General features: G+C 55.1%; 82 protein-coding genes and 2 pseudogenes (1 of these 84 cut by a window edge). 34 read left to right on the top strand and 50 right to left on the bottom strand.

Annotation, left to right across the window (positions count from 1 at the left end; all coding sequences use genetic code 11):
* Positions 1-267: 267 nt before the first annotated feature.
* Together ACR0AY_RS05790 and mgrA are read left to right on the top strand one after the other, a co-directional pair.
* Entirely contained in the window at positions 268-792 is a 525-nt protein-coding gene (locus ACR0AY_RS05790; RefSeq protein WP_480453835.1) for a cysteine dioxygenase family protein, read from the top strand.
* A gap of 125 nt (positions 793-917) precedes the next feature.
* Complete coding sequence (gene mgrA / locus ACR0AY_RS05785) at positions 918-1985, top strand: L-glyceraldehyde 3-phosphate reductase (protein WP_170513008.1); 1068 nt, start codon at positions 918-920, stop codon at positions 1983-1985.
* Between the two features lie 327 nt (positions 1986-2312).
* Here the strand turns inward: mgrA and ACR0AY_RS05780 are convergent, their stop codons facing one another.
* The 3 genes from ACR0AY_RS05780 to ACR0AY_RS05770 all read right to left on the bottom strand — a co-directional run bounded on the left by ACR0AY_RS05780 (position 2313) and on the right by ACR0AY_RS05770 (position 5352).
* Entirely contained in the window at positions 2313-3677 is a 1365-nt protein-coding gene (locus ACR0AY_RS05780; protein ID WP_170512632.1) for an alpha/beta fold hydrolase, read from the bottom strand.
* Between the two features lie 479 nt (positions 3678-4156).
* Positions 4157-4696: a luciferase domain-containing protein gene (locus ACR0AY_RS05775; RefSeq protein ID WP_170392859.1), complete on the bottom strand. Its 540-nt coding sequence runs from the start codon at positions 4694-4696 to the stop codon at positions 4157-4159.
* Between the two features lie 74 nt (positions 4697-4770).
* A complete protein-coding gene (locus ACR0AY_RS05770) occupies positions 4771-5352 on the bottom strand; it encodes a YceI family protein (RefSeq protein ID WP_170512633.1) in 582 nt (193 codons plus the stop codon).
* A gap of 124 nt (positions 5353-5476) precedes the next feature.
* On the opposite strand from ACR0AY_RS05770, the gene ACR0AY_RS05765 reads away from it, so the two are divergent.
* Positions 5477-6058: a TetR/AcrR family transcriptional regulator gene (locus tag ACR0AY_RS05765; RefSeq protein ID WP_170408611.1), complete on the top strand. Its 582-nt coding sequence runs from the start codon at positions 5477-5479 to the stop codon at positions 6056-6058.
* A 195-nt stretch (positions 6059-6253) separates the two neighbouring features.
* Here the strand turns inward: ACR0AY_RS05765 and ACR0AY_RS05760 are convergent, their stop codons facing one another.
* The gene (locus tag ACR0AY_RS05760) at positions 6254-6835 is read right to left on the bottom strand and encodes a TetR/AcrR family transcriptional regulator (RefSeq protein ID WP_170512634.1); all 582 of its coding nucleotides are present in this window, start codon (positions 6833-6835) and stop codon (positions 6254-6256) included.
* Between the two features lie 86 nt (positions 6836-6921).
* On the opposite strand from ACR0AY_RS05760, the gene ACR0AY_RS05755 reads away from it, so the two are divergent.
* Entirely contained in the window at positions 6922-7395 is a 474-nt protein-coding gene (locus tag ACR0AY_RS05755) for a cupin domain-containing protein (RefSeq protein ID WP_170512635.1), read from the top strand.
* A 261-nt stretch (positions 7396-7656) separates the two neighbouring features.
* Here the strand turns inward: ACR0AY_RS05755 and ACR0AY_RS05750 are convergent, their stop codons facing one another.
* Positions 7657-8298 (bottom strand): TetR/AcrR family transcriptional regulator, encoded by a 642-nt coding sequence (locus ACR0AY_RS05750; protein ID WP_170424007.1) that lies wholly within the window; start codon positions 8296-8298, stop codon positions 7657-7659.
* A gap of 171 nt (positions 8299-8469) precedes the next feature.
* Between ACR0AY_RS05750 and ACR0AY_RS05745 the strand changes: the two genes are divergently transcribed.
* The 3 genes from ACR0AY_RS05745 to ACR0AY_RS05735 all read left to right on the top strand — a co-directional run bounded on the left by ACR0AY_RS05745 (position 8470) and on the right by ACR0AY_RS05735 (position 13508).
* Complete coding sequence (locus ACR0AY_RS05745; protein WP_170597209.1) at positions 8470-9546, top strand: efflux RND transporter periplasmic adaptor subunit; 1077 nt, start codon at positions 8470-8472, stop codon at positions 9544-9546.
* Positions 9547-9558: 12 nt separating this feature from the next.
* On the top strand, positions 9559-12702 hold the full coding sequence (locus ACR0AY_RS05740; protein ID WP_170512637.1) for an efflux RND transporter permease subunit: 3144 nt from the start codon (positions 9559-9561) through the stop codon (positions 12700-12702).
* A gap of 98 nt (positions 12703-12800) precedes the next feature.
* Positions 12801-13508, top strand: coding sequence for an IS6 family transposase (locus ACR0AY_RS05735; RefSeq protein WP_170512639.1), 708 nt, complete (start codon positions 12801-12803; stop codon positions 13506-13508).
* Between the two features lie 247 nt (positions 13509-13755).
* On the opposite strand, the gene ACR0AY_RS05730 is transcribed toward ACR0AY_RS05735, so the two are convergent.
* Both ACR0AY_RS05730 and ACR0AY_RS05725 read right to left on the bottom strand, forming a co-directional pair.
* Positions 13756-13983, bottom strand: coding sequence for a DUF1127 domain-containing protein (locus ACR0AY_RS05730; RefSeq protein WP_480438755.1), 228 nt, complete (start codon positions 13981-13983; stop codon positions 13756-13758).
* Positions 13973-14197 (bottom strand): DUF1127 domain-containing protein, encoded by a 225-nt coding sequence (locus tag ACR0AY_RS05725; protein WP_480453832.1) that lies wholly within the window; start codon positions 14195-14197, stop codon positions 13973-13975. The genes ACR0AY_RS05730 and ACR0AY_RS05725 overlap by 11 nt, the downstream gene beginning before the upstream one ends.
* Positions 14198-14297: 100 nt before the next feature.
* Between ACR0AY_RS05725 and ACR0AY_RS05720 the strand changes: the two genes are divergently transcribed.
* Positions 14298-15221, top strand: coding sequence for a LysR family transcriptional regulator (locus ACR0AY_RS05720; protein ID WP_480453831.1), 924 nt, complete (start codon positions 14298-14300; stop codon positions 15219-15221).
* Positions 15222-15703: 482 nt separating this feature from the next.
* On the opposite strand, the gene yghX is transcribed toward ACR0AY_RS05720, so the two are convergent.
* Positions 15704-16591 carry a YghX family hydrolase gene (gene yghX, locus ACR0AY_RS05715; protein WP_170512641.1) on the bottom strand — a complete coding sequence of 296 codons (888 nt, stop codon included), beginning with the start codon at positions 16589-16591 and terminating at the stop codon, positions 15704-15706.
* A 96-nt stretch (positions 16592-16687) separates the two neighbouring features.
* Entirely contained in the window at positions 16688-17851 is a 1164-nt protein-coding gene (locus ACR0AY_RS05710) for an aminotransferase class V-fold PLP-dependent enzyme (RefSeq protein WP_170512642.1), read from the bottom strand.
* A gap of 191 nt (positions 17852-18042) precedes the next feature.
* On the opposite strand from ACR0AY_RS05710, the gene ACR0AY_RS05705 reads away from it, so the two are divergent.
* Both ACR0AY_RS05705 and ACR0AY_RS05700 read left to right on the top strand, forming a co-directional pair.
* Positions 18043-20862 carry an FAD-binding and (Fe-S)-binding domain-containing protein gene (locus ACR0AY_RS05705; RefSeq protein WP_480453828.1) on the top strand — a complete coding sequence of 940 codons (2820 nt, stop codon included), beginning with the start codon at positions 18043-18045 and terminating at the stop codon, positions 20860-20862.
* Between the two features lie 9 nt (positions 20863-20871).
* Positions 20872-21549: a GntR family transcriptional regulator gene (locus tag ACR0AY_RS05700; protein WP_170800107.1), complete on the top strand. Its 678-nt coding sequence runs from the start codon at positions 20872-20874 to the stop codon at positions 21547-21549.
* Between the two features lie 42 nt (positions 21550-21591).
* Here the strand turns inward: ACR0AY_RS05700 and ACR0AY_RS05695 are convergent, their stop codons facing one another.
* From ACR0AY_RS05695 to ACR0AY_RS05675, 5 genes are all read right to left on the bottom strand, one after another.
* Complete coding sequence (locus ACR0AY_RS05695) at positions 21592-22668, bottom strand: Ldh family oxidoreductase (protein WP_170512645.1); 1077 nt, start codon at positions 22666-22668, stop codon at positions 21592-21594.
* A complete protein-coding gene (locus tag ACR0AY_RS05690; RefSeq protein WP_170512646.1) occupies positions 22658-23530 on the bottom strand; it encodes an ABC transporter permease in 873 nt (290 codons plus the stop codon). The genes ACR0AY_RS05695 and ACR0AY_RS05690 overlap by 11 nt, the downstream gene beginning before the upstream one ends.
* Positions 23527-24336 carry an ABC transporter ATP-binding protein gene (locus ACR0AY_RS05685; protein ID WP_480453826.1) on the bottom strand — a complete coding sequence of 270 codons (810 nt, stop codon included), beginning with the start codon at positions 24334-24336 and terminating at the stop codon, positions 23527-23529. The genes ACR0AY_RS05690 and ACR0AY_RS05685 overlap by 4 nt, the downstream gene beginning before the upstream one ends.
* Entirely contained in the window at positions 24333-25292 is a 960-nt protein-coding gene (locus ACR0AY_RS05680; RefSeq protein ID WP_480453825.1) for an ABC transporter substrate-binding protein, read from the bottom strand. The genes ACR0AY_RS05685 and ACR0AY_RS05680 overlap by 4 nt, the downstream gene beginning before the upstream one ends.
* A 125-nt stretch (positions 25293-25417) precedes the next feature.
* Complete coding sequence (locus ACR0AY_RS05675) at positions 25418-26338, bottom strand: fumarylacetoacetate hydrolase family protein (protein ID WP_480438747.1); 921 nt, start codon at positions 26336-26338, stop codon at positions 25418-25420.
* Positions 26339-26477: 139 nt separating this feature from the next.
* Here ACR0AY_RS05675 and ACR0AY_RS05670 point away from each other — a divergent pair, with 139 nt between their 5' ends.
* Positions 26478-27158, top strand: coding sequence for an FCD domain-containing protein (locus ACR0AY_RS05670; RefSeq protein ID WP_170512652.1), 681 nt, complete (start codon positions 26478-26480; stop codon positions 27156-27158).
* Here ACR0AY_RS05670 and ACR0AY_RS05665 read toward each other — a convergent pair.
* A complete protein-coding gene (locus ACR0AY_RS05665) occupies positions 27155-27298 on the bottom strand; it encodes a hypothetical protein (protein ID WP_170800111.1) in 144 nt (47 codons plus the stop codon). The two genes, ACR0AY_RS05670 and ACR0AY_RS05665, sit on opposite strands and share 4 nt — an antisense overlap.
* Positions 27299-27345: 47 nt before the next feature.
* Here ACR0AY_RS05665 and ACR0AY_RS05660 point away from each other — a divergent pair, with 47 nt between their 5' ends.
* The 5 genes from ACR0AY_RS05660 to ACR0AY_RS05640 all read left to right on the top strand — a co-directional run bounded on the left by ACR0AY_RS05660 (position 27346) and on the right by ACR0AY_RS05640 (position 31644).
* Positions 27346-28029 (top strand): fumarylacetoacetate hydrolase family protein, encoded by a 684-nt coding sequence (locus ACR0AY_RS05660; RefSeq protein ID WP_170512654.1) that lies wholly within the window; start codon positions 27346-27348, stop codon positions 28027-28029.
* A gap of 57 nt (positions 28030-28086) precedes the next feature.
* Positions 28087-29622, top strand: coding sequence for an acyl--CoA ligase (locus ACR0AY_RS05655; protein ID WP_170512656.1), 1536 nt, complete (start codon positions 28087-28089; stop codon positions 29620-29622).
* A 4-nt stretch (positions 29623-29626) separates the two neighbouring features.
* Entirely contained in the window at positions 29627-30604 is a 978-nt protein-coding gene (locus ACR0AY_RS05650; RefSeq protein WP_170512659.1) for a 2-dehydropantoate 2-reductase, read from the top strand.
* Positions 30605-30713: 109 nt separating this feature from the next.
* Positions 30714-31421: an IS6 family transposase gene (locus tag ACR0AY_RS05645; RefSeq protein WP_170512661.1), complete on the top strand. Its 708-nt coding sequence runs from the start codon at positions 30714-30716 to the stop codon at positions 31419-31421.
* A 64-nt stretch (positions 31422-31485) separates the two neighbouring features.
* On the top strand, positions 31486-31644 hold the full coding sequence (locus tag ACR0AY_RS05640; RefSeq protein WP_480453823.1) for a hypothetical protein: 159 nt from the start codon (positions 31486-31488) through the stop codon (positions 31642-31644).
* Between the two features lie 99 nt (positions 31645-31743).
* Here ACR0AY_RS05640 and ACR0AY_RS05635 read toward each other — a convergent pair whose 3' ends face one another.
* Together ACR0AY_RS05635 and ACR0AY_RS05630 are read right to left on the bottom strand one after the other, a co-directional pair.
* Entirely contained in the window at positions 31744-32235 is a 492-nt protein-coding gene (locus ACR0AY_RS05635; protein WP_170512665.1) for an ATP-binding protein, read from the bottom strand.
* 16 nt (positions 32236-32251) lie between these two features.
* Entirely contained in the window at positions 32252-33151 is a 900-nt protein-coding gene (locus tag ACR0AY_RS05630) for a LysR family transcriptional regulator (protein ID WP_170512667.1), read from the bottom strand.
* Between the two features lie 96 nt (positions 33152-33247).
* On the opposite strand from ACR0AY_RS05630, the gene ACR0AY_RS05625 reads away from it, so the two are divergent.
* Complete coding sequence (locus ACR0AY_RS05625; protein ID WP_170399740.1) at positions 33248-33895, top strand: class I SAM-dependent methyltransferase; 648 nt, start codon at positions 33248-33250, stop codon at positions 33893-33895.
* A gap of 297 nt (positions 33896-34192) precedes the next feature.
* On the opposite strand, the gene ACR0AY_RS05620 is transcribed toward ACR0AY_RS05625, so the two are convergent.
* A complete protein-coding gene (locus tag ACR0AY_RS05620; protein ID WP_170512669.1) occupies positions 34193-35200 on the bottom strand; it encodes an adenylate/guanylate cyclase domain-containing protein in 1008 nt (335 codons plus the stop codon).
* Between the two features lie 600 nt (positions 35201-35800).
* Between ACR0AY_RS05620 and ACR0AY_RS05615 the strand changes: the two genes are divergently transcribed.
* Positions 35801-36004: a CGNR zinc finger domain-containing protein gene (locus ACR0AY_RS05615; protein WP_170512671.1), complete on the top strand. Its 204-nt coding sequence runs from the start codon at positions 35801-35803 to the stop codon at positions 36002-36004.
* 4 nt (positions 36005-36008) lie between these two features.
* On the opposite strand, the gene ACR0AY_RS05610 is transcribed toward ACR0AY_RS05615, so the two are convergent.
* The 6 genes from ACR0AY_RS05610 to ACR0AY_RS05585 form a co-directional block, all read right to left on the bottom strand.
* The gene (locus tag ACR0AY_RS05610; protein WP_170512672.1) at positions 36009-36866 is read right to left on the bottom strand and encodes an SDR family oxidoreductase; all 858 of its coding nucleotides are present in this window, start codon (positions 36864-36866) and stop codon (positions 36009-36011) included.
* Between the two features lie 63 nt (positions 36867-36929).
* A complete protein-coding gene (locus ACR0AY_RS05605) occupies positions 36930-37493 on the bottom strand; it encodes a TetR/AcrR family transcriptional regulator (RefSeq protein WP_170512674.1) in 564 nt (187 codons plus the stop codon).
* 6 nt (positions 37494-37499) lie between these two features.
* Positions 37500-38561 (bottom strand): flavin monoamine oxidase family protein, encoded by a 1062-nt coding sequence (locus ACR0AY_RS05600; protein WP_480453821.1) that lies wholly within the window; start codon positions 38559-38561, stop codon positions 37500-37502.
* A 3-nt stretch (positions 38562-38564) separates the two neighbouring features.
* Complete coding sequence (locus tag ACR0AY_RS05595) at positions 38565-39248, bottom strand: SDR family NAD(P)-dependent oxidoreductase (protein ID WP_170512679.1); 684 nt, start codon at positions 39246-39248, stop codon at positions 38565-38567.
* A gap of 3 nt (positions 39249-39251) precedes the next feature.
* Positions 39252-39920: a cupin domain-containing protein gene (locus ACR0AY_RS05590; protein WP_170511673.1), complete on the bottom strand. Its 669-nt coding sequence runs from the start codon at positions 39918-39920 to the stop codon at positions 39252-39254.
* 36 nt (positions 39921-39956) lie between these two features.
* Positions 39957-40577: a glutathione S-transferase gene (locus ACR0AY_RS05585; RefSeq protein WP_170512681.1), complete on the bottom strand. Its 621-nt coding sequence runs from the start codon at positions 40575-40577 to the stop codon at positions 39957-39959.
* Positions 40578-40737: 160 nt separating this feature from the next.
* Here ACR0AY_RS05585 and ACR0AY_RS05580 point away from each other — a divergent pair.
* Positions 40738-41444, top strand: a pseudogene (locus ACR0AY_RS05580) (IS6 family transposase).
* Between the two features lie 60 nt (positions 41445-41504).
* Here the strand turns inward: ACR0AY_RS05580 and ACR0AY_RS05575 are convergent.
* The 5 genes from ACR0AY_RS05575 to ACR0AY_RS05555 form a co-directional block, all read right to left on the bottom strand.
* On the bottom strand, positions 41505-42020 hold the full coding sequence (locus ACR0AY_RS05575; RefSeq protein WP_170512683.1) for a redoxin domain-containing protein: 516 nt from the start codon (positions 42018-42020) through the stop codon (positions 41505-41507).
* Positions 42021-42104: 84 nt separating this feature from the next.
* Positions 42105-43385, bottom strand: a complete 1281-nt coding sequence (locus ACR0AY_RS05570; protein ID WP_170466427.1) for a TRAP transporter large permease — start codon at positions 43383-43385, stop codon at positions 42105-42107.
* A gap of 9 nt (positions 43386-43394) precedes the next feature.
* Positions 43395-43922 (bottom strand): TRAP transporter small permease, encoded by a 528-nt coding sequence (locus ACR0AY_RS05565; RefSeq protein ID WP_170511735.1) that lies wholly within the window; start codon positions 43920-43922, stop codon positions 43395-43397.
* A 75-nt stretch (positions 43923-43997) separates the two neighbouring features.
* Entirely contained in the window at positions 43998-44981 is a 984-nt protein-coding gene (locus ACR0AY_RS05560; protein WP_170512686.1) for a TRAP transporter substrate-binding protein, read from the bottom strand.
* Positions 44982-45032: 51 nt separating this feature from the next.
* Positions 45033-45818 carry an SDR family NAD(P)-dependent oxidoreductase gene (locus ACR0AY_RS05555; protein WP_480453819.1) on the bottom strand — a complete coding sequence of 262 codons (786 nt, stop codon included), beginning with the start codon at positions 45816-45818 and terminating at the stop codon, positions 45033-45035.
* A gap of 260 nt (positions 45819-46078) precedes the next feature.
* Here ACR0AY_RS05555 and ACR0AY_RS05550 point away from each other — a divergent pair, with 260 nt between their 5' ends.
* Both ACR0AY_RS05550 and ACR0AY_RS05545 read left to right on the top strand, forming a co-directional pair.
* Positions 46079-46759, top strand: coding sequence for a GntR family transcriptional regulator (locus ACR0AY_RS05550; protein WP_170512688.1), 681 nt, complete (start codon positions 46079-46081; stop codon positions 46757-46759).
* Between the two features lie 35 nt (positions 46760-46794).
* Complete coding sequence (locus ACR0AY_RS05545) at positions 46795-47106, top strand: cupin domain-containing protein (RefSeq protein WP_170396125.1); 312 nt, start codon at positions 46795-46797, stop codon at positions 47104-47106.
* Positions 47107-47246: 140 nt separating this feature from the next.
* On the opposite strand, the gene ACR0AY_RS05540 is transcribed toward ACR0AY_RS05545, so the two are convergent.
* Together ACR0AY_RS05540 and ACR0AY_RS05535 are read right to left on the bottom strand one after the other, a co-directional pair.
* Positions 47247-48884 (bottom strand): GMC family oxidoreductase N-terminal domain-containing protein, encoded by a 1638-nt coding sequence (locus ACR0AY_RS05540; RefSeq protein WP_170512690.1) that lies wholly within the window; start codon positions 48882-48884, stop codon positions 47247-47249.
* A 10-nt stretch (positions 48885-48894) separates the two neighbouring features.
* A complete protein-coding gene (locus ACR0AY_RS05535) occupies positions 48895-49995 on the bottom strand; it encodes a LacI family DNA-binding transcriptional regulator (RefSeq protein WP_480453817.1) in 1101 nt (366 codons plus the stop codon).
* Between the two features lie 166 nt (positions 49996-50161).
* Here ACR0AY_RS05535 and ACR0AY_RS05530 point away from each other — a divergent pair, with 166 nt between their 5' ends.
* The 8 genes from ACR0AY_RS05530 (at position 50162) to ACR0AY_RS05495 (ending at position 59126) form a co-directional block, all read left to right on the top strand.
* On the top strand, positions 50162-51628 hold the full coding sequence (locus ACR0AY_RS05530) for an aldehyde dehydrogenase family protein (protein WP_480453815.1): 1467 nt from the start codon (positions 50162-50164) through the stop codon (positions 51626-51628).
* Positions 51629-51683: 55 nt separating this feature from the next.
* Complete coding sequence (locus ACR0AY_RS05525) at positions 51684-52658, top strand: ABC transporter substrate-binding protein (RefSeq protein WP_170512692.1); 975 nt, start codon at positions 51684-51686, stop codon at positions 52656-52658.
* Positions 52659-52725: 67 nt separating this feature from the next.
* Positions 52726-54261, top strand: a complete 1536-nt coding sequence (locus tag ACR0AY_RS05520; RefSeq protein WP_480453813.1) for a sugar ABC transporter ATP-binding protein — start codon at positions 52726-52728, stop codon at positions 54259-54261.
* Positions 54246-55223: an ABC transporter permease gene (locus ACR0AY_RS05515; RefSeq protein WP_170512694.1), complete on the top strand. Its 978-nt coding sequence runs from the start codon at positions 54246-54248 to the stop codon at positions 55221-55223. The genes ACR0AY_RS05520 and ACR0AY_RS05515 overlap by 16 nt, the downstream gene beginning before the upstream one ends.
* A gap of 3 nt (positions 55224-55226) precedes the next feature.
* Positions 55227-56222 (top strand): ABC transporter permease, encoded by a 996-nt coding sequence (locus tag ACR0AY_RS05510; RefSeq protein ID WP_170512696.1) that lies wholly within the window; start codon positions 55227-55229, stop codon positions 56220-56222.
* Entirely contained in the window at positions 56222-57322 is a 1101-nt protein-coding gene (locus tag ACR0AY_RS05505) for a mandelate racemase/muconate lactonizing enzyme family protein (protein ID WP_170512698.1), read from the top strand. The genes ACR0AY_RS05510 and ACR0AY_RS05505 overlap by 1 nt, the downstream gene beginning before the upstream one ends.
* Positions 57319-58359: an alcohol dehydrogenase catalytic domain-containing protein gene (locus ACR0AY_RS05500; protein WP_170512700.1), complete on the top strand. Its 1041-nt coding sequence runs from the start codon at positions 57319-57321 to the stop codon at positions 58357-58359. Before ACR0AY_RS05505 ends, ACR0AY_RS05500 begins: the two co-directional genes overlap by 4 nt.
* On the top strand, positions 58356-59126 hold the full coding sequence (locus ACR0AY_RS05495; protein ID WP_170512702.1) for an SDR family oxidoreductase: 771 nt from the start codon (positions 58356-58358) through the stop codon (positions 59124-59126). Before ACR0AY_RS05500 ends, ACR0AY_RS05495 begins: the two co-directional genes overlap by 4 nt.
* A gap of 30 nt (positions 59127-59156) precedes the next feature.
* Here ACR0AY_RS05495 and ACR0AY_RS05490 read toward each other — a convergent pair whose 3' ends face one another.
* The 7 genes from ACR0AY_RS05490 to ACR0AY_RS05460 form a co-directional block, all read right to left on the bottom strand.
* Complete coding sequence (locus ACR0AY_RS05490; RefSeq protein WP_170512704.1) at positions 59157-59576, bottom strand: secondary thiamine-phosphate synthase enzyme YjbQ; 420 nt, start codon at positions 59574-59576, stop codon at positions 59157-59159.
* A gap of 112 nt (positions 59577-59688) precedes the next feature.
* Positions 59689-60552 carry a sugar phosphate isomerase/epimerase family protein gene (locus tag ACR0AY_RS05485; RefSeq protein WP_170512706.1) on the bottom strand — a complete coding sequence of 288 codons (864 nt, stop codon included), beginning with the start codon at positions 60550-60552 and terminating at the stop codon, positions 59689-59691.
* 11 nt (positions 60553-60563) lie between these two features.
* The gene (locus ACR0AY_RS05480) at positions 60564-61454 is read right to left on the bottom strand and encodes an NAD(P)-dependent oxidoreductase (RefSeq protein ID WP_480453810.1); all 891 of its coding nucleotides are present in this window, start codon (positions 61452-61454) and stop codon (positions 60564-60566) included.
* Positions 61455-61678: 224 nt separating this feature from the next.
* Complete coding sequence (gene uxuA, locus ACR0AY_RS05475; RefSeq protein WP_170512710.1) at positions 61679-62860, bottom strand: mannonate dehydratase; 1182 nt, start codon at positions 62858-62860, stop codon at positions 61679-61681.
* Positions 62857-63909 (bottom strand): Gfo/Idh/MocA family protein, encoded by a 1053-nt coding sequence (locus ACR0AY_RS05470; RefSeq protein WP_170512712.1) that lies wholly within the window; start codon positions 63907-63909, stop codon positions 62857-62859. The genes uxuA and ACR0AY_RS05470 overlap by 4 nt, the downstream gene beginning before the upstream one ends.
* Positions 63906-64907 (bottom strand): Gfo/Idh/MocA family protein, encoded by a 1002-nt coding sequence (locus ACR0AY_RS05465; protein ID WP_170512714.1) that lies wholly within the window; start codon positions 64905-64907, stop codon positions 63906-63908. Before ACR0AY_RS05465 ends, ACR0AY_RS05470 begins: the two co-directional genes overlap by 4 nt.
* Positions 64904-65920 carry a Gfo/Idh/MocA family protein gene (locus tag ACR0AY_RS05460; protein ID WP_170512716.1) on the bottom strand — a complete coding sequence of 339 codons (1017 nt, stop codon included), beginning with the start codon at positions 65918-65920 and terminating at the stop codon, positions 64904-64906. Before ACR0AY_RS05460 ends, ACR0AY_RS05465 begins: the two co-directional genes overlap by 4 nt.
* Positions 65921-66043: 123 nt before the next feature.
* On the opposite strand from ACR0AY_RS05460, the gene uxaC reads away from it, so the two are divergent.
* Together uxaC and ACR0AY_RS05450 are read left to right on the top strand one after the other, a co-directional pair.
* Positions 66044-67387 carry a glucuronate isomerase gene (gene uxaC / locus ACR0AY_RS05455; protein ID WP_170513029.1) on the top strand — a complete coding sequence of 448 codons (1344 nt, stop codon included), beginning with the start codon at positions 66044-66046 and terminating at the stop codon, positions 67385-67387.
* A complete protein-coding gene (locus ACR0AY_RS05450; protein ID WP_170512718.1) occupies positions 67388-68584 on the top strand; it encodes a mannitol dehydrogenase family protein in 1197 nt (398 codons plus the stop codon). It abuts the gene before it with no gap.
* On the opposite strand, the gene ACR0AY_RS05445 is transcribed toward ACR0AY_RS05450, so the two are convergent.
* The 10 genes and pseudogenes from ACR0AY_RS05445 to ACR0AY_RS05400 all read right to left on the bottom strand — a co-directional run bounded on the left by ACR0AY_RS05445 (position 68571) and on the right by ACR0AY_RS05400 (position 79575).
* Positions 68571-69434, bottom strand: a complete 864-nt coding sequence (locus tag ACR0AY_RS05445; RefSeq protein WP_170512720.1) for a sugar kinase — start codon at positions 69432-69434, stop codon at positions 68571-68573. The two genes, ACR0AY_RS05450 and ACR0AY_RS05445, sit on opposite strands and share 14 nt — an antisense overlap.
* Complete coding sequence (locus ACR0AY_RS05440; RefSeq protein WP_170512722.1) at positions 69431-70312, bottom strand: DMT family transporter; 882 nt, start codon at positions 70310-70312, stop codon at positions 69431-69433. Before ACR0AY_RS05440 ends, ACR0AY_RS05445 begins: the two co-directional genes overlap by 4 nt.
* Positions 70313-70315: 3 nt before the next feature.
* Positions 70316-71236 (bottom strand): annotated as a pseudogene (locus ACR0AY_RS05435) (NAD(P)-dependent oxidoreductase); the annotation flags it as partial.
* A gap of 106 nt (positions 71237-71342) precedes the next feature.
* A complete protein-coding gene (locus ACR0AY_RS05430) occupies positions 71343-72347 on the bottom strand; it encodes a Gfo/Idh/MocA family protein (RefSeq protein ID WP_170396165.1) in 1005 nt (334 codons plus the stop codon).
* Positions 72344-73846 (bottom strand): UxaA family hydrolase, encoded by a 1503-nt coding sequence (locus ACR0AY_RS05425; protein WP_480453807.1) that lies wholly within the window; start codon positions 73844-73846, stop codon positions 72344-72346. The genes ACR0AY_RS05430 and ACR0AY_RS05425 overlap by 4 nt, the downstream gene beginning before the upstream one ends.
* Before the next feature lie 24 nt (positions 73847-73870).
* On the bottom strand, positions 73871-74821 hold the full coding sequence (locus ACR0AY_RS05420) for a phytanoyl-CoA dioxygenase family protein (protein ID WP_170663775.1): 951 nt from the start codon (positions 74819-74821) through the stop codon (positions 73871-73873).
* 10 nt (positions 74822-74831) lie between these two features.
* Positions 74832-76454, bottom strand: a complete 1623-nt coding sequence (locus tag ACR0AY_RS05415; RefSeq protein WP_170396171.1) for a TRAP transporter large permease subunit — start codon at positions 76452-76454, stop codon at positions 74832-74834.
* Positions 76454-77296, bottom strand: coding sequence for a TRAP transporter small permease subunit (locus tag ACR0AY_RS05410; protein ID WP_480453805.1), 843 nt, complete (start codon positions 77294-77296; stop codon positions 76454-76456). The genes ACR0AY_RS05415 and ACR0AY_RS05410 overlap by 1 nt, the downstream gene beginning before the upstream one ends.
* A gap of 16 nt (positions 77297-77312) precedes the next feature.
* The gene (locus tag ACR0AY_RS05405; protein ID WP_480453803.1) at positions 77313-78482 is read right to left on the bottom strand and encodes a mandelate racemase/muconate lactonizing enzyme family protein; all 1170 of its coding nucleotides are present in this window, start codon (positions 78480-78482) and stop codon (positions 77313-77315) included.
* Positions 78483-78561: 79 nt separating this feature from the next.
* Positions 78562-79575: a TRAP transporter substrate-binding protein gene (locus ACR0AY_RS05400; RefSeq protein ID WP_170512732.1), complete on the bottom strand. Its 1014-nt coding sequence runs from the start codon at positions 79573-79575 to the stop codon at positions 78562-78564.
* Positions 79576-79772: 197 nt separating this feature from the next.
* Between ACR0AY_RS05400 and ACR0AY_RS05395 the strand changes: the two genes are divergently transcribed.
* Positions 79773-80423: a GntR family transcriptional regulator gene (locus tag ACR0AY_RS05395; RefSeq protein WP_170396177.1), complete on the top strand. Its 651-nt coding sequence runs from the start codon at positions 79773-79775 to the stop codon at positions 80421-80423.
* Here ACR0AY_RS05395 and denD read toward each other — a convergent pair.
* Positions 80420-81388 carry a D-erythronate dehydrogenase gene (gene denD, locus ACR0AY_RS05390; RefSeq protein WP_480453802.1) on the bottom strand — a complete coding sequence of 323 codons (969 nt, stop codon included), beginning with the start codon at positions 81386-81388 and terminating at the stop codon, positions 80420-80422. The genes ACR0AY_RS05395 and denD overlap by 4 nt on opposite strands.
* On the bottom strand, positions 81385-82269 hold the full coding sequence (locus tag ACR0AY_RS05385; RefSeq protein WP_170512736.1) for an NAD(P)-dependent oxidoreductase: 885 nt from the start codon (positions 82267-82269) through the stop codon (positions 81385-81387). Before ACR0AY_RS05385 ends, denD begins: the two co-directional genes overlap by 4 nt.
* A gap of 190 nt (positions 82270-82459) precedes the next feature.
* Here ACR0AY_RS05385 and ACR0AY_RS05380 point away from each other — a divergent pair, with 190 nt between their 5' ends.
* Positions 82460-83218 (top strand): SDR family oxidoreductase, encoded by a 759-nt coding sequence (locus ACR0AY_RS05380; protein WP_170512738.1) that lies wholly within the window; start codon positions 82460-82462, stop codon positions 83216-83218.
* Positions 83215-84115, top strand: partial view of an IlvD/Edd family dehydratase gene (locus ACR0AY_RS05375; RefSeq protein ID WP_480453800.1) — the 5' portion only. Its footprint extends 896 nt past the window's final position; 901 of the gene's 1797 nt are visible here — the first part of the coding sequence; the start codon lies at positions 83215-83217; its stop codon lies beyond the right edge, outside the window. The genes ACR0AY_RS05380 and ACR0AY_RS05375 overlap by 4 nt, the downstream gene beginning before the upstream one ends.

Below are 84115 nucleotides of genomic sequence, written 5' to 3'. Positions count from 1 at the left end.
GGTCCCATCATCACCGCACCTCCACTCTCAAAATCGAGTGAATCAGCGACAGGCAAACCAATCAACGGACTTTTTCAACACTATCTCCGCAAAGCAGACATCCGCCCCGATTTGGCGAACGAACGCTAAGCAGGCCAAGCAGCCATTGGAAGTCTTAGATACCCTATACATGCAGCTGCAATCTGGGTCCCAATTTCGTCTATTTTACAGCCTGTGCTACCCTGTTGCTTTTATAGTATGCAATTGGGGGCTGAAGACATGTGGAACATGGAACAGTTTGTAGCGGACTGCCGGACCGCAGTTGATCAGGACGCGTCTCACAAATCGGTGGCTGAGGTGGTGGACCGGGCGATGCGCGATCCCGCGGGCGTGACGCAAGCCTTGGGAGAACCGACCGAAAGCGGTATCTTTCCCATTTACAAGTCAGGTGATCTGACAATCGTCAACGTCGTATGGAAGCCAGGAATGACAATAATGCCCCACAATCACGAAATGTGGGCCGTGATCGGTATTTATGGTGGTAGAGAAGATAACATTTTTTGGCGGCGCGTAGCAGATGACCCTAACGGACGCATTGAAGCGGCGGGGGCTCGAGCATTGTCGACGGGTGAATATGCTCCGCTTGGTAAGGACCTCATTCACTCGGTTACAAACCCTATCCCCAAGTTGACCGGAGCAATCCACGTATACGGCGGGGATTTTTTTGAAGCTGAGCGAAGCGAATGGGATCCTGAATACCTGACGGAACATGCGTATGACATGTTGAAGGTTCGCGCATTATTCGAGGACTAGTTTGCAGTTTGACAATCTGCGCTCACAATGCCTGAGGTATGTTCCGTCTATTCGGCAGGCTTAGCTGATTGCCGATTACTATCTCGTTGAATTGACACGGGGCGATGATCTCGGATTATGGACAGATGAGCAAATTACAACGCCCCCCGAAGCCTCGATCGCGCCCATTTCTTCCCAATCCGGACCGCTACGAGCAAATGGTCTATCGCCGTTGTGGTGAGTCTGGCATAAAGCTACCCGCGATAAGCCTCGGGCTATGGCACAACTTTGGTGGGGATACCCCGCACCAGACAAAGCGCGATCTCTGCTGCACTGCTTTTGACTTGGGTATAACGCACTTTGATTTAGCAAATAACTATGGCCCGCCGCCAGGGTCGGCGGAAGAAGCATTCGGTGAAATTTTAAGAACTGATTTCGCAGGCTATCGGGACGAACTCATCATATCTACCAAGGCAGGGTATGATATGTGGCCGGGCCCCTATGGGGAGTGGGGATCACGAAAGTATCTTGTGGCCTCTTGTGATCAGTCGCTCAAGCGGATGGGGTTAGAATACGCAGATATCTTTTATTCCCACCGCTATGATCCAGATACCCCTCTGGAAGAAACTATGGGAGCCTTAGACTATATAGTGCGCTCTGGGCGCGCACTATACGCCGGAATTTCAAGCTACAACTCTCAACGAACGCGCGAAGCGCTGGCCATCTTAAAAGACCTTGGCACGCCGTGCCTGATTCATCAGCCGTCGTACAACCTACTCAACCGTTGGGTTGAGCGGGACGGGCTGTTGGATACGCTTGACGAATTGAACGTGGGATCGATTGCGTTCACGCCACTTGCCCAGGGTATTTTGACATCGAAGTATCTGAACGGCATTCCCGAAGACAGTCGTGCGACCCAAGGCAAGTCTTTATTGGACGGCATGATCAACGAACGTTCATTGAAGAGTGTCAGGGCTCTAAACGACATAGCGGCGTCACGCGGTCAATCATTAGCTCAGATGGCGCTTGCTTGGGTGCTGAGAGGTGACCGGATTACGACAGCCCTTATTGGCGCTTCGCGACCTGAGCAGATCGTGGATTGCGTAGGTGCGGTCCGGAATTTGGAATTTACCGAAGCCGAACTCGCTAAAATTGACGAGGTCAGCTCGGAAGAGGAAATCAATCTCTGGGCGCGATCCTCGGAAATTGAGTAAGATTGTTGACCACTGATTTTTGGTGCTAGCACGTTTTTCTGCGTAATCGCATGGCGTCTCTGCTTTGGGTTCGGAGCGGTCATTTGATCCGATCTCACGAACGGCTGCCATGCGGGACTTTGCTGCCATTCGTATTATAACTCCAAATGACCGCAGTCAGCCCAAACCGGACATTCGTAACAAGACTTTGCAGTTTCCGAGATCAGGACAAAGCGGTCGATGACGAGAAGCTTAGAGTTTTCAAATTCCAGTATCGAAAATCAAAGGGCGCACGGCATCTTCTTACCTTCGAACAATAAAGTTTTGGCGATGAACAACGTACACTGATCAAATTGAGTTCAAAAAACGCTCTATTTCCACTAGGGCTTTAGGCCAGGCAGGATCATACTCTGGCATCGTGTTGTTTGCTGTTTCAAGGCCAATAAAGCGCGCATTCTCGATGCCGGAGGCGAATATCCTACCTTGTTCAACACTGTGCATCCTGTCTCGATTAGCGTGCATGACAAGAGCCGGACAGGTGATCCGCGGAAGTAGATCGGTTACGTCGACCCCTGCGACCAGTGGTCCAATCTTGAGCCAATCCTGATGGTCCATTGCCACTTTCATAAATTCTGCATAAGTGCGCTGGTCATGCGGACTTGCGGTTGGAGCAAAAGACTGGGCCATCAAGTCTCTTGCAGAAGGGTATTCATCGTTCCAGCCTTCAAGACTCATATCCATCATTGCTTGCCCAAGAGCGGCAATTCCAGGCTGTGAACGCACCGCGAGTCCTTGTGCAAATCCACCGAGTAGAACCAACCCCGAAACACGGTCAGGATTATGTGCGGCAAAAGCCGCCGCAATGGTTGCCCCAAAAGATATACCAAACAATGGCATTTTTTCGATCCCGGCTGCGTCCAGCACGGCCTCAACATCTTCGACGATTCGATTCAAAGACACATCCTGCACGCCGCGCTGGGACAAGCCATTGTTTCTACCATCAAACCGATAAAGGCAGTGATTTTCAGAAAGCAGCGGCAACCACCCGGCGATGGTGTTCATCGTCCAATCGTATTCCAGATGCCTGAGCCAGTTTGGTGTGACCAGTAACTTTCTTCCGCTTCCAGTAGATGTCCAGGCAAGCGTTGTACCGTCTTTTGATTTTGCAAAGCGGACGTCTTGAGAGTTAGCCAGCAGCTTGTTCTTTGCGTGTCTTTTGTCACCATCTAAATCAATAGAGTAGGCTTCCACTGGATTTGGAATTCCCTTCAACCGTATCGAGCTTTCTGGTCGCAAAGCAACCGCCAGCGAAGTTCCTGCAACTTCAGCAGCTGTCTTGCTGACGAGACAACTTCCAATATGCGCGCTGGACTGAAGGCGCGACGCAACATTCACGGCCTCTCCGAACAAGTCTGCGCCATTTGGCATTACGTCGCCAACGTGGAGACCTCCTCGAAGTGTTACGTCTTCATCTCTCATCTGATTGAAAATCTGGCTGGCAGCATTAATTGCGTCAGTGGCTGCAACAAACTCAACCAAAGCACCATCTCCCATCAGCTTGAATATTCGTCCATTGTTTTCATGGACCAACGGTCTGATCACATCGTCCAAAATGCGTTGTAGAGTGTTCAGCGTGGTCTCAGCATCCTCTGACATGCGCTTGGTATATTCGACGACATCGAGGCTTAGGATCGCAGCAATTTTCCGCTTCATCAGTCGATGTGATCCTTTTAGCTAAACCAATTCCGCTGAACCAAAATTAACAGACGAATAGATTTTTGTGGCTAAAACTTGTGCCTGGGTATTTTGCTAAGCCTGCAAGTTCCAAAACTTGCGTTGAAACACACAGCCGAGCAAAATGTCTTTTTGGCTGGCGAAACCTAGAATTAAGGTGAAGTAGTTAGCGCGTTTCGCGTTACTAACAAAGGTTCACTTTGCAATATCCATTCTGAAAGTGTCAGCCCGTTGCTCTCTTCATCTGTGACCGATGGCAGCCCGAAGCGGAACTTCGACTCTGAGCTTTGCAAAATCTAACAAGCGGACGGCAGCTACCATTAGTGTGAATGGCTTGAAGGTATCGAGCGCTTCGCCACGGCGACAATTTAAGAAAAAATGACTGTGAGAAACAAGGTGGCTGAAACTGCGCTCTGACAGGAAACAGGTGTCCCCGCACACTTTCGCACAATTCGAGCTTAGCCCAAGGTGTTGCCGGTGATGAAGGTGTACGAGCTTTCTACCAGATCGATGACGACATCCAACTCTTCTGGTGTGGTCGGTGTATATATCAAGACAAAGCCGCTCCACCCAGGACGTTGCTTGGCCCAAGGGTGAGCTACGGCCCAGCCAGCCTCAATTGCCCGCCGCGCCATTGCCGGATGCAGCGAAGCGTGCAAGCTGCCATCAGGATGCATATGCGCAAATTCAAACCCACCGACGATAGAGCTCGGTTGAGACAAAAACATGTCGGGATCAAGCTGAAAACCAATTGCGCCAGGTAGTGATATGCGTGTGGGGCCAAGTGTAACCCCTGGGAATTGAGCAACTCGCTCCAGCAATAGCTGGGCCAATTCGGCATCAATTTTGACACCAATCTGAGTATGCGGTACGCCGCTTGTCGTTTCAGGACGGTGCGAGGTGCGCTCCGGCAAGGAGCGCTCTTGCGCGGACGCCATCGAGCACATCAATGCCACTACCGTGATAGCAACCGCCAATGTTCTCAGGTGCACATTCATTTTGTTGTCAGCCCGTCAAAAGTAAAGATTGAGTGCTCAGCGCGGTTTCGGTGCCCCTGCACGCATCATTCAGCTTATAACGCCTCGATATTGATCAAGAGATCTATTTCGTCGCTCACGGCTGGTGCAAAGGCCCCAAGTCCGAATTCAGACCGCACGATAGTCGCCGTTGCTGCCAGCCCCAAGGTCGGTCTGCCCTCCTTTTCGCCAAAAGGGTATGGCGCTGACTTGTTAAGCGTTGTTTCCAGAACAACAGGTTTGGTGATGCCATTCATGGTCAGGTCGCCAGAAATATTCGCGGAATTGTCCCCGGTGACTTCGATGCTGGTTGAGGCGAATGTGACCACGTCACCGTCAGTCGCGCCAAAAAAATCATCGGACATGAAGTGTTGCAAACGGGCATCCCAGCCCGTGATCATAGATTTTACAGGCATAGACACTGTGACAGATGATGCAGACGGATCATCTTCGTTGAACTTTATCTCACCGCTAAAACCTGAGAACATTCCAAATGTTTCTGAGAACCCGATGTGGTCGTAGCTGAACAATACCTGCCTGTGTCCAGGATCCAGCTCGTAGGTGCCACTCTCGGACAAAGCGGTTGTCGCGCCCATCGATAAGAGTACCGCCAGCGGGGTTGCTGCCACTTTGAACATTGATACGCTCCCATTTTGACAAGACGTGTTTGTGGAATTGAGTTTTGCGATTTAGGTATTGGCTGACCATACTTTTAGGGCAAAATGTTCTACAGCGCAACAAAATGTTCTATAGGAGGGGCGATTGAAGGAAGATCCCAGGCTGATCGCCACACGACAGGCCGCACTTGATGCGGCGCAAAGGATACTGATGGATGAGGGCGTGCTGCACGTAACTCATGGCGCGGTTTCAAAGGCAACGGGCATTTCGCGCAGCACACTTTACAGGCACTGGCCAGATGCGCGCGGTCTGCGTGATGCAGCATTCAGGCGCATCGCAACACCGCCTAACATACCACCCAAAACAGATGGCCCGCTGCGATCTGACCTGCGCTGGTTACTCGGAGTACTGATGGGAGCCTTGAATGACACACCATGGGGCCAAATTGCGCCTCAAGTTGTCGCTGCTGCGTCCACCGATGCAGAAGCGCGCTTGGTGATCACTGAATTCATGAAAGACAGGTTCGCAAGTGTTGAAGCCGTGCTTTCAGCCGCAATAGATCGGGGTGAGATCGCCGCCGACGTTCCGGTTGACCAATTCATAGAACTGGCAGTCGCTGCACCTTATTTCCGCAAGCTCATTCGTCACGAGGCGCTGAACGAAGAATGGTTGGACAAACATGTCGATCTGCTTTGCAGTATCGCGAAAACCAATTCAGGACAGTGACCATCGCCTGACTTTGCAATCACAGCGACCTTCAACTGGCGCGAAATTTCGACAGAACAGCAAGTTGTGATCAATAGCCTGTCCAGCCAGTTCCTCATAACTGCTGCTCCAAAAGGTCTCGGCAAACGTTCGCTATGATCGTTCGTTGAGGATTGCAAAGTCTGCTTTCTGCGCATTTCTGTAATTCGGCCATCCTCAGTTTTTTGGCAAATATCGATCCAACAGAGCGTCGACCAACCCATCCTGAAGTTGGTAACCAGTTGCTTCGTCCACGCGCAAAATGTCTTCAAGAATAACAAGTTGTTCCATGCCCGTCGTCATGGACAATCGCTTCGCCAGGTCGTCAATTTCCTTCGGCTCCATCAATGGGTGAACTGGCGCAAGTGCTTCCGAAAAAGCCGCCACTCTTCTGGCGCCACGCATTTTGACAGTTCCATCCTCAAGAGATGCCTTGAGTGATTCAGCTAAAAACTGCCGGAAGTGCGCCTCATGAACCCGAGAAAAATCCAGATAGTAACGCGCAACGACATGTACACGGCTGCTAACGTCATCCAGCCCCTCGAGAAGTTCTGACGTTGGAGTGACTTCAAGATCGAGCGTCGCATCCAAAGCCAAGACACTTGGGTCAGAAAAGTAGCGATAGACCGTCGCACGGCTGGTTTTGGCGCGTTCAGCGACTTTTGCTAGCGTGACTTCCTTTCCCTCCGACATCAATTCTCGAGCGGCCGAAAGAAGTGCTTCTCGCGTTCGGTTGATTTGATTTGTACGAGGTGCCAATCCCAAGCCCTTTGCGAAACACTTGTCTCATAAGTAGATTTATGTATTATAAGCCGAGTGTGTTTCAAGTAAAGGGAGTCGCAGTTATGACTGAACCTCGCCCGCGAGTTTACCATCTTCTTGGGAACCTTTTGACCTTCCACGCCTTTCCCAGTGAGACTGGAAATCGTTGCACAATCGTTGAGATAAAGACGGCTCCTGGTGCCGGTGCGCCGCCCAATCATCATGCAGGCGAAGATGAGAGCTTCTATGTGCTAGACGGTGAGTTCGAGTTCTTCGTGAATGGTGAGACAGTCAACGCAAAAGGTGGTGATTTCGTCAAAGTCCCGGACGGCGCAGTGCACGCCTTTACATGTACTGGGGAACGGCCTGGGCGGCTACTTTGCATCAACGCCCCCGGCGCTATGCATGACACATTCTTTACTGAAGCTGGTGAAACAATGCCTGAGGGTACGACAGATATTCCGGCGCCAGATGGACCGCCAGATATTCCGGCGATCATGGCCGTAGCGGACCGAGTGGGAATGACGATCCTTGCGCCAGCGGACATTCCCAGCTAACGAATGCGATTGCATAACTCCGGGTTGCGAAACGGAGGCTTTGGAACAAAGCTTCTGCCGTACACCCTAACTTGTAATACTGGCTCAACCCGAAGCCGACATTCACGACGAGACCTTGCGATTCTGGATAGCCGACTTTGGCGGCGCTTTCCAAAAAATGTCTTCTATGTGAACCTGAGCAATCGTTTAGGCGCAGGCGTGACAGCGGCTTAGATCGTCTGCTATGAGTGCTTGGTTGAATTCGTTTTAGTGTGAGAACGCTCAACTCAGCATTCTTTCCGAAACGTCCTCAAGAAGGGTATGAAGATCGAATTCTTCACCTTTCTCTGCAAGCCCTTTGTCATGCAAAATGAAGGACAGCCCGTGCACGAAACTCCACAACAAAAAACCACGGCGGCGAACTTCGTCTGTGATTCCCGGTTCACCGAGACATTTTGCTACTTCAGTCAAAAGAATCCCGAAACTTTGCTGGCCGCCTTCCTCCAGCCGGGGATCCGCGATGCGGTCTGTGAAGCCGCCAAATTTCAGTCTGAAGATCCCGGGCTCATTTAACGCAAAGGCAATATACTCCATCCCTATGGCAGTAATGCGCTCGGGAGATCCTTCAGGAACGCCTTCCAGCGCAGTAAGCATTTTGTCTCGGTGCCGATCCATTCCCTCAAGGACAGTGGCGACCAGCATTTCTGTCTTGTCTTTGAAGTGCTTGTAAGGTGCCGCAGTTGATACGCCCGCGCGTCTACACGCCTCGGATACGGAAAAACTGTCCGGACCTTTTTCTTCTACCAACTGTCGGGTTGCTTCGATCAGTGCAGCGCGGAGATCACCGTGATGATAGGCTTTCTTGCTGACGGAAAGACCAGCCGTTTGTCTGCTAGTCGAATGATTTTTTTCGATGCTGCTCATGATCCAACATGTGCCAGATCACGTATCTCTTGTCAAAGTGAGAACTTCTAACATATGTTAGAGACGCTAACTTGATGAGGTCCCCAAATGCCGAATCCTGCTAATTCATCTACTGAAGCGACCAAACCGTGCCTATTTGCACGTGTGTTACGCGGCACTGTGCGTTTGGGAGTGACCGTCAGTTTTATAGCCGTTGCAGCGGCCGCCGTTCACTTTGGCGCATCCGAGCTCACCCGTAGAGCGGAGGCGGTGCCCGCACCTGATGCCGCCGCTGTGACCCCAGTATCCGTAACGCCGATAACGTCCGAGAGCGCTTACACAGTCGACCGTGTGTTCATCGGGCAGGTCGAACCTCAGCGTTCGGCAGATATCTCTTTCGAGCTGAACGGGACGCTCGATCAAATTCTGGTGAATGAGGGTGACAAGGTTGCCAAGGGTCAACTTCTTGCGACACTGGACATTGCACTGCTGGAGGTCGAACGCGACCGTCTGACAGCATCACGCGATGCCATTGCAGCCCAGCTTGCATTTGCAAGAAAGACGGTCGAGCGAAACGCGAAACTCATTGAACAAGGCTTTACCAGTCAAGCCCGTTTGGACGAAGCCGTTTCTCAACAAGATGAATTGTTATCCAGAATTGGCGAGTTGGATGCGGCCTTGCGCGATGTTACCGTTCGGATTGAGAAATCCAGCATCGAGGCCCCATTTGCCGGTCAAATAACCGCGCGACACGTGGACGGCGGCGAAACTCTGCGCTCGGGCGAGCTGGTTCTGGGAATGGTCGAGGTCGTGTCGCCGCAGGTTCGGATCGGTGTTCCTCTCGATGTTGATCCGGCGCTTCTGACTGATGTTGAGATCGAAATATCAGCTAAAAGCTACCGGGCTGAGCTTGCAACCTTGCGGCCCGATATTGACCCGGTGACCCGAACCCGCACTGCGCTGTTCGATCTGAAAAACGCTCCCGACGTTGCTTTCGGACAAACCGCACGTGTGCATGTACTCGATCCTGTCCAAAGTGCGGGAACCTGGGTGCCCACAACATCGCTGAAGGAAGGAACGCGCGGGCAATGGACACTGCTGGTTGCCGACGCGCAAAAGACTGTGCGCCTGGCGACGGTCGAAGTGCTGCATGCCGAAGACGACCGCGTCTTTGTGCGTGGCGCGTTTCCGGAAGGCACCGTCCTGATCGATCAGGGTCCGCAGCGGGTGAGCGTTGGTCAGCGCGTCGCCTTCGACACTGGCGAGTAACGGAGCGATCTGATGGAAACCCTTACCTTTCGCCATCCCCGGCTGGTTGCCCTCATCATTTTGGTGCTTGTGTCTGCAGGGCTGTCTTCGTTCCTATCGCTTGGGCGACAGGAAGACCCCACGATCACCAACCTCTTCGCAACTGTAACCACGCAGTTTCCTGGCGCAGACCCCGAACGGGTTGAAGCACTGGTTACCGCAGAAATCGAAGAAGAACTGCGAAAGATCGCCGAGGTGGATGAGATCAGTTCTGTCTCCCGCTCGGGCGTGTCGGTCGTTTCTGTTGAATTGCTGGAAACACTAGACGAAGCCACCATTGAGCAGGTTTGGGCCGAGGCTCGGGACGCCGTGGAAGATGCAAGCCAGAACTTCCCGGCAGGAGTATTGCCACCGGAATTCGATGCCGAGGGTATTGCTGCCTATTCCGCTGTCATTGCAGTTGCGGCCGAGGACCCCGACTTCCCGATAACTTTGCTGTCTCGTCATGCCGAAGCATTGGGTGACAGATTGCGCGCGATTCCTGCGACACGAGCCGTCGACTATTTCGGTCAGCCAGAGGAAGAGGTGCTCGTAAGTGTCGATATGGACAAGGCCGCTGCGCTTGGGCTTGGCGCTGCCGAGATTTCCCAGCGGATCGCCGAAGCAGATGGGAAGGTTCAGTCTGGGCGGCTGCAATCCGATGTCGACCTGACCATTGGCGTCAGCGGAGAAATTGAGAGTCTGGATCGCATTCGGAGCATCGTCCTGCGTGAAAACGCGGACGGTGCAGTGGTGCAGCTCGGCGATATTGCCAGCGTAGACCGGGGCGCACGCGAACCGCAGTCCTCAATCGCTTTTGCCAACGGGATGCCCTCCGTTTTGGTCGGAATTCTGGCGCAGGACGGCGTGCAGATCGACCGCTGGACAGGCTTTCTACGGGATGAGCTTGAGGCCGGCGCCGCAGCGGTACCTTTGGGCATGCAGGAAATACTACTGTTTGATCAAAGCCAGTACACGACGGATCGTTTGTCAGAGGTTGGGGTCAACATGGCCATTGGCGTGGCTCTGGTTGTGGCAGTTTTGTTTGTTACGTTAGGTGTTCGGGCAGCCGCGATCGTGGCTTTGGTTTTGCCGGTTGTCTCATTGGCGACCCTGGCGACGATGAACATGATCGGTTTGCCCATTCACCAGATGTCCGTGACGGGTCTGATCGTTGCCCTCGGTCTGCTTGTTGACGCAGCCATCGTGATGACCGATGAAATTCGACGCCGTCTGCAAGATGGGTTGGAGAGACTTTCAGCCGTGCGAGATGCTGTGCGCCGGTTGGCCGCGCCTTTGCTGGCGTCGACTGTCACAACAGCGCTTGCCTTCACGCCGATGATCTTGCTGCCTGGCCCCGCCGGCGACTTTGTCGGTGCCATCGCTATCGCCGTGGTGCTTATGCTTGTCTGGTCACTAGTTGTCGCTTTGACGGTGACCCCGGCGATTGCGGGCTGGGTACTTTCCGACCGCCCCGACGCAGGAATGCTGAGCCGCGGTATCAGCATCCCGTCGCTTGCCCGATTGTTCGAGGCCTCAATTCGATTGTCAGTCGCTAATCCGGTGCGATCCATCGCGTTGGCATTGATCTTGCCCGTGCTTGGCTTTGCAGCCTTTCCAACGTTGACCGCGCAATTCTTCCCGGGCGTCGACCGCAACCAATTCTATATCGAAGTCGACATGCCGGGTGGAACATCAATTGCCACCACCGAAGCAACCGCCCGCCAGATCGATGAGATGCTGCTGGCAGATGATGGCGTCGAAAGTGTCTATTGGACGGTCGGAGAATCCGGTCCGGCATTTTACTACAACATCGTTGGCAACCGTTCACGCGAGCCCGGTTTTGCACAGGCCATGATAACGACCGACACGGCCGACGATGCGGCCCGCCTTGTCGGAGCGTTGCAGAACCGTCTGGATACCGACTTTCCCGGCGCACAGATCATCGTTCGCAGTCTTGTGCAGGGCCCTCCGGTCGCCGCGCCGGTTGAAGTCAAAATTCAAGGGCAGGACATCACGATTTTGCGTAATCTGGGCGACGAGGTCCGTTCAGTTATGGCCAATCTCGATCTGGTGACGCAGGCACGCGCCAGCGTGAACGGCGGCAACCCCCAAATCCGGTTCGAGATTGATGAGGTCAAAGCCCGTCTGCTGGGGCTGGATGTGGCGGATATAGCTGGTCAGCTGGACACGGCGCTTGTTGGCATCACCGGTGGATCACTGATCGAAGGGACCGAACAGTTGCCGGTGCGTGTTCGACTGGGTGACGAGGTGCGATCAGACCTAAGCGCCATTGTCAGTATGCCCATCCTGCTGCCCAATGCTGCCGCCGTATCCGCCACAAGTGTTTTCCCTGCTGTGCCGTTGTCGGAACTAGCCAGGCCGGTGATCGAACCAGCGGAAAGCGTCATAACCCGAACGGATGGCGTGCGCGAAAACACTATCCAAGCGTTTATCGTCCCCGGTGTTTTACCCGAAGAGGCGTTGCAAGACGTACTAGAAGCGCTTAATGCGTCCGGGTTTGAGTTACCGCAAGGCTATTCGATGTCCTTAGGTGGCGACAGTGATGCCCGATCCAACACCGTGGGCAATCTGCTTGCCTCTGTTGGATTGATTGTCACACTCTCCATTGCGACCATCGTTCTCACCTTTAACTCGTTCCGGCTGACGCTCGTGACCTTGGTCGTGTGCGTGTTGTCTGCAGGCCTTTCAATGCTGTCGCTGGCCGTTATGCAATTCCCGTTCGGAATAACGGCGATTATCGGTGTCATCGGCTCGATCGGGGTTTCGATCAACGCGGCGATAATAATTTTAACCGGGTTGCAACAAGACGTTGACGCAAGCCAAGGCGACCGGGTGGCGATGGCGCGTGTTGTGACTGGTTCAAGTCGGCATATCATCTCGACAACGGTCACAACCTTTGGTGGTTTCCTACCCCTGATCATAGCTGGAGGAGCATTTTGGCCGCCATTCGCCGTTGCAATCGCTGGGGGCGTACTGTTGTCGACTGTCGTATCGTTTTATTTCACTCCGCCAATGTTCGCCTTGGTGCATCGTGGAAAGCTTGACCAACCGCTTGAGGAAAACAACCAGCATTCCCAGCCTCAAGAAGCTATTGTTGCGCTTGTGGCAGAGTGAGGATCGAGACTACTTCTCCTTGCAAATTGGTATGTTGCAAAGGTCTTGTCAGAAGAACTTTGGTTGAGCGAGTTAGGGTTGTTGCGTAGCTTTTGCCCATGACCAATCCGGCCTCTTTCAAGTACTTCAAAACCAGCCCAGAGATCATCCGCCTTGCAGTGATGCTGTACATCCGTTTCCCGCTCTCGCTTCGGAACGTCGAAGATCTGTTGCACGAGCGAGGCATCGACGTGAGCCACGAAACCGTCCGATATTGGTGGAACAGGTTTGGTCCAATGTTTGCAGCTGAGATCCGACGGAAGCGTGTTCAGCAACTGCGCGCCTTCTCCAAATGGAAGTGGCACGTTGACGAGGTTTTCGTGAAGGTGAATGGCAAGCGGCATTATCTTTGGCGGGCTGTTGATCACGAAGGTGAGGTGCTGGAAGCCGTTGTCACCAAACGCCGAAACAAAGCTGCAGCACTGAAATTCCTCAAGAAATTGATGAAGCGGCACGGTTGCGCCGAAGAGATCGTCACAGATCGCTTCGCTTCCTACAAGGCTGCGCTCAGAGAAATGGGCGCGCTCGAAAAACAACAGACGGGCAGGTGGCTCAACAACCGCGTCGAAAATTCGCACCTGCCGTTTCGACGACGCGAACGCGCGATGCAACGTTTCAGGCGCATGCGAAGTTTACAGAAATTCGCCTCCGTCCACTCTTCCGTCTACAACCACTTCAACCAGCAAAGATCGCTAAGCAGCAGAGATACCTTCAAGCTGACACGCACCGCCGCTCTCGCCGAGTGGCGTCAACTTTGTTCCGGATAGGTTCGCGGTTCCCGCGGCAGACTGAGACTGGTTCGAATTCGTCTGACAGCACCTTAAATCGTTCTAGCTCTGGTCTTGCAAATTCAGCTCAAGGTATCGAGCCAGCACTTTCGGGAGGAGTTGAAAGTGCTGGCCCGTGCGTTGGCGCTCCCTGTTGGCTTTTTCGCCGCCGCTTTTGCTGGCTTACTCTGGGAGGAGCGAGGACCAGCAAATTTCGTGCAATCTTCTATCCTGAGGGTCTACTTTTCTATTCGTCAGCCATCAATTTCGCGGCATATTCCGGGATATCGGATCGCGAGATTCCGATCTGAGCGAGCTGATGGTCGTTCATATTCGAAAGTGTGGAGAGCATCCGGGCCGTTTGAAGCGCCTTAAAGGCCGCATTTGCCGTGGCTCCGATCCTCGCCAGGAAGCTGATTGATAGGGCGATGGCGTGACCACGATCTGTACCAGCCGTTTGGGTGTTAGCAGCCATATACAGCCTCCATAGCAAGTCTTTTGATGCTACTGCGCGGAATGCCCAGGTCTGTCAGGTCGCGGTCAGATAGCACCGAGAGCTCATAATACGTTGCGCGATAAACCCTGCGTTTGGCCTGTGCCTTTCGCATCGTGTCCAGTTTTTGATGAAAGAACGTGCGGCCAGCTTCGAATACGACATCCAGCGCGCTGTTTGATCGTGTAATTGCCATGATATTGCCTCGTCCGTTGCTGCAGTGCAGTAATTATGCTGCAATGCAGAGATACGTCTGTTTGGTAGCGCTCACAATTTGGCAATCTGGCATAGGCCCCATGCCAGATTGGAACAGCAAGGGTCATGACATGGATATTTCTGCGCAAATGTTAATTTTTGCGACAGTGGTCGAGCAAGGAAGCATATCTGCGGCTGCACGATCAATGGGGCAAACTCCGTCGGCTGTGAGCAAGCAGATCGGGTTGCTTGAAGATCAGGTTCACTACCGCCTTCTGAATCGCACCAGAACGGGTATCTCTCCAACACTGGAAGGCCAAGCTTTCTACGAAAAATGCAAAGCGATGGCTGACAAATTCAATGAAGCCAAAGCGATGATCCATAGCTTTGACGGTGTCCCACGCGGAGAACTCAGGATCGCGTCCACGGTTGCATTTGGTAAGTCCCAACTGATTCCTGCCTTGCCAGATTTCATGAATGAAAACCCTGAAGTTCAAATGTCTTTGGATCTGACCGACCGAGAAATTGATCTTCGGAGTGAAGGGTTCGATGCGGCGATCTGCTTTGCGGAACAACGCAAGAATCCAGATATGGTCATCAGGCGCATTATGCAGAGTCGAAGGGTGCTATGTGCCTCACCTGAATACCTTGAGCGTTCTGGAACACCGTCGAGTTTTGCCGAATTGGCTGAGCACAATTGCTTGAGAGTTGCTGGGAGAAGCCAGCGGAACGCTTGGGACAGCATCGAACCGAACCCAGGCGAAAAATTTGAAGCAACGGGCAGTTTTGAGGGAAACAGCACCGATGTCGTCTTTCGAGCCGCTCTCGCTGGCATCGGGATCGCACGGCTGCCCTGCTATATGGCAAACATTAAATTTAGCTCCGGCGAACTTGTCCACGTCATGCCTGAGTATGCACCACCCAGCACAGATATTGTCGTAATGTTTGCCGAAAGGCGGAATCTGGCACCAAAAACCCGCGCGTTCGTTGATTATCTCGCGCGGCGGTTTCGGGATTCTGATTAAGACCAAAGGAACGGCTAACTACGTATAGAAACGGTCGCAGTTGTCCAAGTTTATCCAAATCCATCTGTTGTGACTGTCTAAAAACCCGGCAGAGATTGAAAGAAAACTGACTGGGCCCCTCGATCAAAAATCTATTAGCGGTTGGAGGATGCAGAATTGATGAATTCAACCTAAGAGGAGCCATTATCCGGACACATGATTAATGGCTGCTATCAGCGGCATTAAAGTGATAGTGCGCTTAACCCACAGATGAGCTGAACACCTAACGATGGATCGCTTCACCTAAATCCGCTTCGACAATATTTTCCAATCGTTTCGACTCTAAAAAACACCCAATGGTTGGGGTAGTAGGCCAAGACCTGGTCGCGGACACGCTGACTGCGAAAGTCAAATTTCTAGGGCCTCTGAGGGCTTGGCCAAGATGAACCGTGGATTGCCAGGAAGCGATATCAACGCATGGCTGACTTCGTAGCTTGCACCAATTACCTCAGATAGGTGTTGAACCAATCAATGGTGCGGTCCCAGGCCAATTTTGCCATCGATTCATCGTATCGTGGCGTGCTGTCGTTATGAAAGCCGTGGTTAGCATTTTCGTAGATGTAGGCCTCGTAGACTTTTTCGTTGGATTGAAGAGCAGCTTCAAAATCTGGCCAACCTGCATTGATTCGTTCATCAAGCTCCCCCATCTGAATCAGCAGTGGTGCCTGAATTTTGGCTACATCTTCGGCTGCTGGCTGGCGGCCATAGAACGGCACGCCTGCCGCTAGTTCCGGGTAGGCCACCGCAATTGCGCTGACCACACCACCGCCATAGCAGAAACCCACAGCGCCAACCTTCCCGGTGCAGTCTTCTCGATTCAATAGGTATTCAAAGCCATTGAAGAAATCATTCATCAGCTCGACCCGATCGACCGTCTTTTGCAACTCGCGCCCATCAGCATCGTTGCCTGGGTATCCGCCAACCGACGTCAGACCGTCTGGAGCCAGAGCCATAAAGCCTGCTTTCGCCAAGCGTCGCGCCACATCTTCGATGTAGGGATTAAGGCCGCGGTTTTCGTGGATCACCAGCACTGCTGGCAGCGGCTCATCCACACCAGCAGGCCGGACAAGGTAGCCCCGTACGTCGCCGGTTCCATTTGGTGAGGGATAGGTGATGTAGTCTGCATGGATATCGGGATCGTTGAATGATACCTGCTCGGCCAATGCATAGTTCGGTCTGAGCATGTTCAGCAACGCGACCGCAGATAAACCGCCAACCGCGAACTTACCTGCGCGATCCAGAAACTGACGCTTAGTGATTTTGCCGTGCGCGTAAAAATCGTACAGGTCCAGTAGTTCCTGGTCGAAGTCTTTTGCCGTCATGCGAGTCATGGTCAATCTCCTAATGAGTTTGGCAGTCTGAAGGGTACGTAGTATTCGATCTGAAGATTTTGATTTTATTTGGTTTTTTAAAAGCCCTGTCCAACGTCACGCAGCCTTGAGATGCTCCAAGGCAGCCTGAGTGCCGCCTCCGTTATGTGGCATACCGCTCTTGGCTAGCCCCATCTCTACGCCAGAAAGGGTGGCCATCAACATTAGGTCGTTGAAGTCGCCCAAATGACCAATGCGGAATACCTTGTCGGCTACCTTGGACAGACCATTTCCTAGTGAGATGTCATAGTGCTCAAGCGCCGCAGCACGAAACGCATCGGCGGAGTGACCCTCTGGGACCTTAACCGCAGTCAAGACGCCCGATTCCTGACCTTGATGTGTGCACAAAACCTCAAGACCCCAGGCGCGCACGGCAGCCCGTGTCGCGGCTCCGTGTCGGGCATGACGGGCAAAAACGTTGTCCAACCCTTCCTCGTGCAACATGTCGATGGCCTCATTTAATCCATAGAGAAGATTGGTGCCGGGGGTGTAAGGAAAAAACCCCTTCTGATTTGGTCCGACCATATCTTGCCAATCCCAGTAACTTCGCGGCGTGGTCACGGATTGTGAGTGTTTCAGAGCCCGATCGCTCACGGCGTTGAAGCTCAAACCAGGCGGTAACATCAATCCCTTTTGCGAGCCGGAGACACACACATCGACCCCCCAGTCATCGAACCGAAAATCAATCGACGCAAGGCCGGAGATGGAGTCCACGATTAGAAGTGCAGGGTGCTTGGCTGCGTCTATGGCCCTCCGCACTTCCTCAATTGGTGTGACTGACCCGGTTGACGTTTCGTTGTGGACGACGCAAACCGCCTTGATGCCGTGCTGCTCGTCTGCACGTAGACGGTCTTCAATCTGATTGGGGTCCGCGCCGCCACGCCAATCTCCTTCAATCAGCTCTGGTCGCAGCCCTAGTTTTCCAGCCAAGTTGCACCACATGAAGGCGAAATGCCCTGTTTCGAACATCAGAACTTTTTCGCCAGGCGAAACCGTGTTCACAAGTGCGGCTTCCCATGCGCCGGTGCCGGATGAAGGATAGATAAAGACGTTCTGTTTTGTCCTGAAAATCGTCTTTATGCCATTTAGGGCCTTGTTCCCCACTTCAGCAAAATCCGGTCCTCGATGATCAATGGTCTGCGTGCTTATGGCTTTCAGGATGCGCTCTGGCACAGCACTCGGCCCTGGAATCTGCAAAAAATGTCTGCCCGCCTGACGCATTTGAACTCATCCTTACGCTGGTGCCAAAAGAGAGGCGCTATTACTTATTGCAAAAGTTAATTATGAATTCATTATTCAGTCAACGGTGAAGTGAAGCGTTTTATAAGACTTGAAGGGAAGGGAAGGCGAACCTGATGGTGGAGAATGGATCGTTGTACCGCCGACTGTTGTCTGATGTACGGGGAGAGGTGATGTCAGATCCGGCATCGCTTGCTCGATACTCGACCGATGCCTCAATTTATCAGATGACACCGGACGCTGTGGTGATCCCTTGGTCCACTGAAGATGTCCAAGCTGTAATGTCCATTGCGCGGGACGAAGGAAGTTCGGTACTGCCTCGCGGCGGCGGCACCTCGCAATGCGGGCAAACGGTCAATCAAGGTGTTGTACTGGACAACACAAAACACTTGAATCGTATTCTAGACGTAGATGTTGAGAAGCGTATTGCGTGCGTTCAACCCGGTGTTGTTCTGGATCAATTGAACCAAGCGTTGAAGCAGCATGGCCTGTGGTTTCCCGTGGATCCTTCAACAGCGTCCCGTTGCACTCTTGGGGGGATGGCGGCAAACAATTCTTCAGGCGGAAAGTCTCTCCGATACGGGATCATGCGAGACAACGTCCGTGCGATAAACGCAATCACGGTTGATGGTACGGAAGCGCGGTTCAGCGCTGATACGGCCGCATCAGGCGATTATGCGGATCTTGTTGGTGATATGCGCGCTCTTGGGCGTCGCGAGGCTGCCGAAATAAACGCTCGTTTTCCTAAAGTCCAGCGCCGCGTGGGCGGGTACAATATCGACGCCCTTGTAGGTAACGACATCAACATGTCCCATTTATTGGTGGGGTCAGAAGGCACATTGGCCTATTTCACAGAACTGGAACTAAGCCTGGCTCATCTGCCGGGAGCGAAAGTTACCGGCGTGTGCCATTTCCAGACATTTCGTGCTGCAATGGAGGCCACCCAGCACATCGTTACACTCAACCCGCAGGCGGTAGAGTTGATCGACGACACCATGATTGCATTGGGGCGAGAAATCCCAATGTTTAGCGAAACGATTAATGCATTTGTTGAAGGCAATCCCGAAGCCCTGCTGCTGGTGGAGTTTGCCGAGGGCAGCGCCGAGGCCAATGCTGCAAAACTGGTCGAACTTTCGCAACTGATGGGAGATCTCGGTTTTGCTTTCAGCGGTGCGGAACATCGGTGGGGTGGCGTTGTCTCTGTTACGGACAAATCTTTGCAGAATGCTATCGCCGAGTACCGAAAATCCGGGTTGAATGTCATGATGTCGATGAAAGAGGCAGGCAAACCGATCTCTTTTGTTGAAGACTGCGCCGTCCCTTTGCCCGACCTCGCCGATTACACCGCTGGCCTAACCGAAATATTTGCCCGGCATGGCACAAGGGGAACATGGTACGCGCATGCCTCGGTGGGGTGTTTGCACGTGCGCCCTGTGCTGAACATGCGGCAAGACAAAGACGTCCGGACAATGAGGGCGATCGCCGAAGAAACATTTGATCTGGTCAAAAAGTATAAAGGATCTCATTCAGGTGAACATGGTGACGGGATCGTACGATCAGAATTTCATGAAAAGATGTTCGGTAAGCGTATCGTTTCTGCGTTTGAACAGATTAAGAAACGGTTTGATCCTAATGGGGTAATGAATCCTGGCAAGATCGTGAACGCGCCCGCCATGGATAACCGCCGACTGTTCCGCTACGGTCAGGACTATTCGGTTCCTGAATTCGAAACGACGCTGGACTGGTCTGCTTGGCCGGGTGCCGGAGGAGGGTTTCAGGGCGCCGTCGAGATGTGCAACAATAATGGTGCATGTCGCAAGCTCAAGGGCGGCGTTATGTGCCCTTCTTTCCGAGCGACCCGAGACGAGCGAGACGCTACACGTGGGCGGGCAAATTCGTTGCGGTTTGCCATCAGCGGGCAGATGCCGGGCGGTTTGTCGTCTGATGCCATGTTGGACACAATGAAGTACTGTGTGTCATGCAAAGCTTGCGCTCGGGAATGTCCGACTGGCATCGACATGGCGCGAATGAAAATCGAAGTATTGTCAGCAAAGCGTAAAAAAGATGGGCTGACGTTGGCAGACAAATTGATAGCTTACCTGCCCCGATATGCGCCAAAAGCCGCGAAAGTCGCGTGGTTTGTGAATTTACGAAACAAAATTGGACTCTCGCGTAAGCTATTGGAGGGACCTACTGGTATTTCAGCGCGACGCGATCTGCCAGTGTGGTCTTCTGCTCCGTTCCGTGATGTCGAAGCTCAGGACAATGATCCGCAGGTGTTGCTGTTTGCCGATGTGTTCAACCGGTATTTCGAACCGGAAAATTTGCGCGCTGCCGTCCGGGTTTTGCGGGCAACAGGATTTCGGGTGGCCGTGGCGCGAGACGATCGATCTGACAGGGCTTTGGATTGCGGACGTACTCTCTTGGCTATGGGGTGCGTGGACGAAGCGCGACAGGAGGCACAACGCGTGATTGACGCGACACGAGAGGCGGTTGCAAAAGGTGTTCCAGTGGTCGGGCTCGAACCTTCCTCTATCCTCACTTTCCGGGATGAATTTTTAGCGCTTTGCCCGGGGCCGGAAACGGAGATGTTGTCGAACGCAACGTGTACCTTTGAGGAATTTCTGGCCGATCAGCCGGACTTGCCCCTGAAGCCGTTGGATCGCCCGATTTATTTGCATGGGCATTGCCACCAGAAAGCACACGATGCCGTCACACCGATGCTTGACCTTTTGAAGCGTATTCCAGGGGCACAAGTTCACATGATTGAAAGCAGTTGTTGTGGCATGGCAGGGGCATTTGGATATTCGCCCGACACTATCGATGTTTCGATAAAGATGGCACAACTCGACTTGTTCCCGGCGTTGGAAGTCGCGCCCGTAGATGCAGTTATCGTGGCAGACGGGACATCTTGCCGCCATCAAATCGCCGAAGGTACGCAGCATCAAGCTATGCACGTCGCACGCCTCTTGGATATGGTTCTTGATGTTTAGGAAATGGAAATGAACCTGACGGACAGCATTAATCGCCCGACCCTTCACGAAGAACTGGTCGAAAGGCTACGTAACCTGGTTGTCGAAGATGTTTTAAAGCCGGGTGAAAAAGTGCCCGAGAAACAGCTTTGCGACTCGTTGGGGGTCTCACGGACACCCTTGCGAGAAGCTTTAAAGGTGCTTGCGTCAGAAGGCTTTGTGGTACTTCAAGCCAACCGGGGGGCCCGCGTCGCAAGTGTCACGCGAGAGGAATTGGAGAATACGTTTCCAGTGCTTGCGACGCTTGAGCAACTGGCGGGAGAGTTGGCATGTCAGCACATGGATTCCGCTGAAATTGAACTAATCGAACGTCGCCATGCCGATATGCTGAAAGCCTATAATTCACATGACCGACAGGCATATTTTAAGGCCAATCAGGACATTCATCAGGCACTGATACGTGGCGCGCGAAACGATATTCTTGCGAGCCACCACAAGCTGTTAGCCGCACGGGTCCGCCGCGCACGTTTTATGGCCAACTTGTCGGACGAGCGCTGGGCGCAGGCCATTGACGAACATGAAGCCATGATGGAGTTACTTAGGGCCCGTAATGCTGACGGGCTTGGAAAATCCATGAAGCTCCACATGATGAATAAACTTTCTGCACTTGTGAAAGCGCTGGAGGCAGAGGACGAGGCACCTCTCTAAACTCTCGTCAAAAGCGCCTACCAGCTTCCCACGGATGTGCTGCTAGTCGGTGCTGAGACTAGGAAACAGAGGGGATAGCCCACAGTCCTCAGCAAGTTTGTTGAGGTCTCGACAAAGAACGGGGTTCAGCCTCACACCTTCTTTGCGGCGGGCTTCTGCGGCAGCCGTTTTGCCGTCTCCGGGCAAGCGCACCGGGTCATGACCGGGCAGGGGGGGGGATGCGCGCATTTCAGAGAAGACGCGAGCTGCGTTAGAAGCAAAGTCATTGCCCATCCCAAAGGCTGCCGGATTGAGCGCCATAACGAACTGGCCGGTATTTGTGGATGAAGTTGTGTCCGAGGTGAAATTGATCACATCAGAGCCGAAGGCCGCACCGTTTAAGACCCCGGCTATCAACCCGATAGCTACGGAAAGACCGAACCCTTTCGGACCGCCGATTGGCAAAAGAAACCCTTCTGACTTTAGGGCGGGGTCCGTCAATGGGTTTCCATCACGCCCAACCATCCAGCCTTCGGGCATAGGCTTGCCTTGCTGCAGCAGGGTTTTGATCTTACCCATCGCGGCTACGGTCGTCGCCATATCAAACACAAACGGGTCGGGACCATCGGCGGGGGCGGAAAAAGCAATGGGATTGGTACCAAGAAGCAAGTCACTACCGCCATAGGGCGGGACGTGGTTCGCGCTGCCCACTGCCGCGGCCATACCAAGCAGCCCTGCCTCGGCTTGTGGACGTACATAAAGTGCCAGTGGTCCAGCATGATTGCCGCGCCGAACACCAACCCATCCGATGCCGGCCTCTTTTGCCTTTTCAATTGCAAGATCCCGAGCCGCCGACATAGCCAGATGGCCGAGGCCGTCATCTCCGTCGATCAAAGCGGTTGCAGCGGTCTCATGTACTACTGTGACTTTTGGCGTAGGATTGGAGCCACCTCCCGCCAGCCGGGCTAGGTACTGTCGCAGGCGAAAAACACCGTGCGTGCCATAGCCATAAATGTCGGCCTCAACCATCGTCGAGGCCACCTTGTCCGCATCTGATTTTGGCACACCTCGAGTTTCGAGTGCGGCCGCCACAAATTCACGCAGGGTGTGGCAGTCAATTTTCAAAGGCTCAGAAGTCATCTCTTCCCACCTGTTCCTTGTGCCAGAACACCAATTTACGCTGTGTCCAAACCACCGACGCAAATACGACCAGACCGACAAGGCTGAGATACAGGATTAACGAGAAGACGCGCGGCGTGTTGAGCTGCGAGGCGGCAACCCGAATAAGTTCGCCAAATCCCTTGCCACCGCCTAGGAATTCTCCTGTGATCGCACCGGCCATAACGCCGACTGCTCCGATCTTGAGGCCGGTAAAAATCTGCGGCAGGCCAGTCGGCAGTTTCATCTTGAACAATGTCTGCATCCGACTTGCGCCCATCGTCTTGAAAAGCATACGCGCGTTTTCATCGGCGGCGTGAAGCCCAGCCGCAGTACCGACCACGATTGGAAATGTCGCGATAAAGGCAGCAAGTGCCACCTTTGATTCAATACCAAAGCCCAACCACGCTACAAAGAGTGGGGCAAATGCCACTTTTGGCATGGTATCTATCGCCACCAGGTAAGGCATCACTGCCTTTTCACCAAATGCCGTTTCCCCCACCAATACGCCCAGCGAAAATCCGATCGCGATTGCCAGTGCAAAACCATAGATAACTTCTTTGATTGTGATCCACAGCGCCCCAAGCATGTAGCCGCCAGTCAATAGATTTTGTCCCACGAAGATCATATCTTTCAGGGTTTCCAACGGTGTAGGCAGAATGATTGGGGAAACCAGCTTAAGGCTCGTAACAATTTGCCAAGTGCCGACGAAAACCACGAAGACAAAGGTCATCGCCAGCCAGCGTGGGACCGAGTCGATAAAGTGAACTTTTTGTTCCCATACCGTGTCTTCTGCGGTGTCGGCGTCTTTTAGGGCAGGTGAGTAGTTATGAACGTCGCTCACATTTCTTCTCCCTTATCCAGGAGGCCGCGAATGTAGTCTACAATAGCGCCAAACTTGGGTGTGGTCATCATATCCAACGTGCGTGGGCGCGGCAGATCGACCTTCACAATTTCGGCAATCCTGCCCGGGCGTGGTTTCAACACGACGATTTCGTCGGACAAAATAACGGCTTCCTGAATAGAGTGCGTAACAAGAAAAGCCGTCGCTTCCTGTTCATGGCAAATCCGCTGCAGTTCCATATTCATCATGTCGCGTGACAGCTCGTCCAGCGCGCTGAATGGTTCGTCTAACAAAAGTACAGCTGGTTCTGTGATCAGCATACGGCAGATTGAGGCGCGCTGAGCCATGCCGCCCGACAATTCGTTCGGGTATACGTCTTCGAATCCCTTCAAGCCCACGATGTCCAATAGTTCGTGAGCCTTGCCCATTGCTTGCTTGGCGGCTGCCTTTCCGTCGCGGATCTCGATTGGCAACACGATGTTTTCCACCGCTGTTTTCCAGGGAAATAGTGTCGCCTGTTGAAACATCATACCAATGTCTCGACGGGGACCGGTGACTGGCAGGCCCTGTAGGATCACACGCCCTTTGGTGGGAGGGATCAGACCCGCCATGATCTTGAGCAGAGTGGATTTCCCGCACCCGCTGGACCCAATTACAGAAGTGAAGCTTCCTTTCCGTAGCGTCAGATTAATGTCCTCAAGCGCAACAACAAGGTTGCGTGCATAGGTCTTGCTTAAATGGGTCAATTCGTAGACCGGCGTGCCCAAGGGCGCGCCGGAAAACTCTTTTGCGGCTGCAGCGTTCATTTGCTGGCGGCCTCGTTGCCGATGGCGGCAAATTCATTGGTCCAGGCAGCGCTCAAGTCATCAAGCGGTCCCGGAATTTCGCCACCTGCAACAAGTGCGTCTTGCCATTCCTGCCAAACTTCGGCGGGGTACCATCCCAAACCGTTGCTTGGATCCGCTGCTATGGTTTTCGAACGTACGGCATCGAACAGCGCTGACTGGAACTCCTTGTCCTCGCCTTCCTGCGGATTGCCGTCCGCCAGGTGCTTCAACACAGCTTCGCGGTTGGCATCATCCAGCGCAAAGGCATGACCACGAGCGAAAGCGCGGCTCCAGGCCTCGACCAATTCGCGGTCGTTGGCGATTGTGTCGGCCATTGTGGCGATGCCGTTACCGAAGAAACGCCCGAATTCCGCAGGCGTAATGTCACGCACCGCCATTCCGCGTTGGTTCAGAATTGCCGTGTCAGCGGTGGAGGCGGAATACGCGTCGATTTCGCCATTCAGAAAAGCCGCGGTCGCAGGGCCACCGTCGCCGACAGTCAGGAAGGTATAATCTTCACCTTCTTTCATTCCTGCGCCGGTCATCACATTACGCGCAAAGCCCACTTCTGCGCCATCAGCTGTACCTGTCCCGATAACTTTGCCCCGCAACTCTTCAACGTTTTGGATGTCAGAGTCTTCGGGCACTGCAATGCCGAAGTTGCTGCGCGCCGCAACGTTGTAGATGTGAATCGCATCCACATCGCGCGAGCGCGCAGCAATCAGCGGGCCGGGGCCGGGGCGACCGAAGTGTGCTTGTCCTGCAGACAATGCCTGAAGCACGGCGCCTGAGCCGTTGATAGCCTCGACGGTCACGTTCAATCCTTCATCTGCGAAGTATCCTTCTCCAATGGCGACAAACACAGGAAATGAGTTGATTGCCGAAGGGCTGGGTTGCACGAAGGTGATTTCACGCAAGTCTTGCGCAAAACCCATTGTTCCTATTGCTCCTGCTACCGGAACAGCAGTAAGCAGGGACGCTGTGAAAGTCCTTCTGTTCATCATTGTAGTCTTCCTCCCTTGAATGTTGACGCCTCACAGCGATTGCTGCGTAGGAGCCATTACACGGCACGCACTTTGTTCCTTAGCGTGCCGATTTCGGAAACCTCGCAAACTACGACGTCCCCGTTTTTCAAAAACTGCGGCGGTTCCATTGCGTATCCGACGCCTGATGGCGTACCTGTCGCAATGATGTCTCCCGGTTCTAGTGTCAGGCCTTCTGACAAGGATGCGATCAACGTTGGAATGTCGAATATCATGTCCGACGTCATCCCGTTTTGGCGCTGCTCACCGTTAACTGTCAGTCCGATCGAAAGAGCTTGCGGATCGCTGATGGCATCGGCGGTCACGATGTAGGGACCGATTGGGCAAGATCCATCCAACCCTTTGCCTTTGAAGTACTGGCCGCCATGGCGGCGCTGTATGTCTCGGGCGGTTATGTCGTTCAGAATAGAATACCCAAAGACATGATTAAACGCATCTGCCTTGGTGATGTTGCGCCCGCGCTTCCCTATCACGACTGCCAACTCGACTTCGTAGTCGATGGACTGCGACACCGAGGGAAAGAGTAGGATGTCAGCGTCTGGCGCAACGACCGAGGTCGGCGGCTTGGTAAAGAAAACCGGATGCTCGGTGATGCCGATTTTCTCTTTTTGCGCCCGCTCGCCTTCTGCGATGTGCTCAGCGTAGTTTCGCCCCACGCAGAAAACGTTCTTGCGTGGCGTGGGAATGGGCGACAGAAGAGGCGCGTCTTCGGGGACGAGCAGGTCCTTGAGTTCGCCTGCCTCACCCGCGGCAACAACAGCACTCAACGCCTCCAGCGCGGTCGGACCGCCTTCGATAATCAGCTGCATCGTGCTTACATCAAGAGCCGTATCCGGCATGAGCATCTCAATAGCACGCGATACATCCAACCTGCTTCGATTGGGAAGCAATGCGACGCAAACGGCGTGGCTATCTACTGAAACAGTCGCTAAACGCACTTGGCTCTCCTACTACATAATGGCGCCAACTTAGGTCACCGATCTTGGCAGGCGACTCAGATTTGGTTGTCACTTGCCCTTGAGTTTTTGCCGACTTGGCGTTTCAATCAATCAACCAATCAGCAAATTGGGTGGCAATGTGAGTGAGCCTACAGAACTTTCGCAACGTGTCCGGGACCTGATCGACAATGCGGGATACCGGCACAACGATAGGCTTCCGCCTGAAAGGGAACTGTGCCAATGGCTAGGCACAACCCGAAATCAGCTGAGGCGCGTATTGGCCGAACTAGAGGCGCAGGGGCTTATCTGGCGGCATGTGGGTCGGGGCACGTTCGTTGGTGCCCGACCGGTTCTCAACTTAACGGACGTCACCTATTTGGGTGCACAGATCAAGCCTGAACAGGTTGTAGGTGTTCGGTTTACCATCGAACCGCAGCTTAGCCGTCTTGCTGCGCTTCATTCTACGCGTTCAGATCGCGAGCAAATGAGGCTCTGCGTTGAGAGGTGCCGAGCCGCAGAAGACTGGCGCACATATGAAGCATGGGACAATAATTTGCATCACGCGATAGCCCGGGCAACGCGTAATCAGCTTTTCCTGTATTTCTTCGAGACTCTAAATTCTGTCCGAAGGTCTATTGTGTGGGGACAACCCCGTAAAACCTACAAACCCCCCGATGATTATTCCAGTTTTCGAGAGCATGACTTGATCCTGTCGGCGATATCGAGTGGAGACGGAGAAGAGGCGGCGCAGGCCATGTTGGCTCATCTGAGATCCGTTTACTCCCGCGTGTTGCCAGCTAGTCTTGAGACCTGCCGCTAAACCAGCGCCCGACCAATTTGGGAAATGGTTGGGCTAAGCTGCGGCTGAACCTCTTGCAAATCGCCGGTCACATTGGCGATGACTGAGACAAGAGCTACGTCTTTGCGAGCGTGGCACAGCATCGATCGGAACAACGCCATAGATTGGCAAACCGATCTTTGGCAATGAAATGTTCAGGAGTAAAGCGATGCACGATCATGTAATTCCCGCGGTGAAGGTTCACGAAATACCGGTAGAAGGCGAAGGTATGTTCCCGGTACGTCGGGTTTATTGCATTGGTCGAAACTACGCGGCGCACGCCATAGAAATGGGCCACGATCCAAATCGTGAACCCCCATTTTTCTTCCAAAAGAACCCTGACAACCTCGACCCATCTGGAGAATTTCCATATCCGGCTCACAGCTCGGACGTACATCATGAAGCTGAAATGTATGTGGCGCTTAAATCCGGCGGCACGAATATTTCTGTCGAAGATGCTCTAGATCATGTCTACGGCTACGGGCTTTCACTGGATATGACCCGTCGAGATCTACAGGGCGAAATGAAGAAAATGGGTCGTCCTTGGGAAATTGGGAAGGCATTTGAGCGCTCAGCTCCATGCGGACCGGTGCACAAAGCAGAAGATGTTGGGCCACTCGACGAAGGCGCAATTCGCCTATCGGTGAACGGAGAAATTCGGCAGGAAGGTGATTTGAATCAGATGATCTGGAAAGTCCCTGAAATGATCTCTTATCTGAGCGATTACTTCGAACTTGCCGCCGGCGACGTTATCCTGTCTGGCACGCCCTCTGGAGTTGGTCCAGTAAACCGCGGCGATGTATTGGTGCTGTCGGTCGACAAATTGGGTAGCCTAACTGTCAAGGTAACGTAGCAACCACACCAAACACTCTTCGCAAAATAGGCCAATGCCTTTGTAAAGGGATCCCAGATGCCCCACTTAGTCGCCGAATTGATCGCACCCCATTCGGGCACTGCGAATGCTATCGGTGCCCCAGGTCGATCTTGGTTGAACTACCTGGGGCTGCGAGAGCTTTGCGCAAAGGTCAAAAAAGATCTCCATCAGATCGGAGTAGGTCGTGGCGACCGAGTGGCAATTGTGTTGCCCAATGGCCCCGAAATGGCAACGGCCTTTATGTCCGTTGCCCAAGTGGCGACGACGGCACCTTTGAACCCGGCGTACACTTACGAAGAATACGTTTTCTACCTCAAGGATCTGAAGGCCAAGGCCCTTCTTGTAAACGAAAACGACGATGGACCTGCCGTAATAGCTGCTGGGGATCTTGGCATCGCAATCTTGAGGGCCTCTCACGAAAGCTTACATTCGGCTGGACAGTTCTCCATATTGTCCTGTGACCCAATTGGCACGGCGGACACATCCGCACCGGGTGAAGATGATGTCGCCCTGATACTGCACACGTCAGGAACTACGTCGCGTCCCAAAATCGTTCCTCTGACGCAGGCTAATATCTACGCATCCGCGCGAAATGTGGCTGCGTCTTTGAAACTGACAATCGACGATCGCTGTCTCAGTATTATGCCGCTGTTTCATATCCACGGGTTGATTGCGGCTGTTGCCGCGTCTTTAGGTGCTGGATCTCAAATTAGCTGCGCCCCTGGGTTCAACGCTCTTAGTTTTTTCTCGCAGGTCGCTGAAGTTAATCCGACGTGGTACACCGCAGTTCCGACAATGCATCAAGCCATACTTGCCCGAGCTGCACGAAACCAAACGATCATTGAGCAATCGCGGTTGCGCTTTCTTCGATCTTCTTCTGCTTCGTTGCCGGGCCCGGTAATGGAAGAGTTGGTGGCAACATTTAATGCGCCCGTCATCGAAGCCTACGGCATGACTGAGGCGACACATCAAATGTGTTGCAACCCGCTTGCTCCCCAAACGCAAAAACCCGGATCTGTTGGAATAGCAGCAGGCCCCGAAGTCAGAATTGCAGACGAGAACGAAAATACTCTGATCTCTTCACGGGACGTCGGAGAAATCGTTATCAGCGGTCCGAACGTGACGCCGGGGTACGAAAGCAACCCGCAGGCAAATGCCGACAATTTTTTTGAAGTGGACGGAAAAACTTGGTTTCGCACTGGCGACCAGGGTTCATTCGACGAAGAGAATTATCTGCGACTGACCGGTCGTCTTAAGGAGCTTATCAATCGCGGTGGAGAGAAAATCAGTCCACTTGAGGTTGACGCTGTACTCTTAAGCCACCCAGAAGTCGCTCAGGCAGTTTGTTTTGCCGTTCCCCACGAAAAACTGGGTGAAGACATAGCGGCAGCTGTGGTGCTTTCAGAAGGAGCGACGATCCAAGGTCAGGAGGTCAGGGCTTTTGTCGGCGCGCGGCTCGCAAAATTCAAGGTGCCGACTTCGGTGGTTGTTCTTGAAGAAATTCCAAAAGGCGCGACTGGCAAGATACAAAGGATCGGACTAGCTGCTAAATTAGGACTGGCGAAGGCATAGACACATGAAAGTTTGTATCTTTGGTGCCGGAGCTATCGGAGGTTACGTTGCCGCGAAACTTGCACAGACTGATACAGAAGTCAGTGTCGTCGCGCGTGGCCCCCACTTGGCAGCAATGCAGGAAAAAGGACTGACCCTTCTTGAAGAAGGGCAGGATCCAGTCAGCGTTCCAATACGCGCTTCAGACAATGCTGCCGATCTCGGCCCACAAGACTATGTCTTCATCACACTGAAAGCGCATTCCGTCCCAGCAGTGGTAGACTCAATGCAGCCGTTGATTGCAGACGAGACAACCGTAGTTAGTGGAGTGAACGGGGTGCCCTGGTGGTACTTCCACAAACTAGGCGGTCCTTACGAGGGAACGAGGTTGGCTTCAGTCGATCCGGGAAATGTGCAGTGGGACGGTTTTGGACCAGATCGCGTCCTCGGATGTGTTGTTTATCCTGCCGCCGAGGTCATTGCTCCTGGATCAATCAAGCATATCGAAGGCAATCGTTTTTCGTTGGGCGAGCCCGATGGTGCTAAATCAGACCGTGCTGCCAAGCTTTCGGCTGCGCTATCCGCCGCCGGACTGCGTGCGCCCGTCAGACCAAGAATCCGGGATGAAATTTGGTTGAAACTGTGGGGTAACTTGTCGTTCAACCCGATTTCCGCTCTTACCCACTCAACACTTGATGTCTTGTGTGTCGACGAAGGCACACGCTCCGTGGCACGCGGAATGATGCTCGAGGCTCAGGAAGTCGGTGAAAAACTTGGGGTTAAGTTCCCGATAGATGTTGAAAAACGCCTCGACGGCGGAGCGGCGGTTGGTGCGCACAAAACCTCTATGTGGCAGGATTTGGAGTTACGCCGACCGATGGAAATTGATGCCTTGGTCTCGTCGGTGCAAGAACTGGGGCAACTTACAAGGACCTCAACGCCCATAATCGACATCGTCGCATCACTGATCAAACTGAGGGCAAAAGTCGCAGGTCTTTACTAGACTCTTTGTCGGCCTTGCAACGAGAGCATTGCTTGAGGCGGATAACTGATACGGTCTTGCCAGAAGAACTTGCCTTGAGGCGGGCAGGGGGCTTTCGTAGCTTTTGCCCATGACCAAATCTGCCTCATTCAAGTACTTCAAAACCAGCCCTGAGATCATCCGCCTTGCGGTGATGCTGTATATCCGGTTCCCGCTCTCGCTTCGGAATGTCGAAGATCTGCTGCACGAGCGAGGCATCGACGTGAGCCATGAAACTGTCCGCTATTGGTGGAACAGGTTTGGCCCGATGTTTGCATCAGAGATCCGAAGAAAACGGGTTCAGCAACTCCGAGCCTTTTCAAAATGGAAGTGGCACGTAGACGAAGTATTCGTGAAAGTGAATGGCAAACGGCATTATCTTTGGCGCGCTGTGGATGACGAAGGCGAGGTGCTGGAAGCAGTTGTAACGAAGCGCCGTAACAAAGCTGCAGCACTGAAATTTCTCAAGAAATTGATGAAGCGGCACGTCTGCGCCGAAGAGATCGTCACAGATCGCTTCGCTTCCTACAAGGCTGCCCTTAGAGATTTGGGTGCTCTCGAAAAACAACAGACGGGCAGGTGGCTAAACAACCGCGTCGAGAATTCGCACCTGCCGTTTCGACGACGCGAACGCGCGATGCAGCGTTTCAAGCGCATGCGAAGTCTACAGAAATTCGCCTCCGTCCATTCCTCCGTGTACAACCACTTCAACCAGGAAAGATCGCTAGCCAGCCGAGACTCCTTCAAGCAGACACGCACCGCCGCTCTTAGCGAGTGGCGTCAACTTTGTTCCGGATAGGTTCGCGGTTTTCGCGGCAAACTGAGACTGGTTCGAATTCGTCTGACAGCACCCCGCGGGGCGCGTGGTCAGCATTATGCTTGATGGACGACCATCGGACAGCATCCTTTCTGCTCTTGGGATAGAGATGGTACTTGGACTGATGTGTTTGTGGGCCGCGAGCAAAGGGCGGCTAACGAAAGCTGGCATGCACCTCATGTCGTCGCGTAAACTTCGGATTTGAGACACAGTGAAAGCTGCCTGAGTGCATTTGGCCATTCACCGATACAGAGTGGGTGGCCAAAATATCTGAGTGACTCCGCGAAATACTGAATGGCTGGCGCTACCGATTGTGAGTTATGACATTAAAACCTTCTTCGGGTGATGGTGCCTCGAAATACCTCGCTAAACGCCAATATTGATCTTCCGTTGCTGCAAAGGCATGCGCACCTTCACTGTTGCGCTTGTGCAGCCGGCGCAGACAAACCTCATCCGGCAAGTCCAAATAGTGAAGCTGGTGCGTCGCAGCAGTTTCTTCCAGCAGCTTGCGCATCCAGGCTCTGTTTTCAATTGTGTTCGCCGGAAAGTCGAGAATGACAGAAACCCCGGCCTTCAGCAACGATGCGATGTGCCGCCCCATGACCGGCCGCAATTTCAAAGCGCAATTTACATAATCCTGCAGGGAGTTCATCTGGTCGCCGAATAGGACGCTAAGCCATTCATCTTCTGAAATGAGCACCGCCTCGCCGCTATTCGCAAGTTTCGCCGCTAGACTAGATTTTCCTGAGGCGACTTTACCACAAAGCAAGTGAAGCGTTGGTTGGACCTGTGACATAGGGTGAACTCCCGGACTACCTAATGGCCCCTGTGCTCAGTTGATCTGCAAGTTGATCAAACACCAACCTGATCCTTCGCGCAGTATGTAATTCCGAGTGCGTCGCCAGCCAAATCGGGAACTTAAACGGCTCTCGGTCGGGTAGCACGCGCTCCACACCTGGTGTCAAGGCAGCCACGTCATCCGACATTACACTGATGCCAAACCCTTGGCGCACCAGCTCCCAGGATACAATTCCGCTTTGCGAGCCAATCCGGAAACTCTTTCGAGTGACCTTAACGCCCGCCGGATCGAGAAAACCGATCATCGTGTCAATGTCGCCAAACCCCACGAAATCCAACTTCGCGAGCTCGTTTTCATTTTTCGGCCTTCCCAACTGATCAAGGTACGAAGGTGCTGCGTAAAAATGTGCCGTCGCCTCGGCAACAAGCTTTGCGGTCAGATCTGGTTGCGTCGGGCGTACATGTCGGATGGCGATATCAGCCTCACGTCTCTGTATGTCTCGTAAGTCATTGGCAGCAACGACGTCGATCTCAAGACGCGGTGCTGCAAGTCGGATCTTTTTCAGTATAGGCGGCAGCTGATAGGCAGACATCACATCTGACGCGGTGATCCTGACTTGCCCTTCGACAGTTTGCGACTGGCTTGTAGCAGTAAGGGAGATCCTGTGCGCGACATCCGCCATTTCTCTGACATGCAACAAAAGCTCGGCGCCAGCGGTCGTTAGACTAAGCGATTTACCAACTCTTTCAAACAGGGTGATCCCAAGCGCCAATTCCAGCGCCGCAACCTGACGACCGACAGTAGGTTGAGTTTGCTCGAGAACGCGCGCCGCTGCGGAAAACGAGCCTTCTTCAGCCGTCGCAAGAAAGGTCCGTACCTGATTCCAGTCGAAATTGATGGCATTCCAGTTCATGCATTTATGCATAACACTTCTGCGAATTATGGCAATTTAGTAAATGTGTGTATGGATGTATGGGGTGCGACAACAAACTTGAAAGAGAGTAATAAAATGGCTGCTTTGTCCAAAGATGCCGCGTTCTGGAGCAGAATCTCGCGAAAGTATGCGGCGGACCCAATCCGGAACATGGAAGGGTATCTGAACACACTCGAACGTACGAAGTCGCACCTAAAAGCAGAAGACAGTGTACTGGAAATCGGTTGCGGGACGGGTTCAACCGCGCTGTTGCTTGCACCGCATGTCAACCATATCACCGCCTCGGATCTCGCTCCGGGCATGATCGAGATTGCCAACGAGAAGCGTGCTAAAGAAGGACTGGAGAATGTCACTTTCAAGGTGGCCGAAGTTCTCGAGCACGATCCTGTTGAAGGTGGTTACGATGCGGTTTTGGCGCATAACCTGCTTCATCTCCTGCCTGATTTGGATCAAGCGCTAGAGCATATTGCCAAATTGACAAAATCCGGTGGGGTTTTCATATCCAAAACGGTGTGTGCGCCTGAGAATGGTGGGTTCAAGTATGCGATGATCAGTCGTGTCGCGATCCCTATCATGCAGTTTTTTGGGAAAGCCCCGTTTGTGAATTTCGTTTCTATGTCGATGCTTGATAGGAAAATTGAGCGTGCAGGCTTTGAAATCCTGTATACTTCCGATCAAGCCTCGATGCTCCAGAGTCGTTATGTTGTTGCGCAAAAACCTTGAAGCTCTAGTTCATTCAGCTTTGCAAGTGGAAACGCTATCTGTGTCACATCACCAGTAACAGTAAATTCCTGAATGAATGGACTGCATTCAGGTTTGTTTCCACCTTTAGAAAGCTATTGCGATTGGCGGCGTTGCCCGAAAACCATGAGTTAATAAGAACCAGATGTTGCGGCCGCGGCGAAAGTAAGGTCTGTCGGGCCGCAATTCAGCGTTGAGAACTGTTTGCCAATAGAAGGTCTGAGCCGTCCACACGAACGGCCCAAGTGTTTAGATTTCGATAGCTTCTGCAATGGCAAATCACTTAGCGATGGTCCAAAGCGCCATTTGATCGGTTTTTCCGCGGGCATTGTAGGCGGGAAGTTGGGATAGCATTTTGTTAACTTCATCGGACAGTTGTTCCCTGACAGCATCCGAGATCACCACTTCTACTCCGAAGTCTCTGGCAGCACTTTCTATCCGGGCGACGGTGTTCATTGTGTCGCCCAGCAAGGCTACCTCCTTTTTCCATGTCCCGATCTCACCTGCCGCAACCGGCCCACAATGTAAAGCCACCCTGATCTTTGCCTCTTGCCCAAATCTGGCGACGTATTCTTCGGTCTTACTCTCTAACGTGCGGGGCATTTCCTTCGCGCACGCAAAACTCCGTTCGTAACTCTTCGGGCTCGCTGTCGGCCATGTCACGATGACTGCGTCTCCCACGTATCGATGCACTTCGCCCCCACTGCTCTCTATGGGCTGGGACAGATCGTAGGACACGTCAGAAAGGAACTCGTGGAATCTCAAATCGCCAATCCGCTCCGCGAGCGAGGTCGACCCTACCAGGTCGGCAAAAAGAACAATTCGGTTTTCTAGCCGGGGGCGTCGATATTGTCCGGTGAAGATTGCCAAAGTTGCCTCCCGGCCTAACAGTCTTAGCAGTTCAACTGACGTGGAAATGACAGAAGCGATCGCAGCGGATAGAGCAAAGTTGAATGCAAACTCAGGTTCCTGCCAGAGTCTCTGATCAAGCAGTACGCGCGCGGGAAGTATGATCCCGATAACGATAATCAGACTATAAGTGACGGCCCTAAACCCGATTATGACGATAAGCGGGGTCTGCCGCAGCCATCGGATCGATTGATTAGAGAGAAAGGTGAGCTCAACCGTTAGGCATCCTGCACCAATGATTAACCCGGTCAAACTGCCGACAATTGCATCCACTGGTTTCTCGTATCCGTCTAGGAATATGAGAGGCGTGAGCGCGCCAATGCACATAGAAACTGCAATGACCTTCAAAGCAAAAATCGCTGTTAGTCTGTCGATCAACGCTGCCCCCGGAACGAGAATTCTCTGTTTTGCTATCAGAATCGTTGGGTGGCGGGAACGTGAACTTCAAGGGTCGGCGCATTCACTTTGTCACGCGGAGAATTCATAGGCAAATGCAGCGAATTGGCGCTTTGACCCGCAAAACGTACGAAGTCTGCCATCCCGCCTTGCGATTGCGCCGATAGTCCGGTCTGACGGGCCGCGCCGCAGCGCCCTCAAGGTCGGTCAAAGGCCTAGTATGGGCCGTTGAATGCAATCCAGTTGGCTCGCGCTTCCGATTGTCGAACACGCTTTAGTGCGTCTACCCACGTTCACGAGTGCCGCGAGTGCCAGATAAACGAGTGAGTGCTTTTTCATGATTCTGTGCGAAATTGTTGGGTTCGACGGTGAGTCTGTCGGGCGACCGGATTGAAGGCCCTGCGTTGGATCAAGCAAAGCTCCCACCGCGGGGTGTTATCATTGGATTGTCGGACGCCGCGATTGCCTGCAGGCACCTTTTCTCTAAGCGGTCTGGCTTATACCCCAGACCAATTCTAGAAACGGCGACATTTGGATGATGCTGAATGGTCTATCACCGAGTGAAATGACGTGACGCGTGCAATGGTTTTCATGGCGCTGGTCGCGAAAAGCTTTACGATATTGCCGACAGAAACCGATCCGAAAAGGATCAGGGATTGTACGCATGATCGACGCGTGCTGGTGTTCCTCGACATCGCAAAAAGCGGACGTCGCCGATGGTGCAGCATGGAAACCTGTGGCAATTGCAGCAAGGCTGCCGCATTCAGAGCAGACTTACACCAGTAAGGTTTTAGCTTAGGAACTGCTCAATCACGGCTGCTTGTTGCTTTTTTCCATCCGGGTCTGCTTCGGTTTTCAGGCGAGTAAACGCCTCACCCCAGTTTGAAGTACGAACGCGGATCGGCGGGTCAGAGGCTTCAACCACGCCCATGACAACTGATGCCACTTGTTCCGAAGTTTGATAGATATCGCTGCCATCCATTCGCGCCTGAGCGCCACCGATATACTTCTGGAGAATAGGTAGATACTCATCCTCAAGCATCCCACCCGTGGCCTCGACATGTTTCAGCACATTGGTCGCAAACTCGGATTGAATACCGCCCGGTTCAACTGTCGAGAAGTGGATACCGAAATTGGGCGTGACGTAGCTGGCCAAAGCCTCAGTGTACCCCTCAACCGCGAACTTTGCGGCGCAGTAGATCTCGTTGAACGGCTGACCCACTAGGCCGCCTACGGATGAGATTGTGATGACATGGCCCGAGCGTGCTGCGCGCATGTGTGGCATCACCGCTTTTGTGCAGCGCACGACACCCATGAAATTCACATCCATGACCCAAGCGACGTCTTCTTCGCTGGCTTGTTCGGTTGTACGAACAAATCCAGCACCCGCATTGTTGATCAGTTTATCGATCCGCCCCTCGTTCGCGATGATCTGATCGACCGCGGCGTTTACGCTGGCGCTGTTCTGCACGTCCAGCTCAAGCACGTTGAAATTGACGCCAGCGTCAGAGGCGGCCGCATCCAAGATGCCGCGCTTGGCGAGGTTTCGCATAGTAGCGTAGACAGTATGGCCCGATTGGGCTGCTTGTACGGCGATTTGAACACCAAGGCCGGTTGACGTGCCGGTAATCAGAATGACTTTGGGCATAATGGAAGCTCCGAATATCAAATGAATTGCTTGCGGCAACGATCCGATGTGTCGGGGCGAAGGTCAACAGCGGGACTTTAAAACGCCCAAAGCCTCATCGAAGGTATTCACATTCTCTTCTGCGCGCGCGGTCAGATGCGCGCCTTCCAAAAGGGCCAGTATCGCACGGGACTCCGAGATCGGATCGGTGATACCGGTGATTGACTTGTCCTCTTGGCCAAGCTTCAGGATCTCTTCGATTTGGGTAACCATCATGGCGCGGAATTTTTTGATCTTCTGGATCACGTCATCCGAAAGGCTTTCACGGCTGCTGATAAGCGACACGCAGAGGCACAAGGTTTTCCCGTCATTGAGTGCATCCCGGTAGAGGTCGATCAGGGCCAGCAATTGCTCGGCCCCGGTTTTGTGTTCTACCCGGATGCGGTTGCACTTTGCCTGCAGGGTCTCATGATAGCGACCCATGAGTGCCGCCGACAGCGCCGCTTTGGTCGGGAAATGATAGTGGATTGACGCCTTGCGAATACCCACCGCCTCTGCCAGATCGGCATAGCTGAACCCGTCAAACCCCCTCGCGCGCGCAGCGTGTTCGGCAACATCCAGAAGGGCCGTTTTGGTATCACTCGTCATACGTGCTCAAACCTTTTCCGTCATGATCAGGGCCAGCGCGTTTTCCGCAGACTCCAGGGCGCCTTCGATATAGCCCCCGAACTGTGGTGCAACTTCGGTCCCGCCAAAGATTAGTCGGCCATCCCACAGACGGGTCATCGCATGGGGCAGCCCGTATTGCGGATGAGCGTATAACGGCTGTTGATCCGCTTCGATAGAGGTGAACGGGTCAAAGGCCCAATCTTTGACAAAGAGTGTCTTTGGCTCCGCAGCTTCGGCGCCGAACAGCCGGGACAGTTGCTCTTTGAGCAACTGCCTCAGCCGTTCTTCGTTGCTGCGGGTGCGCGGGGGTAAGCCGATAAAGCCGAACAACGCGTAAGGTCCGCCCTCGGCAGGGGAGGCGTCGTGTATTTCCACCATCGGCCCCCTGCGGCTCATCGCGTCACCGGACAGCTCGGCCGTGCGCCAGAACGGGGTATCATAGACAGCGATGACTTTGGCCTGTCCGGCCATCCAAGTCGCGATCCCGGTCATTGCCGCTAAAGCTTCATCTGGTAAAGCAGGTGAGAACGCGATCTTGCTCGCCACGCGAGGAGGGAGGGCCAGTACGACTTCCTGAGCATGGATGACTTGCCCAGTTTGAGCGTTCGTGGTGATCCCAGACGCAGACTTCTCTAACCCGACGATTGGCGCGGATAAGATGAGCCGCTTCGACGGTATCTCAGCGGCAAGCGCATCAGTGAGGGCGCCCAGACCACCTTTCAAGCGATAAGATCCTTGCATCGAGGCAAACCCGCGATCGCGCTCGACCTGGCCGATCTCGTTTTCAAAGCTGAGAGCGCCTGTTGAATATTGCTCGAACCACTCCAGTCCGAGCCGCTTTATTAACGCTGCAATACGCGGCTGCCCGGGCCAGAACCAGGCGGGACCCATGTCGAAGTACCCACCCTCCAGCCTTTCCGTCAAGATACGTCCGCCCGGACGATCCCGCGCTTCGACCAGCAGGTAGTCATGGTTTCGTGCCTGTAGCTGTCGCGCAAGGCAGAGGCCAGAAAGGCCTGCGCCAATGATCAGAGTTTGCGTCTGCATCGCTCAGAACCCCTCAGATGCCGGGCGCAGGTCCAGCTCATGGGTCCAGGTGGATTGCGGTTGGTGAGCCAACTGCCAGTAGGCCTCGGCAATCTCGTCCGGTTTCATCATCTTCGACGGATCCAGCGAGTGCAAATCCCGCGAGCGGGGTGTATCGATGATCCCGTCCAGAACGACGTGCGAGATATGTACGCCAGCCGGTTGATATTCACGTGCCAGCGATTGTGTCAACCCGCGCACGGCGAACTTAGCCGACGCAAAAGCGGAAAACCGTGGGCCGCCGCGCAGCGACGCTGTGGCCCCCGAAACGATCAGCGCGCCACCACCGCCGCGCACCATCGGTTGCAGAACACATTGCCCCAGCAGGACCAAAGATTGCACCATTGATGTCCACGTTCTCTGATAGTCTTCCAATGCGGTTTCGGGGAATGGCGCGATCACCAGCTCAGCCGTATTGTGCACCACGATCTTCGGCGGGCCATGCGTAGCGATCAATTCAGAAATCACTGGCGCAACCGCACTCGGATCGGACAGATCGACCTGATGAAACGGCGCGATCGTTTCCTGCGGCTGCGTCCGTCCAAGACCAATGGCCGTCATGCCACCTGCCTGAAACCGCGCGAGAAGGGACTGGCCAAGGCCAGCCCCCGCACCGGCGACAATCGCCAGAGGTTTCTTGCTACTCATGAATTAAACCACCGGTGGCTGTGCAAAGGGCAGGTGGCCAGTCTTCATCCAGACCTTCGCCCCGTCTGGGCCAGCCATAGCCGACAGCGCTTCACCCTCAGGCAGGCGTAGCCAGTCGTTCTTTTTCAGAACGTCACCGCCTGAGGTCAGAGATCCGCCAATCATTAAGAGCTCGATACCACCCGGCGCATTCGAAGTAATCTCGGTGCCTGCATCAACATGGCTGTAAGTGACAACCTCGCGGTCATCCTTGTGCAGGGTCGCAGTGGCGACCCCGTTCACGGGTGCGGCCAGTTCGTCGGCCATGGTTTTGCGGAACTGATTGCGATCATCCATGTCGAATTGCCAGAGTTTGACGAAGATCGTGCAGCCGGGTTCTGAGCCGGGCGTGTGCTCGGTCGTTGGGGGATTGCGCACATAGGTGCCTTCCGGGAAATCGCCATGCTCATCCTGAAAGACGCCGTCCAGAACGATGAACTCTTCACCGCCTGTATGGGTGTGGGCCGAAAACTTGCTGCCTGGTGCATAGCGCACAATGGTGGTGGCGCGGGCGACTTCGCCACCAATTCGGTCCAGCATGCGCCGGTCCACACCCTTCATGGGCGAGGCCTGCCACTCAAGCTGATCAGAGTGAACAACGACACGCGAAGAGAAGTCCGAGTTGAGTTCCATGGGAGGGGTCCTTTCAACTTAAATGGCAGTTCTCGCTTAGCCGGCGATAGATGGACGGGCCGCCATCTTAGCACGCCAAGCTTGCAGGTTGGTCAGGGTTTCAGGAATTTCAACTTTAGCAAAATCGGCGAACGCCAATCCTGCAAAGGCGGTGATATCAGCCACCGAGAATGTGTCTCCAGCCAAGTATTCGTTTTCGGCCAATACCGCATCCAGATAGGCCATAGTGTTTCCGGCAACCTCTTTCTGTTTGTTGCCCCATTCGGCGCATTGATAGGTTTCGAGGTCCGGGCCGAGGCCAGGTGTGGAATGGTGGAAGTAGGTGCCGACCGCATTCAACAGACCGTTTTCCGCGCGCAGATTCATCATCGAGATTCGGGCGCGCTCTTGCGCAGTCACGCCGGTCAACGATGGGCCATCGAAGGTTGCGTCGATATATTCAGTGATCGCGTTGCATTGAGCGATGTGCGATCCATCTTCCAGTTCCAAACAAGGCACCGCGGCATCGGGGTTTTTGGCTTTGAACTCAGGTGTACGATGTTCGCCGCCCATCACATCCACAGGGATGAATTCAACTTTGTCTGACGCGCCTTTTTCAGCCAGCGCAATACGAACACGGGCAGGGTTCGGGAACCCTTCGACATCATAAATCTTCATCTGAGTACCTCCGTCGGGGTTTGTGCTGCATCCAATCTACCTATCAATAGGTAGATAGTATTACAAGCCTTTTTTACGTCTTGTCAGATTGAATTGCTCTGATGGTCTTTTAAGAAGAACTTTGCTTGAGCGGGGTGGGGGTGTTGCGTAGCTTTTGCGTATGACCAGACCTGCCTCTTTCAAATACTTTAAAACCAGTCCAGAGATCATCTGCCTTTCGGTCATGCTGTACAACCGTTTCTCGCTCTCGCTTCGGAATGTCGAAGATCTGTTGCACGAGCGAGGTATCGATGTCAGCCACGAAACTGTCCGATATTGGTGGAACAGGTTTGGCCCGATGTTTGTTGCTGAGATAAGGCAGAAGCGTGTTCAGCAACCCCGAGCCTTTTCAAAATGGAAGTGGCACGTTGACGAGATTTTCGTGAATGTGAATGGCAAGCGGCATTACCTCTGGCGGGCCGTAGATCATGAGGGCGAAGTACTGGAGGCCGTTGTCACCAAACGCCGAAACAAAGCTGCAGCGCTGAAATTCATCTAGAAATTGATGAAGCGATATGGTTGCGCCGATGAGATCGTGACCGACTGTTTTGCATTCTTTAAGGCTGCACTCAGACAATTGGGCGTGTTAAAAAACAAAGGACGGGCAGGTGGCTCAATAACCCCGTGGAGAACTCGCACCTGCCGTTTCGACGACGCGAACGCGCCATGCAGCGTTTCAGGCGCATGCGAAGTTTACAGAAATTCGCCTCCGTCCATTCCTCCGTATACAACCACTTCAACCAGGAAAGATCGCTAGCCAGTCGAGACACCTTGAAGCTAACCCGCGCCGCCACACTTAGCGAGTGGCGTCAACTTTGTTTCGGATAGGTTCGCGGTTTCTGCGGTAAACTGAGACTGATTCGAATTCGCCTGACTGCACCGTTGCAGTTATAAAACTGTTCCCCGAGTCGGGCGGTTGTTTTCGATATTGAACTTCATTCCGTCTAGCAATTCTTCAAGATCCGGGCGCGCAGCAGGGCCATTCGAAATGTCGACCAACATCAAACTGCCATCTGGCCGAATTCCGAATGCGCCGGGCTCTGCAAACAATGTGGTTGTCTCAGCCTCCGAAAGAGGGTCCGACACGTAGAGTCCAAGTGATCGCATCTGCGTTTCGGTCAATCCAAAGCCCAAGTTAAATGTCCAACCGAACTCTTCCTTGTCGGCCAAAGCCTTTTCTTTAGAGTCAGCAGAAACGACCACTACATCCATGACGCTGCTCCAATCAGCCAGCATGGCGTTCAATTTGTTGAGAAATCGCTTACATCTGGGACAGTGACGCCCGCGATAGACGAAAAGCATCGTCCATCGATCTTTGGGCCGACCAATCTCTATTTCGCCACCGCAGACATCAAAAACACTGATGTGCTCGACGGGAGCATTCACTTTGGGTTTTTGCGACATGTCAGTTTCCTTTTTTCATTAAGAGAGAAACTCGAACACAAGCTTAGCTTCAAGTGTCTGCCTTTAAACTTGAATTTACTTTATTCACCCAACCAAGCTTGGCAGTGTTAGTGAAATCGCGGGTACAAAAGTGATAAGCATTAATGCGAAGAGAATTGCCAAGTAGAAGGGCCATATTGTTCGTACGGCTTTCTCCATTGGCAATTTACCCACGGCGCAACCGACAAACAGGCAGGATCCGACCGGTGGTGTGCACAATCCTAATCCCAAATTCACGAGCAAGATCATCCCGAATTGCAGTGGATCAATCCCAAGGCTGTTGGCAACGGGTAGAAAAATGGGTGTGCAGATCAGAATTAGCGCTGCCATATCCATAATCATTCCAAGCAACAACAAAACCGCATTTACCATCAGCAGGATGAGTATCGGATTTTCTGTCAACCCAGTAAGCAGATCTACGGTTCTGTCCGGGACTCTGTAAAAGGTCAGCATGTAGGCAAACGCACCAGCGCATGCGATTAATATCATTACCATCGCCGTCGTGCGCACAGCAGAAGCGACGGCAATACAAAAGTTTTCCCACGTTATGCTTTTGTAGACGATCAGTGTGACCACGAATGCGTAAATGGCCCCAAATGCTCCGGACTCCGTAACGGTGAAAATACCCGACAACACACCGCCGACGATAATCACAGCCGTCAAAAGTCCTGGAATTGCACTGAAGAAGCTCACTACGAGCGCTGGCCAACCCGGGAAAGTCTCAGCTTGATAACCTCTGCGCACCGCTACAAGGTACGCCGCCACAGCAAGGCAAAGGCACATTAAAACTCCTGGAACAACGCCTGCAAGAAACAGCTTCGAGATCGATATTCCACCCCCGGCTGCGATCGCGAAAATGATCATATTGTGACTGGGTGGAATAATTATACCGGCAATCGAGGACGTGACGGTCACGTTTACGGCGTAATCTGCATCGTAACCTTTCTCTTTCATCACAGGAACCAAGATAGACCCCAGTGCGGAAATGTCTGCGATGGCCGACCCTGAAATCCCCCCAAAAAGCATCGAAGAAAACACGTTCACAATTCCCAAGCCGCCGCGCACGGCCCCGACAGCGGCTGAAGCAAACCTGACGAGACGCATGGCTATCCCGCCGTGGAACATCAGTTCACCTGCAAAAATGAAGAACGGGATCGCCATCAACGAGAATACATTGATCCCGGAGACGATCCGCTGAAATCCGATCATCAAGGGTAATCCTTCGAACCAAAATGCCGAAATGGCCGCTATTCCAAGCGCGAATGCTACAGGCGTTCCGATCAGAACGCAGAGGGCGAACACGCCAAGCAACAGAAGTATTCCCATCATTCGCCTCTATTCTATGCTGTCATTGCGCTCGTCAAAACCGACATAGAGGCGGATTAGATGACCAACGGAAAAGAGTAATATGAGTCCTCCGCCAATTGTGAGAGGCAATGAACGCAAGCCTTCGGGGACTTGAATCAATGGGATTAGCGATCCCCACTTAAAGATCGTAAGTCGAGCTCCGAACCACAGCATCAAGGCGCCGAACCCAGCCATAAGCACGTCTGTGCAGATAACCAAAATGGTCCTCACACGTGGAGGAACCGCAGAACGCACGAGAGACACGGACAAGTGCGTGTTATCGTGTACACCTACTGCCGCACCGAGAAACGCAATTGTCATGACGAGAAGCAAGGCGACTTGCTCGACCCAGGTCGGCGTCGCATTCAGAACATAGCGACCAAATACTAGCCATCCGAATATGACCGTGATGACAACCAGTGCGACACCGGTCAAAACCCGGCACACGTCGGCGATCCAATCCAGGATCTGGATCATCTTGCGCACAGATGTCGGGGGCAGGGAAGTATAACTCATTGGCTCACAACTCTTGATCAGGCGTCCGGACCCGCATGTGCGGGACCGGACAATATCAGACCCAATGTAGCTAAATCAGTCCGTCGCCTGGATAGTCTCGACAAGCGGGCGTAAATCGGGGTTCGTAGCAAAGTAGGCTTCGTAAACCGGGCCCATAGCCGCTTGGAACGGGGCTTTGTCTGCCACTTCATTCACGACCACACCAGCTTCTTCGACGGCTGTACGGCTGGCTGCTTCGCGCTCGGCCCACAATTGCCGCTGAAGTTTTGCAGATTCCTGAGCTGCCTCTCGAACCGCGGCCTGCATCTCAGGTGACAGTGCGTTGAACGTGTCGGTATTAATGCAGATACATTCGGGTATTATCAGGTGCTGAGACAGCGAATAGAAACCTGCAACTTCGAAGTGGCCAGTTGACTCGTATGATGGCCAGTTGTTTTCGGCACCATCGACGACACCGGTTTTCAGCGCCTGATAAACTTCGGCAAACGCCATTGGCGATGGGTTGCCACCAAGCTCAGAAATCATGCCTGTAAAGAGGTCATTATTCATGACCCGAACTTTCATTCCCTCAACATCGGCAGGTGCGTTGATTGCCTTTGTTCCGTTGTAGAAGGAGCGAGCGCCAGCGTCATACCACGCAAGAGGTGTCAAGCCTTTGGCTGCCATGCCCGCCGCAATTGCCTCGCCACCCTCACTGTCCAAGACGCGGAACATGTGCGGGACGTCTTTGAATATAAAGGGCAACGATACAACATTGGCCTCGGCGACAATCGGGCCAATTGGGCCCAGGTTAAAGTTGCCGACTTCCAATGCGCCTGCGCGGACCTGTTCAACCGCGTCGGGCTGACTGCCCAGCGTGCCCCCATGGAACATTTGAAGGCTGATTTCACCGCCAGTTTTTTCCGTAACGAGTTCTGCGAATTTGTCCATCGCGATGGTGTTTGGGTAACCATCCACGTGGATATTCCACCCGCGCCAATCCTCTGCGAAGGATGCGCTCCCGGTAATTGCGACCACGGTCGCGGCACTCATCAGCGTTTTAGTCAGTTTGATATTCATATTTTCCTCCCTAGAAAACAGACAGTTGACTCGATGCCCGGCGAAGGCCGGTTATGAGAAGAGCAGGCCTCCGTTGATGTCGATGTTCGCGCCCGTAATGAAAGCAGCGGCGTCTGAGGCCAGATAGGCGACCAGATTGGCGACATCCTCAGATGTGCCTTCGCGTTTAAGCGGCGTGGCGCCGACCACGTTGGTCCGCACTTCGCTTTTTGTGAAGACATTGTGAAAATCGGTGTCGATCATGCCCGGGCAAACCGAATTTACCCGGATGTCCGGCCCCAGTTCTTTGGCCAATCCACGCGTCATCGTCATGACCGCACCCTTCGAGGCCGCATAGGCGACCGCGCCTGGGCCACCCCCGTCACGCCCCGCCTGACTCGCAAACCCGACGATCGCGCCGCCTTTTTTCATATGCGGCAACACGGCCTGAACAGTGCGAGCAAAAGAAGTGGTGTTCAGGTCCATGACATGGCACCAATGTTCCATATCCATCTCAGACAGGGTCTTCCGGGCCAGCAATCCGCCGGTCACGTGGGCAAGAATGTCGATCCGAGGTCCGAATGTCGCAATAGTCTCCGAGATCAGCCTTTCCACATCCGCACCGGAGGTCATGTCGCCCTGTATGGCAATCGCCTTACCTCCGGCAGCCGTTATTTCCTGAACCGCCGATTCCGCACCCGAAGATGAGCTGTGATAGTTGATCGCGATCGACGCTCCAGCCTTGGCCAGTTTCATGACGCAGGCGCGGCCAATGTCCCGTCCGCCGCCGGTTACGATCGCAACCTTCCCTGCCAGTTCCATGTTCGGGCCAATCTGTTCAGCGTTCAATTCGGTCATTTTCTTGCCCCCTTGGCTCCCCGGTCATCCAGTCAGTGCGCCCGTTTTGGTCTTTGAGCCTTAACGAGCATTCAGCCGTGTTGCCTATTGTAGTCGACTAGGATACTAGTATTGTCAACAAATTTGTTTGGGAGCCACAAAAGGCTTCGCACGGCCCGTGCTAAATGGATTGGCTGGAGATACATTGAGGAGTATCGGAGGGAGAGGCCTAGTGGCCCAGAATGCCGCCGGTGTTGGTCACGCGCAGAAAAAGGCAGGAAATGCAAAGTATTACGGATAAAATCGAGCGGCGCACAACCACTGACATCGTATATGAGAGTTTGTACGAGGCGATCGTTTCACTGGAAATTCTGCCGGGAACAAAACTGTCCGAAGCAGATATTGCAAAAAAGTTCGAAGTGTCGAGGCAGCCGGTCCGCGATGCTTTCAACAGGCTTGAGGCGCAGGATTTGCTGCTGATCCGACCACAGAAAGCCACGCGGGTACGTAGTTTTTCCATGGAACGGATCGGTCATGCGCGCTTTGTTCGCCTCTCGGTCGAGTTGGAAGTGGTGCGCGCTGCATGTCGGAACTGGAAGCCCGAATATTCGAAGCTGCTGGAGGACAATCTCAAGCAGCAGAAAGACGTCGTTTCAAGGAACGAAGCCGAGAAGTTCCATCAGCTCGACTATGACTTTCACCGGCTGATTTGTGAGTTGAGCGGCAACCCGCTGGCCTTCAACACGATTCAGGAATGCAAAAGAAAGATCGACCGCCTTTGCGTTCTAAGCCTTGGGCGCGAGAGCGAGGCCGACATTCTGGTTCGGGATCATGTTGAGCTGGCAAAAGCGCTGGCAGACCGCGACGAGGCGACTGCGACCGAGATGATACGCCGCCATCTGGGCCGCATCGACAAGACCATCGAGGAGGTTCACTCGAAACATGCCGAGTATTTCGAATAAATTGAACGCCGCCAACTGACTAAGGACCTCGCATTATGACCAAGAGCTATCCGATTGTATCACCTGCCTCAGGTGTCACGCGCCAGGTTTTGGCGGATAATGAAGACCTCATGATGGTTTCATTCCGGTTTGAAGAAGGTGCCGAAGGCGTGTTGCACGACCATCCGCATGTGCAGTCGACATTTGTGCGGTCCGGGCGGTTCAACTTTGTCATCGGAGATCAGGAGCGAGCGTTGGAACCCGGTGACAGCCTGATTATTCCGTCCGGTGTAAGCCATGGTTGTGTTTGCCTGGCTGCCGGAGAGTTGATCGACTGCTTCACGCCCAGGCGGGACGATTTTCTGTAAGGCGTTTTCCGTCCGCGCCATGACCTTTGGCCACGTTCTGCGCATTGAGGCAGGGTAGTCTACTTTCGGTGGGTCGGGCAGGGCGACGCCATATTCTGCGTTAGAAATCGGATCAATGACGGGCGACGCCGCAGCTCAGGTTAGGAATTGCGTATCTCGCGGGCTGATCCGATGCCGAGGATCAGGTCGGCGCATCGTTCGCCCAGCATCATGGCAGGTGCGTTTGTGTTGCCGGCGTTGATGTCGGGCACGGCTGACATGTCGCACACCCGCAAGCTCTCGATCCCGCGCACGCGCATTCTGGCGTCCAGCACGGCCATTCCGTCGCCGTCCCGGCCCATTTTGGCAGTGCCCGCCGGGTGATAGTTGGTTTTTACGAATCGCTTGCAATGTGCTCGTAGCGTCTGGTCGTCGTCCGCTGTGGGAATGACGATTTCGCGAACCCTTTGAGCAAGCGGGCCCGACGTGAATGCCCGGCGAAAGAACCGCTGCCCCCGGATCATCTCCTGCATGTCGTCTTCATGCTTCAGAAGGTTGGGCGAGACCACTGGCATGGTGTGAGGATCGGCCGAGCGAAGCCGGACCTCTCCGCGTGATTTCGGTTTGACCACGACGGTCGTAACGGTCAGGCCAAAGTCATCCTGCACCTCGTCCAGAGCGTCGCGATCCAGATAAACAATTGGCACGCAAAAAGCTTGAATGGTTGGTTCTCCATCAGGAATCGACGGATTGACAAACGCGCCGGCTTCGACTCCGGCGGAAGTCACCGGTCCGCTGCCGAACAGTTTGAACTGGATGCCGTTGCGAAGCATCCGCCAGCCCTCACCTTGTTTGAAGTATCCGTAGGGACCGTTGGCAAAGGCGGTAATTGGAACTTCGGGGTGGTCGATCAGGTTCTGGCCTACCCCAGGCAATGGGCAGATCACGGGAATACCGTGATCGGCAAGATGTGCATCTGGTCCGATGCCTGATAGCATTAGGATTTTTGGCGTCACCAGAGCGCCCGCCGCAACGACAACTTCACCATCGCACCGGACCGTGCGGGCTCCGCGTTTGTCTCGATACTGCACGCCGATGGCCTTATCGTTTTCGATGATGACTTTGTTGACCGTTGCGCCAAGCTGGATGGTCAAGTTCGGGTTCGCCTCGAGAGGGGCGAGAAAAGCATAGGCCGACGAACTGCGCTTACCGGCGCGATTGGTGAACTGATAGAAACCGACACCGCGCTGCGTTGCGCCGTTGAAATCCGTGTTGAATGGTTCGCCAAGGGCCTGGACCGACTGAACGAACCAACGTGACATGTCGTCGATATGCCCCGGATCCGAGACTTGCACCGGACCGTTGCTGCCATGCAGGTCATTGTGAAGCCTGTTATTGTCTTCCATTCTACGGAAGTAGGGCAGCACATCATCCCATCCCCAGCCGACTCCGTCATTAGTCTGTCGGAGCAGGTTCTCCCACGCGTCATAATCAGAAGGGCGGCCACGCATATAGACCTGGGCATTCACAGACGACCCGCCACCCAGTACGTTGGCCTGCGGAATGTCATGCACGCGGCCGTCCAGGTGGTCCTGCGGTTCGGTCTGGTGGTAGGTCATGAACTTGGACCCGTTGATCATCTTGAAGATACCCGGCGGCATGTCCAGCAACGGATGGCGGTGCGAATGCCCGGCCTCCAGCACCAGAACCCTGCACTTGCCACGGTTGACCAGTCGCGCTGCAGCGGCTGCGCCGGCAGAGCCGCCGCCGATGACGATATGATCGAAGGTTTCCGTCATGAATTCGCCTTCAGGCCCGGCGTTTGGGTTCGCTGATCGAGTCGCGCTCCACCAGTTCGCATTCAAGCTTCACGAGAGGGTGTCGCTGACCATCCGTCGGACCGTGGAACAACTGTTCGATGACCCAGCGTCCCATCGCCCTAGTTGGAAGGATCATCGAGGTCAGGGGGGGCGACAGGTGTCGCGCGGTTTCGTCATCGTCAAATCCGATGACCGAGATGTCTTCGGCGATGGATAGGCCAAGTTCCTTGAGCGCCTCATAGCAGCCGATTGCCATTCGGTCATTCTGACAGAAAATGGCGGTTGGCGGAGAGGGCAGGTCCATCAATTCGCGCGTGGCAGCATAGCCTGCGCTGGGCAGCCAGTTGCCCTCGATGACCAAATCCTCGTCAAATGGGATGTCGGCGGAAGCAAGGGCGTTTCTGTACCCGGTCGTTCGCCCTGCGGCGCATTCCATGAACGGCTCGCCGGTGATGGTGGCGATTCGTTTGTGCCCCGCCTTGATCAGGGCGTTGGTTGCCGTATGTCCAGCAGCGACTTCGCCGGGGATCACCGCAGGAAAAGAGAGGTCGTCGCAAAAGCAGTTCAGCAGCAGAACCGGGGTTGCTGTCTGCCTGAGTATTTCTGGAACGACCACCCGCCGGGTGAAAACGGTTGCGTAAATGATGCCCGCAACCTGTTGGTCGAGGAAATACCTAAGCGTTCTGGGTTCGACCTCGGGGTCGTTTTGGGTTTCTGCCAGCAATACAAGATTTCCCGTGTCCCGAACGGCCTGTTTCACGCCATTAAACGCGTTTACCATTTCGGGGCTCGACGCCAGATCGTCCACGACAAAAGCGATGGTGCCGTCTAACGCCGAGGGTCGAGGCGCGCTGTCCTGGGGTTTCCTGAGTTGAGAGGGCATGGCGTATCCAAGCGTGTTGGCGGCATCCAGGACTCTTTGCTTTGTGTCCTCGGAGATTTTGACGGAATCGTTCTTGTTTAGAACCAGCGATACTGTCGTCTGTGAGCACCCGGCGACGCGTGCAATATCATGCATCGTTATGCGCTGCCGGCCCGCGACTCGTCCCACGCCCCTGTGCTGCCCGGCCTTGTTCGCTTGATCGTTCATTGCTCAACCTTTTTGTTCGCTTCCTTTTTATCGACTATGCGGAGGACACGCAACTAATATTAGTGAATAGTAATTAATATTAGTGTTGACGAAATAATATTATTAGTGTTTTGATCGGCAGTGCGGTCGCCAATGTGGTCTGACCGAGCAAACGCGGGAGGCGAAATTGCGGTCTGTAGTGGGGGAGTTGGGTCAGGTGGTTCGGCATTCGATGTTCATCGATGGCCGCTTTACCGACTCTGACGCGGACACGGTTGGTATCGAGAACCCTGCAAATGAAGAGATCTTTGCGCAAGTTCCAGATGGCGGTGCCGCTCATGCGGATGCGGCCGTCGAGGCGGCCCATCGTGCTTTTGGCTCGTGGTCCTCGCGCCCGGCGATCGAGCGGGCGCGACTGGTTCAGCGGTTGGCCGAGGCCATCCGGATTGACGCCGGGCGTCTGGCCGCTCTGATCACGGTCGAGCAGGGCAAGCCGATCACGCAGGCCCGAAGTGAAGTTGATGCCGCTGTTACCTTTCTTTGCCATGCGGCTGAAGAGGCCCGGAGGATTTCGGGTGACATAGTGGAATCGGACAACAAGTCCGAGGAAATCCAGATCCGGCGTCATCCTTATGGCGTTGTTGTTGCGTTGACGGCCTGGAACTATCCGCTGGCATTGGCCGCCAGGAAAGTCGGGCCTGCGCTGGTCGCGGGCAATACTGTTGTTCTGTTGGGGCACGAAATCACGCCGCTGTCCGGTCTCGCGATCGCCGAGCTTGCCGAAAAGGTCGGGTTTCCGGCCGGTGTTCTGAATGTTCTGACAGGCAAGGGGCCGGTGGTAGGGCAGCGGTTGGTCGAACACCCCGATACCTCACTGATCACAATGACCGGCAGCACACGAGCCGGTAAAGAGATTTTTCGCGCCGCGGCCGACCGGATCAAGGTTGTCCGGCTCGAGCTTGGCGGCAAGGCTCCGTTCATCGTGATGGAGGATGCGGATATTGACGCCGCCGTTTCGGCCGCGATTGCCGCCCGGTTTGCCAATTGCGGCCAGATTTGCACCTGCAACGAGCGTATGTATCTACATCGCGGCATTGCGGATCAGTTTCTTGAAAAATTCGTGTCTGCGGCCCGTGCTTTGTCGATCGGGGATCCGATGGAGGACTGCGATCTGGGTCCCAAAGTCAGCAAGGCCGAGGTGTCCAAGGTCGACGAAATCATTAAGCGCAGCATCACGGAAGGTGCCACGGTTCATCTGGAAGGCGGGCCCCTGTTGGACAGCGCGCACCGCAAAGGACACTGGATGTCCCCGACGGTTCTTGAGGTCTCAGACAACGGCAATGCCGCGATGCAAGAGGAGGTCTTTGGCCCTGTGGCGACAGCCATGCGAGTCGAAGATTTTGATCAGGCGATAGAATTTGCGAATGACACATCATTCGGGCTGTCTGCCTATCTCTTTACGGGATCGCACCGGCGATTGATGGAGGCCCCGAGCCGTTTGAAGTTCGGCGAATTGTACCTGAACCGCTCCAATGGTGAGGCCGTACAGGGATTTCACACCGGTTGGGGTTTGTCCGGGGTTGGGGGCGAAGACGGCGCGTATGGCTTCGATGGCTATCTGAGGAAACAGACGACTTACATGAATTGGGCATGACCTGAGAACTCGCGGTCAAAACGGAGGCGACCGCACCAATGGAGGAGGAATAACCATGAAACGCAGAACTCTTTTGATCTCGACGGTTGTCGCGGGTGCGCTGTTGGGCACCACGGTGATCGCGCAGGATCTGCCACCGCTTGAGCAGAAGGATCGCTACAAGGTCGGCTTTGCGCAGATGGAGTCGAACAACCCGTGGCGCATTGCCGAGACGAAATCGTTCCATGACACGGCCGAGACTTGTGGCTGGGATCTGATCGCGACGGATGCGGCCGGATCTGCGGCAAAGCAGGTTGCGGATGTGGACAGCATGATCGCCCAAGGCATCGACGTTCTGTTTCTGCCCCCGCGGGAAGAAAAGCCGTTGATCCCAGCCGTTATGAAAGCACGCGCCGCCGGCATTCCCACTTTTCTCGTGGACCGCTCGGTTGATCCGGCCGTCGCCAAGCCAGGCGAGCATTTCGTAGCATTCCTGGGATCGGACTTCATTGATCAGGGCAACCGGGCCGCACAGTGGCTGATGGAGAATTTCGACGGCGACAATGGCGTCATCGTCCAGTTGGAAGGCACGACTGGTTCTTCACCTGCAAATGACCGCAAAAAAGGTTTCGACGACGCGATTGCAGCGGATGACCGCTTTGAGATCGTGGCTTCTCAGACCGGTGACTTTGCGCGCGACCTGGGTCGTCAGGTGATGGAAACCCTGCTGCAGGCGCACCCCGATGTGAACGTGGTCTACGCCCACAATGACGAGATGGCGATCGGTGCGATCCAGGCTCTGGAACTGGCCGGCCGCAAGCCCGGCGAGGACGTGACCATCGTTTCGATCGACGGGACACGCGATGCACTTCAGGCTATTATCGATGGCAAGATGGGGGTGACGGTGGAAAGCTCACCCTTCTTCGGCCCTCTGGCTTGTGAAGTCATGAATAAATACGCGGCTGGCGAGGCGATCCCGGAATGGGTGAAAGTCGAAGATCGCATCTTTACCAAGGACAATGCGGCCGATCACATCGACGAAGCCTATTGATTCTCCCTGGTGGGTGGTGCTGGCCTGTGGTCGGCGCCGCCTGCAAGCAATCGGAGGAAGACATCTCATGAATGCGCTCGTCTCGATGTCGGGAATTGAAAAGTCGTTTGCCGGCGTACCGGCACTGAGCCAGGCCAACCTGGAAATCGCGCCCGGCGAGGTTCATGCGCTGATCGGCCAGAACGGTGCGGGCAAATCGACGATGATCAAAGTTCTGACCGGAGTTTACGATCGGGATGCCGGCGACGTTCATCTGGCGGGTGTGCCAAGCCGCATCTCCACTCCACGCGAAGCGCAGGAATCCGGAATTGCCACCATCTATCAAGAGCTCAACCTGGTACCGCTGCGGTCAGTGACTGAAAACATCATCATGGGGTACGAGCCCAAACGTCTCGGCTTTCTGGTCGACTGGCGCGAGGGCAACAGGCGCGCACGCGAGGTGCTTACGCGCTTTGGCATAGATATCGACGTGACCGAGCCGTTAGGAAATTTCTCGACAGCGATCCAGCAGTTGGTTGCAATTGCGCGGGCTGTTTCGTTGGATGCGAAACTTGTCATCATGGACGAACCCACGTCGTCGCTGGATGCCAGCGAAGTCGAGGTGCTGTTCGGTGTTGTGCGCGAGTTGAAGAAACAGGGCGTGTCTGTTCTTTATGTTTCGCATTTCCTCGATGAGCTGTTCCAAATATGCGATCGAGTCACAACGATGCGAGATGGGCGCACCGTCAGCACGCGTAACGTCCAGGACACGACCAAACTGGAAATGATCGCGGACATGCTGGGCCGCAACAAGGATGAGATCGCGGCAGACGGTTTGACGGACTTCGCAGGTGCCAAGGCCAAGAAAGGCGATATCGTTTTACGGGCGGACTCTGTTTCAACAGGCCCGCGGCTGACGCATTTCGACCTCACGCTCCACCGCGGGGAAATCGTCGGGTTGGGCGGATTGCTGGGCTCTGGCCGGACCGAGGCGGCGCGCGCTTTGTTCGGAGTGGACGGGAAACGCAGCGGCGCAATCGAGTTGCATGGCACGGTCGGTCAACCGTCCGGACCGGGTGACGCGATCGCGAACGGCGTCGGCTTTCTGACCGAAGATCGCAAGGCCGAAGGGATCATTCCAGACATGTCCGTGCGCGAGAACATGACGCTGGCCCTGCTGCCGAAACTGGCCAGCCGTGGTCAGATCGATTTTGCCCGCGAGCGCGAGATTGTTCAGGCGTTCATCGACGATCTGGGCATCAAGGCGGCGCATATGGACCAACCCATTCGCGAATTGTCCGGCGGCAACCAGCAGAAGGTGCTGCTTGCCCGTTGGCTGGCGACGCAGCCCGACATCCTGATACTCGACGAGCCGACCCGAGGCGTGGATGTTGGCGCCAAGCGAGAGATCCAATCGTTCATTCGGTCTTATGTCGAGAAGGGGTTTGGCGTCGTTCTCATCAGTTCGGAATTCGAAGAGCTGGTGGAAGGCGCCGATCGCATCGTTGTCATGCACGAGGGGCGCTCGGTCAAGGAACTGACCAACCCCGGGGTTACCGAGAACATACTGGTGCGCGCGCTCGCGCATCATGAAGAAGGAACTGGTTCATGGACCGCGCAATGAAGTTGCCGCAACGGGTCGCATCAATGCCCTTCCGCTTTCACGGCGGCATCGCCGCGTTGGTCGCCCTATTAGTGTTCAACGCGTTTTTCACACCTAATTTCCTGCAACTGCAAACCCTGTTCGTAAATATCAGCCAGGTCGCTACGATCGCCATAGTGGCCATGGGGATGACGCTGGTAATCGCCACGGGTGGGATCGATCTGTCGGTTGGGGCGGTCATGGCGCTGGCGGGGGCGCTTGCTCCGCTGATCTTTCTGTCGGATCTGGGCGCTGCCAATCCGATGCTAGGCGTCACTTTGGCCATTGTCCTGCCGCTGTTCATTGCGGGGCTATGCGGGGTATTCAACGGCGTGATGGTTGCCGTGTTGAACGTGCAGCCCATCGTTGCGACGCTCATTCTCTTCATCTCTGGTCGCGGTATTGCCCAAGTCTTGACGAACGGGAACCTGCAGACGTTTTCAAACCCTTCATTCAGTTATCTTGGAACTGGTAAAGTGCTTGGTTTGCCGTTCCAGGGCTGGCTGGCGCTGGCCATTGCCTGTGTGCTGTTTTGGGTGATCACCAGAACCACATGGGGCCGTTACCTGCTGGCCATAGGGGGCAATGAACGCGCGGCCTATCTGTCGGGTGGTCCCGTCCGACGGGTCAAGATCGGGGCCTATGTCATCTGCGCGGTGCTTGCGGGCCTAGCCGGTTTGATCGTGGTTGCAATCAACTCGGCCTCGGACGCCGCGCGCAACGGCAATCTGATGGAGCTTGATGCCATCGCGGCCGCGGTTGTTGGCGGGGCTCTTTTGCAAGGCGGGCGAGCGCCGATCTTTGGTGCCATACTGGGTGCCGTCATCATCCAGTTGGTCAAATATACATTGTTGGCCAACGGGGTAGAGGACGAAGTTGCACTGATCGCCAAGGCCGTCATCATTATCCTGGCCGTTTGGGTCCAGCAGTTTCGGAGGGCTTAATCGATGTTGGATGAAACGGCTTTTGACCTGCGAAAATACCTTCGACGTAATTCGGCCTCGGTGACGGTGTGGATCGCACTGCTGGCTTTGATTCTGTTCGGGCTGATGCGCTATAACAACTTTGGCAGCGCCTACAATTTCTCGTCTTTCCTGAATTACAACGCGATGTTCATCGCGATTGCGCTGGGCATGTGTTTTGTGATCATGACCGGTGGGATTGATCTGTCGGTCGGGTCCGTGGCGGCCTTTACCTCGGTTGTTGCGGCCTATCTCAGCCCGTATGGGATTCAGGTTGCGTTGCCTGGGGCCGTTCTTGCCGGGGTTGGTTTCGGGGCGATCAACGCCTTTTGCATAATCATCCTTCGGATCCCGCCCTTCATCGCCACGCTAGCCACCATGCTGGCCGCAAAAGGCGGCGCATTGGTGATTTCGGGCGCCCAGACAATTTCGGTCGATTGGGGGTCGAACTTCACCAAGCTTGGCATGGGGCAGGCGTTTGGCCTGTTTCCATGGGCGATCGTCATCGTGGCCGGACTGACTCTGGCACTTTGGCTGGTGCTGGAAAGAACAACCATCGGGCGGACCGTCTTGGCGATCGGTGGCAGCGAGGATGCCTCGAACCTCATGGGTCTGAAGGTCAATCGCGCCAAGGCTTTCGTCTACCTGCTGTCGGGTGGCTGTGCGGGGCTGGCCGGAGTCTTTCTGGCCTCGGGTTTTGGAGCTGGGCAACCCCTTGAAGGCATCGGATGGGAATTATCGGCCATCGCGTCCGTCGTGGTGGGCGGAACTTTATTGACGGGTGGGATGGGATCGATCCCTGCGACGGTCGCCGGAGCGCTGTTGCTGGGGCTGGTCTTCAACGTTCTAAACTTTGAAAACGGTCAGGGCACCATCAGTTTCAGTGCCTATTGGCAAATGGTCATACGTGGAGGCTTTCTATTTGCGGTCATCCTTTTACAGTCTCGGGTTATTGCCAGGCAGCAGAAGGTCTTAGGTTAATGAATCGCATAGAAAGTGTATCAGCGCGGCTGTTCAACGTTCCGCTCGCCGAAGTCCTAGTCGATGCCAAACATGGGGATCACACGTTTTTTCAATTGATCACTGTCACCATTCAAACCTCGGATGGTGTCGAGGGGGTCGGGTATACCTATACCGGGGGCAAGGGTGGCCATGCCATCTTGGCGATGATCCAGCATGACCTGGCACCGTTCCTTGTTGGACAAGACGCCGAACAGATCGAAAGCCTGTACGATGCCATGCAGTGGCACGTGCACTACGTCGCACGGGGCGGGATCGCCTCGTTTGCCATCTCGGCCGTAGATATTGCACTGTGGGATATTCGCGGCAGAACGCAGAATGCGCCATTGTGGCAGATGGCCGGTGGAGCGTCCAAACGGTGCAAGGCCTATGCCGGCGGGATCGACCTGAATTTCTCGTTGGAGAAACTGCTGAGTCAGACCGAAGGGTACCTTGCGCGTGGGTTCAACGCAGTCAAGATCAAGGTCGGTCAACCAGACCTGGCCGACGATCTTGCACGTGCCCGGGCGGTGCGCGAGATGCTGGGGCCGGACCGGTTCTTCATGGTCGATGCGAATTACTCTATGAGTGTCGAACAGGCCATCGTCGCTGCCAGAGGGTTCGCCGACTGCGATATCCTGTGGTTCGAGGAACCGACTATTCCAGACGATTACAAAGGTTATGGTCGGATTGTCGAAGCGACGGGCGTTCCCCTTGCCATGGGTGAAAACCTGCACACCATACACGAATTTGAATACGCCTTTGATGACGCGAAACTGAGTTTTGTCCAGCCCGATGCCTCAAACTGCGGTGGAATCACCGGCTGGCTGCGCGTGGCCGCGCTAAGCGCACAGCACGGCATTCCGGTTTGCAGTCATGGGATGCAGGAGCTGCACGTCAGCCTTGTTTCTGCGCAACCCAACGCAGGCTGGCTAGAAGTACACTCTTTCCCGATAGACCAGTACACGACCCGTCCACTAGTTGTCGAAGACTGTCTGGCCGTGGCCCCGGATACCCCGGGAACCGGAGTGGAATTCGACTGGGACAAATTGAATGCGGAACACAAGGAGATGCATAGATGACGACCCAGACGATCACTGCCGCATACTACAGGGGTAAAAAGAGCTTTGCAGTAGAGCAAGCCCAAGCGACAGATCCGGGTCCCGGCGAGGCTGCCATTCGTGTTGCCTATTGTGGGATTTGCGGGACGGATATGCACGTCTACCACGGCAACATGGATGCCCGCGTCGGCCTGAACCGGGTGATTGGGCATGAGATGTCAGGTGTGGTCGAAGCGGTGGGCGAGGGCGTCGATACGGTCGAACCCGGCCAGAAGGTCGTTGTCCGACCGCTTGATCATTGCGGAGAATGCCCAGCTTGCAAGCGGGGGCATCAGCATATCTGTCAGAATCTCAAGTTTCTCGGCCTCGACACCGATGGCGCGATGCAAGAGATCTGGAGTGTTCCGGCCCACACGTTGCACGTTCTGCCGGATGACTTGCGCATGGATCACGCGGCGCTGATCGAGCCGGTTGCCGTTGCCTGCCACGATGTGCGGCTGTCTGACCTGCAACCTGGAGAGGACGTTGTCGTTATCGGCGGCGGCCCGATTGGCATCCTGGTTGCCATGGTTGCGCGGGACGCGGGTGGAAATGTCGTGATTTCCGAAGTGAATCCGAACCGTCTTGCGATTGCTGAAAAACTTGGCTTTGACACGATCAACCCAATCGAAACCGATCTGGTGTCCACAATCAACGCGCGCACGGGCGACAAAGGGGCAGATGTGGTTTTCGAGGTGTCAGGAACGCAGCCCGGTGTCGATGCAATGACCGCCGTTGCCGCGACTCGGGCCCGGATCGTAATGGTCGCGATCCATGCTCAAAAGCCCCAGATCGACCTGTTCCAGTTCTTCTGGCGAGAGCTGCGACTGATCGGTGCTCGGGTCTATGAGCCAGAGGATTACGAGAAAGCCATTGCAGTTGTCGCCTCGGGCGGAGTGGACGCGGATGTTGTGATCACGGACGTCAGCCCGCTGGCAGACATCCAGGCCGCGTTCGAAGCACTGGATCGCAGCCCAACCGCAATGAAAAGCCTGATCGAAGTAGGACCGCGTTCATGAGTGTTTTGCAAAGTTTCGACCTGACGGGAAAGACGGCCCTTGTGACCGGGTGCAAACGCGGTATCGGGCGCGGTATGGCCGAAGCATTGGCATCGGCCGGAGCCAATATCATCGGAGTGTCCGCCTCGCTCGAGCTGTCTGGCTCGGATGTCGAAAAAGCCGTGACGGCGATGGGACGCAATTTCCGGGCCTACCAATGCGACTTCTCGGATCGCACCGCGCTGCATGGGTTCATTGATCAGTTGAGGGCCGACGGACAAACCCCTGATATACTTGTCAACAATGCCGGCACGATCAAACGCAAACCCGCCGCCGAACACCCGGACGACTGGTGGGACGAAGTGATGGAGGTGAACCTGTCCTCGCAGTTCGTTCTGTCACGCGAGATCGGCAAGGACATGCTGGCGCGCGGCTCGGGGAAGATCATCTTCACTGCATCGCTGCTTACTTTTCAGGGCGGCATCACCGTTCCGGGCTATGCGGCCTCGAAAGGCGGGATTGGACAGCTGACCAAAGCCTTGGCCAACGAATGGGCCGGGCAGGGCGTAAACGTGAATGCGATCGCGCCTGGCTACATCGCGACCGACAACACCCAAGCCCTGCGGGATGATCCGATCCGGTCGAAGTCGATCCTGGAACGAACACCCCAAGGCCGTTGGGGTACGCCTGTTGATTTTGCGGGACCGGTGGTCTTTCTGGCCTCGGCTGCGTCGGACTTCGTCAACGGTGAGATCCTTGTAGTCGACGGGGGTTGGATGGGGCGTTAGCACTGCCAACGCTCCATGTGATCCAAGGCATCACGTCCCGATGTAGTGCACCTTCAATCGGCGTGCCTTGGGTGCTTCCCGATGTTCGAACAGGTACAGGCTTTGTACGCGACCCAGCGGAAGCTGCCCTTGTTCGACCGGGATCGATACCTGAGTTTGCGTCAACAGCGCCCGCAGATGCGATGGAGCGTTGTCGTCCTCGGTCGGGCGGTGGTGATACTTGCCTGGTGACTTGGGTACGAGTTTCTCGAAGAACGTCTCGATATCCTTGAGCACTTCGGGATCGGCATTGGCCTGCACCAACAGCGCGGCACCGGTGTGGACGCACCAAAGGGTCAGCAGGCCCGAGACAAATTCGTGTTCGGACACCGCACGCTGAACGATCCCGCTGATGTCGATGAGGGATTTGCCCGGCGTTTCAATGGACAGATCAAAAAACTGTTGCTTCATCCAGCAGGCCCTTTCCTTGATTTCACGCGATCGCGACCAGTCTCGTATACCCCATTCGGCATTCAGCTGCGGGGCTCAAATATCTGATTTATAGGGTATATTGACTGTAAGTTCATGCAAACAGGCTTTTGAACCTGTCCACACACAGACGAAAACCATCTTCGAAATTCCCGTTGCCGGGGTGATAAACGCTTTCGAAAGAAATGACGCCATCATAGCCGTCGGATCTAAGCGCGTCCGCGATGGGTTGGAACAAAGGCGCAAGCTGACCTTCCCCCATGCGGCGCACTTCCAGTGTTGCCCGTGGCGTGTCGACCTTCACGTCCTTGATGTGAATGTGACCCAGATAGCCGCCGCGCAGTTCTTCATAACCGTCCGGATATGCTAGTTCATGGCACCAGCAGTTGTTTCCGGGGTCCCACAGCACTTTCAAAGAGTCTTTTGCGTCCAACTCGTCAATCAGCTTGCGGGCTGTATAGTTGGAATTGACCAGCGTGCCGTTTCCGGTTTCCACGACAAGCGTCACGCCCTCAGCTCTTGCCAGTTCAACCGCCGGCGCGATCAGCGGCGGCATCGAGTCCCATACCCCATGCGCTACGTTCCACTTCTCGGCGCCGTTTTTTCCCCACAGTATCTGCTCTTTTCGTTGGGTCATGATCCGAACCAGCGGAGACCCAACAACATGCGCCATGTCGATTACGCGTTTCAAGGCGTCCATATGCCGAGTGTGCAGGTCATCGCCGGGCCTGTTGGCAGCTGTCATCCCCGCAAAGATATGGCGCGACAGACATGACACAGGCTTGCCCCGGTCGCGCAAGAGCGCGTTGATCTCGGCAACTTCCTGCGGGGAATGATCCCCGACCTCCGCATCGCCAACGAACTGAAGCTCTGCATAGTCCAGACCGAATTCGTCCATAACGTCCACGGCATGCCGCAGATCGCGGGAAATGCCGTCACAAATTACACCTAATTTCATGTCCGGTCCCCTCAGCGATGCAATTCTGCGCCAACGATCTCTTCGATGACGCGAGTACACACCCAGTTGTCGCCATTCGGGTATTTAGTTTTTCCTGCGTGAAAGATCTGCATTGCGGATGACGCTGTGTGCATGGGAACGCCCAATGCACCGGCGAGTGCCAGCGAGATCGTCAGGTCCTTATGCATGGTTGCGATATGGCTGCCGGTGGCCTCGAACTTGCGATCAATGATGTTTTCAAGGGCGGTATTCACGACGCCGCACCCCGCGCTGGAGGACGAGAACACATCAAGCAATGCCTGACCGCTGACACCGGCTTTGGCCGCCAGGGCCGCAGCCTCGAATGTGGCGGAAAAGATCGATCCGATCAGGGATTGCAGGCAGGCTTTCACGGTTTGCCCGTCGCCAGCGTTTTCGCCGACCCGATGAATTGTTGCCGACACTGCCTGCATGACTTCTGCATTTCGGTCCAGCACATCCGCAGCACCGGCAGCCATCATCGTCAATGTGCCGTTCTGCGCGCCGGGAAACCCACCTGAGACCGGCGTGTCGATTAAGTTAATCCCCGAGCCTTCCATATCCTGCCCGATGGCGCGGGCTTCGGCCGGGGTAATGGTCGCCGACAGGATGACCGTTCCGCCTTTGGCCATGTTCGCAACCAGCCCGTTTTCATCCAGAATGACATCGCGGGCCTGATCTCCGTTCATTACCATGACAAACACACTGGCGGCGTGTCGACCGACCTGTCCCACGCTGTCCTTGGGCCGGCCGCCCATGTCAGCAAATGCCGTCATGCGCGTCTCGCTCAGGTCGAAACCGGATGTTTCGAAGCCATTCTTGATCAGGTTCTTGGCAAGGCCGCTGCCCATGTCGCCAAGACCTATTACGCCTGCAGTATTCATTTGGGCTCCTCCCGATATTTCGCCGTTGCCGTATGGCAGGCGTTTCGAAAAATGATGCCTAATCGCATCGGTTTTCGCGGGAGTTTCACGCGTCTTGAACAGACGTCGGGCGAGTCCGGAAGACACCCCGCTGCCCGTTTACGTACCGTAAGTAAACGAAGAATGCGGCGCTCAGGCAAGCAAAGAAGTGTTGCGGGTGAAAAGAAACCGCCTGATCCGACGCGTTACGAGAACGCCGCCATGATGCCGCGCAGTTCCGCAAGCCCGCGCATACGCCCGATCAACGGATAGCCGGGAGTACTGTGTCCGCCCAGATCGCTCAGCAGTTCTTGTCCGTGGTCGGGCCGCATCGGAATTTGCCAGTCGCCACGCCCTTGAGATTTGCGGCGGCGCTGTTCGTTCATCAGTTCGCGAATGGTGCCGACCATGTCGGTGTCGCCCTCCAGATGCGAGGCCTCAAAGAAGTCCGGTTTCTGGCTGTCTGATCCTGCGAAGCGTTGTGTATTTCGCAGATGGACAAAGTGAATTCGGTCGCCATGCCTGCGCACGAAGTCCGGCCCATCAAATTCGGGGGACACTCCCAGCGATCCGGTACACAACGTTGCGCCGTTCGCCAACAAATCAACCGCATCCAGAACGACGCCGTAGTCATCGGTGCTGGACATGATCCGCGGCAGACCAAGCAACGAGAACGGCGGATCATCCGGATGACAGCACAAGCGTAGTTCCAGTTCTTGGGCGACTGGGGCGACCTCTGACAGGAAGTCGATCAGGTTTGCGCGAAGCCGGTCACGATCTATATGAGCATAGGTTTGCAACAAAGCGCGCACGTCCTGCACGCTCCACTGATCGTTGGCGCCGGGCAACCCTGCAGTGACATTATGCTGCAACTGAGCCATGGATTTATCCGACATGCGCAAGAAGCGATCCTTGGCCGTTTGCTGGACGTCGCTGGAATAGTCTTCGGACGCGCCCGGACGTTCAAGAATATGTATGTCGAAAACAGCAAAATCGGTCAGGTCGAACAGCATGGCCGTTCCGCCGTGCGGCTGCGGTGCGCGAAGGGCGGTGCGCGTCCAATCCAGGATTGGCATGAAGTTGTAGCAAACGACTTTGATGCCACGGGCGGACAGGGACCTGAGGCTGGACTTATACGCCTGCAGATGTTCAGCCATGTCTGCGGACTGTGTTTTGATCGCCTCGGAGACGGGCAGGCTTTCGACAACGTCCCAACTGTACCCGGCAGTAGCCAGAACTGCTTGCCGATCGGCGATGCTTGGTTCGTCCCAGGGCTGTCCCGGCGGGATGTGATGCAGCGCGGTGACGATGCCCTGAACCCCGACTTGATGGAGAGCGGCAAGGGCGATCGGATCATCGGGTCCGAACCAACGCCAGCATTGTTTCATGGCAGCCATCCTTCATACAGCGGGTGATCGGGCCTGATGGGAAGGGCAACGCGCTGCCCGGTGCGCGCCGCGTGATAAATCGCCGTCACAAGGCCGATGGACACAGCGCCGTCCTGCAGCGTAACGGCTGAATTTACCTCGGACCGCAGCGCCCTGCCGACTTCGGTAAAGAACCCTTCGAAACCTGTTGGCTCGTCAGTGGCGGCTGCAAGGGCCTCGTCGATAGCGGCTTGATTCACAGAGTCCCGCGCGACGAATGTCCAGGGCGTTTGACCCGGGGCATAGGGTTCGGTGCCAGAGGTGGCGGTCACCTTTTCAAAGACGAGCCGCAGGCGGGATTCGTCCGTGGCGGCGCCCAGGGTGATATTGCTTGTACACAAAGCTCCGGAAGTCATGCCAAAGCAGATCGCGGCGCAGTCTTCGGTCTCGATCGGGTTGACCCGCGTTGTGGCCATTGCAGACACCCAGGCGATATCACCCGCGATATGAGCCAGCAGATCATGGTTGTGGATGGCATGGCCCAGCACTGCGCCGCCGCGTTCACCAGCCCATGTTCCCCGCCACGGCACAGCGTAATAGTCTGCCCCGCGGGACCAATGGGTCTCAAGCGCGGCAGTTTGGACCGCTCCGGTCAGGCCTGCGCGTTGCAGGTGGCGCAGTTGGGCCAGTGACGGCCCCCACCGGTATTGAAACACCGGAAACACCTGCTTGCCCGCGCTGCGTGTGGCTGCCGTGATCCGATCCACATCTTGCATCGAGGTCGCAAGAGGCTTTTCGCAGACAACGTGTTTTCCTGCGGCCAGTGCTGCAAGGGTGGTCGGTACATGCAGATGGGGCGGCAGGCAGATGTCGATGACATCAATCGCCGGATCATCAAGAGCGTCCTGAATGTTGGTTATTGCTCGAAAATCCGAGTTCTGCCGTATCTGTTCGATCCGGTCCGTATTCTGGTCGACCACGGCGGCTACGCGAAAGGTGCGGTCAAGCCGTTCCAGAGCGTCCAGATGTTGCGCACCGATACCTGCGCCAAGGATCGCAACGTTGATCATCTGCGTTCCGCCATTTCCTGCGCGTGCAGTGCCAGTTCCATGACCGTAAAGCAGTGGGTCTGTGTCATCGCGGTTTCGGTCCGGTTGCGGATGTCATCGGCCAGGCGCGCGAAGTAGGGAAGGCCGGCGTCGGCTGCGTCGATCTTTTGGCAGGTTTCACCATTGACGAGGATCAGATGGTCTGTCCCTGAGGCCCCACCCACATCGACGTATTTCCGCAACTCGATATATCCTTCGGTTCCGAGGATCGTCAGACGACCATCCCCCCAGTTTGGCAAGGCATCCGGCGTGAACCAGTCAACCCGGATGTACCCGGTGCCATTCTCGCTTCTTAGATTGAGTTCTCCGAAATCCTGCAATCCGGGATCTTTGGGGTTTGCGTAGTTCGCCACATAAGCGTTCGTGATTTCTGCGGTTTTCGAACCTGTGTAATGCAAGAACTGATCGATTTGATGCGAGGCGATGTCGGTCAGAATGCCGCCATAGCGGTCACGCTGAAAAAACCAATCCGGCCGGGTTGCCCGGTTCAATCGGTGCGGGCCAAGCCCAACCGTCTGGATCACGCGCCCGATGGCACCGGACTCGACCAACTCGGTCGCCCGGGTGCTGACGGGCGTTTCAAATCGTTCGGAAAAATTCACCGACCAGATTCGACCGGTGTCGGCGACCGCTCGCTTGATCTGGTCGAGTTGCTCGAACGTCGTGCAGCCCGGCTTGTCGCTCATGACATCCATGCCGTTTTGCATGGCGCGGATCGTCAACGCGGCCCTATCTGCCGGTATTGCCGAAATCAGCGCCAGATCCGCCCCACTGGTTAGGGCGTCTTCCAGTCGGGCCAGCCGCGGAATATCGGGAAACCTTTTGACGTAGCCCGGTAGCGATTCCGGATCGCCTTGTGTCCAGTAGCCAACGCAGTCCACGCCGATTTTACGCATGTTTTCCGTCATGCCATAGATATGGCGGTGGTCCAGGCCAAGGGCGACGCAGGTCAGGCTCATGAGATGACTCGTGTTTTCTGGCCGGTTCGATTGGCGATCTGCATCGCGTCTATGACGGCGTGGGTCAAAAGGGCACTGCGTCCGGTGGCCATGGGCAGCGTGCCATCGGCAACAGCCTTGGCGAAATCCTCGATGACCGCCTGATGCCAAGCATGGGTGAACGCCATGGGATCGGCCCCTCCGCCTGTGGCGGACGTTTCGCCAACCGTGGATTTATGACCATCGAAAGTCGTTAAGGTCAGGACACCTGACTCCAGATGCGCTTTGGCGCGTGTGCCTTGGATGGTAATGGACTCAGCGGCCCCGGGATATTCGGCAGTAGTCGCCATCATAGTGCCCACGGCGCCTCTATCCGTTTCAAAGACTGCACCTGCCCAATCCTCAGCTTCGAGATCGTGTAACGGAGTTTTTCTCATCATGGCTTGAATGTCCGAGATCGGCCCCAGCAGCCACATCGCAAGATCAAGCGTGTGGATTGCCTGCGAGATCATGACACCGCCTCCGTCGCGCGCATAAGTGCCGCGACCCGGCTCGTCATAGTAGCTCTGATCGCGCCACCAAGGGACACGGATCTCCACCGTGGCGATCGCGCCCAACTCACCCTGTTCAATGGCTGATTTCAGCGCCTGCGAGGCGGCGCGGGCGCGGTGCTGAAAGACGATGCCCAGCGGCACACCGGATACCTCGCACTGCTCGACGATGGCTGTCGCGGCGCCCAGCGTTCTCTCGATGGGCTTTTCCATCAGGATCGGTTTCGAAGCGCTCGAAAGAACCCGAACCAACTCTGAGCGCTGATCGGGCGGTGTTGCGATGATCGCAAAGTCGACGTTTGGGTCGTTTGCGATATCCTCGATCGAGCCGAATGCGCGAGTGCCGTTTCGCTGCGCGAACTCAGCTGCTTTTTCAGAGTTGCGCCCGAGGACGCCGGCAAGACTGAGGCCTTGATCCGATGCTTGAATGGCAGCGACATGCGTGCCCGAAACCATCCCCAAACCAATCAGCGCAATATTCATTCATTCCCCCGGATCACACGGTCAGTCTGCGGGTTCGAACGGGAAAGATGCAACCATTAAAAACTGTGTTAACAATTGCGGGCAGCAGTATCGGAGGCAGAATTGACTGGCAATTTGAATGGCATGGCAGAAAACCTGTACTTGGGCATCAAGGACCTGCCAATCGTGTCTCCGCATGGTCACTGCGATCCGGGGTGGTTTGCAACCGATGAGCCGTTTCCCAACCCGGCAGAGCTGCTTGTGGTTCCCGACCATTACGTGTTCCGTATGCTCTATTCGCAGGGCGTTCCCTTGTCCGAACTTGGCGTTGGGGAAGAGGGGCGAAAGAAGGATCCCCGCGTCGTTTTTCGCACCTTTGCCGAACACTGGCATCTGTTTCTGGGAACGCCATCCCGGATCTGGATGAGCTACGTGCTGCACGAAACGCTGGGCGTGTCTGAAGAGTTGTCTTTGCGCACGGCTGACCTGATTTATGATAAAATCTCAGAAAAGCTGGCGCGACCCGAATTTCGTCCGAGGGCTTTGTTCGACAGGTTTGGGATCGAGGTTCTGGCCACCACGGATTCCGCTCTTGACGCACTCGTGGAGCATCGGGAGATCCGTACAAGCGGTTGGGGCGGGCGGGTTGTTCCGACGTTCCGCCCAGACGGGGTTTTGGATGGGGCGGACCCGGAGTTCGTACAGAACCTGAACAAGTTGGCCGAGCTGACAGGCTGCGATCTGAGCAGCTATGATGGCTACCTCAACGCGCTGCGAATGCGGCGGGCTTACTTCATCCAGCTGGGATGTACTGCCACCGACCACGGTATCGAACGCGTACAGACCGAGTGGCTGGACGACCCGGATGCGCTGTACCAGCGGCTGAGACGGCGGGAAGGTACCGAACAGGATGCTCGCCGGTTCTATGGGCATATGCTGATCGAAATGGCGCAGATGTCTGTCGATGATGGTCTGACAATGCAGATACATGCTGGCAGCAAGCGCAACACGAACCACGCGGTACTGCGGGACTTCGGACGGGACAAGGGGGCCGACATTCCAATCGCGATGGATTGGGTCACGGGCCTTGAGGCGCTGTTGAACCGGGTCGGTAACTCGGCGGAACTGCGCATCATACTTTTCACATTGGACGAAAGCACCTATGCCCGTGAATTGGCCCCGATGGCGGGACATTGGCCGTGCCTTAGGATCGGGCCGCCTTGGTGGTTCCACGACAGCCCAGCCGGGATTGCGCGGTATTTCGATCAGGTCGTTGAAACGGCCGGATATTACAATCTGGCCGGATTCAATGACGACACGCGGGCTTTCCTGTCCATTCCTGCACGTCACGACCTGTGGCGAAGGGGTGTGGCGATTCATCTGGCCGAGCAGGTTGCGCGCGGCTATTTCGATCGGGACAGTGCCGAGCATCTGGCGCGATTGCTGGCGGTCGATCTGGCGAAACAAGTTTACGGGTTGCAAAGGTAAATGGGTACAATTCTTCATTTCGGCCTTGGAAACTTTGCCCGGGCGCATTTGCTGGATTACACGGATCAAGCGGGCGGATGGGACGTTGTCGGCGTCAGCCTGCGTTCATCCTCGGTTCGGGATGGATTGGCCCGACAGGATTTCGAGTACGATTTGTGCGTACAGGGGCAGGGAGTCCGGCGCATCAAAGCTCTGCGTGACGTTCTGGTCGCGCCCAAGGATCGCGCAGAGATGTTCGATGTGATGGCGGATGCCGAGATCATTTCGGCAACCGTTACCGAGAAAGGTTATCACTTGGACGCCGCGGGCAAGCTGAACCTTCAGGACCCGGCGATTGCCGCCGATCTGGCAGGGCAAGGGCCTGCGACGCTGATCGGGTTTTTAGCTTTTGGCCTTGCGGAACGGCGCAAGCCAGTAACGGTACTAAGTTGTGACAATCGCATGGAAAACGGCAAGACGCTCGAAACGGCAGTTGCCGATTTTGCGGAAGCAGCCGGTCTGGACGTGAATTGGGACTCTGTTTGCTTTCCCAACGCGATGGTCGACCGGATCACCCCGGCTACCACGGACGCCGTTCGCGCAATCAGCGGCGATCCTATGGCTGTTCCGACCGAGACGTTCTCGGAGTGGGTGATCGAAGACAGTTTCTCCGGTCCGCACCCGGATTGGCCGGGAGTGCAACTGGTCGATGACGTAGCCCCGCACGAGATGCGAAAGCTGCGCATGTTGAACGGTGCCCATTCCCTGTTGGCTTATGCCGGGTTGGAGCGGGGCCTGACCTACGTCCACGAAGCGGTTCGAGACCCGGTTTTGCGCCCGCTGGTTTCTGAGTTGATGAAGGATGCGGGCGCAACGCTGCCCGCTGCACTGCAAGCACAGGTTCCGGATTATGCAGAGGCTTTGTTGCGCCGCTTTGAAAACCCCGAGCTGGCGCACCGTCTGGACCAAATCGCAATGGATGGCAGCCAGAAGCTGCCGTATCGGTTTGTTCCCACACTCCGTGAGACCGGCTCTCAGGCGGTGATTGCAGGGATGCGGGCCTGGATCTCTTTTTGCATGTCCGAGATCGCAAAGGGCAGGGCGCTGAACGATCCTTGCGCATTGGAAATTGCCTCGGCTGTCAAGCAGCCGGACCCGGTAGCGCCGCTTTTGGGTCTCGTTGGCGCTGAGGATCTCGCGCCACTTATCCGGGAATGATCGCGCCGCGGAATTGAACAACGGTGGAAGCCAAATTGTGTCCAGCCATCAGGGCGTCGGCCTGTGATTTCCCCATCAGCAAGGCCGCGAGGTACCCACCGTTGAAACTGTCGCCCGCCGCTGTCGTATCCAGCACGTTTTTGGCAGGTTCATAGGTTTGGTCAGTGTTCTGACCGATGGACAAAGGGCCATTCTCTCCGCGTTTCAACGCACCAACACCGTGATGATCGGCAAAGCGTGCAGCCACCTGGTCCGCGCTTTCCCCGAACAATGCCATCTCGTCGTCAATGGACGGCAGGGCAATGTCTGCACGTTGCCAAAGCCGTTGGTTAATCTGCCGAGCGTGTTGGACGCTGTCCCAAAGGCGCGGACGAAAGTTGCTGTCATATACCAACCGGACGGAAGAGCCTTCGAGCCAGTCCAGAAGCGCGAGCCTGACTGCATGCGGAAGAATCGCCACGGAAATCCCTGACAAGTACAGCACGTCGTAACCGTTCAGCGGGCTGAAGTCGTGATCGGCAAAAAGCTGACGGGCGGCCGCCTCGCTGCGCCAATAGGTAAAGCTGCGTTCACCGTCCGCAGATGTAGTGATCGCGTATAGTCCCGGAGAGGCGTTCGGAATGATGCGGATGCCGGATGTTCCGATGTCATGACTGGCGATGAAGTCCACGATACGCCTTGAGAACGGATCGTCGCCTAGACATGTCACATACTCCACCTGCAGGTCATGCGCGGCACGGTGCATGTAGATGGCCGTGTTCAGCGTATCCCCCGCGACGCCCACCTTCGCGCCGGTTTCCAGCATGGACAATTCGATCATTGCTTCGCCGATGCAGGCAATTCGCGTCATTTCTTTTCTCTTTTCCAGATGATGAGACCGGCAGCCATGATCAGCGCAGCCCCCGCCAACGTGAATGCGTCCGGTACCGTGTCAAAGAACAGATAACCCCAGATTGCCACGTAGATTAGGAACGAATAGGTGAATGGCATCAACTGGTTCGCCGTTCCAAACCGATGCGCGTTCGTCAGCAGCTGATGCCCGCACCAGCCAAACACACCAAGGCCGATCAGTACAATCAGGCTCCACGTGTTTTCTGGCTGGACCCAAAACCAGATGGCGAACGGCAACAGGACCACCGTACCGGTAAGCCCGAGGTAGAATTGCATAGTGTCAACGGCAACAACCCCGGACAGCCTGCGCGTCATAATCGAGTACAAAGCCAAAGCGGTGGCATTGTATACGATCAGCAGCATGGTCGGATGAAAGGCCGAACCAAACGGCCGTACGACAACCAACACTCCCAGAAAGCCCAGGATGATAGCCGCCCAACGCCATGGGCCCACGCTTTCTTTCAATACAAAGACGGACAGAAAGCACACGATGACCGGGCTTGAGAACATGATTGCCGACACAACGGTCAGTGGCAAAAACCGTAGGGCATAAAAATTGAAAACGGTCGCCGAGATCAGCAGCAAGGCCCGGCTTATCACCTGCCATGGATGGTCAGTCTTGAACCGACCGGCCTCTATCCCGCCCTTGGCGATCACGCCCACGGAGATCACGAAGTGCCCCGCATAGCGCATGAACGCCAACTGAAATGCCGGCACTCCGGCCAACGCCAACCACTTGGCCCCAAGGTCAACCAACGAAAAGAACAGCCACGCCATCAACATCAGCACAATGCCAAGGCGCGGCAGGTCAACGGTGGGGTTGGCGGAGACGGCCATCGATCAGGTGTTGAAACGCTTGACGTAGTAGTCAACCATCTGGCTTACCATGTCATCCGCCTGACCGTGGTCGCGGGCGTCATTCAGCGCCGAAAGCGCGCCCTGCGACATCACGCTGGTAACGCCTGCCTCGCGCGCCATTCGGTCATAATACCCGAGGTCTTTTGCCGCGTTCTTGATGGCAAAGGCCAGCTGATTTGGGTCGCTCTCAACGCCATAGGCTTTGACGAAATCCATCATTCCGGAATGCAGCGGCCCTGCGGCCATCACATCATACAGCTGCTTGCGGTCAACACCGGTGATGTCAGCCATGGCAAAGGCTTCGGCCATCGCGTTCGCAACGGTCATTCCGAAGAAGTTGTTGATCAGCTTGATCGTGTGTCCGGACCCAACGGGGCCAAGGTAAAAAACGTTTTCGCCCAAATCTTTCAGTGTCGGCTCGGCCTTGTCAAAGGCAGCCTTGTCTCCAGACGTCATAATGTTGAGCTTGCCTTCCAGCGCGTGCGAGGGCGTCCGGCCAAGCGGTGCATCAAGATAGCTTCCGTCGGCTGCAGCAACCTCCTCGGCCAAGGCGCGTGTGCTGCCAGGAAGCGAGGTGCCAAAGTCGATGACAATCGCGCCGGATTTCAATCCCGCAATCACTCCATCTGCACCGTGCATTCGGCTCTCGACCTGTTCGGAGGTGCCCATGCACAGCATCACGATGTCGCTGGCCTGAGCCAGTTCTTGGGCGTTTCGCATCTCGCGGGCGCCTCGGTCAATCGCGGCGTCCAGGTATGTGCGGTCGCGGTTTCCCAATACAGCGACCGAATGTCCTTGGTCCAACAGTCGGCTCACCATGGCTCCGCCCATTAGTCCCAAGCCGATAAACCCGATTGATGGTTTGCTCATTGGTTTCCCTTTCCGTGAATGTGTCTGGTTTTTATTCTTGTGTTTGTTGCGGGCGGCTTTGCTTTTTTAATGCTCATATTGCTCGGTGGATAATCATTGGTTTTTGGGTGGTCCGGCATTTGGCTGGGCCGCATGTCCATCAGGCCGGCGCCCGCGCTCGAGTCGTTCGCGCCTTTAGCCCCTGTTCAATCCGTGATGTGACCTCGAGCGTTCGGGCTGCATCCTCGACGTCAATCAGTGGAGGAGCTCCATCGATCACGTCAAGGAAGTGATCCAGCTGCACCTCTAGCGGTGCGCGTTGTTGTTCCGGTCGTGTAAGTTGGTCTTTTTGGGCCGCAGTGCCCCAATCCTGTCCGCGCCACAGGGTCATGGAAGGAAAACTCACAGCGCCACTGGTTCCCGTGATCCAGATCATGTCCTGATGGGTCGTGCCGATGTTCGGGTTCTCGCCGGTTCCGGCCTCAAACCCCCAGGGGCTGGGTGCGGTATCGGCAAAGCTGATAGTGCCCGTCGCGCCGTTTTCGAATGCGATCGCGACAGCCCCGCTTTCTATCCTATCCGATCCGCGGATGGGCGCTCCGGGCAGGGCGACGACATCCGAGATTTCTCCGATCACAAAGCGCAGGACATCGATATCATGCACCAGATTGATCATGACTGGGCTGCCATCGGAAGTCCGCCAGTTCTGTTCAAAATAGCTGTCGGGTTTGCGCATGGCCCACAGCAACGAGACATTGATGACTTGTCCGATCGTACCTTGCGCGATCACCTCCTTCAGGTGTTGCAAGATTGTATGATACCGCCGATGGTGGCCTACAAGACTGCGGACATTGGCCTGGCGAACGGCCGTCTTCAGGCGCAGTGCATCACCGACCGACGCGGCAACCGGCTTTTCGATCAGCATGTGCCAACCGCGAGATGCGGCCAGAATGCCATGTTCGGCATGCAGTCGGGTTGGCGTCGCGATAATGACGCCATCTACCGGGTCCTGCACCTCGTCCATACTAGCAAAACGCGGCGCGTCGATCTGGATCGAGCCATCTGGATCGGCCAACCCGACCAACTGGCAACCGGGATGCTCAATCACGGCGCGGACGTGGCGGATACCGATTAATCCGCCGCCGGCTACAAGGATCCGTTTCACATCACCGCTCCGATTTGCCAGGGAACAAATTCGTAGTCACCCAAGCCCTGCGCCTCGGACTTGGTCCGCGCGCCAGAGGCGACTTGGAGCAGCCGTCGGTATATTTCCTGTCCTTTTTCCTCGACGCTGGCGCCTTTGGTCAGAATGTCGCCCGCATCCACGTCCATGTCTTCGGGCATGCGTGCTGCCAATTCAGAGTTGGTAGCGATTTTCAGCGTGGGTGCCGGTTTGGACCCAAATGCAGAGCCGCGTCCCGTGGTGAAGCACACAAGATTGCACCCAGCCGCGATCTGCCCGGTCACCGAGGCCGGGTCATATCCGGGGCTGTCCATGAAGGTGAAGCCTTTGGCGGTGATGGGTTCGGCGTATTTGAATACACCGGTCAAAGGGGTGGTGCCGCCCTTCGCCGCTGCCCCCAGCGACTTCTCTAGGATGGTCGTCAGACCCCCTTGCTTGTTGCCGGGGCTTGGGTTGTTGTCCATCGAACCGTGATTGCGAGCGGTATAGTCCTGCCACCAATCGATCAGTCCGATCAGTTTTTCTCCAGTTGTGCGACTAAGGGCGCGGCGGGTCAAAAGGTGTTCGGCCCCGTAAATTTCGGGTGTTTCCGCAAGGACACCTGTGCCGCCTTGCGCAACCAACAGGTCGCAGGCATGTCCGAGCGCCGGGTTCGCGGTCACGCCGGACCAAGCGTCCGAGCCACCGCATTGCAGCGCAACCATCAGTTCGGACGCCGGGGCTTCGCTGCGCCTCGCCTCATTGGCAATGGGAAGCATCTGGTTGATCTTGTTGATGCCCATTTCCACGGTCCGACGCAATCCGGCGACGTTCTGGATGTTCATCGTTTGGAAGGTGGGACTTTGCTTCAGCCCATACGCGTCCAGCAGCCAGTCGATCTGGTTCATCTCGCAGCCCAGACCGACCATCAGAACGGCAGCGTGGTTGGGGTGTTTTGCAAACCCCCACATGACCCGTTGAAGGGCTTCGAAACCGTCGCCGGAATCGGCCATTCCGCAGCCTGTTCCATGGACAAAGGCCACCACGCCGTCGATGTTCGGAAACTTGGCCAGCTTGTCCGGCGTGAAGTGATTGGCGATCATGCGGGCCGCGGTCGCCGAACAGTTCACTGTGGTCAGAACCGCGATGTAATTGCGCGTGCCGACCCGACCGCTGTCCCGGTGGTAGCCCATGAATGTATCGACCGAGGTGGCAGGTTTGGTGGGCCTGTGATCCGTCGCAAACTCGTAGTCTACGCTGGTGTTCCGGAACTCGACATTGTGGGTGTGCACATGGTCGCCGGGTTCGATCGGTTGGGTGGCGTAACCGATGATCTGGGCGTACTTTCTGACCTGATCGCCGAGTGCAAGATTCCGCGTGGCGACCTTGTGCCCCGAGGGGATGCGCGCATTGGTCGTGACATCCTCGACCATACTGCCGGCCTCCAGGTGCCGAGTTGCAACCACCACGCTATCCGTTCGATCTAAACGTACAAAAGTCATAATCAGCTTTCCTGGCGGCAGCAGCTAGGCGCAGAACGGTGAGTCCGATGACCACCGGTGAATATCTATATGCGGCTTGCCAGACAGTCTTGCTCGCGCCGCCTCCCAATTGGACTTGCAGACGCGCCAATCTCGCAGCTCGGTTTCGGGGCGCGATCTGGACCTCGCGATGAAGCTGGGGAAATGATCTCGACCGGTCGGTTGGCCTGCTGCACTAAAGCGGATGTCGAACGACCAGCGGAACCGGTCCGTTTTATTGATCAGCGAAGCGTGTGGCGTCAAAGGGTGAAACAGGATTATCCCGCCGGCCTTGACAGGAAGGGGTACGGCGCGGCCTTCATCAATGAACCCGTCAGCAATGCCTGTCTGCGTCCGGGCACAATGCGGCAGGATGGTTTGGTCCGGTGCCTTCGGCAGCACTTGCAGGCAGCCGTTTTCGACGGTTGCATCGTTGACGGCAATCCACACCGTGACCATGTCGGTCTGATCAGCATCCTCCAGCGCAACCGCTCGATCCTGATGCCAGTCCGTTGCGGTGATGTGCGCGCGCACCTCGTCCTTGGACAGCTTCAGGGCAGGGGGCTTCAGCCGAACGTGCTGGATTGGATTGCTCACCAACTCTGGCCCGATCAGCTGCTCGACGATGTCAAGCATGGGACGGGCCGTCAGCAAGTCGAACACTGCGGGCCCAATATGGAACGGTGTGTCCGCCATGATCCGATCGCCGGGCAGCGAGATGTCCAGCGGCTGGAAATAGTCGCATCCGGCCTGATAGGCGGACAGAAGTTTGTCCCAGAAGGTCATTCCGGACGGCTCGTCCTTGACCAGCCCTTTTTCGTACCAACAGTCATAGAGCCGGTTCAGGACATCCGAGTATTCCGCTTGCACCCGACCCAGGACATCGCCGGGAATTACATCCTCAACCACGAGGTATCCATCGGTCTGGAACTTGCCAATCTGATCTTGTGTCAGCATGGGTGCAACCTCACAACAGCAGCGCGATGATGCCAGGCCAGATCAGAAGAACGGAAAGCGCCAGCAACTGGATCCCGATGAATGGCAGGAAGCCGCGGAAGATATCCGTTAGGCTGATATGCGGCGGAGCCACTGACTTCAGGTAGAACGCGGCCGGGCCGAAAGGGGGCGAGAGGAAGCTGACCTGCATGTTCATACAGAACACGACGCCGAACCAGATGGCGACATGACTCGGCTCCAACTGGCCAAAGACTCCGATTTCCTCGATAGGAAGGCGCAGGACGATCGGCAGAAAGACCGGAATGATCAACAGTACGATGCCGACCCAATCCATGAATGCGCCCATGAACAGCAAGATCAGCATCATTACCAGAATGACCAACATGGTCGGCAGCTCCTGGCCGACGATCAGGTCGGCCACGTATTGGGGCCCTCCAGCAATGGTATAGGCACCCGCCAGCGCGGCGGCCCCGATCGTAACCCAGATGATGGTGCCTGTGGATTTTAGTGTCCGCATCAAGCTGTCCCAAACCAGCTCGAACGATCCTTCGCCCCTTAGGATGGCGATGATCAGGACTGCGAAGGCGCCCATGCCTGCAGCCTCAGTGATACCTGTGATCCCGCCATAGATCGAGCCGAGCACGACGCCGATTACAACCAGCGGCGCGACGAGACCCTTGCCCATTTCCCAACCGATTTTTGAGCGTTGTCTGCCAAAGACGAAGAAAATCAGCAGAAGGGCGACGATCGTGATGCCGGCAAACCAGGGCAGGTAGTCAGCTGTCCCCAATCGCGCTGGTTCGCCTTGGCTGGCAGCGTTGGAGCCTGACAGCTCGAAAAACGCGGCTCGGATAAACAGAACGGTGGAAAATCCGGCGACGACGATGCTCATGAAGGCACCAAACAGTTTGCGTTTCTCGGCTGGTTCGGGGTCGTTCGGGTCCGGTTCCGGCAGCGGAGCGTGATGAGGATTCAACCGCGTGCGGATGATGATGTACAGGATGATCATCGAGGCCAGCATGAAGCCGGGAATGAAAGACGCGGTGAACAGTGACTTGATCGAGGTTTCGGTGATCAGCCCGTAGATGATCAGAACGATCGAAGGAGGGATCATGGTTCCCAGCGACCCAGAGGCGCAGATGACGCCGATCGCGAGATTCTGATCGTAGCCCAGGCGCAGCATTTGGGGCAGGGCGATAAGGCCCAGCAGGACAACCTCACCGCCGATGATGCCGGACATGGCCGCCATGATCACCGCCATGATCGAGGTCACGATCGCGATGCCGCCGCGTGTTCTGGACAGCCAGACATTCAGCGACGAATACATGTCGCGCGCGATCCCGGACCGCTCTAGCAGCGACGCCATGAAGATAAACAATGGCACGGATATGAGCACGTAGTCCGTTAAGAGCCCGTATATCTTCTGCGCCAGAATATAGAGCGGCCCAGTCCCAGGCCGACCTGTGAGAATCCCGTCGCCGAATGAAAACGGGTTTAAAAGCAGTGTCGGTTCGAACTTGAGCACAAGAACCAGAACCGCAAGCGAAGCCGAGGCCAGACCCAAGGGCATCCCGATCGCCAGAAGCACAATCAGGGCGACCATCAGGATGAGTGAGATTGTTCCAATGTCCATCAGTCTTGTCCCACCGCCCGTTTGATCATTTCAATTTCGTCTTCGTCCGGTTCATCTGTGTGGATTTCCGGTTCTTTGTTCCAATCCGCGACCAGGTTCAAAATTGCTTGCATTGCGACGAGCGTAATCACGATCAGCACCATCGGCTGCAACGTCGCCGGGATCGGCGGATTGAAGGCAGAGCCATAAAGCTCCCATTTGTAGAGCTTGTTGACGAACACCTGTTTGTAGCTGCCGTAGACAAGAAAGAAGGCAAATAGCACGATCAGTATAGTCGAAACCGTATCAAAAACGCGCTGAAGCCAACGTGGAACTGCGTCGTACATCAGGAATATTCGAATGTGACTGCGTTGCTGCATGGCGTAGTAGCCAGACATCAAAAACACAAAGCTGGCGAACCAGAGTGTCATTTCGTTGGCCCACTCGGTCGGCTTCTCCAGGATATAACGCATGAAGACTTCGTAGAGCATGACGACAGTCATGATTGCTATCATCGTCATCGTCACTCGACCTATGAACAGGGCGAAACGGTCCATAACCGTCGAGCCTTCGAACTCCATCGTCGCCGGGCGCACGGTCTTGGTACCAATCACTGCAAGAAACGGTAGAAGGACGAGCGCGGCCATGTCGATGATGTCGACATACCCCCCGAATACGCCAGACAATTCGGGCGTAACGTCGCTGCGAAGATATATTTCAGTTACCTGACTTTTGAGGGATTCAGAGGTGTAAGGCAGCCAGTCCAATAGGAATGCGGGAAGATGCCAAACAAGCCAGCTGGCTGTTGCGACGAAGGCCAACGGTATGAGCCATTCAATTAGTCCGCCTGAGTTCTTGTGCATCGCGTAACCCTCGTCCTTATCCTTCGATCCTGTAGTGATCGATAAAGTCTCGGTCCGGCTCGACACCCAATCCGGGGCCAGTCGGTATCATGACTCGGCCGTTGTTGGCCTTGACCTGATTTTGAATTTCCAGCGGTTCGGTCAGCAGATCGTCCCGAAACTTGTTGTCCGTTGTGTCGAACTCCAGCATCGGCTCCCATGGATGCAAGCCGCCTGGAATTGCGGGCATGGCCGCTAGTAAATGCAGATTAGTTGCGACGGCGATGGCGCTACCCCAGACGTGATTTACGACCGGAGTGAAATGTGCGTGGCATAGAGACAGTACCCTGAGATACTCTGAAACACCGCCCAAAGCACAAACCTCTGGCTGCGCGATATCGATGCCACGGTTTTCAAGAAGATTGCGCCATGCCCAGCGATTGAATACCGCCTCTCCGCCTGAGATGTTTACTTTAAGCGAAGTGCGCAGTTCGCGGTATCCGTCAATGTCTTCTGGCGCGACCGGTTCTTCGAACCAATATGCGTCCAGTTCTTCCAGCGCCCGACCGACAAAGAACGCGTCTGAAGTCGTATAGGCATGGTTTGCATCAACCATAAAAGGAAAGTCCTCACCAACTCCGCGTCTAACTGCTTCGCACAGTTTCACATCAGGCTTCGGGCCAAAGCCCGTTTTCATTTTGGTGGCGGTAAATCCCATTGCCTTGATCTTTGCGGCTTCATCCTCAAAACGGCTTGCAAGATTAGAAATCGGTTCATCCCGGAGCATCATGCCGTAGCCGTAGCAAGGAACGCTTGCGCGATGTGCCCCGCCGACAAGCTTATGGAGGGGGAGGCCAGAGATTTTGCCGGAGATGTCCCAAAGTGCGATGTCCACCCCGGACAAAGCCTGTATTGGCATTCCGCTTTGGCCATGGTCTCGCAAAAGATTGTACACCTTGTGCCAGATCACGTCTTTGTCCAAAGGGTCCATGCCAAGGACCATTGGTTGGATTACCTTTTCCACGATGGTTTTGTTCGCAATGGCTACGTTTCCGGGACCAAAGCACTCCCCCCAACCGGTTACCCCTTCATCTGTCTGAATCTCGACCAGATGGGTTGTACGCTTGTCATAATACTGTTGCGAGTAGCCCAGAACTTCCGGCATGTCGTACTGCAGTACATGACTTATTATTCTGGTGATTTTCATGAAGTTCTGGATCCCGGCGCCGATCCGGAGAGGCCGCAAGTGCGGCCTTTCCGTGTGTCGTAGTTCGATCGAAGCCTGATTACTGCATTGCGCCCAGGTCACGCAGGAAGTTGATGTGGCTTTCCAAAAGCGCCTTTGCTTCAGGTGTCGTTGCGAACTCCGTCCAACCGACCTGAACGGCCGCGCGATACGCTGCCAGGTCTTCAGGCGACCATTCGTACAACTGAACGCCTTTTGCCTTCAGGTCTTTTGCAGTCTGAGCGTTCTGCACTTCATTGATTGTGGCATTGTGCAATGCCAGGCTATCCATTGCGACTTCCATGATCTTCTTGTGATGCGCGGGCATCGCTTCCCAGACGTCTTTGCGACAAGCTAGGTGATCTGCAGGCATCGAGTGGAAACCGGGATAGTTTGTGTGGCCTGCGATCTCGTACAGACCGAGGCCCACATTGTTCGTCAGGTTCGCAGCATCCGCACCATCAATGATACCGGTTTCCAAAGCCGTGAAGATTTCGTTGAAGTCCATCACGATCGGAGAAGCACCAAGTTCCGCGAACACCTTGGTAGCAAGGCCTGGAGGCGAGCGGAACTTCCAATCTTTGAAGTCTTCCACTTTTGCAATCGGCTTGGTCGAAGACAGCGACTCTGGCCCGGGAATCCACCATCCGATGAATTCCATGTCGTAGCCGTTGTATAGATCATTTACAGCTTCTCTTCCGCCGCCATGAAGAAGCCAAGCCATTTGCTGATATGGGTTCTGATATCCGCCGAGCAGGTCGCCCGCAAACTGGAAGGCCGGGTTTTTACCGGTCTGATAGCCGCCGCCCGTCATGTCGCAATCCAGAATTCCTGTAGCTGCGGCATCGAAGGTTTCAACTGATTTGACCACCGAAGAGGAATAGAACATTTCAACTTCGATTTCGCCGTTCGACATTTCCTGAATGTCTTCAACGAATTTTGCAGCCATCTGGCCTGACAGAGTTTCGGGCGAAAAATGGGTTTGAATTCTAAGCTTCGTTGTTTCAGCCATCGCGAAACCGGCTGCCATTGTCGTGGCTACGGCCGCCAGGGCCGCTGTCTTGACTATTTTCATATTGTCCTCCCAGACGTTGAGCGTGCGCGGTGTGGAAGATCTTGCCGCCTCCTTTGCTGTCGCGCAGGTAAACGTTAAGCCGAAGAATCGAATGCAACAAGAAAAAATTGAAATTTCTAAAAATTTCGAGATTCTTGCGATAATTCGAAAATAAGGTTAGGACGCTACTTGGACAAAACTTGAAGGTGCGTACTGGAATGAACGACGAAATAGATATTTATCAAGATCTTAAGATGCGCCTGATCTCTAATGGATTCGAGCATGGAGCGAAGGTGCGGGCTGAAGAACTTCGTAAAGTGTATGGCTGTTCTGCGAGCGCCGTTCGTGAAGTCCTTTTTCGTTTGGCCGCTGTTGGTTTGGTGGACTTTCAGGAACAAAAAGGTTTCCGCGTGCCAATGCGTTCGCCGCAGAAGCTTATCGAATTGACGCACGTCCGTGTTCTGTTGGAGGCCGAAGGCACCGCGATGTCGATCCGTAATGGCGGGGTGGATTGGGAAGCAAGATTGACGGCCGCACATCACAAACTCAGCCATATCGAAAAACGCATTCACGCCACAGACGACCCGAGCGGCCTTATCGAGATATGGTTTGCCTCGGAAAAGGAGTTTCACCAAACACTTATTTCTGCCTGTGGCTCGGAAACTTTAAAACAAATGCATAGCCGAGTTTACGCGCAATTCAGACAGCAGTTGATGGTGGCAGACCGGAACTTTGAATTCATTTCTCAGAACATAAGACACCATGCCGATATACTTGAAGCAGCATTGTCAGGGGATGAGCAGTTAACACGAGAGAAAATTCACGACCACCTGGAACGCCACCTAACTGGAAAGACGATGGGCGACTAAAGCCGAAAATCGTCTTCCAAATACACCTGAATGATTTCGTCGAAGCTTGATTCCGCCTCGAACCCCAACTCCAGAGCGCGATCTGTTTGAAAGTCTCGCGGCCAATTCTTGACTATTCGTTCGATTGTCTCGTCGGGTTCTTGCCTGATTAGGCCAACCGCTTCTTGGCCGGCCACGTTGCGCAGAGCTTCGATTTGTTCGGCGACGGTGCAACTTACGCCAGGCATGTTCAATGCGCGTCTGTCATTCAAAAGCTGCGTGTCCATTGTTGCTGCGTGGGTCAAAAAAGTCGCAGCGGCGCGGGGGCTGGCGTGCCAGTGACGAACAGTTTCGGCAACTGGCAAGATAGCCTCACCCCCATTCAATGGCTCTCGGATTATACCCGAAAAGAAGGACGAAGCGGCAGCGTTGGCTTTGCCCGGGCGCACACACAAAGTGGGCAAGCGCAAGGAAATACCGTCGATATATCCTTTCCTGCTGAAATCCGTGATCATCAATTCAGCCGCCGCTTTCTGCGCTCCGTAACTTGTCAAAGGTGCCGAGAGGAATTCATCGCTTATCTTTTCGGGGAATGGTGACCCGAAAACTGCTATGGACGAGGCAAAAACCAGGCGAGGTGTGTACTCGCTTTCTGAAGCTTCGTGTTCATCCTTAAGTGCGTTCAGCAGTGCCCACGTTGACATAAGGTTTACATCCCAACCCAACGCAAAGTCTGTTTCAGCTTGGCCTGAAACGATAGCTGCAAGATGAAAAATGACGTCTGGCCGCTGCGTAGCAAAAGACTTAGCTATGCCTGACGCAGTCAAGTTCCCCACAATTTGATTACCTGTCGCACTGTCGGGCGGGAACGAGAGATCGAACAGTGAGACTTGGGCATCCGCTCCAAAAGTTTCTTGGGTCGACACGCGATGGGCCAGTTTCTGGCCCAGCATTCCTCCGCCGCCTATAATCAGGATCCGCGTCACAGCATTCCGTTCCGTTTTTTGAGTTCTAGATACAAAGCTGAATGATCCAGTTCGGCCCCATCCATTTCGTCTATCAGATATACGAAACGGTCGCGCACAGATCGGGTGCTAGGTAGCTCAACGCCAAGGCTTCCCGCTTCCTCCAGCGTATTGTCCAAATCCTTTAGTTGAAACTTAGACAAACCCCCGGGTGTAAAATTTCCATCAGACATGCGTTCGCCATGTTGTTGCAAGATAATACTATCCGCAAAGCCCCCCTTTAGTGCGGCCCTTAACGCGGTGGGGTCCGCACCGCCTTGCTGAGCCAGTAGAGTCGCCTCGGCGACTGCCGATATTGTTACAGCGACAATTGTTTGATTGGCCAATTTGCACAATTGACCAGAACCACTTGGGCCAACATGCACAGGCCGGCCCATTGCTGTCAGAACTGGTCGCACGCGCTCCATAACGTCCTGATCGCCACCGACCATGATCGCAAGGGTGCCAGCTTCGGCACCTTTGGTGCCACCGGAAACCGGGGCGTCCAGATGCAGCACCCCCATCGAGGAAAGCTGCGCGGATTGCTCTCTTGCGTGTTCGGGTTTGGCGCTCGACATATCAATCCAGATCATCCCCGGTTTGAGTTGCTCGCGGAAAGCCTCGTCAGCAAGTAGCGCGCCGGTCGCGTATCCATCCGAGAGCATGGTTATTATTACGTCTGCACCCGAAACCGCCAGCGGGGCAGTTTCCACCAATGTCGCGCCTTCTGCTGTCAACGGTTTTGCCTTTTTCAAGCTGCGGTTCCATACAGTGAGCGGAAACTCGGCGCGCAAAATATTCCGCGCCATAGGAGCTCCCATCAGGCCGGTTCCCAACAGAGCCACTTTGAACTGCTTGCTCATCATCTACTGTCCTTCCGAAGGTGCGCCACGTATGGTTATGGCCAAACCAAAATCTCTGTCATACGCTAACGGCTCTGGGCCCACATGCCAGAAGTCGTTGCATATCCGCCAAGGTTTCTTTGCTTCTCGGTTGATCTGTGGGACGACGTAACACTTGTCCAGTCGCCACTTTTGAGGTCGGAATATTTATATGTCAGAAAGACTTAAGGGAAAAAGCGTCCTGGTCACAGCCGCCGCACAGGGGATCGGACTCGCAAGCGCAATTGCAATGGCAAGAGAGGGTGCAAAGGTCTATGCGACGGATATTAACCCTGAACAACTAAATTTGATTCGCGGTCAGAATCTCGAAAATCTCGAAATATTCGAGATGGATGTGACGAATAATGACAGCATTCATCATGGGGTCGCGCGAGCGAAGCCGGACGTTTTGTTCAACTGCGCAGGGTTCGTGCATCACGGAACTATTCTGGATGCAACCGATGAAGAGTGGGATTTCGCCATGGACCTTAATGTGCGCTCAATGGTGCGCACGATAAAGGCTGTATTGCCGGGAATGCTAGAGCGTGGCGGAGGCTCGATAATCAATATGTCTTCCGCACTGGGTTCCATAATCGGTGCGCCAAATCGTTTTGTGTATGGAACGACAAAAGCCGCTGTTGTCGGGCTGACGAAATCGGTAGCCGTGGACTTCATAACAAAAGGAATCCGGTGCAATTGCATTTGTCCGGGAACAGTCGACAGTCCCAGTTGGCGTGACCGCGTAGATGCGTTGGGCGAGCAACTGGGCAGCAGAGAAGAGGCCCTTGCACAATTTGTGGCGCGTCAGCCTATGGGGCGTGTAGCGAAAGCAGAAGAGATTGCTGCATTGGTCGTCTATCTGGCGAGCGATGAAAGTGCATTCACTACAGGACACACGCACATAATTGACGGGGGTTGGTCAGGCCAATGACAAAAGTATCAAAAAACGATTTGCGATCTCGCAAGTGGTTCATGAATTCTGAGAACCTTGAGATGACGGCATTGTATCTGGAAAGATACCTGAATTACGGATTGACCCGTGAGGAACTGCAATCAGGCAAACCGATCATTGGCATTGCTCAGACCGGCAGTGATTTGAGCCCCTGTAATCGGCATCATATCGAATTGTCCAAACGTGTTCGCGATGGAATCATCGCCGCCGGGGGAACGTGCATCGAAATACCGGTCCACCCGATACAAGAGACAGGTAAACGGCCAACGGCGTCACTCGACCGCAACCTGGCTTATCTGTCCTTGGTTGAGAGTCTATTCGGGTATCCGATTGATGGCGTTGTTCTGAACATTGGTTGCGACAAGACCACGCCCGCGCTTCTTATGGCCGCTGCGACCGTCAACATCCCAGCGATTGCCCTGTCGGTCGGCCCCATGCTCAACGGTTGGTGGAAAGGTGAACGCGCCGGATCGGGAACGGTTATTTGGAAAGCGCGCGAAGACCTTGCGGCTGACGAAATTGACACCGATGAGTTCATGGAAATCGCAGCCGCCGCAGCACCTTCGGTGGGTTATTGCAATACGATGGGAACAGCAACGACCATGAATTCGCTTGCTGAGGCCTTGGGTATGCAATTGCCCGGATCAGCAGCCATTCCAGCCCCGTATAGAGAGCGCGGTCAAATCAGTTATGAAACGGGTAAACGCATTGTGGACATGGTCTGGGAGGATCTACGCCCGAGCGATGTGATGACACGTCAGGCTTTTGAGAATGCGATTGTTATCAACTCTGCGATTGGCGGATCGACGAACGCGCCGATCCACCTGAATGCAATCGCCCGGCATCTTGGTGTTCCGTTGACCAACGATGACTGGC

It is taken from the genome of Ruegeria sp. A5, from assembly GCF_056543005.1.
The sequence above is the reverse complement of the archived record's forward strand: the minus strand, read 5'-3'. Positions and strand labels throughout refer to the sequence as shown.

Coding starts and splice junctions, on each gene's coding strand:
- ACR0AY_RS05695 (WP_170512645.1), bottom strand. CDS start 22,668: ATGACTTCTGAGCCTTTGAAAATTGACTGCCACACCCTGCGTGAATTT.
- ACR0AY_RS05610 (WP_170512672.1), bottom strand. CDS start 36,866: ATGCCCAAAGTCATTCTGATTACCGGCACGTCAACCGGCCTTGGTGTT.
- ACR0AY_RS05645 (WP_170512661.1), top strand. CDS start 30,714: ATGACCAAATCTGCCTCATTCAAGTACTTCAAAACCAGCCCTGAGATC.
- ACR0AY_RS05790 (WP_480453835.1), top strand. CDS start 268: ATGGAACAGTTTGTAGCGGACTGCCGGACCGCAGTTGATCAGGACGCG.
- ACR0AY_RS05505 (WP_170512698.1), top strand. CDS start 56,222: ATGAATCGCATAGAAAGTGTATCAGCGCGGCTGTTCAACGTTCCGCTC.
- ACR0AY_RS05720 (WP_480453831.1), top strand. CDS start 14,298: ATGCCAGATTGGAACAGCAAGGGTCATGACATGGATATTTCTGCGCAA.
- ACR0AY_RS05565 (WP_170511735.1), bottom strand. CDS start 43,922: ATGAGTTATACTTCCCTGCCCCCGACATCTGTGCGCAAGATGATCCAG.
- ACR0AY_RS05555 (WP_480453819.1), bottom strand. CDS start 45,818: ATGACCGAATTGAACGCTGAACAGATTGGCCCGAACATGGAACTGGCA.
- ACR0AY_RS05770 (WP_170512633.1), bottom strand. CDS start 5,352: ATGTTCAAAGTGGCAGCAACCCCGCTGGCGGTACTCTTATCGATGGGC.
- ACR0AY_RS05615 (WP_170512671.1), top strand. CDS start 35,801: ATGGTTTTCATGGCGCTGGTCGCGAAAAGCTTTACGATATTGCCGACA.
- ACR0AY_RS05540 (WP_170512690.1), bottom strand. CDS start 48,884: ATGACGGAAACCTTCGATCATATCGTCATCGGCGGCGGCTCTGCCGGC.
- ACR0AY_RS05560 (WP_170512686.1), bottom strand. CDS start 44,981: ATGAATATCAAACTGACTAAAACGCTGATGAGTGCCGCGACCGTGGTC.
- ACR0AY_RS05665 (WP_170800111.1), bottom strand. CDS start 27,298: ATGGCGTTGTTCCGATCGATGCTGTGCCACGCTCGCAAAGACGTAGCT.
- ACR0AY_RS05605 (WP_170512674.1), bottom strand. CDS start 37,493: ATGACGAGTGATACCAAAACGGCCCTTCTGGATGTTGCCGAACACGCT.
- ACR0AY_RS05595 (WP_170512679.1), bottom strand. CDS start 39,248: ATGAGTAGCAAGAAACCTCTGGCGATTGTCGCCGGTGCGGGGGCTGGC.
- ACR0AY_RS05535 (WP_480453817.1), bottom strand. CDS start 49,995: ATGAACGATCAAGCGAACAAGGCCGGGCAGCACAGGGGCGTGGGACGA.
- ACR0AY_RS05550 (WP_170512688.1), top strand. CDS start 46,079: ATGCAAAGTATTACGGATAAAATCGAGCGGCGCACAACCACTGACATC.
- ACR0AY_RS05680 (WP_480453825.1), bottom strand. CDS start 25,292: ATGGGTTTTGCGCAAGACTTGCGTGAAATCACCTTCGTGCAACCCAGC.
- ACR0AY_RS05635 (WP_170512665.1), bottom strand. CDS start 32,235: ATGTCACAGGTCCAACCAACGCTTCACTTGCTTTGTGGTAAAGTCGCC.
- ACR0AY_RS05575 (WP_170512683.1), bottom strand. CDS start 42,020: ATGTCGCAAAAACCCAAAGTGAATGCTCCCGTCGAGCACATCAGTGTT.
- ACR0AY_RS05525 (WP_170512692.1), top strand. CDS start 51,684: ATGAAACGCAGAACTCTTTTGATCTCGACGGTTGTCGCGGGTGCGCTG.
- ACR0AY_RS05460 (WP_170512716.1), bottom strand. CDS start 65,920: ATGAATATTGCGCTGATTGGTTTGGGGATGGTTTCGGGCACGCATGTC.
- ACR0AY_RS05735 (WP_170512639.1), top strand. CDS start 12,801: ATGACCAATCCGGCCTCTTTCAAGTACTTCAAAACCAGCCCAGAGATC.
- ACR0AY_RS05570 (WP_170466427.1), bottom strand. CDS start 43,385: ATGGGAATACTTCTGTTGCTTGGCGTGTTCGCCCTCTGCGTTCTGATC.
- ACR0AY_RS05500 (WP_170512700.1), top strand. CDS start 57,319: ATGACGACCCAGACGATCACTGCCGCATACTACAGGGGTAAAAAGAGC.
- ACR0AY_RS05780 (WP_170512632.1), bottom strand. CDS start 3,677: ATGAAGCGGAAAATTGCTGCGATCCTAAGCCTCGATGTCGTCGAATAT.
- ACR0AY_RS05485 (WP_170512706.1), bottom strand. CDS start 60,552: ATGAAATTAGGTGTAATTTGTGACGGCATTTCCCGCGATCTGCGGCAT.
- ACR0AY_RS05625 (WP_170399740.1), top strand. CDS start 33,248: ATGGCTGCTTTGTCCAAAGATGCCGCGTTCTGGAGCAGAATCTCGCGA.
- ACR0AY_RS05750 (WP_170424007.1), bottom strand. CDS start 8,298: ATGAGCAGCATCGAAAAAAATCATTCGACTAGCAGACAAACGGCTGGT.
- ACR0AY_RS05600 (WP_480453821.1), bottom strand. CDS start 38,561: ATGCAGACGCAAACTCTGATCATTGGCGCAGGCCTTTCTGGCCTCTGC.
- ACR0AY_RS05755 (WP_170512635.1), top strand. CDS start 6,922: ATGACTGAACCTCGCCCGCGAGTTTACCATCTTCTTGGGAACCTTTTG.
- ACR0AY_RS05450 (WP_170512718.1), top strand. CDS start 67,388: ATGGGTACAATTCTTCATTTCGGCCTTGGAAACTTTGCCCGGGCGCAT.
- ACR0AY_RS05405 (WP_480453803.1), bottom strand. CDS start 78,482: ATGAAAATCACCAGAATAATAAGTCATGTACTGCAGTACGACATGCCG.
- ACR0AY_RS05440 (WP_170512722.1), bottom strand. CDS start 70,312: ATGGCCGTCTCCGCCAACCCCACCGTTGACCTGCCGCGCCTTGGCATT.
- ACR0AY_RS05490 (WP_170512704.1), bottom strand. CDS start 59,576: ATGAAGCAACAGTTTTTTGATCTGTCCATTGAAACGCCGGGCAAATCC.
- ACR0AY_RS05380 (WP_170512738.1), top strand. CDS start 82,460: ATGTCAGAAAGACTTAAGGGAAAAAGCGTCCTGGTCACAGCCGCCGCA.
- ACR0AY_RS05710 (WP_170512642.1), bottom strand. CDS start 17,851: ATGCGTCAGGCGGGCAGACATTTTTTGCAGATTCCAGGGCCGAGTGCT.
- uxuA (WP_170512710.1), bottom strand. CDS start 62,860: ATGAAACAATGCTGGCGTTGGTTCGGACCCGATGATCCGATCGCCCTT.
- ACR0AY_RS05650 (WP_170512659.1), top strand. CDS start 29,627: ATGAAAGTTTGTATCTTTGGTGCCGGAGCTATCGGAGGTTACGTTGCC.
- ACR0AY_RS05705 (WP_480453828.1), top strand. CDS start 18,043: ATGTCAGATCCGGCATCGCTTGCTCGATACTCGACCGATGCCTCAATT.
- ACR0AY_RS05700 (WP_170800107.1), top strand. CDS start 20,872: ATGAACCTGACGGACAGCATTAATCGCCCGACCCTTCACGAAGAACTG.
- uxaC (WP_170513029.1), top strand. CDS start 66,044: ATGGCAGAAAACCTGTACTTGGGCATCAAGGACCTGCCAATCGTGTCT.
- ACR0AY_RS05725 (WP_480453832.1), bottom strand. CDS start 14,197: ATGGCAATTACACGATCAAACAGCGCGCTGGATGTCGTATTCGAAGCT.
- ACR0AY_RS05415 (WP_170396171.1), bottom strand. CDS start 76,454: ATGGACATTGGAACAATCTCACTCATCCTGATGGTCGCCCTGATTGTG.
- ACR0AY_RS05585 (WP_170512681.1), bottom strand. CDS start 40,577: ATGAAGATTTATGATGTCGAAGGGTTCCCGAACCCTGCCCGTGTTCGT.
- ACR0AY_RS05740 (WP_170512637.1), top strand. CDS start 9,559: ATGGAAACCCTTACCTTTCGCCATCCCCGGCTGGTTGCCCTCATCATT.
- ACR0AY_RS05590 (WP_170511673.1), bottom strand. CDS start 39,920: ATGGAACTCAACTCGGACTTCTCTTCGCGTGTCGTTGTTCACTCTGAT.
- ACR0AY_RS05385 (WP_170512736.1), bottom strand. CDS start 82,269: ATGAGCAAGCAGTTCAAAGTGGCTCTGTTGGGAACCGGCCTGATGGGA.
- ACR0AY_RS05465 (WP_170512714.1), bottom strand. CDS start 64,907: ATGAGCCTGACCTGCGTCGCCCTTGGCCTGGACCACCGCCATATCTAT.
- ACR0AY_RS05730 (WP_480438755.1), bottom strand. CDS start 13,983: ATGGCTGCTAACACCCAAACGGCTGGTACAGATCGTGGTCACGCCATC.
- ACR0AY_RS05445 (WP_170512720.1), bottom strand. CDS start 69,434: ATGACGCGAATTGCCTGCATCGGCGAAGCAATGATCGAATTGTCCATG.
- ACR0AY_RS05395 (WP_170396177.1), top strand. CDS start 79,773: ATGAACGACGAAATAGATATTTATCAAGATCTTAAGATGCGCCTGATC.
- ACR0AY_RS05470 (WP_170512712.1), bottom strand. CDS start 63,909: ATGATCAACGTTGCGATCCTTGGCGCAGGTATCGGTGCGCAACATCTG.
- ACR0AY_RS05655 (WP_170512656.1), top strand. CDS start 28,087: ATGCCCCACTTAGTCGCCGAATTGATCGCACCCCATTCGGGCACTGCG.
- ACR0AY_RS05520 (WP_480453813.1), top strand. CDS start 52,726: ATGAATGCGCTCGTCTCGATGTCGGGAATTGAAAAGTCGTTTGCCGGC.
- ACR0AY_RS05400 (WP_170512732.1), bottom strand. CDS start 79,575: ATGAAAATAGTCAAGACAGCGGCCCTGGCGGCCGTAGCCACGACAATG.
- ACR0AY_RS05775 (WP_170392859.1), bottom strand. CDS start 4,696: ATGAATGTGCACCTGAGAACATTGGCGGTTGCTATCACGGTAGTGGCA.
- yghX (WP_170512641.1), bottom strand. CDS start 16,591: ATGACTCGCATGACGGCAAAAGACTTCGACCAGGAACTACTGGACCTG.
- ACR0AY_RS05410 (WP_480453805.1), bottom strand. CDS start 77,296: ATGCACAAGAACTCAGGCGGACTAATTGAATGGCTCATACCGTTGGCC.
- ACR0AY_RS05480 (WP_480453810.1), bottom strand. CDS start 61,454: ATGAATACTGCAGGCGTAATAGGTCTTGGCGACATGGGCAGCGGCCTT.
- ACR0AY_RS05425 (WP_480453807.1), bottom strand. CDS start 73,846: ATGACTTTTGTACGTTTAGATCGAACGGATAGCGTGGTGGTTGCAACT.
- ACR0AY_RS05420 (WP_170663775.1), bottom strand. CDS start 74,821: ATGCTGACACAAGATCAGATTGGCAAGTTCCAGACCGATGGATACCTC.
- ACR0AY_RS05510 (WP_170512696.1), top strand. CDS start 55,227: ATGTTGGATGAAACGGCTTTTGACCTGCGAAAATACCTTCGACGTAAT.
- mgrA (WP_170513008.1), top strand. CDS start 918: ATGAGCAAATTACAACGCCCCCCGAAGCCTCGATCGCGCCCATTTCTT.
- ACR0AY_RS05685 (WP_480453826.1), bottom strand. CDS start 24,336: ATGAACGCTGCAGCCGCAAAAGAGTTTTCCGGCGCGCCCTTGGGCACG.
- ACR0AY_RS05630 (WP_170512667.1), bottom strand. CDS start 33,151: ATGAACTGGAATGCCATCAATTTCGACTGGAATCAGGTACGGACCTTT.
- ACR0AY_RS05495 (WP_170512702.1), top strand. CDS start 58,356: ATGAGTGTTTTGCAAAGTTTCGACCTGACGGGAAAGACGGCCCTTGTG.
- ACR0AY_RS05660 (WP_170512654.1), top strand. CDS start 27,346: ATGCACGATCATGTAATTCCCGCGGTGAAGGTTCACGAAATACCGGTA.
- ACR0AY_RS05545 (WP_170396125.1), top strand. CDS start 46,795: ATGACCAAGAGCTATCCGATTGTATCACCTGCCTCAGGTGTCACGCGC.
- ACR0AY_RS05515 (WP_170512694.1), top strand. CDS start 54,246: ATGGACCGCGCAATGAAGTTGCCGCAACGGGTCGCATCAATGCCCTTC.